77 protein-coding genes are annotated in these 88,242 nt (G+C 68.6%); 37 read left to right on the forward strand and 40 right to left on the reverse strand.

The window, feature by feature from the left end; all coding sequences use genetic code 11:
* On the forward strand, window positions 1-2,731 hold a 2,731-nt coding region (locus CHC08_RS30800; protein ID WP_089210890.1), incomplete at its 5' end, for an ATP-binding protein.
* Between the two features lie 3 nt (window positions 2,732-2,734).
* Complete coding sequence (locus tag CHC08_RS30805; RefSeq protein WP_089210891.1) at window positions 2,735-3,367, forward strand: response regulator; 633 nt, start codon at window positions 2,735-2,737, stop codon at window positions 3,365-3,367.
* Between the two features lie 198 nt (window positions 3,368-3,565).
* Here the strand turns inward: CHC08_RS30805 and CHC08_RS30810 are convergent, their stop codons facing one another.
* Window positions 3,566-4,804 carry an NYN domain-containing protein gene (locus CHC08_RS30810; RefSeq protein WP_089210892.1) on the reverse strand — a complete coding sequence of 413 codons (1,239 nt, stop codon included), beginning with the start codon at window positions 4,802-4,804 and terminating at the stop codon, window positions 3,566-3,568.
* Between the two features lie 391 nt (window positions 4,805-5,195).
* Window positions 5,196-8,288 carry a sigma factor gene (locus tag CHC08_RS51790; protein ID WP_245878662.1) on the reverse strand — a complete coding sequence of 1,031 codons (3,093 nt, stop codon included), beginning with the start codon at window positions 8,286-8,288 and terminating at the stop codon, window positions 5,196-5,198.
* Window positions 8,289-8,423: 135 nt separating this feature from the next.
* On the opposite strand from CHC08_RS51790, the gene pyrE reads away from it, so the two are divergent.
* Entirely contained in the window at window positions 8,424-8,960 is a 537-nt protein-coding gene (gene pyrE, locus CHC08_RS30820; protein ID WP_089210894.1) for an orotate phosphoribosyltransferase, read from the forward strand.
* A 1-nt stretch (window position 8,961) separates the two neighbouring features.
* On the opposite strand, the gene CHC08_RS30825 is transcribed toward pyrE, so the two are convergent.
* Together CHC08_RS30825 and CHC08_RS30830 are read right to left on the reverse strand one after the other, a co-directional pair.
* On the reverse strand, window positions 8,962-9,435 hold the full coding sequence (locus tag CHC08_RS30825; RefSeq protein ID WP_089210895.1) for a hypothetical protein: 474 nt from the start codon (window positions 9,433-9,435) through the stop codon (window positions 8,962-8,964).
* Between the two features lie 78 nt (window positions 9,436-9,513).
* The gene (locus CHC08_RS30830; protein ID WP_089210896.1) at window positions 9,514-10,239 is read right to left on the reverse strand and encodes a DedA family protein; all 726 of its coding nucleotides are present in this window, start codon (window positions 10,237-10,239) and stop codon (window positions 9,514-9,516) included.
* A 171-nt stretch (window positions 10,240-10,410) separates the two neighbouring features.
* Between CHC08_RS30830 and fbaA the strand changes: the two genes are divergently transcribed.
* The 4 genes from fbaA (at window position 10,411) to CHC08_RS30850 (ending at window position 14,473) form a co-directional block, all read left to right on the forward strand.
* Window positions 10,411-11,433 carry a class II fructose-bisphosphate aldolase gene (fbaA, locus tag CHC08_RS30835; RefSeq protein ID WP_089210897.1) on the forward strand — a complete coding sequence of 341 codons (1,023 nt, stop codon included), beginning with the start codon at window positions 10,411-10,413 and terminating at the stop codon, window positions 11,431-11,433.
* 100 nt (window positions 11,434-11,533) lie between these two features.
* Entirely contained in the window at window positions 11,534-11,953 is a 420-nt protein-coding gene (locus CHC08_RS30840) for a DUF3151 domain-containing protein (RefSeq protein ID WP_089210898.1), read from the forward strand.
* A 224-nt stretch (window positions 11,954-12,177) separates the two neighbouring features.
* Entirely contained in the window at window positions 12,178-13,461 is a 1,284-nt protein-coding gene (locus CHC08_RS30845) for an adenylosuccinate synthase (RefSeq protein ID WP_089210899.1), read from the forward strand.
* Window positions 13,462-13,546: 85 nt separating this feature from the next.
* Window positions 13,547-14,473 carry a glycerophosphodiester phosphodiesterase family protein gene (locus CHC08_RS30850; protein ID WP_089210900.1) on the forward strand — a complete coding sequence of 309 codons (927 nt, stop codon included), beginning with the start codon at window positions 13,547-13,549 and terminating at the stop codon, window positions 14,471-14,473.
* A 138-nt stretch (window positions 14,474-14,611) separates the two neighbouring features.
* Here CHC08_RS30850 and corA read toward each other — a convergent pair whose 3' ends face one another.
* Entirely contained in the window at window positions 14,612-15,781 is a 1,170-nt protein-coding gene (gene corA / locus CHC08_RS30855) for a magnesium/cobalt transporter CorA (RefSeq protein WP_089210901.1), read from the reverse strand.
* Between the two features lie 652 nt (window positions 15,782-16,433).
* On the opposite strand from corA, the gene purD reads away from it, so the two are divergent.
* The 5 genes from purD to CHC08_RS30880 all read left to right on the forward strand — a co-directional run bounded on the left by purD (window position 16,434) and on the right by CHC08_RS30880 (window position 23,106).
* Window positions 16,434-17,666 (forward strand): phosphoribosylamine--glycine ligase, encoded by a 1,233-nt coding sequence (purD, locus tag CHC08_RS30860; RefSeq protein ID WP_089210902.1) that lies wholly within the window; start codon window positions 16,434-16,436, stop codon window positions 17,664-17,666.
* A 70-nt stretch (window positions 17,667-17,736) separates the two neighbouring features.
* Complete coding sequence (locus CHC08_RS30865) at window positions 17,737-18,768, forward strand: hypothetical protein (protein WP_089210903.1); 1,032 nt, start codon at window positions 17,737-17,739, stop codon at window positions 18,766-18,768.
* Window positions 18,769-19,101: 333 nt separating this feature from the next.
* Complete coding sequence (murA, locus tag CHC08_RS30870; RefSeq protein WP_089210904.1) at window positions 19,102-20,370, forward strand: UDP-N-acetylglucosamine 1-carboxyvinyltransferase; 1,269 nt, start codon at window positions 19,102-19,104, stop codon at window positions 20,368-20,370.
* Window positions 20,371-20,595: 225 nt separating this feature from the next.
* Window positions 20,596-21,885 (forward strand): GTP cyclohydrolase IIa, encoded by a 1,290-nt coding sequence (locus tag CHC08_RS30875; protein ID WP_089210905.1) that lies wholly within the window; start codon window positions 20,596-20,598, stop codon window positions 21,883-21,885.
* Window positions 21,886-22,164: 279 nt separating this feature from the next.
* Window positions 22,165-23,106, forward strand: coding sequence for an EamA family transporter (locus CHC08_RS30880; RefSeq protein ID WP_089210906.1), 942 nt, complete (start codon window positions 22,165-22,167; stop codon window positions 23,104-23,106).
* A 141-nt stretch (window positions 23,107-23,247) separates the two neighbouring features.
* Here the strand turns inward: CHC08_RS30880 and hisC are convergent, their stop codons facing one another.
* Complete coding sequence (hisC, locus tag CHC08_RS30885; protein ID WP_179282305.1) at window positions 23,248-24,309, reverse strand: histidinol-phosphate transaminase; 1,062 nt, start codon at window positions 24,307-24,309, stop codon at window positions 23,248-23,250.
* A gap of 175 nt (window positions 24,310-24,484) precedes the next feature.
* Between hisC and CHC08_RS30890 the strand changes: the two genes are divergently transcribed.
* A complete protein-coding gene (locus tag CHC08_RS30890; protein WP_245878669.1) occupies window positions 24,485-25,300 on the forward strand; it encodes a Uma2 family endonuclease in 816 nt (271 codons plus the stop codon).
* A gap of 41 nt (window positions 25,301-25,341) precedes the next feature.
* Here the strand turns inward: CHC08_RS30890 and CHC08_RS30895 are convergent, their stop codons facing one another.
* The 5 genes from CHC08_RS30895 to CHC08_RS30915 all read right to left on the reverse strand — a co-directional run bounded on the left by CHC08_RS30895 (window position 25,342) and on the right by CHC08_RS30915 (window position 31,994).
* Window positions 25,342-26,007, reverse strand: coding sequence for an NUDIX hydrolase (locus tag CHC08_RS30895; RefSeq protein ID WP_089210907.1), 666 nt, complete (start codon window positions 26,005-26,007; stop codon window positions 25,342-25,344).
* A 19-nt stretch (window positions 26,008-26,026) separates the two neighbouring features.
* On the reverse strand, window positions 26,027-27,880 hold the full coding sequence (locus CHC08_RS30900; protein WP_089210908.1) for a DUF4434 domain-containing protein: 1,854 nt from the start codon (window positions 27,878-27,880) through the stop codon (window positions 26,027-26,029).
* A 60-nt stretch (window positions 27,881-27,940) separates the two neighbouring features.
* Window positions 27,941-29,029, reverse strand: a complete 1,089-nt coding sequence (locus tag CHC08_RS30905; RefSeq protein WP_179282307.1) for a glycosyltransferase — start codon at window positions 29,027-29,029, stop codon at window positions 27,941-27,943.
* A 19-nt stretch (window positions 29,030-29,048) separates the two neighbouring features.
* Window positions 29,049-30,311 (reverse strand): nucleotide sugar dehydrogenase, encoded by a 1,263-nt coding sequence (locus CHC08_RS30910; protein ID WP_089210909.1) that lies wholly within the window; start codon window positions 30,309-30,311, stop codon window positions 29,049-29,051.
* A gap of 129 nt (window positions 30,312-30,440) precedes the next feature.
* Window positions 30,441-31,994: a glycosyltransferase family 4 protein gene (locus CHC08_RS30915; RefSeq protein ID WP_245878664.1), complete on the reverse strand. Its 1,554-nt coding sequence runs from the start codon at window positions 31,992-31,994 to the stop codon at window positions 30,441-30,443.
* 560 nt (window positions 31,995-32,554) lie between these two features.
* Here CHC08_RS30915 and wecB point away from each other — a divergent pair.
* The 3 genes from wecB to CHC08_RS30930 all read left to right on the forward strand — a co-directional run bounded on the left by wecB (window position 32,555) and on the right by CHC08_RS30930 (window position 36,770).
* Window positions 32,555-33,724, forward strand: coding sequence for a non-hydrolyzing UDP-N-acetylglucosamine 2-epimerase (wecB, locus tag CHC08_RS30920; protein WP_179282308.1), 1,170 nt, complete (start codon window positions 32,555-32,557; stop codon window positions 33,722-33,724).
* A gap of 63 nt (window positions 33,725-33,787) precedes the next feature.
* Complete coding sequence (locus CHC08_RS30925) at window positions 33,788-35,845, forward strand: glycosyltransferase family protein (protein WP_089210911.1); 2,058 nt, start codon at window positions 33,788-33,790, stop codon at window positions 35,843-35,845.
* A gap of 580 nt (window positions 35,846-36,425) precedes the next feature.
* Window positions 36,426-36,770 carry a PRC-barrel domain-containing protein gene (locus tag CHC08_RS30930; protein WP_089210912.1) on the forward strand — a complete coding sequence of 115 codons (345 nt, stop codon included), beginning with the start codon at window positions 36,426-36,428 and terminating at the stop codon, window positions 36,768-36,770.
* A 187-nt stretch (window positions 36,771-36,957) separates the two neighbouring features.
* On the opposite strand, the gene CHC08_RS30935 is transcribed toward CHC08_RS30930, so the two are convergent.
* Window positions 36,958-37,152: a helix-turn-helix transcriptional regulator gene (locus CHC08_RS30935; protein WP_089210913.1), complete on the reverse strand. Its 195-nt coding sequence runs from the start codon at window positions 37,150-37,152 to the stop codon at window positions 36,958-36,960.
* 528 nt (window positions 37,153-37,680) lie between these two features.
* Here CHC08_RS30935 and CHC08_RS30940 point away from each other — a divergent pair.
* Window positions 37,681-37,965, forward strand: a complete 285-nt coding sequence (locus CHC08_RS30940; RefSeq protein ID WP_143653403.1) for a hypothetical protein — start codon at window positions 37,681-37,683, stop codon at window positions 37,963-37,965.
* Between the two features lie 397 nt (window positions 37,966-38,362).
* Here CHC08_RS30940 and CHC08_RS30945 read toward each other — a convergent pair whose 3' ends face one another.
* Together CHC08_RS30945 and CHC08_RS30950 are read right to left on the reverse strand one after the other, a co-directional pair.
* Window positions 38,363-39,859, reverse strand: a complete 1,497-nt coding sequence (locus tag CHC08_RS30945; RefSeq protein ID WP_089210915.1) for an SPFH domain-containing protein — start codon at window positions 39,857-39,859, stop codon at window positions 38,363-38,365.
* A 40-nt stretch (window positions 39,860-39,899) separates the two neighbouring features.
* The gene (locus tag CHC08_RS30950) at window positions 39,900-40,100 is read right to left on the reverse strand and encodes a hypothetical protein (protein WP_089210916.1); all 201 of its coding nucleotides are present in this window, start codon (window positions 40,098-40,100) and stop codon (window positions 39,900-39,902) included.
* Window positions 40,101-40,628: 528 nt separating this feature from the next.
* On the opposite strand from CHC08_RS30950, the gene CHC08_RS30955 reads away from it, so the two are divergent.
* Window positions 40,629-42,611 (forward strand): NAD(P)-binding protein, encoded by a 1,983-nt coding sequence (locus tag CHC08_RS30955; RefSeq protein ID WP_245878665.1) that lies wholly within the window; start codon window positions 40,629-40,631, stop codon window positions 42,609-42,611.
* A gap of 146 nt (window positions 42,612-42,757) precedes the next feature.
* Here CHC08_RS30955 and CHC08_RS30960 read toward each other — a convergent pair whose 3' ends face one another.
* Together CHC08_RS30960 and CHC08_RS30965 are read right to left on the reverse strand one after the other, a co-directional pair.
* Window positions 42,758-43,786 (reverse strand): acyltransferase family protein, encoded by a 1,029-nt coding sequence (locus tag CHC08_RS30960; protein WP_089210917.1) that lies wholly within the window; start codon window positions 43,784-43,786, stop codon window positions 42,758-42,760.
* 219 nt (window positions 43,787-44,005) lie between these two features.
* The gene (locus tag CHC08_RS30965) at window positions 44,006-44,812 is read right to left on the reverse strand and encodes an SDR family NAD(P)-dependent oxidoreductase (protein WP_089210959.1); all 807 of its coding nucleotides are present in this window, start codon (window positions 44,810-44,812) and stop codon (window positions 44,006-44,008) included.
* 162 nt (window positions 44,813-44,974) lie between these two features.
* On the opposite strand from CHC08_RS30965, the gene CHC08_RS30970 reads away from it, so the two are divergent.
* The 4 genes from CHC08_RS30970 to CHC08_RS30985 all read left to right on the forward strand — a co-directional run bounded on the left by CHC08_RS30970 (window position 44,975) and on the right by CHC08_RS30985 (window position 48,833).
* Window positions 44,975-47,458, forward strand: a complete 2,484-nt coding sequence (locus CHC08_RS30970; protein ID WP_179282309.1) for a nitrate- and nitrite sensing domain-containing protein — start codon at window positions 44,975-44,977, stop codon at window positions 47,456-47,458.
* Window positions 47,455-47,862 carry a roadblock/LC7 domain-containing protein gene (locus CHC08_RS30975; protein ID WP_089210919.1) on the forward strand — a complete coding sequence of 136 codons (408 nt, stop codon included), beginning with the start codon at window positions 47,455-47,457 and terminating at the stop codon, window positions 47,860-47,862. The genes CHC08_RS30970 and CHC08_RS30975 overlap by 4 nt, the downstream gene beginning before the upstream one ends.
* A 67-nt stretch (window positions 47,863-47,929) precedes the next feature.
* Window positions 47,930-48,277, forward strand: coding sequence for a DUF742 domain-containing protein (locus CHC08_RS30980; RefSeq protein WP_089210920.1), 348 nt, complete (start codon window positions 47,930-47,932; stop codon window positions 48,275-48,277).
* Window positions 48,258-48,833 (forward strand): GTP-binding protein, encoded by a 576-nt coding sequence (locus tag CHC08_RS30985; protein WP_089210921.1) that lies wholly within the window; start codon window positions 48,258-48,260, stop codon window positions 48,831-48,833. The genes CHC08_RS30980 and CHC08_RS30985 overlap by 20 nt, the downstream gene beginning before the upstream one ends.
* Window positions 48,834-49,044: 211 nt before the next feature.
* Here the strand turns inward: CHC08_RS30985 and CHC08_RS30990 are convergent, their stop codons facing one another.
* From CHC08_RS30990 to xylA, 6 genes are all read right to left on the reverse strand, one after another.
* Window positions 49,045-49,416 (reverse strand): DUF742 domain-containing protein, encoded by a 372-nt coding sequence (locus CHC08_RS30990; RefSeq protein ID WP_089210922.1) that lies wholly within the window; start codon window positions 49,414-49,416, stop codon window positions 49,045-49,047.
* Window positions 49,413-49,802 (reverse strand): roadblock/LC7 domain-containing protein, encoded by a 390-nt coding sequence (locus CHC08_RS30995; RefSeq protein ID WP_089210923.1) that lies wholly within the window; start codon window positions 49,800-49,802, stop codon window positions 49,413-49,415. The genes CHC08_RS30990 and CHC08_RS30995 overlap by 4 nt, the downstream gene beginning before the upstream one ends.
* 135 nt (window positions 49,803-49,937) lie before the next feature.
* On the reverse strand, window positions 49,938-52,118 hold the full coding sequence (locus tag CHC08_RS31000; RefSeq protein ID WP_089210924.1) for a sensor histidine kinase: 2,181 nt from the start codon (window positions 52,116-52,118) through the stop codon (window positions 49,938-49,940).
* Window positions 52,119-52,400: 282 nt separating this feature from the next.
* Window positions 52,401-53,045 carry a DUF998 domain-containing protein gene (locus CHC08_RS31005; protein ID WP_089210925.1) on the reverse strand — a complete coding sequence of 215 codons (645 nt, stop codon included), beginning with the start codon at window positions 53,043-53,045 and terminating at the stop codon, window positions 52,401-52,403.
* A gap of 222 nt (window positions 53,046-53,267) precedes the next feature.
* On the reverse strand, window positions 53,268-54,638 hold the full coding sequence (gene xylB / locus CHC08_RS31010; protein ID WP_089210926.1) for a xylulokinase: 1,371 nt from the start codon (window positions 54,636-54,638) through the stop codon (window positions 53,268-53,270).
* A complete protein-coding gene (xylA, locus tag CHC08_RS31015; protein ID WP_089210927.1) occupies window positions 54,635-55,786 on the reverse strand; it encodes a xylose isomerase in 1,152 nt (383 codons plus the stop codon). Before xylA ends, xylB begins: the two co-directional genes overlap by 4 nt.
* A 79-nt stretch (window positions 55,787-55,865) precedes the next feature.
* Between xylA and CHC08_RS31020 the strand changes: the two genes are divergently transcribed.
* Window positions 55,866-57,047 carry an ROK family transcriptional regulator gene (locus CHC08_RS31020; protein WP_089210928.1) on the forward strand — a complete coding sequence of 394 codons (1,182 nt, stop codon included), beginning with the start codon at window positions 55,866-55,868 and terminating at the stop codon, window positions 57,045-57,047.
* On the opposite strand, the gene CHC08_RS31025 is transcribed toward CHC08_RS31020, so the two are convergent.
* The gene (locus tag CHC08_RS31025; RefSeq protein WP_089210929.1) at window positions 57,016-57,237 is read right to left on the reverse strand and encodes a hypothetical protein; all 222 of its coding nucleotides are present in this window, start codon (window positions 57,235-57,237) and stop codon (window positions 57,016-57,018) included. The genes CHC08_RS31020 and CHC08_RS31025 overlap by 32 nt on opposite strands.
* A 362-nt stretch (window positions 57,238-57,599) precedes the next feature.
* Window positions 57,600-58,049, reverse strand: a complete 450-nt coding sequence (locus CHC08_RS31030; RefSeq protein WP_218825573.1) for a MarR family winged helix-turn-helix transcriptional regulator — start codon at window positions 58,047-58,049, stop codon at window positions 57,600-57,602.
* Between the two features lie 72 nt (window positions 58,050-58,121).
* On the opposite strand from CHC08_RS31030, the gene CHC08_RS31035 reads away from it, so the two are divergent.
* The 3 genes from CHC08_RS31035 (at window position 58,122) to CHC08_RS49870 (ending at window position 59,253) form a co-directional block, all read left to right on the forward strand.
* Window positions 58,122-58,631 carry a VOC family protein gene (locus tag CHC08_RS31035; protein WP_089210930.1) on the forward strand — a complete coding sequence of 170 codons (510 nt, stop codon included), beginning with the start codon at window positions 58,122-58,124 and terminating at the stop codon, window positions 58,629-58,631.
* A gap of 109 nt (window positions 58,632-58,740) precedes the next feature.
* Entirely contained in the window at window positions 58,741-58,899 is a 159-nt protein-coding gene (locus CHC08_RS49865; protein ID WP_179282310.1) for a hypothetical protein, read from the forward strand.
* Window positions 58,900-59,082: 183 nt separating this feature from the next.
* Window positions 59,083-59,253: a hypothetical protein gene (locus CHC08_RS49870; protein ID WP_179282311.1), complete on the forward strand. Its 171-nt coding sequence runs from the start codon at window positions 59,083-59,085 to the stop codon at window positions 59,251-59,253.
* 138 nt (window positions 59,254-59,391) lie between these two features.
* Here the strand turns inward: CHC08_RS49870 and CHC08_RS31040 are convergent, their stop codons facing one another.
* The 5 genes from CHC08_RS31040 to CHC08_RS31060 all read right to left on the reverse strand — a co-directional run bounded on the left by CHC08_RS31040 (window position 59,392) and on the right by CHC08_RS31060 (window position 67,255).
* The gene (locus tag CHC08_RS31040) at window positions 59,392-60,369 is read right to left on the reverse strand and encodes an asparaginase (RefSeq protein WP_245878666.1); all 978 of its coding nucleotides are present in this window, start codon (window positions 60,367-60,369) and stop codon (window positions 59,392-59,394) included.
* Window positions 60,370-60,792: 423 nt separating this feature from the next.
* Window positions 60,793-63,384, reverse strand: a complete 2,592-nt coding sequence (gene metE / locus CHC08_RS51795) for a 5-methyltetrahydropteroyltriglutamate--homocysteine S-methyltransferase (RefSeq protein WP_245878667.1) — start codon at window positions 63,382-63,384, stop codon at window positions 60,793-60,795.
* Between the two features lie 712 nt (window positions 63,385-64,096).
* Window positions 64,097-65,014 carry a WD40 repeat domain-containing protein gene (locus CHC08_RS31050; protein ID WP_143653404.1) on the reverse strand — a complete coding sequence of 306 codons (918 nt, stop codon included), beginning with the start codon at window positions 65,012-65,014 and terminating at the stop codon, window positions 64,097-64,099.
* A 723-nt stretch (window positions 65,015-65,737) separates the two neighbouring features.
* Entirely contained in the window at window positions 65,738-66,568 is an 831-nt protein-coding gene (locus tag CHC08_RS31055) for a pentapeptide repeat-containing protein (protein ID WP_089210962.1), read from the reverse strand.
* 240 nt (window positions 66,569-66,808) lie between these two features.
* A complete protein-coding gene (locus tag CHC08_RS31060; RefSeq protein WP_218825574.1) occupies window positions 66,809-67,255 on the reverse strand; it encodes an ester cyclase in 447 nt (148 codons plus the stop codon).
* A 146-nt stretch (window positions 67,256-67,401) separates the two neighbouring features.
* Here CHC08_RS31060 and CHC08_RS31065 point away from each other — a divergent pair, with 146 nt between their 5' ends.
* The 3 genes from CHC08_RS31065 (at window position 67,402) to CHC08_RS31075 (ending at window position 69,646) form a co-directional block, all read left to right on the forward strand.
* Complete coding sequence (locus tag CHC08_RS31065; protein WP_143653405.1) at window positions 67,402-68,301, forward strand: LysR family transcriptional regulator; 900 nt, start codon at window positions 67,402-67,404, stop codon at window positions 68,299-68,301.
* 365 nt (window positions 68,302-68,666) lie between these two features.
* Entirely contained in the window at window positions 68,667-69,323 is a 657-nt protein-coding gene (locus tag CHC08_RS31070) for an RNA polymerase sigma factor (RefSeq protein WP_218825575.1), read from the forward strand.
* Window positions 69,324-69,364: 41 nt separating this feature from the next.
* Complete coding sequence (locus tag CHC08_RS31075; protein WP_089210936.1) at window positions 69,365-69,646, forward strand: anti-sigma factor family protein; 282 nt, start codon at window positions 69,365-69,367, stop codon at window positions 69,644-69,646.
* On the opposite strand, the gene CHC08_RS51800 is transcribed toward CHC08_RS31075, so the two are convergent.
* Window positions 69,590-70,042 carry a zf-HC2 domain-containing protein gene (locus tag CHC08_RS51800; RefSeq protein WP_089210937.1) on the reverse strand — a complete coding sequence of 151 codons (453 nt, stop codon included), beginning with the start codon at window positions 70,040-70,042 and terminating at the stop codon, window positions 69,590-69,592. The genes CHC08_RS31075 and CHC08_RS51800 overlap by 57 nt on opposite strands.
* A gap of 125 nt (window positions 70,043-70,167) precedes the next feature.
* Here CHC08_RS51800 and CHC08_RS31085 point away from each other — a divergent pair, with 125 nt between their 5' ends.
* From CHC08_RS31085 to CHC08_RS31110, 6 genes are all read left to right on the forward strand, one after another.
* The gene (locus CHC08_RS31085; RefSeq protein WP_089210938.1) at window positions 70,168-71,460 is read left to right on the forward strand and encodes a glutamate-cysteine ligase family protein; all 1,293 of its coding nucleotides are present in this window, start codon (window positions 70,168-70,170) and stop codon (window positions 71,458-71,460) included.
* 50 nt (window positions 71,461-71,510) lie between these two features.
* Complete coding sequence (egtB, locus tag CHC08_RS31090; RefSeq protein ID WP_089210939.1) at window positions 71,511-72,830, forward strand: ergothioneine biosynthesis protein EgtB; 1,320 nt, start codon at window positions 71,511-71,513, stop codon at window positions 72,828-72,830.
* Entirely contained in the window at window positions 72,831-73,535 is a 705-nt protein-coding gene (gene egtC / locus CHC08_RS31095) for an ergothioneine biosynthesis protein EgtC (RefSeq protein WP_089210940.1), read from the forward strand.
* Window positions 73,536-73,765: 230 nt separating this feature from the next.
* Window positions 73,766-74,746 (forward strand): L-histidine N(alpha)-methyltransferase, encoded by a 981-nt coding sequence (gene egtD / locus CHC08_RS31100; protein WP_089210941.1) that lies wholly within the window; start codon window positions 73,766-73,768, stop codon window positions 74,744-74,746.
* A complete protein-coding gene (gene egtE / locus CHC08_RS31105) occupies window positions 74,743-75,891 on the forward strand; it encodes an ergothioneine biosynthesis PLP-dependent enzyme EgtE (RefSeq protein WP_089210942.1) in 1,149 nt (382 codons plus the stop codon). Before egtD ends, egtE begins: the two co-directional genes overlap by 4 nt.
* Before the next feature lie 700 nt (window positions 75,892-76,591).
* Window positions 76,592-77,668 (forward strand): lysylphosphatidylglycerol synthase transmembrane domain-containing protein, encoded by a 1,077-nt coding sequence (locus tag CHC08_RS31110; RefSeq protein WP_179282312.1) that lies wholly within the window; start codon window positions 76,592-76,594, stop codon window positions 77,666-77,668.
* Between the two features lie 200 nt (window positions 77,669-77,868).
* Here CHC08_RS31110 and CHC08_RS31115 read toward each other — a convergent pair whose 3' ends face one another.
* From CHC08_RS31115 to CHC08_RS31125, 3 genes are all read right to left on the reverse strand, one after another.
* The gene (locus CHC08_RS31115) at window positions 77,869-79,335 is read right to left on the reverse strand and encodes an MDR family MFS transporter (RefSeq protein WP_218825576.1); all 1,467 of its coding nucleotides are present in this window, start codon (window positions 79,333-79,335) and stop codon (window positions 77,869-77,871) included.
* Between the two features lie 317 nt (window positions 79,336-79,652).
* A complete protein-coding gene (locus tag CHC08_RS31120) occupies window positions 79,653-80,114 on the reverse strand; it encodes an SRPBCC family protein (protein ID WP_089210944.1) in 462 nt (153 codons plus the stop codon).
* Window positions 80,111-80,518: an ArsR/SmtB family transcription factor gene (locus CHC08_RS31125; protein WP_089210945.1), complete on the reverse strand. Its 408-nt coding sequence runs from the start codon at window positions 80,516-80,518 to the stop codon at window positions 80,111-80,113. Before CHC08_RS31125 ends, CHC08_RS31120 begins: the two co-directional genes overlap by 4 nt.
* Window positions 80,519-80,892: 374 nt before the next feature.
* Here CHC08_RS31125 and CHC08_RS31130 point away from each other — a divergent pair, with 374 nt between their 5' ends.
* Complete coding sequence (locus CHC08_RS31130; RefSeq protein ID WP_089210946.1) at window positions 80,893-81,285, forward strand: PPOX class F420-dependent oxidoreductase; 393 nt, start codon at window positions 80,893-80,895, stop codon at window positions 81,283-81,285.
* A 72-nt stretch (window positions 81,286-81,357) separates the two neighbouring features.
* Here the strand turns inward: CHC08_RS31130 and CHC08_RS31135 are convergent, their stop codons facing one another.
* Window positions 81,358-82,131, reverse strand: a complete 774-nt coding sequence (locus tag CHC08_RS31135) for a MerR family transcriptional regulator (protein WP_089210964.1) — start codon at window positions 82,129-82,131, stop codon at window positions 81,358-81,360.
* Window positions 82,132-82,325: 194 nt separating this feature from the next.
* Here CHC08_RS31135 and CHC08_RS31140 point away from each other — a divergent pair, with 194 nt between their 5' ends.
* Window positions 82,326-83,054 (forward strand): neutral zinc metallopeptidase, encoded by a 729-nt coding sequence (locus tag CHC08_RS31140; protein ID WP_245878668.1) that lies wholly within the window; start codon window positions 82,326-82,328, stop codon window positions 83,052-83,054.
* A 122-nt stretch (window positions 83,055-83,176) separates the two neighbouring features.
* Here CHC08_RS31140 and CHC08_RS31145 read toward each other — a convergent pair whose 3' ends face one another.
* The 6 genes from CHC08_RS31145 to CHC08_RS31170 form a co-directional block, all read right to left on the reverse strand.
* Complete coding sequence (locus CHC08_RS31145) at window positions 83,177-83,713, reverse strand: ester cyclase (RefSeq protein ID WP_089210948.1); 537 nt, start codon at window positions 83,711-83,713, stop codon at window positions 83,177-83,179.
* Window positions 83,701-85,065 carry a sensor histidine kinase gene (locus tag CHC08_RS31150; protein ID WP_089210949.1) on the reverse strand — a complete coding sequence of 455 codons (1,365 nt, stop codon included), beginning with the start codon at window positions 85,063-85,065 and terminating at the stop codon, window positions 83,701-83,703. Before CHC08_RS31150 ends, CHC08_RS31145 begins: the two co-directional genes overlap by 13 nt.
* Before the next feature lie 284 nt (window positions 85,066-85,349).
* On the reverse strand, window positions 85,350-85,550 hold the full coding sequence (locus CHC08_RS31155; protein WP_089210950.1) for a TetR/AcrR family transcriptional regulator: 201 nt from the start codon (window positions 85,548-85,550) through the stop codon (window positions 85,350-85,352).
* 33 nt (window positions 85,551-85,583) lie between these two features.
* On the reverse strand, window positions 85,584-86,366 hold the full coding sequence (locus CHC08_RS31160; protein ID WP_089210951.1) for an ABC transporter permease: 783 nt from the start codon (window positions 86,364-86,366) through the stop codon (window positions 85,584-85,586).
* A complete protein-coding gene (locus tag CHC08_RS31165) occupies window positions 86,363-87,301 on the reverse strand; it encodes an ATP-binding cassette domain-containing protein (protein WP_089210952.1) in 939 nt (312 codons plus the stop codon). Before CHC08_RS31165 ends, CHC08_RS31160 begins: the two co-directional genes overlap by 4 nt.
* A 43-nt stretch (window positions 87,302-87,344) precedes the next feature.
* Window positions 87,345-88,010, reverse strand: coding sequence for a DUF4097 family beta strand repeat-containing protein (locus CHC08_RS31170; RefSeq protein ID WP_089210953.1), 666 nt, complete (start codon window positions 88,008-88,010; stop codon window positions 87,345-87,347).
* Between the last annotated feature and the right edge of the window lie 232 nt (window positions 88,011-88,242).

An 88,242-nucleotide genomic window follows, 5' to 3' on the forward strand; every position in this document is an offset into this window, starting at 1 on the left:
CCGCCAGATCGCGGCCGTGTCCACCGCGGTGGCCCAGGGAAACCTGTCCAAGAAGATCACCGCCGACGCCCAGGGCGAGATCCTTCAGCTCAAGGACACCCTGAACACCATGGTCGACCAGCTGTCGATGTTCGCCGACGAGGTCACCCGCGTCGCCCGCGAGGTCGGCACCGAGGGCCAGCTCGGCGGCCAGGCCCGCGTCCGCGGCGTCTCCGGCGTCTGGAAAGACCTCACCGACAACGTCAACTCCATGGCCAACAACCTGACCTACCAGGTGCGCAACATCGCCGAGGTCACCACCGCCGTCGCGAACGGCAACCTGACCCGCAAGATCGACGTGAACGCGCAGGGAGAGATCCTCGCGCTGAAGACCACCATCAACACCATGGTCGACCAGCTCTCCTCCTTCGCCTCCGAGGTCACCCGGGTGGCCCGCGAGGTCGGCTCGGAGGGCCAGCTCGGCGGCCAGGCACGGGTCGAGGGCGCCGAGGGCATCTGGAAGCGGCTCACCGAGAGCGTGAACGAGCTGGCGGGCCGCCTCACCACCCAGGTCCGCGCGATCGCCGAGGTCACCACCGCGGTCGCCCGCGGCGACCTGACCCGCTCGATCGCCGTCGACGCCGAAGGAGAGATCGGCGAACTCAAGGACAACATCAACACGATGGTGTCCAACCTGCGCGACACCACCACGGCCAACCAGGAACAAGACTGGCTCAAGTCCAACCTGGCCCGCATCTCCCGCCTCATGCAGGGCCATCGCGACCTGATGGAGGTCGCCAAGCTCATCATGAGCGAGCTGACCCCCCTGGTCTCGGCCCACTACGGCGCCTTCTACCTGGCGAATCCCTTCGGCGAGCATGATCTGCACCTGATCGCCGGGTACGGCGCGCGTCCCGGCTCCCATCCCCGCCAGCGTTTCGCCACCGGCGAGGGAATCGTGGGACAGGCCGCGATGGAGGGTAAGGGGATCATGCTCAGAAACGTCCCCGCCCGGTATCTGACCGTGGACACCGGCCTCAGCACCTCGACCCCGGCCCAGATCGTCGTGCTGCCGATCCTGTTCGAGACCCAGGTGCTCGGCGTGCTGGAGCTGGCCTCGTTCAACCAGTTCAGCGAGGTCCACCACGACTTCCTGACCCAGCTCGTGGAGACCATCGGCGTCACCATGAACACGATCATCGCCAACTCCCGGACCGAGGACCTGCTGACCGAGTCGCAGCGCCTCACCACCGAGCTGCAGGAGCGTTCGGACGAGCTCCAGCGACAGCAGGAGGAGCTGCGCCGCTCCAACGCCGAGCTGGAGGACAAGGCCGCGCTGCTGGCCAAGCAGAACCGGGCCATCGAGATCCAGAACTTCCAGATCGAGCAGGCGCGCCGCACGCTGGAGGAGCGCGCCGAGCAACTCGCGGTCTCCTCCCGCTACAAGTCCGAGTTCCTGGCCAACATGTCCCACGAGCTGCGCACTCCCCTGAACAGCCTCCTCGTGCTGGCCAAGCTGCTCACCGAGAACGCCGAGGGCAACCTCACCGCCCAGCAGGTGGAGTTCGCCAAGACCATCCATGGCGCCGGCTCGGCCCTGCTCCAGCTGATCAACGACATCCTCGACCTGTCCAAGGTCGAGGCCGGGCGGATGGACGTCCACCCCCAGCAGATCTCCCTGCCCAAGCTCGTCGACTACTTCGAGGCCACCTTCGCCCCGCTGGCCCAGGACAAGGGGCTCTCGTTCGCGGTCGAGGTCGACCCGTCGATCCCGCAGGAGCTCCGCACCGACGAGCAACGCCTCCAGCAGGTGCTGCGCAACCTGCTCTCGAACGCGATCAAGTTCACCCCCAAGGGCGAGGTACGGCTACGCGTGATCCGCGCCCAGCCCGCGGTGGCCTTCGTGGACGACACCCTGCGCGGCGCCGACGGCATACTGGCCTTCGAGGTGGTGGACACCGGCATCGGCATCGCCGCCGACAAGCTGGAGGTCATCTTCGAGGCGTTCCGCCAGGCCGACGGGACCACCAGCCGCAAGTACGGAGGGACGGGCCTGGGCCTTTCCATCTGCCGCGAGATCGCCCGCCTGCTCGGCGGCGAGATCCACGTGGTCAGCAAGGTGGGCGAGGGCAGCACCTTCATCCTCTACCTGCCGCCGTCCTACGGCGGCCCGCTGGCCTCGCGCGACGGCGGGGCCACCGCGCCCAACTCCTCGCCCCGCAACCCGGCCCTCGTCGGAGTGCTGGAGGACCCCGACGACCTGCCCGACATCCCGCTCTCCGATGACCTGTCCCTTCCCCCGTTCTCACAGGGCGAGGGCAAGCCGTGGAAGGGCGAGGACCCGCTGACCGGGGCCAAGATCCTGATCGTGGACGACGACATCCGTAACGTGTTCGCGCTGACCAGCGTGCTCGAACGCTACGGATCCACGGTGGTCTACGCCGAGAACGGCCGCGAGGGCATCGAGCAGCTGGAGCGCAACGAGGACGTCGCCCTGGTCCTGATGGACATCATGATGCCCGAGATGGACGGCTGGGCCACCACCTCCGCGATCCGCCGGATGCCGCAGTTCGCCGATCTACCGATCATCGCGCTTACCGCTAAGGTCATGCGGGGCGACCGGGAGAAGAGCATCGCCTCCGGCGCCTCCGACTACGTACCCAAGCCCGTGGATGTCGACCGCCTGCTCGAACGCCTGCGCGGATGGCTCACCCGGGGCAAGCCGGCCACCGATTCGAACGAAGGCGTGTGATCGATGCCGGAGCGAGCCAAAATTCTCCTGGTCGACGACCGGGAGGAGAACCTGATCGCGCTCGAAGCCATCCTGAGCTCGCTCGATCTGATGCCCATCCGGGCCAAGTCGGGGGAGGAGGCGCTCAAAGCCCTGCTCGGCACCGAATTCGCCCTGATCCTTCTGGACGTCCGCATGCCGGGCATGGACGGATTCGAGACCGCGGCCCACATCAAACGCCGCGAACGCACCCGCAACATCCCGATCATCTTCCTGACCGTGGTCGACAGCGCCCCCGACTACGCCTTCCGCAGCTACGCGGCGGGTGCCGTCGACTACCTCACCAAACCGTTCGACCCCTGGGTGCTCCGGGCCAAGGTCGCGGTGTTCGTCGAGCTCTACAACATGAACCGCCGCCTGGCCGAGCAGGCCACCATGCTCCGCGAGCGCCTGAACACCGAGCTGCCGCCGGGTGACGCCGCCGAGCACGCAGCCGTGCTCCCCGAGCTCTCCAAACGCCTCACAGCGGTCGAGGACGAGCTCACCCGCGTCGTCGAACTGGCCCGCAAGGGCGGCGATTCCAGCCTCACCGGCTCGCTGTCCGACCTGTCCAACCGCCTCAAACACCTCCGCGCCGGCTTCGACGCCCTCACCTGACCGGAGCATCGGACCACGAGGTCCCGGAAGGCGGCCCGCGACCGACCGCTCGGCCTCGGGGGCCGCGCGGGTTCCGGCGCCAGGGGCGTCCCGGGAGACCGGCAAGCGGTCACTCCGAAATCTCAGGGCCGCGCGATAGCTGCGGGCCGCTCGGGGAGCGCCCAAAGGGGTGACCCGCGACCGGCCCTGAGGAAGTGGTTAGCGGCGGGCGCGTTCGAGGGCGTCCCAGAAGCCCCTGCGGAGGGCGTGACGGACCTCGTCGTGGAGAAGGAAGTCGATCGGCAGGGAGGAGCCCTGGAGGAGGCGTGCCTCCAGGTCTGAGGGCATGCGAGGCTTGCGGGCCAGCACCGCCTCCAGCCACAGGGCGGGCGCGTCCTTGGCCACGGACTCACCGAAGTCGTGACCCTCCTTGTGCGCGGCCTTCACCGCGTCGGAGAGGGTGGTCGTGCCGCTGGTGGCCGCGGTCTGAATCGGCACGGGAGCCGCCTGGGGCCCGGTGTAGGCACCGAGCTGGGATGCCTGGTAGCCCGGCATGCCGCCGGTGTTGCCCAAGGAGTATTGGGGGGCAGCCGTCAGCGGACCGGTCGGGCCGCCTGGAGCCGCGGGGGGCGGGGCCGGAGGAGTCGGAGGCGGCTGGACCGGAAGCGCCGGAGACTCGCGGGTGTAGCTCGGATAGGCCGGAAGCGCGGGCTGGGAGTGGGCCGCGCGAGAGGTCTGGGCCGCCGGAATCGGACTGGTGGGCGCGGCGCCGTTGCCGCTGTGGGAGCCACCCGTCTGACCGTTGCCGCTGTGAGACCCGCCGTGGGAGGCGCTGCCCTGGCCGTTGCCGCTGTGCGAACCGCTGCTCTGGCTGTTGGCGATCTGCTGGAGACCGTTGCCCAGGGCGGGCGACTCCATGGTGCCGCCGCTCAGGCTGACATAGGGCCGCAGGTGGCTGCCGCCGATCTCGATCAGGTCGTCGCATTCCTGACGGAGCGTGCGGGACACCGCCCAGCTGCCGTCGGCGGCGATGTGTATCACGGTGACCCGGATGCCGAGGTCCTGGGCGTCGCAGACGACCTGCGCCAGATCCTCGTCGCCGCTGACCACCACCGCGTCGCAGACCGCGCTGTTGCGGGCCAGCGTCATCAGGTCACGGTGAACCTGGGCGTCCACACCCTCGCGACGGCCGGGGCGGATGCGCGACAGCCTGAGCTTGAGGCCGGGAATGTCGGCCAGCGTGTCGTGCTCGGGTGTGCGGCGGCCCTCGACGGTCGCCTCGTACCAGTAACAGCGCAGCAACGGCAGGCCGGTGCGCTCCATGGAGAGCTTGTTGAGCATTTGGAGCATGCCTGGGTAATCCCAGGAGACTGCTTCGCGATGGCGGGTCCCATGCACGGCCATCGCGCCGTCGGCCAGCAGGTAGCCAGCGTCCACGAACAGCGCGCAGCGATCCACGCGACACCGCCCTTCTTACGTGGCCCGACCCTTGGACTCAGACAAGTCTGAAGGAACCCCGGAGAGACCAGATAGACGGCCCTTCCTCAGGGTAATCAAGCAGCTGATCGTCCGAGGGTGAATCCCGACGATTCCACCCGCGCCCGCCCATACGCCGGACCGTTTACGCAGACCGTACCAGTTTGTCCCGTTCTTGAGATGCCACCCGCGAGGTCTACTCACCTCATCCCGGCGCCACCTCCCCCTTCGTTTTCCGGGACCGGTCCATCCCTCCGCCCCCTCCCGACACCTACCGTTCACCCCCGTCACGATCTCCCGAAACCCGCTCGCCACCTGCGTGAACATGAACACCACCGCTCTCACGGACCGATCCGGACGCTCGCCGTTCCCGTCATGGACGCGTCTGGACACTCACCACCGCGGCCCCGAAGAGCAAGACGTCCTGACGGGTGCTCACCGTGAGCGCCGGATCCCGCCCGAGGGTCGCCTGGAAACCGTCCACGTCCGTGCCGAAGGTCATGCTCGTGTCCCTCGCCCCGGTGGCGGATCCGTCGAACGGATTGCCCTGATCCCTGTCCCCGCTGTCCGGACGGAGCGTGTGGCCGCCCAGCGTCACCCTGTCTCCCCGCACGGCCGCGTCGCCCTCCCAGGTCACCAGGGCCACCCGCGCGGGCATGCCGGTGGACGTCAGCCCGTCGAGAGGGACCCGCACCGATCGGTGCCTCCCGTCCAGCACGGTGGCGGTGTCGACGACAACGGCCTGGCTGTACGGCCGGCTCGGATCGGCCACGATGATCACCAGGCTCCATCCGGCGTGCTGCGAGACGCCGGGCCGCAGCGAGGCGTCGGCCGCCCAGTACGTTCCGCGGACCTCGTCCACCAGCCCCGTCACGTCGGCGAACGCCTGGTATCTCCGGCCGGCAGGCAGCTCCCTCTCCATCACCCGCGCCGCTTTCACCTGCCGGTATCTCTCGTCTCCCGGCGCCCTGAACTTGATCTGCCCGCTGGAAGGCGCGCTCCCCGACCAGTAGAGACCGGCCCAGACCAGTTTGCTCGTCCTCGGCAGGAGCAGCTGGGCGGCGCTCGAGTTTGTCGTCGAGGAGTCTCCGTCCTGGTCGAAAGGACGCATCGCCCAATCGTTGTTGTCCCGGCGGTCACTCGTGCGCGAGCGGGCGGCAGAGCACACGGAACCGGCATACGCGCAGCTCATCAGGGTGTTCCCGATCGCGGAGGTGACCACCTGGCCGTCCGTGGCGAACCGGGCGGGAGCGCCGGTGGCCCGCACCCCGCGGCTCGACCTGGCCGTCATCCGCGATCCCTCGGCGGAGACCGTGACCGAGGGCGCCGAACCCTCGACCGCCGCCGCCGAGACCAGGACCCGCAGGAACACCGCCGTGGCCCGGCCCGCCGCCAGCGGGCCCCGAATGCATCGCGCGCCTCGGGCCCGTACCCGGCAGGACCAGCCGTCGACCGTGCCGACCGGCGTGACCACGGCGGCCGCCCGCCCTCGCTTGGCCCCCGCCAGCAGCGTCACCCCGCCCGGCAGGCCGACGTCGGCGACGAGCTCGCCGCTCTCCCCGCCGCCGGAGTTGCGCAGCCGTACCGCCACGATGCCTGACTCGGACCTGACCAGCGCACCGAGCGCGTCGATCCTGGCGACCAGGCCTGACGGGGACGTGGAACTCGTCTGCCGCTCCAGATCCGCCGCGCCCCGGGAGTCCGTCCTACCCCGGGCACTCGCCCCACCTCCGGGACTCGCCTTGCTTCGGAGACTCGTCTCGCCTCGGAGGCTCATCCCGCTCCGGGGACTCGCCTCACCTCGCGGGCTCCCCGTACTCCCGGGGCTCGCCCCACCGCCGGGACTCCCCTTGCCCCCGGGACTCGCCTCACCTCGTGAGTTCCCCGTACTCCCAAGGTTCGCCCCACCGCCGGGGCTCGCCTTACCCCCGGGACTCCCCGTACTCCCGAGGTTCGCCCCGCCCCCGGGACTCGCCTTACCCCCGGGACTCGCTTCGCTCCGGAGGTTCGCCCCACCGCCGGGACTCCCCTTGCTCCGGGGACTCGCCTCTCCTTGGAGACCTGTGCCACCTGCGGGACGCGCCTCACCTTCGGGACTCGTCCCACCTCCAGGACGCGTCGCGCTTCCGGGACTCGTGTTTCCGGGAGTCGCGTTTCCAGGAGTCGTCTCGCCGTGGAGATCCGTCCCACCTCCGGGACTCGGCTCGCGTACGGGTGGCGCCACGGGCCCGGGGCTCTCTCGTCTCCCTGCCTCCCCACCTCTCCCTGCCTCCCCGCCGGGAGACGGCCACGGGGCCTGCGGCTCGGGATCCGGGGTCACGACCAACGGCGCCGCGACGGACGAGGGCGACGGCTCCTCGGCCGACACCAGCGCGAGCGCCGCCACCACAACCGCCGTGGCCGCCGCTCCGGCCATGGTCACCCGCCGCCGGGATCTGGGCGCCCGCCGCCACCAGCCGGGCACCCCGCCTCCGGCCGTGGCGCCCATCTTGCCGAGCGCCGTCCGGTATCCGGCGAACGCCGGACCCGCGATGAGCGGACCGACGACGGCACGCAGGCTCTGGCCCATACCGGCCAGTTCGACGAACACGGCGTGGCAGTCGGGGCAGCCGTTCAGGTGCTCGTCCACGGCCCGGCTCTCGTCCTTGACCAGGCCGCCCCGCACATGGTGCCCCATCTTGCGCAGCATCGAGCGGCACTCCGGGGAGGGCGTCTCGGCCAGGTGGATCCGCAGGCAGGCCTGACGCATCTTCTCCCGAGCCTGGTAGGCCAGCGCGGCCACCCCGTTCTCCGTAAGGTCCGTCAGAACGGCGATGTCGTCGAGCCTGCCCGACTCGACCTCAACGTGCCAGAGGACGAGCTGCCACCGCTCCGGCAGGGACAGGAAGGCCCTGGCCACCGGCGAGTGCTCCAGATGGGCCAGAGTCGGATCCACGAAGGGCACCTTCGGATCGGAGAACTCGATCTCTCCACCGGACGCCTGATCGTCCTCCCTCTCAGATCGGTCATGGATCGTACCGATCTCCCCACCGGACCCCTGACCGCCCTCGCTCCCAGATCGGTCATGGATCGTACCGATCTCCCCACCGGACGCCTGACCGTCCTCCCTCGCAGATCGATCACGGATCGTACGGCTCTCCCCGTCGGACGTCCGACCGTTGTCCCTCTCGGATCGATCATGGATCGTACGGCGGAGCGCGGTGAGCAGATAGGTCCGGAATGCCCGCTCCGGACCACCGCCCCGCCCGATCACGTGGTGAATCCTGGTGAACGTCTCCTCTACCGCGTCCTCGACCTCGGCCGCGCCCGAGACAAGCTGCTGGGCCAGCGCCCAGGCCGCGGACACGTGCCGCCGGTAGAGCAGGTAATAAGCCTCCACAGGCTCCACAACCCCCGCAGCCCCCGCGTCCGCCGCGCGGGTCGCCGCCAGCAGTTCAGCGTCGCCTTGAGATGGATTTGCGCTCATTGTGACCTCATAAATACCGAGAGTTACCCACCGCATGATTCCGCAGCCCATGGCACGACTAAACCCCGATCGGATTTTTACCGTGGGGACCAGGTTCGAACCGAGTGTCCTGTGGTCCGCTCTAACCTTGATGCCATGAGTGATCGTGAGAACCTGCTGGTCGAGATCAAGAGCAAGGGCATCGTGCACGGCAAGGTCGTGCTGTCCTCCGGTAAGGAGGCGGACTTCTATGTGGACCTGCGCCGGGTGACCCTCGACGGGCAGGCGGCGCCGCTGGTGGGCCGGGTCATGCTGGACCTCACCGAGGACCTCGACTACGACGCGGTCGGCGGGCTCACCCTGGGCGCCGACCCGGTGGCGACCGCCATGCTGCACGCGGCGGCGGCGCGAGGAAGGAAGCTCGACGCGTTTGTGGTCCGCAAGACGCAGAAGGCGCACGGCATGCAGCGCCGGATCGAGGGACCGGACGTGACGGGACGGCGGGTGCTGGCGGTGGAGGACACCTCCACGACCGGCGGATCTCCGCTGACCGCGGTAGAGGCGCTGCGCGAGGCGGGCGCCGACGTCGTGGCCGTGGCCACGATCGTGGACCGGGGAGCCGCCTCCGCGATCGCCGAGGCAGGCCTGCCCTACAGGACCGCCTACAGCCTGGATGACCTCGGCCTGGGCTGAGTCACCCGTCTCGGGAGACGGTGAATTCCTGACGCTCCCCGGACTTGCCCGGGGGGCGGACGGCGCCGTTCACCTGGACGCGGACGGCGGTGGAGTCTGCCAGCACCACGTCGATCTTGGCATCGAAGGACTGGGCCTGCTCGTCCTTGACCATCTCCCGGTTGAGCAGCACGTCGCCTCCGACGACCTTGAGGAAGACCATGGGGCAGCGGTCCCGTTCACACTGGACGAGGACCGTGGGGACCCGCCCCGAGGCGGCGGCGGACGCCGTGGGGGCGGCCGCGGAGGCTGTGGGGCCCGTGGAGGCGACGGCCATGGGGGTGACGTCCGCGGGCGAGGAGGCCGGGGGCGGGGGCAGCGCGACCGATTCCGGGTCGGGGTCCAGCGCGCCGACCAGCGAGAGAACGCCGACCACGATCAGGGCAACAAACGCCAGCACCGCCAGACCTGCGAGAACCAGTCGGGCGACACCCATCGGATCAGAGCTGTGGCGTCCCACACTGTGGAGGTTAGCGGCTGGTGAGGGTGTCTTACGACCGACCGGTCACATCGGTTACGGCTGGATGTCTCGCCTGGCCGGGGTGGTAGGAGCACCCAGACGGTGCTTTCCTCCGGATTCAGGAGCACCGGAACCGCCACCCTTACGGCCCTTCACGAATTCCATGACAATCGGGATGAGCGAGAGCACGATGATGACGAGGGCGCCCGGCAGAATGTATTTGTCGATGTCGGGCACCGCGGATCCGACCACGCGGCCGAAAATCAACATGCTGTCGGTCCAGAGGATGCCGCCCACGCAGTTCCACAGGAAGAATCGCTTGCGGTCCATGCCGAGCATGCCGGCGACCGGGTTGAGGAACGTGCGCACGATCGGGATGAACCGGGCGAGCACCACGGCCTTGGCCGGACCGAATTTCTGGAAGTAATACTCGGCCTTGTCGACGTGCTCCTGCTTGAAAAGCTTGGAGTTGGGCTTGTCGAACAGCCTGCGGCCGAATGTGGCGCCCAGATGATGTCCCAGCTGTGCCCCGGCAATGGCGCAGAGCGGGGCCAGGACCAGCAGCACGGGGAACGAGAGCGGCGTGAGCCCGGGAATGGCCGCGGCCGCCTCGACGGTGCTGAAGACCCCCGCGGCGACAAGCAGAGAGTCGCCGGGCAGGAAGAATCCGAGCAGCAGCCCGGTCTCGGCGAAGATGATGCCGAGCACCCCGATGGTGGCGAACGGGCCAAGAAGGCCGAGCCACCACTTGGGGTCAAGGAGATTGTGCAGGAGGTCCATCAGCGTGAAGCTTATCGGCGACGGAGCCCCGCCGCCGACAGATCGCACCGTTCGAAGTGGTTGCGAAGCTATCCGGCCGGGGCAGAACCCGGAATACTAGCGGACGGGCATTGTCCGAAGCCCCGCGCCAGCTGTTAACAGCTCACAGCCGTCTCCAGGGAGATGACACCGATGCCTATCGCGACTCCAGAGGTCTACGCCGAGATGCTCAACCGAGCAAAGGCGGGCGGGTTCGCCTATCCGGCGATCAACGTAACCTCGTCCCAGACCCTCAATGCCGCGCTCAGAGGCTTCGCCGAGGCTTCGAGCGACGGCATCATTCAGGTGTCCACCGGCGGCGCCGACTTCCTTTCGGGTACCACCATCAAGGACATGGTGACCGGTTCGGTGGCGCTGGCGGAATACGCCCGCGTCGTCGCGGCCAAATATCCCGTGACCGTCGCCCTGCACACCGACCACTGTCCCAAGGACAAGCTGGACGGCTTTGTACGACCGCTGCTCGACATCTCGCTCGAGCGGGTCGCCAAGGGACAGGACCCCCTGTTCCAGTCGCACATGTGGGACGGCTCCGCCGTACCGCTGGACGAGAACCTGGAGATCGCCGCGGATCTCCTGGAGAAGGCGGCCCGCGCGAGGATCGTTCTCGAGGTGGAGATCGGCGTCGTCGGCGGCGAGGAGGACGGCGTCGTCGGCGAGATCAACGAGAAGCTCTACACCACCGCCGATGACGCCCTGGCGACCGCCGAGGCCCTGGGCCTCGGCGAGCGAGGCCGTTACATGCTCGCCGCGACCTTCGGCAACGTGCACGGCGTCTACAAGCCGGGTCACGTCAAGCTCCGGCCGAGCGTGCTGAAGGACATCCAGGACGCGGTCGGTGCCAAGTACGGCAAGGAGAAGCCCTTCGACCTGGTCTTCCACGGCGGCTCCGGCTCGCTGCTGGAGGAGATCCAGGAGGCCATCTCCTACGGCGTGGTGAAGATGAACATCGACACCGACACGCAGTACGCCTTCACCCGCCCGATCGCCGATCACATGTTCAGAAACTACGACGGCGTACTCAAGGTCGACGGTGACGTTGGTAACAAGAAGGCCTACGACCCCCGGTCGTACGGCAAGGCCGCCGAGACGTCGATGGCGGCCCGCATCGTCGAGGCCTGCCAGCACCTGAAGTCCGCGGGTACCAAGATCTCCTAGCGAGAAACCAGCGGAAACCGGCTCCCGAATCGGCCCTCGGAGAGAAATCTCCGAGGGCCGATCTTGGCCTGACACGTCTTCACCGGGTAGGACTGTCGTCATGGAATCGCACGAGAATCTCATCGCCGGCCCGCCGCCCACCCTGCTCCCGGACCTGTCCGAGGCCCGGGAGGCACTGGAGTCCGGCGCCCAAGCATCCGACGTCGCCGCGCGCTTCCCCACCTACCCGGCCGCATGGGCAGACCTCGCGGACGAATACTTCCTGGCCGGACACGCCGTGACCTCGTACGCGTTCGCCCGCACCGGCTACCACCGCGGCCTGGACCAGCTCCGCCGGTCGGGGTGGAAGGGACACGGCCCGATCCCCTGGAGCCATGTCCCCAACCGCGGTTTCCTGCGATGCCTGCACGCGCTGGCCCGCGCCGCCCAGTCCATCGGGGAGAAGGACGAGGCCGAGCGCTGCTTCCAGTTCCTGAAGGATTCCAGCGCCGAGGCCTCCAAAGAACTGACCGGCCGCTGAATCCCCGGCGACCTCTGAGGCCCTGGGATCCCCGAGATCGTTGAGGCTTCAGAGGTCGCTTAACCCACCAAAATCACCCAGGTCACCGAAGTCTCCGAGGTCAAGGGATCGTCCTTCCTTGGCTGGGAGATGCCCATTTCGGACGTCGTCGGGTATTCTCTCCACGCAAGAGCCCCTGTCGCGATTGCGCCAGGGGTTTTCGTTTTTGTGGTGGGAGATTCACGATGCCGGCTGTCGTTCTCTTTGGTGCCCAGTGGGGCGATGAGGGCAAAGGTAAGGCGACCGACCTGCTCGGCGACCAGGTCGACTACGTCGTCAGATACCAGGGAGGAAACAACGCGGGTCACACGGTTGTGATCGGCGACCAGAAGTACGCGCTGCATCTACTGCCGACGGGGGTGCTCTCCCCGAACGTCATCCCGGTGATCGGCAACGGCGTTGTCATCGATCCGAGCGTGCTGCTGAGCGAGATCGACGGGCTGGCGGCCCGGGGGGTCTCCTCCGAGCGGCTGCTGATCTCCGCCAACGCGCATCTGATCATGCCCCACCACAGGGCCATCGACAAGGTCACCGAGCGCTACCTCGGCAAGGCCAAGATCGGTACCACCGGCCGGGGCATCGGCCCCGCCTACGGGGACAAGATCTACCGGATGGGCGTACGGGTCCAGGACCTGCTCGACCCGGGCATCCTGCAGCAGAAGATCGAAGTCGCGCTGAACGAGAAGAACCAGATCCTCACCAAGATCTACAACCGCCGGGCGATCGACGCGGGCAAGGTCCTGGAGGAGTATCTCGGCTACGCCGAGCGCCTCAAGCCGCACATCGCGGACACCTCGCTGATCCTGAACAAGGCTCTGGACTCTGGCAAGGTCGTCCTGCTGGAGGGCGGCCAGGGCAACCTGCTCGACATCGACCACGGCACCTACCCGTTCGTCACCTCCTCCTCCCCGACGAGCGGCGGCGCCTGCTCGGGCTCGGGCATCCCGCCGACCCGGCTCACCCGCGTGATCGGCATCATCAAGGCCTACACCACCCGCGTCGGCGCCGGACCGTTCCCGACCGAGCTCGACAACGAGATGGGCGAGTGGCTGCGCACCACCGGCGGTGAGTACGGCGTGACCACCGGCCGCAACCGCCGCTGCGGCTGGTTCGACGCGGTGATCGCCCGCTACGCCACCAGGATCAACGGCGTCACCGACTTCTTCCTCACCAAGCTGGACGTGCTGTCCGGCCTGGAGACGATTCCCGTCTGCGTCGCCTACGAGGTGGACGGCGTCCGCTACGACGAGATCCCGATGACCCAGACCGACTTCCACCACGCCAAGCCGGTGTACGAGGACTTCCCCGGCTGGAAGGAGGACATCACCGGTGCCAGGAGCTTCGAGGACCTGCCCGCCAACGCGCAGTCCTACGTGAAGGCCCTGGAGAAGATGAGCGGCGCCCGGATCTCCGCCATCGGCGTCGGCCCCGGCCGCACCGAGACTCTCCAGATCAACCCATTGATCTGATTTTTTCCCGCTACGGCGCGCGCCTGGGAACCCCAGAGGTGAGCCGTAGCGGGTGATCGGCGCAGGAGGTCGATAAGGTCCCTCTGTGCATGCCGAGATTCATGGCCATCGCGGAGCCCGCGGGCTCCGTCCCGAGAACACGCTGCCCGGTTTCGCCCACGCCCTGGAGCTGGGTGTCGACGCGCTGGAGCTCGACGTCGCGCTGACGGCCGACCGGCGGCTGGTGCTCACACACGACCTCACCGTGTCCCCGATCACCAGTGCCGACGTCCGTCCGGCCTTCCACGATGACCCCCTCTTCCCCTACGTGGGCAGACCGGTCCGCGAGCTCACGCTGGCGCAGCTGCACACCCTTGAGGTCGGCGTACGGCTGCCGCGCCATGAGAACGACCGTTTCGCCCCGACCCAGGTGCCCGTGCCGAACACCCGGATGCCGACCCTGGGGGCCGTGCTGGGACTGGTGGACGCCTACGGCGCCCACGGCGTGCGGATGCACGTGGAGCTCAAGTCCGATCCGACGAGACCGGAGCTCAGCGCCGACCCCCGCGAGCTGACCGAGCGGGTGGTCGCCGAGCTCGACCGGCACCGCAGGCTCGACCGGGCGGCGATCCTCAGCTTCGACTGGCGCATCCTTGAGATCGCCCGCTCTCTGGCCCCGGCGACCCGGCGATACGCGCTGATAGAGCGGGCCACCATGGACAGCGCCTGGCTCAACGGCCTGCGGCTCGACGACTTCGACGGCGACATCCCCGCCGCCGCCGCGGCCGCCGGGGGCACCACGATCTCCCCCGAGCACGTGCTGGTGGACGCGGAGTTCGCCCGCCGGGCCGAGAAGGCCGACCTGCCGATGGTCGTATGGACCGTCAACGAGCCCGGCCGGGCCGCCGAGCTGCTCGACCTCGGCGCGGCCGGACTTGTCACCGACTACCCCGACCGGATCCGCGCCCTGTGGGCCGAACGGGGCATGCCCATGCCCGAGCCGATCACTCCCATGCGCCATGCGGGCACCTAAAGGCCTGATCCGGCGCGTGAGCCGCACGGAGGTCGCGCCCGACGCGGGAACCCGGCCGACGCGGAGGTCGCGTCCGGCACATGAGCCGGACCCGGCGCGGAGTCGCGTCCACCGCGTGAGCCGGACCCGGCGCGGAGGTCACATCCAGCCGTTGCGGCGGAACCCCCGGTAGAGCAGCGAGCAGGCGAGCACCATCACGCCGATCACGACGGGATAGCCGAAAATGGATTTGATCTCGGGCATGTGCTCGAAGTTCATGCCGTAGATGCCGGCGATCATCGTGGGGACGGCCATTATGGCGACCCACGAGGAGATCTTCCGCATGTCCTCGTTGGCCAGCGCGTTCGAACGGGCGAGCGCCGCCTGCAGTATGGAGTTGCAGAGCTCGTTGGACGACTCGACCTGCTCGCAGACGCGGGCCAGGTGGTCGACGACGTCGCGGAAGTACTCGCGCATCTCGGAGGGGATCATCCGGCGCTGGGACAGCGTGGACAGCGGCGTCTGGAGCGGCATGACGGACCGCTTCATCTCGATCATCTCGCGCTTGAGGTTGTAGATCCGGCCGATGTCGCGGGCGCTGACGTCGGCGAAGACCATGGCCTCGACGTCCTCCAGCTCCGCCTGCATCAGGTCGGCCACGCCGAGGTACCGGTCCACGACGTGGTCGGCGATCGCGTGCAGCACGCCGGTCGGGCCGCGGTTGAGGAGCTTGGGCTTGTCCTCCAGGCGCTCGCGCACATCCGACAGCGGGCAGTGCCTGCCGTGCCGTACGGTCACCACGAAGTCGGGGCCGACGAACACCATGATCTCGCCGGTGCCGATGATCTCGCTGGTCGCGGTCAGCACGTCGTGGTCGAGGTAGGCCACGGTCTTCAGGACGACGAACAGCGAGTCGTCGTAGCGCTCGACCTTGGGCCGCTGATGAGCCTTGACGGCGTCCTCGACAGCGAGCGGGTGCAGGGCGAAGACCTCTGCCAGCCACTCGACCTCGGGGGCGTCGGGTTCATGAAGACCGACCCAGACGAAGGCGTTGCCCTTGTCCGCGCCCTTCTCGCTGCTCTTCTCGCCGGCGTTCGCCTCGTTGGCGCTCCGCACGGCCGCGTTGTGCTCGCGGACGAGATCGAGGGCGTCGGGGATGCCCAGAGCCTCGATCCTCTTGCCGCCGATGTAGGCGGCGTATTCGACGAGTGAGTCACTCGGGGGAACGCACGTGCCGGTCATCCGGTCACGGATGGCGACGGTGGGGGCATGCGGGGCACGAATCACGCCGGCGTGCTTGATGCGGGGAAAAAGGAGCGAGGAGCGCATGGCGAGCCTTTCCTGCCCAGTCCGGCAGAATCCGCACGCGACGCGATGTCACCTCGGTTCGAAGTGGGAATGCGTGCGGAGCCGGTCGGGCGCCGAAGTGGAGTGGTCGAGAGTGCGCACAGCAGATGTGCGCGAGCACGTACTGCTGGGATCGCCAGAGGACATCCCGAACCACCTCCAATCAGCAGGAGACACGCAAAGCCGCCCAAATCTAACACGAATCCAGGGTGTCTCTCAGACTACCCGCAGCCACATGCAGGGATCATGCATAACCTGACAAAATTCACCCACCTATCAAGTCTAGCGAGGCGGCTTTCCGGGCTTACCCGGTTGGAGAATGGCTTCTCCGCTTACGGAGCCGTCGAGACGCGGCCGCCGTCCCGGCTTTCCAGCCGGCGGAGACGACCTTCGCGGGGCGCGATCACCCCTTCGGGGAAACCCCTTGAAGACGGGGCGACCGCACGACGACATCCGTCGCGATCAAACGGGTGCCCGGCGGTCAGGCGGTGTTCGTCGCGGTTTATCGCAGTTTGTCGCGGTCCGTCGTGATCGGACCGGCGCGCGACGGCCCCGGCCGTCCGGCGAGTTCTCTGTCCACAGCTTGTGGACAGAGAGTGCGGGCGGTGGCGCCGGGGCCGATAGGCTCTGTAACGTGCGCGTTCTTGTGATTGGGTCCGGCGGGCGTGAACATGCTCTGTGCCGGTCTCTGACAGCAGACCCCCAGGTCACCGAAGTCCACTGTGCTCCCGGAAACGCAGGTATCGCGCAGGTGGCGACCCTGCACCCGGTGGTCCCCACCGACCCGGCGGCGGTCACCGAGCTGGCCGGAAAGCTTGAGGTGGACCTGGTCGTGATCGGCCCCGAGGCACCGCTGGTCGCCGGGGTCGCCGACGCGGTCAGGCAGGCGGGCATTTCCTGCTTCGGGCCGTCCGGGCAGGCCGCGGAGATCGAGGGTTCCAAAGCCTTCGCCAAGGACGTCATGACGGCGGCGGGCGTGCCCACCGCGCGGTCGCGCACCTGCGTCACGCCGCAGGAGGCCGCCGCCGCCCTCGACGAGTTCGGCGCGCCGTACGTGGTCAAGGAAGACGGCCTCGCGGCGGGCAAGGGCGTGGTGGTCACCGACGACCGGGACGAGGCGCTGCGGCACGCCGCCGCCTGCGGCCGGGTCGTCGTCGAGGAGTTCCTCGACGGCCCCGAGGTGTCGCTGTTCGCGCTCTGCGACGGCTCCACCGCCGTGCCGCTCCAGCTCGCCCAGGACCACAAACGCGCCTACGACGGCGACCTGGGGCCCAACACCGGCGGGATGGGCGCCTACACGCCGCTGCCGTGGGCTCCCGACGGCCTCACCGAGCAGGTGATGGCCGAGACCGTCCTCCCGACCATGACCGAGCTCGCCGGGCGCGGCATGCCGTACACCGGGGTGCTCTACGTGGGGCTGGCCCTCACGTCCAAGGGCCCGAAGGTGATCGAGTTCAACGCCCGGTTCGGCGACCCGGAGACGCAGGTCGTCCTCGACCGGCTGGAGACGCCGCTGGCGGGCCTGCTGCTCGCCTGCGCGAATGGGACGCTCGAAGGGTTCGGGCCGCTGTCCTACCGCGACGGCGCCGCGGTGACGGTGGTGATCGCGGCGGAGAACTACCCGGCCGACCCCGTCAAGGGCGACGTCGTCGAGGGGCTCGCCGACCCCGTCAAGGACGCCTACGTGCTGCACGCGGGCACCGCGTTCGACGGCGACCGGATCGTCTCCAACGGCGGGCGGGTGCTCAGCGTGATCGGCACAGGCCAGGACGTGGCCACGGCACGCGCGGTAGCGTACGAGGCGGTCGGCCGCATCCGGTTGCGCGGCTCGCACCACCGCACCGACATCGCAGGACGCAGCACCTGATCGGCATGTCCCGAAAGGCAGGGGGCAGTCTTCGCCCGTCCCTGGCCGCTCCGCCCCCCACGGAGGAACGATGTCGCTCGACCCAGCGGTTCCCGAACGGATCGGCGACACCGGCGTGCTGCGCTGGCCGGGCACCTGGCGGGTATACGTCGCCACGCGCAGCGAGGAGATCAAGGCCGACACCGAGCGCGCCCTGACCCTGCGCGAGGAGGCCGGCCAGTTGCTGTCCGTGGGGGAGGGCATCGGCACGCACCTGGCCCGCGCGGAGTCCTACGCCCGGGGCAGGCACGGCGTACGGCGCTGGCTGACCGGTCACGCCATCGAGGGCGCCTGGTCAAACGTCAACAGTGCGACCGTGATGCTGTACGGCGTGCTGCCGACCGCGGAGCTGTGCGGACGCGGTCCCGAGGTGTCGGCGATCGGCCGGGCCTACCTGCCGAATGACGACCCCCGGCTGGTCCACCTCCAGGCCAGGCTCTCCGCCGGGGATCTGGAGGAGCGCGACAGGCCACTGATGCAGTCGGTCCTGCGGGCCGCCTACACCGCGCAGGCGATGGAGACCGGCAGGGTCCGCAACTTCCGCAACCTGCTGCTCGGCTGGGTGGTCATGCTGACCCTGATCGTGCTGGGCGTGGTGGTCGTCGGCGCGATCTGGCCGAACGCCATCCCCATGTGCGGCAACCAGTCGGTGATCAGGGCCCAGGGGCTGATGCCCGCCCAGATCTGCCCGACGGGCGGCCTGGCGCCCAGCAGCGGCGACGTCCCGCTCGTCGCCCTGATCGGCATGCTGGGCGCGGCACTGGCCACCGCCGCCTCGATCTCGACCCGCTCCGAGCTGTCCACCCGTTACTCGCTGGCGGTGGTCCAGAACCTGCTCAAGGCGCCGGCGGGGGTGGCCACCGCCGTGCTCGGCCTGCTGATCCTGAACTCGGGTTTTGTTCCCGGTTTCTCCGGGCTCGGCTCCCAGCCGGCGATTCTGGTCTGGGCCATGGCGTTCGGGTACGGCCAGCAGATCGTCACTCGTTTTGTCGACCAGCGAGCCGACTCCCTTCTGGTCGCCGCCTCACCGCTCACTCCGGCCGCGAATACCCGGACCAGATAGGACCAGGTCGAGCCCTTCTCTTCCGGCTGTCCGCCGGCCGGGAGAATGGGGGCGGGTCACCACGCGCATTGATCGGTCGGCCCCTGTTCAGGCGGGTTTCCGGCCTTCGGAGGACCGGCGTCGACGGGGCTTCCGTGTGGGAAGATCGTCGAGCGGAAGGACAATCGTTACCCCGAAACTCACCACCGCTGGACTAGTCGCCTGTCCAAGGGGTAGTTCCCGCCCGAAGTGGCCGGTTCAGGCGCATCTAACGGCTACTGTAGGCCGATAAACCTCGGCTGCCGCCTCTTGCCACACGAATCACTTAAACATCACTTGCAAGGAGCATGACGCATGGTCCGTTACCGCGTGCGCGGTGGCAACCCACTTCGTGGAACCGCCTTCATCCAGGGTGCCAAAAACGCCGTTCTGCCTATGATCGGTGCGGCGCTGCTGGCGGCCAAGGGCCGTACGGTCCTGCGCAATGTTCCCATCATCGAGGACGTGCGCCGAGCGGTCGAGCTGGCCGAGACGATCGGCGCAAAGGTCGAGCTCCACGAGGCCGAGCGCACGCTGGTGATCGACGCCTCGACGCTGAAGAGCCCGGTTCTGCCCGCGGAGATCGCCCGCCGCTTCCGGGGATCCGTGCTGTTCGTGCCCGCGCTGCTGCACCGCCTCGGTGAGGCGATCATCGAGGGCGTCGGCGGCTGCAACCTGGGAAGCCGCAACCTGGACTTCCACTACCTGGGCTACAAGCGCCTGGGCGCGATCGTGGACGAGGGCGACTCCGTCATCCACGTCAAGTCCTCCGGTCTCACGGGCGCCACCCTGTATCTGGACACCCCCTCGCACACCGGCACCGAGAACCTCATCATGGCCGCCGCCCTCGGACGGGGCACCACCGTGATCGAGAACGCGGCGCTGGAGCCCGAGGTCCTCGACGTGATCGACATGCTGAGCCGGATGGGCGCGAAGATCAGCGGCGGCGGCACCGGTTTCATCACCGTGGAGGGCGTGGAGGAGCTCCAGGCCGTCGAGCACACCGTGATGCCCGACCGCCTCGACGCGGGCGTGTTCGCCATGGCCGCGGCCATCACCGGCGGCGAGGTCAACCTGGTCGGCGCCAACCTGGACCACCTCGGCGTGGTCCGCTACAAGCTGGAGCAGATGGGGGTGGAGTTCGCCGACCACGGCGCGGTCCTCCACGTCCGCCGGGACCGCCCGCTGCGCCCGATCAACGTCATTACCGACACCTATCCCGGCTTCGCCACCGACCTGCAGTCGCCGATCATGACGGTCGCCTGCCTCGCCGACGGCGCCAGCTACATTCACGAGCGCATTTTCGACGGCCGGTTCGCGCTGGCCTCCGAACTGAACAAAATGGGCGCCGACATCGAGGTGAAGGAGAACAGCGCGGTCGTCCGCGGAGCGACTCCGCTAACCGGTACCCAGGTGACCGCTCACGACCTCCGTTCAGGAATCGCCCTCGTACTCGCCGGCCTCGCCGCCGAAGGGGAGACCGTGATCGAATCGGGATATCTCATCGACCGTGGCCACTCATATCTCGCCGAGCGTATGCAGGCTCTCGGGGCAGATGTCAGGCGAGAGATTTCAGCATCATAATCAGCGGGTTTGAGACGCTCAAAAACCGCGCTGACCTGTGTAAATAGCACTAGTCAGGGGTTTACCCCGGAAGGCCCTTCCGGAATTGGACACAAAACGGGCGTGACATTACGGCCCCCGCAAGCGATCGTTCCAAAAGAGAGCCGAAAACAAACGGACGGCATGATGGGACGAACATTGGTCGAGCGGGCCGAAGAAGCGCCACGAGTGTCACGCCCGGGTGCCATGACACCGGACCTCACTATCGGTGTGGTGGGCCCCCATGACCTCGTCGAGCGGGTGATGTTGATGGGGCACGCGGCAGCCCCACTGCCCTGCCGCCTGGTGGCGGCGGCCTACCGGGACGAACAAGAAGCCGCCGACAAGGTCACCCGACTGGGGGCCGGGGTGGACGCATGCCTGTTCGCCAGCCCGGTCCCCTACGATCTGGCCCGGCGATCGGGGGTGCTGACGATGCCCGCGACGTATGTCCAGCTCGGCGGCGCCGCACTGATCGCCGCACTGGCCAGGGCAGCGCTGGACGAACGGATAGACCCGCGCAGGGTCAGCATCGATGTCCTGAGCCGGGCCGACGTCGAGGAGGCCTACGGCGACCTGAGCCTTCCCTTCGGGGATGTGCACAGCCGTGACGAGCCGGGCGCCACCGGCACGATCGCGGCCTTCCACGAACGCCTCGCCCGCCAGGGCGGCACCAGCGGGGCGCTCACCTGCCTGCCCGCGGTCGCCGACCGTCTTCAGACGGCCGGCATCCCGGTGATCAGGATCCGCCCGACCTCCGCCGCGGTCCGTACGGCACTGCACACGGCCGCGCTGCTCGGTGCGCACCATCGACTGGAGGAGTCCCAGCTCACGGTGGTCCTGGTCGAGGTGCCCACGCTCCGCGAGCCGATCCGCCGGGCCGCGCCGCGCTACTGGCGCGACGAGCTCCGGCTGTCCCTGCACCGGCTGCTGGTGCAGGAGGCCAACCGGATCAACGCGTCGGTGACCGCGGTCGACGACCACAGTTACATGGTCACCGCGACCCGCGGCTCGGTGGCCGCGGCCACCGAGGGCTTCCGGGTGCTGCCGTTCGCCGCGCGGGTGCGAGACGAGCTCGGCCTGGCGGTCGAGGTGGGCGTCGGCATGGGCCGTACGACCCACGACGCCGAGTCCCACGCCCGTGCCGCACTGGCGCGCACCCAGGCGGGCAAACAGGCTCAGGGCTTCGCGGTGGACCGCGAAGGCCGGGCGCTGATCCCCGCACCCAGGATGCCCCCGCAGAACACGGGCCCGCTGAAGCCGAAGGGCGTGGAGGTGCTGGCCAGGCTGGCGGCCAAGCTGGAGGGTGGAGACACGGTCGTGGACGCGGAGGGCGCGGGCAAGATGCTCGGCGTCACCCCTCGTACGGCACGGCGGCTGCTGCGCACGTTGGTCGACGAGGGACTCGCGTGGCCGCTTCCGCCGAACCGCACCCCCCAGCCGGGACGTCCTCGCCAGCTCTACCGTCTGATCGTGGAGAAGCTCGGCACCCGCTGAGACCCGAATGGTCGCCCGTCCTGAGCTGAGAGGTTCCGCCGTACCCACCCGGAGGAACCTCTCGGCTCACGGCCGATCCCGCGCGGAGTCTCAGAGTTCGAAACACCGACCCCGAGCAGGGGCCTCACAGTCCGAAGCGCTGACCCCGGGTGGAGTCTCACAGTCTTAGGCGCTGTCCCCGGGTGGAGTCTCACAGTCCGGAACACCGATCTCACGCGAGATCCCACGGTCCGAAACCCGCGAGCGAATTGTCGCACTTTGGGTCTATTGTCATGCGCTATGGGTCGTGACACTACTGACAGCCGCAAAACGCTTCTCGTGTGGGGAGCGCTCGCGATCGTATATGTGGTGTGGGGCTCCACATATCTGGCGATCAAGATCGTCGTCGAGACGCTCCCTCCGCTGCTCGGCGGGGCCATGCGCTTCGTGACGGCCTCGCTGATCCTCGGGGCGGTCGTGTTCCTGTTCCGCGGGCGGCAGGCCTTCCGGATGAACCGCAGAGAGCTCGGCGGAGCGGCGCTGGTCGGGTTGTTGCTGCTGACCGGCGGCAACGGCATGGTCGCGGTGGCCGAGCAGCACATCTCCAGCGGGCTGGCGGCGCTGCTGGTCGCCTCGGTGCCGCTCTGGCTGGTGATCTTCAGGATCGTCACCAGGGACAGGCCCCAGATCATGACCCTCGCCGGGGTGCTCATCGGGTTCGGCGGGGTGGCGGTGCTGTCGCTGACGGGCGGGGGCAGCGCGGCGGACGGCACGGGCATCGCGGTCATCCTGCTGGCGTCGCTGTCGTGGTCGCTCGGCTCGTTCCTGTCCGCCCGGATCCCGATGCCCGCCGACCCCTTCGCCGCGAGCGCGATCGAGATGGCCGCGGGCGGCGCCGGGCTGGTGCTGACCGCCCTGGCCGTGGGCGAGCACCTCGACCTCACCGCCGTCTCGGGACGGTCCTGGATCGCCCTGGTCTACCTGGTCCTGATGGGCTCCCTGGTCGGTTTCACCGCCTACGTCTGGCTGCTCGGCAACGCCCCGATCTCTCTGGTGTCCACCTACGCCTACGTCAACCCGGTCGTGGCGGTCGTCCTCGGCGCGCTCATCCTGAGCGAGCCGGTCACGACCTCGATGGTCGCGGCGGGCGTGGTGATCGTCCTCGGCGTGGCCCTGGTGGTGTCCACCGAGCGGCGCAGGAAGGCCGAGGTCGTACCGGAGCCGGAACCCACGCCCGCGTAGAGCCTTGATTCGCCGGCGCGAGGGAGGCGGCTCCCCCGCACCGGTCACCCCGATGGCCGTGGCCTGAGCGTTCGGACATCGTGGAGGCCACGCGACGCGTCTCCTTCGAAGGCCCGTGGCTCCCCCGGCGGATCGAGCGGCTCAGGCGTGTCTGAAGGCCTCCGTGGCGGCCAGGAGGGTGTCGTTGGCCTCGGGAGTGCCGATGGAGATCCGGACGCCCTCCCCCGCGAAGGCGCGCACCGCGACACCTTCGAGCGCGCAGCTCCCGGCGAAGTCCATCGTGCGGTCGCCCAGGCGGAGCCAGACGAAGTTGGCCTCCGTGATGGGCACCGTCCAGTCCTGGGAGATCAGGGCCTCGCGGACCCGCTCGCGCTCCTTGACCACGATGTCCACCCGCTCCAGCAGCTCGTCCTCGGCCGCCAGGGAGGCGATCGCGGCGGTCTGGGCCAGGTGGTTGACCGCGAAGGGCACCGTCGTCTTGCGAACGGCGGACGCCACCGGCTCGTTGCCGATCAGATAGCCCACCCGGAGCCCGGCCAGGCCGTACGCCTTGGAGAACGTCCGCAGCACGGCCACGTTCGGCCGGTCGCCGTAGACGGTGAGCCCGTCGGTGACGCCGGCGTCCCTGACGTACTCCCGGTAGGCCTCGTCGAGCACGACGAGCACGTCCTCGGGGACCCGGTCCAGGAAGGCCTCCAGCTCGGCCGCGTGGACGACCGTGCCGGTGGGGTTGTTCGGGTTGCAGACGAGGATCATGCGCGTCTGCGGGGTGATCGCGTCGGCCATGGCCTCCAGGTGGTGCGTCTCACCCAGCAGCGGGACCCGGACCGAGGTCGCCCCGGACAGGTCGGCCATGAGCGGGTACGCCTCGAACGACTGCCAGGCGTAGATCACCTCGGCACCCGGCTCGCCGACGGTCTCGAAGAGCTGCTGGAGCAGCGTCACCGAACCGGCTCCGGCCGCGACGTGCTCGGGCGGCACGCCGTGCCTCTCGGCGATCGCGTTGGTCAGCGCCGTCGACGCCGGGTCGGGATAGAGGTGCATCTCGGATGCGGCCCTCGAAACCGCCTCGACCACGGAGGGCAACGGTCCGTAGGGGGATTCGTTCGAAGACAGCTTGTAGGACCGACCGTCGGCGGACATCGCGGTCTTGCCCGCCTTGTAGGCGGGCACCGTGTCCAGAATCGCGCGGAAACGAGGCATGCTCTTACTTTAGGACCGGGCGGATGGAGTTCCGAACTGCTTGCTGTTTGTTCAGCCTTCCTCCTGTCCTCTCTGTCATCTTGTCGGGTCCTGCCATTTTCGTAGACGCTCTGTGACCGTTCGACTACCATCGCCCATGGGTTCGAGTCGAAGGAAAGGGGAGCGAGTGTCCGAGATGGCGTGGCAGTGGGCACGCTCCTTGCAGGGCTATCGGGTCAAACTCCGCCCCACCTCCGAGCAGCGCACCTGGCTAGCCCAGCATGCCGGGGTGACGCGGATGGCGGAGAAGCTCTACCTGGAAAAAATTCAGGCGGCGCTCGCCCAGGGCGCGGCCGATCACACCTATGGGGTGGCCGAGGGCACCGCCGACCGAGGCCAGGATGCCAGCACGGAGACGGGCGAGGCCGAGGCCGTTGATTTCGAGCCGTTGCCCGGCTGGGTGATTCCCCCCACGGAGGGTTACACGGCCGAAGACCTTGACCGGCTGCGGGGGATCCCCTCTCACACCCAACTGATTGATGGCGCTCTCGTCTTCGTGAGCCCCCAGACCCGCTTCCACTCACTCACCCTGTCTCTCATGCAGAGCGAACTACATCGCACCGTTCCGGCGGATCTGCGGGTTCGCAGACAGATGACGGTGACGCTTGGAAAACGTCAACGTCCCGAGCCCGACCTTGTGGTGATCCGGGCCGACGGTGATCTGGATCCGAACCAGACCACCTACCAGCCGGCCGATGTGCTCCTGGCCGTCGAGGTGGTCTCCGCCGAGTCCGAGATCCGCGACCGGAAGCGCAAGCCCGTGCTCTACGCGGAGGCGGGCATCGTCCACTTCTGGCGGATCGAGGAGAAGCACGGTCGACCGACCGTCTACGTCTACGAACTGGATCCGGCGACCAAGGCCTACGCGTTCATGGGAATCCACCACGACCGCCTCAAGATCAGCATCCCGTTCGACGTCGACATCGACCTGACGGAGATCGACGGCCTCTGATCGATCTCGGTCCGGTAGCCGACCGGGCGCCGGAGAGGCGGTCAGTCCTTGAGCGAGCGGAGCATCGGGGGGTGGAGGATCGCGGCCGGGCCTCGGCGGTAGAGCTTGGCGGGGCGGCCGCCGTCGCGGGCGGTGATGCCGCCGGTGGGCACCAGGAAGCCCTCTGCCTTGGTGACCTTGCGGTGGAAGTTGCGCGGGTCCAGGGAGCGGCCCCAGACGATCTCGTAAACCCGGCGCAGGTCGGCGACGGTGAACTCCGGGGGGCAGAAGGCCGCGCCCAGCGGGGTGTATTCGAGCTTGGCGCGGGCGCGCTCGATCCCGTCGAGCACGATGCGCCGGTGGTCGAAGGCCATCTCCCGGAGGGACGAGACCGGCTGCCAGCTCATGTGCGCCTCGGTGGAGGCCGGCAGGTCGGGGGCGAGGCCGAGGTAGGCGACGCTCAGGACGCGCTGGCGCGGGTCGCGGTCGGGGTAGCCGTAGGTCTGGAGCTGTTCCAGATGGACGGCGGCACCGGGCAGACCCGATCGTTCGGCGAGGACTCGCGCCGCGGCGGCGGGCAGGTCCTCGTCAAGGTGGATGAAGCCGCCTGACAGGGCCCAGCGTCCCTCGTAGGGCGATTTGTTCCGTTGCCAGACGAGGGCGCTCAGCGCCTGGCACCGCACCGTGAGGACGACCAGATCCACGCTGACGGGAACGCGCGGAACCATGCCAGGCACGTTACACCGATCAGGCGTTAATGCGGACGTGTAACGTCTCGGCGGCGGCCCGCCCATCGGCCGCGGCGACCGAGACCTTGATCCACGCACCGGCGGGCACCTGCGACCAGTCGAGGGGGATCCACGCCGTCTCCATCCTGATGGGCAGGTCGGGCGGCGACTCCGTCAGGTTCACCCCTGCCACCTCGACGACCCTCGGACTGGCCTGGCCGTCCCAGGTGAGCGTCACCTTGGAGCCCATGGGCATGTTGTATCCCCGGATCTCCATGCCGTCCTGGATGTCACGGCCCTTGCGGACCGCGTCGACCGCGATGGGCCGGTCGTAGTCGCGGGCGATCTCCTCGGAGAGGGAGGGGGAGCCGCAGGTGAAGAAGTCGCTCCACATGTAGGAGACGACCTTGGAGACATATCGTCCGACCTGGGCTATGGCCGTGTCGAGCCGCTCCTTGTCGGTCCGTCCCCTGCTGCCGGTCCTCTCCTCGCAGAAATCCTCGTCGGACGGCTCGAAGGCCTCCACGTTGGCCCAGAGCTGCACGTCGTAGCCCTGCGCGACCATCTTCGTCCGCGCCTCGGCCATCGCCCGGTAGTAGTCGCGGGTCGAACCGTAGTACGCGGTGCCGTTGGACGCCTCCCCCACGACCGAGCGCAACCGCTCGTCCACCTTCTCCTCGCGCTGGTCCGGCCAGAAGAGCCCCACCTTGCCGGTGCCCCGGCTGTCCTGCGGCGCGATGATCCCGACCCCGGTTCTGGCCAGGGCCTCGAAGCCCTTGGCGACCTGCTGGGGAGTGGCGCTGAACGGAAGCCGCTTGCGCGCGTCGAGGTAGGGGCTGACCAAAATCGGCCTGCCGGGCATCTCCTGCTCCACGATCTCGTGCTGCGAGGCGTAGACCTTGAGCGTCGGGTTGTCCTTCTTCGCCGCTTCCGAGTCGTCCCCGATGTACTGCATGTCGCGCATCTGCAGCTCGAACGGCTGGTAGAAGCCGGCCAGTGAGGCCCGGTTCTGGAAGCGGGCGCCGTAGTCCTGCATGATCCGCCGGGTGAGCGTGGTCAGCGTGGCCGTACCCTGCTCGGCCGCCCGGGTCTTCTGCGCCGGATCACGCGGGGCCAGCGGCAGCGCGGGGTAGACCTTGATGCCGAACTGGTCGCCGAGATCCAGCAGCTCGGTGAGGCTGTCCTGTTCCGCGCCCGCGATCAGGATCACGTGGTAGCCACGCCCCTCGCTCCTGATGTTCGTGCAGCTCGGGTCGTCGGTGCCGTCGTCGGGCGCGACGATCCGGTAGAAGACGGTCTTCCCGACCGTGATCTTCTTCTCGAACTCGGGACAGCGGAACAGATCCGGTCCGAAGGCCTCGTCGGTCCGGTAGACGAACGTCCAGGTCACTCGATTGCCTGGGTTGGCCGCCTTGAGGTCTCTCTCCGCCGCCGCCTCGCACGGCAGCCCGTCCTCCTCGCACGGCTCGTAGCGGGGGTCGGGATTCTCCCCGTCCATGTCCAGGATCCGGCCGTCGTCGTCGACCCGGCGGGCCTGCAGGCCCCACCCGATCCGGATGACGGTGTCGCCGCCCACCTTGTGGATCGCGTCGAACTGCCGCCGCCAGGTGCAGTGGTCGACGGTCGGGATGAGCCAGTAGCCGCTCAACGCGTACGGCGAGGGCGTATCCGTATCGAACGTTCCACACGCGTCGGTGAACTCGTCCGTGTTCGGAGTCGGGGTGGAGGAGAAGGAGGTGGGCGAGGGAGCGGGGGAGGACGCGATCGGCGAGCTCTCGCTCGTCGGAGCGATCTCGTCGATGGGGATGACCAGCACGACCGCTGCCACCACGGCGATGATCACGACGCCCAGGAAAGCGATGAGCCAGCGCACGATCAGGACACTACCGTTCTTGCGATCAGGCGGACATAAGCTGCTTCGCCATACCGGAGCTCAGCTCTTGACGCCTGCCCACGCCTCAAGCTGCGCGACGAAACGTCGGGCGGAGTTGGGCCAGTGATGGTTCGCACGGGCCGCCGCATACCCTCGCGCGCCCCGGGCATGCCGCTCCCGGACGTCGTCCCGCAGCCAGAGCACGGCCTGGGCCACGGCCTTGGGGTCCTGCCAGGGCACGACCATCCCGCTGTCGTAGCGCTCGACGAGCTCGACCGCGCGGGGTGAGGGGGTGGTGATCACGGGAATGCCGTGGGCCATGTACTCCACGATCTTCGTGGGCATGGAGTGCCGGTAGTTGGGCTCGTCGTGCAGCAGGGAGAGCCCGGCCAGCGCGCCGTCGAGTCGCTTGAGCGCCTCGTCGTTCGGCATGAAGTCGCGCCACTCCAGCACGCCCTCGGCCACCGCCTCGTTCAGTATCGGCCGCGACTGGGGGTCGGCGTAGCCGATCAGCTCGACCGCCACCCGGTACGGCTGGAGCAGCCTGCCCACCTCGACGGCCTCGCGCACTCCGCGGGCCTCCGACAACCAGCCGAGGTAGACGACGCGGTCGTCACCCGGCGCGACCACCTCGTCGGGCACCCAGGTCTCGTTCGGCACCACCAGGTGGGCCTGGCGGAACCGTCCGGCGTAGGCGGTCTCGGCCAGGAGCAGGTGCAGGTGCCGCTCGGCCGTCCCTTCGAGCATCCGGGCCAGGAATCGCACCGGGGGACGCAGGAAGGAGGGCAGCCAGGGCTTCAGCGACAGGGTCGCCGGGGTGTCCTCGTGCACGTCCCAGACCACCGGGGGCCGCCTGCGCATCCCCACGACCGCGAGCAACAGCTCGGGGTCGTGGATGACCACCAGGTCAACCTGCCTGCGCATGCGCTTGAACACCTTGCGGGCCGCGCGAACGGCCGTCAATCGCTTGCGTTCGGCCGCCCGGGGGAGGTCGACGCCGTTCACCCAGGATCGGGCCATGACGCCCCGCGCGCTGAAGGGCGCGGCATACGTGACCTCATGACCGGCATCCACGAGCGCGCGGATCTGCCGGTGCAGGATCCGGGCGTCCTCGGGGTGATGCACCACCGTCATGACGAGCACGTGCACTGCGCGCAGCCCTTCGTCGCTAGAGCCGCTCGACGCGTTCACCCTCGGCGAGCACGCCTCGGGTGTCGAGCACGAGTCTGCCGTGGTCCTCGACGATCGACAGATCGAAGGCTGCGTGCTGCTGAAGCAGCAGCGTCACATCCGCGTCTGCGACCGCCCTGGCAAGATCTTCTTCACGTGGCACCGAGGTGCCGTCCACGTGCCATTCCTTTACATATGGATCAACGAAGACGAGCTCCGCGCCGAGCTCCAGGAGCACGCGGGCGACCGGCACGGCCGGCGTCTCGCGCTCGTCGGCGATGTCCGGCTTGTAGGTGACGCCGAGCAGCGCCACCTTGGAGCCGTTCACGGCCTTCTTCTGCCGGTTGAGCAGCCGCTGCACGCGAGCGACCACGTAGGAGGGCATCCGCTCGTTGATCTCCTGGGCCAGCTCCACGAACCGGAACGGGTAGCCCAGCTTGCGCACCCTGTAGGACAGGTAGGACGGGTCGACGGGGATGCAGTGTCCCCCGACACCCGGCCCCGGCAGAAACTTCTGGAAGCCGAACGGCTTGGTGGCCGCGGCCTCGATGGACTCCCAGAGGTCGACACCGAGCTCGTCACAGAAGATCGCCATCTCGTTGACGAGGGCGATGTTGACGTGCCGGTAGGTGTTCTCCAGGAGCTTGGCCATCTCGGCCTCGCGGGTGCCGCTGACCGGCACGACCTGCTCGATGAACTGGGAGTAGAAGCCGACCGCGCGGTCCTTGCAGGCGGGCGTGTAGCCGCCGACGACCTTGGGGGTGTTGCGCAGGCCGTACTTCGGGTTACCCGGATCGATGCGCTCGGGCGAGAAGGCGAGGTGGAAGTCGACGCCCGCGACGAGGCCGTTGGCCTCCAGGATCGGGCGGGCGATCTCGTCGGTGGTGCCGGGCCACGTCGTGGACTCCAGAACCACCAGGGACCCCGCGCTCAGATTGCGGGCGACGGTGCCGGTCGCACCTTCCACCGCCGACAGGTCGGGACGATGGTCCTCGTCCAGCGGAGTCGGCACGCAGATGATGATGGTCCGGCTGTCTGCCAGCACGGACTCATCCAGCGTGGCCCTGAAACCGCTGACGAGCATGTGTTCGAGGTCGGCGTCGGTCAGGTCGTCGATGTACGAATGACCGGCGTTGAGGGCGTCCACCTTCTGGGGATCAACCTCAAAGCCGACGACCCGCAGCCCCGCCGCCGTGGCCTCCTTGGCCAGGGGCATGCCGACGTAGCCCAGACCTATGACAGCCAGGTCGTAGGCAGTCACTGGGAGACCCTGGAATGCCGGAAACAACACTTCATGGTCGCAAAGGCTATCTCAAGTCCGAACGAGCCACGCCTAATGCGATTGAACGCATCGCAAACGGCTGGTCTTCTCATCGTCAACACAAGACCATCAACCGGCAATGGATTGGTAGATGTCACGGTAAGTTTCGGCAATGCGGCTCCACGTACGCTTGGACGCCACCTCAGCCCGTCCAGCCTCACCCATCACGGCCCGCCGCTCCGGATCGTCACGCAGCCCCGCGATCGCCTTGGCGAGCGCCTCAGGGTCGCCTGCGGGCACCAGAAGCCCGGCTCCGTCGGTGCCCACGAGCTCCGACAGCGCCGGCAGATCGCTCAGCACGACCGGTTTGCCGAGAGCCATCGCCTCGACCGGTTTCAATGGTGTAACAAGTCGGCAAACACGCAGGTCCTCGCGAGGGCAGACGAAGATGTCGATGGCCGACTGCGCCTGCAGCGCCTCCTCGGGACCGACCCTGCCGGGCAGGATCGCGATGTCCCCCAGCCCCAGCTCCTCGACCTGCTCCAGCAGCGCCGCCCGCTCCACGCCGTCACCGACGAGCAGCACCTTGACCGGCGCGCCCTGGTCCCGCAGGAGCGCAGCGGCGCTGATCATGGTCGCGAAGCCCTCGTAGGCCACGATGCTCGACACGGAGCCCATGACGATCTCGCCGGGCTCGATGCCGTAGGAGGCGCGGAACGCCGCCCCGTCGTACTCGGCGACCAGCAGCGAGTCGTCCACCGCGTTGGGCGCCAGGAAGATCTTCTCCCTCGGCACACCCCGCTCGACGATCTCGGTGGCCATGGTCTCCGCGAGGGTGACCACGGCGTCGGCGGAGCGCATGATGAACGCCTCGCGGTCCCGCTGGAGCACGTGCCGCTGGCTGCCGATGCGCTTGGGGTCGCGGGACGCCCAGGTCTCCTCCAGGAAGCCCCGGACCTCGTAGACCATCGGCGTGCCCGTACGGTCCCGCACGGCGAGCGCCACCGAACCGTTGCGGTGGTCGGTCGCGGCGTGCAGCACCTGCGGCCGGAGCGTCCTGACCAGCTCGGTCACCTCACCGGCGCCCCGGATCATCCGGCCCTGGCTCTCGAACGGCACCTCGCCGCTCGGGATCAGCCGGTGGTAGGGGGTCCCGTCGATCTCCTCGTACGGCGTGGCGTCGGCGTGGCCCTGCATCATCGGCCAGCCCCAGCTGGTCACGACGTGCGGATCCAGCCCGGCGGCCCTCTGCGCGGTGACGATCCGGTGCGTGCGCACGGTGTATCCGGCCTGCGTGTACGGCAGGGCGTTGGTGACGCAGTGCAGGACCCGTCCCTGGATCCGCTCGCCCACGATCACCTTGGCCTTGGGCGGGATCGGGTTCGGCTGGATGGAGGCCAGCTCACCGGCGTAGTACTGGGCCCGGCGCTTGATGAAGGGGTAGCGGGTGTGCCCCTGGAGCACCGCGGCGGCCTCGGTCATCCGGCCGGCGTCGAAGTGCGCCTTCGCCTCGTCCCACGGTCCTCGCACGAGACGCATCCCGAGCTTGCGGACGACGACCTTGGCCCGGCGCGCGACGGGCCAGGCGAACCTGCCCACGACGGGACGCATCTTCGGCGGAAGCGTCTCCGCGGCCGCCTGCGCCACCCGCAGCGGATCCGACTTGACCTTCGTCACCACCACCCGGGAAACGATCACCGGATGCTTGGCGAACCCCCTGATGAGCCCGCGCAGACCGGCGCGGGCCGACCTCGCGGAGACGGGCTTCGCCGAAGCGGGCGCGGGCTCGGACGGAACGGGCTCCGCCGAAACCGGAGCGGGCTCTGCCGGAACGGCCTCGAACGGAGTGGTGTCCGTCGAGACCGGAGCGGGCTCCTGTGAATCTGGAACGGACGTCACTGAAACCGGAACGGGCTCGGAGGAAGCCGGAACGGGTTCTGCCGGAACGGGCTCGGGGGGAGCCGGAACGGGCTTCTCTGAGACCAGAGCGGGCTCCTGTGAATCTGGAACGAGCTTCACCGAATCCGGAACGGGTTCAGATGAATCCGGAACGGACGTCGCCGGAGCCGGAACGGACTCTGATAGAGCTGGAACCGACTTCGGTGAATCTGGAACGGACTCCGCTGAAGCTGGAACCGATTTCGCTGTAACCGCGGGGGAGTCTGGCCTGTTGGCATCGGATACCACGCCGTGACCGTACCATAGGCAACGTTTGCCCCACTGCCGTATGAAAGGCGAGGTCAATGAGGGACTTTGGTCCTCCGGGTACGACCGCGAGCCCTGAAAATCCCCTCGTCCTGCACGTGCTCGGCGCGCGGCCCAACTTCGTGAAGGCCGCTCCCGTTGTGCGCGCTCTCGCCGAACTGGGAGTGAGACAGGGGATCGTCCACACCGGTCAGCACTACGACGTGCTCATGTCGGACGTGTTCTTCGCCGACCTCGGGCTGCCCGAGCCGATCGCGAACCTGGGCGTCGGATCCGGCTCGCACGCGCGCCAGACGGCCGCCCTGCTGATCGGCCTCGAGGATGTCGTGCTGGAGCACGCGCCCACCCTGGTCGTCGTCTACGGCGACGTGAACTCGACGCTGGCCGCGATCCTGGTCTGCTCCAAGCTCCACATCCCGACCGCGCACGTCGAGGCGGGCCTGCGCTCCTTCGACCGGGAGATGCCCGAGGAGGTCAACCGGGTCGTCACCGACGCCCTCTCCGACATCCTCTTCGCCACCTCGCCGGACGCGCTCTCGCATCTGGCCGCGGAGGGCGTGGATCCGGCGCGTGTCCATCTCGTCGGCAACCCGATGATCGACAGCCTGTTCTCGGCGCTGGACCGTCTCGACCCCGCCCCGGTCCGCGCGCGGCTCGGGCTTCCGGAGCGGTACGGCGTGGCCACCCTGCACCGTCCCGCCAACGTCGACGACCCGGCCTCCGCGAAGGAGCTGGTCGACGCCGTACGGGAGGTGAGCGAGCGCCTGCCGATCGTGGTGCCGATCCACCCGCGGGGCCGCGAGCGCCTGGCCGAGGCGGGACTGGTGACCGGCGGGAACCTGTCGATCATCGACCCGCTGGGCTACGTGGACTTCCTGTCGCTCGTGCGGGGCGCGACCCTGGTCGTCACCGACTCCGGCGGCGTGCAGGAGGAGACGACCATGCTGGGCGTCCCCTGCCTGACCGTCCGGCCCAACACCGAGCGGCCGATCACCATCACCCACGGCACCAACCGGCTGGTCACCCCGGCGCTGCTGCCCGCCGCCGCCGACAGGGCCCTGACCGACGGCGCGGCGACGCCCTCCGGCGACCTGCCCCCGCTCTGGGACGGCAAGGCCGGGCCCCGGATCGCCCGGGTGATCGCGTCCTGGCTCCGCGGCGAGAACCTCTCCCCGGCGGGACAGGCCGTACCGCCCAAATCCCTTTAAAAAGGCTAATTAGGTACGGCCGAAGCCGTACCCTGGCACGACCCCGGATAAAGGCGAGCCCCCATGAGTGAAGAGACCCCTGAAGAGCCGAAGTATCAGCGTCTCGGGCCGATCAACTGGCTGCCCGAGGAGCGCAAGGTCGTCGAGCGCTTCGAGGAGCGCGTCCGGGACCTGGAGCGGCGGCTTGCCATCTCCGAAGCCCGGGCCGACTACGCCCAGTGGAAGCTGGAGTCCACCAAGATCCAGCGTCCCTACCGGGTGGCCGAGGTCCTGACCGGGGCCAAGGGAGCCGGGGTCGTGGCCCTGCCGGGCAAGCTGCGCTCGGCGATGCGGGCTCGCAAGGGGCCCAAGCCGCCCCGGCCGGTGTCCGAGGTGATCGAGGAGCTGAACCACCAGGGCCCGGCCGTGGACGTGCCGCAGGTGAAGTGGCCGGCGGGACCGATCACGCGTCCCGACATGAAGGTCGCCGTCATCCTGGACGACTTCTCCCGGATGGCGTTCAAGTACGAGTGGGACCAGATCGAGTTCGGGCTCCGCGACTGGCCGGAGATCTTCGCCGAGAACCGGCCCGAGCTGCTGTTCGTGGAGTCGGCCTGGCACGGCAACCAGGGCCGCTGGCGCTACCAGATGACCGGGAACAACGCCCCCAAGCCGGAGCTGCACGCCCTGATCGACTGGTGCCGCGCCGAGGGGATCCCCACGATCTTCTGGAACAAGGAGGACCCGCCGAACTTCGAGTTCTTCATCGACACGGCCAAGCTGTTCGACCACGTCTTCACGTGCGACGGCGACATGGTGCCCCGCTACCGCGAGGTGCTGGGACACGACCGGGTCGACGTCCTGCAGTTCGCGGCCCAGCCCCGGGTGCACAACCCCATCCAGGAGAAGCAGGGGCGCCTGCACGACGTGGTCTTCGCGGGCATGTACTTCAGGGACAAGCACCCCGAGCGCCGCGAGCAGATGGAGACCGTTCTCGCTCCGATCCGCGAGCTCGGCCTGCACATCTTCGCCCGCAACGGCACCGTGGACGAGAAGTACGCCTGGCCCGCCGAGTATGTCCCGCACATCGTGGGCGAGCTCCCCTACGACCAGATGCTGGCCGCGTACAAGATGTACAAGGTCTTCCTCAACGTGAACTCGGTCCTCGACTCCCCGACCATGTGCGCCCGCCGGGTCTTCGAGCTGTCGGCCTGCTCGACCTCGATCGTCTCGGGCTGGTCCCGGGCCATCGAGGAGACCTTCGGCTCGCTGATCCCGATCGCCCGCGACGAGCTGGAGTCCTACAACAAGGTCCTGCACCTGATCAACAGCCCCGAGCTCCGCGCCCGTCAGGGCCACCTGGCCATGCGCGAGGTCTTCGACAAGCACCTGTTCACCCACCGCGTGGACCAGATCCTCCAGGTCCTCGGCAAGCCCGTCGAGCCCCGGACCCGGTCGATCTCCGTGGTGCTGCCCACCAACCGCGCCTCCCAGCTGGAGCACGCGATCTCCTCGGTGGCCCGCCAGATCCACCGGCCCCTCCAGCTCGTGATGGTCCTGCACGGCCTCGACATCGATCCCGTCGTCGTCGCCGACAAGGCCCGCATGGCCGGCATCTCCGACGTCGTGGTGCTGCCCGCCGACTCCTCGCTCTCGCTGGGCGCCTGCCTCAACATGGGCATCGCCGCCGCCGAGGGCGAGCTGATCGCCAAGATGGACGACGACAACCTCTACGGCGAGCACTACCTGTCCGACCTCGCCCGCTCCTTCGACTACGCAGGCGCCGAGCTCGTCGGCAAGGGCGCGCACTACGCCTACTTCGAGGGCACCAACGCCACGATGCTTCGCATGCCGGGCCTGGAGCACCGCTACGCCTGGCTGGTCCAGGGCGGCACCTTCCTCGGCAAAGCCGACATGTTCCGCCACTACGGCTTCGAGGACATCACCCGTGGCGAGGACACCAATCTGGTCCGCCGGCTCAAGGAGGACCGCGTCAAGATCTACTCCGCAGACCGGTTCAACTTCGTCTACTGGCGCAGCGGCGACCCCGCGATGCACACCTGGCAGCCCGACGACCACAAGCTCACCCGCGGCGCGCAGTTCGCCTTCGGCGGCCACCCCGAAGACCACGTCATGATCTGAGTCCGTACGGCTGCCGCTCGAAGGCCCCGGTCCGGTTGACCCGGCCTTCGAGCGGCAGCCGTACGGTCATGCCGGTTTCGCCCTGTCCGCGGGAGTGGTGCGGAGGTTCCCACGGATCCGGACAGGACGCGAGGGCGACTCATTCCGTGTCCGGCACAGGGCGCGAGGACGACTCGTTTTCCGGTGCCCGCACAGGGTGCGAGGGCGACTCATTCCGGTGCCCGGCGGTTCGGGAACCTCGCCCGTGACGGCCCTTCCTCTGATTTTGCTGAGCGTCGGCGACATACTCGCCATGCGCCATGGACGCGTATCCCGGTGACACCGATCCTGCCGGTACATATACGCTGGAAATTATCCAAGCCGATATGTTTAGATTAATGCAAACCATTTTATCGGCATTTTTACCCATATCGATATGGCGAAGCATCGGTCAATACTCTGGGGACATTTTTGGGTCAGGGTTGAAATCCATACATCCGCGCCCGGGGCCGCGTATGCGCACCCTTCTTATTTGTTTAATGCGAGCACGCGGGGTAGAGCGATGAGTGCCCCACCATCGCTAAGGAAAGAGGGTCCGATCATGATCGAGAACATGTGGGACTACAGCCCCCAGGCTTACAGCGACGACCAGAAGCTGGACCTGGTCGGGTTCGACGTCGAGGCCACCGACGGCAAGATCGGTTCGGTGGACGAGGACAACAACGTGGTGGGCGACAGCTATATCGTCGTCGACACGGGCTTCTGGATTTTCGGCAAGAAGGTCGTGCTGCCCGCCGGCACCGTGCACCGGGTGGACCCCCAGGAGCGCAAGATCTATGTCGCCCGCACCAAGGAAGAGATCAAGGACGCGCCGGAGTTCGACGAGAAAACCTACAGGGAGCCCGGCTACCGCGACAGTCTTAGCGGTTACTACGGCACGCTGTAGTCGTTAACCCCCAGTGGGCTCTTCCTCCCCCGGAAGAGCCCATTTCGCATTTATCAACCTTTTCCCGACCCTCCAGTACTCCAGCCGCAGATCGTGAGGTCGGGCGAGATCGGCGACATCGCCCGTGCGGCGCTTGTCCCCACCCGTTTCGAGCACGACTTTCCAGCGGTGACTCGCCGAGATCACCTCATTGATCGTCGAGGAAGAGCTCTTCGATCCTCAGGTTGAACAGCTTGGCGAGACGAAAGGCGACCGGAAGGCTCGGGTCGAACTTCCCTGTTTCGATCGCGTTGATCGCCTGCCTTGACACGCCGGCACACAGAGCCAGGTCAGCCTGCGTCCAGGCGCGTTCGGCCCGAAGGTCCTTGATGCGGTTCTTCATCGGTACCTGATCTTGCCGACGAAGATGGCGATCGAGGGCGAGTGGAGTGACCCAGTCCCGCCGATCAGCGCGGGACCTCACGGAACCGAGGGTCAGGGCGTGCCTTCGAACGCGGACCCGGCCCTCCAGCTCAGGCTTTCCCTCGACAGGGTGATCCGGCCCACAACCATGGAGAAGGACAAAGGACCGGCAGATCGGCGGAATCCCCGGCGCAAAGAAGGTCATCAGCCCTGTGAACAACCTGCCTGGACGGTGCGATCCGGTCCGTCGGCGTCCGGTCGAGGCTGATCTCCACTGCTGGATATAACCGAGCGTGCCTCACATCCTCCCCTCGGTTACCGTCCGTTTCCGAAGGGTAATCGGAGCGGCTCAAGACTTTGGATTTCCACGGAAGACCACCGGACTCTCCCCGCCTACCGTGAGATCAGGGTTCCGCGCCGTGTCGGCGGCGTCTTCGATGCCGATCCGGCGTTCCGCCGGCCCGGGCGTCGCCCGGGGCGCAGCTGATCAGACATGGAGTGGTACGTCATGATCAACATCAGAAACGTCCTGGGGGCCGGGATAATGATGGCCTCCGCCCTGGTCGCACCCACGATGATGTCCGCCCCCTCCGTCGCGGCCGTCACCGAGACCGTCTCCGCGTCGCCTGCTCTCCCGTCCGTTCAGAAGCCCTGCCGGAAGGCCAAGAACCCCGCCAGGTGCCGTGCGCGGCGCGCCGGCAACAGCACCGTCGGCGGTGGCGGGCTCAGAGGCGGTATCGGCTCCGGCGGCAGCGGCCCCAGCGGTAGCGGTCACAGCCGCAGCAGGGACTGACCCACCGGGCGTTACCGCGCCCGGGACGGTTCCCCGGTGGCTGACGGGAGAACAGCCGATTCCAACGGCCCGGCAGCTTACGTGTTCGCCGCGTTCGGTCTCGCTCGCCGACGGTGTGTGGACGATGTGACGGGAGGCGCCCGGGTTCAACCAGCGTTTCACCGCCACGCTGAGCGCCGACGTCCGCACCGTGGACGCGCGATGGGAGATGTCGGCGGACGGCGTGACGTGGAACCTCGATTTTGAGCTGACCTACACCCGCGACCGATGAACGAGGGTCCCACCGATCACCGCGCTCATCCTGGACGCCTGCCGTACCCGGACTCGGGGACGGTACGGCAGGCAAGCGAGTGCGGGTGTCATGCGTCAGCGCTGAAGCCGGTACGGCGGCCGGGGGTCAGGGGGTGGTGTCCGCGGGCCGCTTGGCGGCTTCGGGCTCGACGCCGTTCGCGAGGGGGGCGGGGGTGGCGCCGTTCAGGAGGGAGCGGGCGAGGCCCAGGCCGGTGCCGCCGAGGGTGAGGGCCTTGGCCAGCATCTCCTCGATGCCCTGGGCGCCGTTGAGAACGACCATGTGATCGACGTTGCCGAAGGCCTTGGCGCCGGCCTCGACGATCTGGGGCCAGTTCTCGGCGAGCTGCTGGGCGATGACCGCCTCCTGGTTGTCCGCCAGGGCCTCCGCCCGGGCCCGGATCGCGGCGGCCTCCGCCAGACCCTTCGCCCTGGCGGAGGCCGCCTCCGCCAGACCCTGTGCCTCTGTGGCCTCCGCCAGCGCGAAGCCGCGGGCCCTGGCCGCCTCGGCCTCGCCCGTACCGGTGGCCTTGGTGGCCTCACCGGCCGCCACACCGCGCAGCCGTACGGACTCCGCCTCGGCCGCGGCGGCCTGCTTGACCTGGGAGGCCTGCGCGGCGGCGCGGAGCTCGGTCTCGCGGGCCTCGGCCTCGGCCTGGGCGATGCGGGCGTCGCGCTCGGCCCGGGAGGCCGTCACGGTCTCGTACGCCTTGGCGTCCGCGGGCTTGCGGACCTGGGCCTGGAGCCTCTGTTCGGCCAGCGCCGCCTCAAGCTCGGCCGCGCGGGTCTCCTGGACCACGACCTCCTGGCGGGCCGACGCCTCCGACAGCGGACCGGCCTGGCGGGACCTGGCCTGGGCCTCGTCGATCTCGGCCTGGTAGGAGGCCTGCTTGATCTTTGAATCACGCCAGGCGGAGGCCTTGTTGGCCGCGGCGACCTGCTCGGCCTCGGTGGCCTCCTGGTCGCGCTGGGCCTCGGCGATGCGGGCGGAGGCGGCGATCCTGGCGGCGTGCGGCTTGCCGAGGTTGGTGATGTAGCCGGTCTCGTCGTCGATCTCCTGGATCTGCAGCGAGTCGACGATCAGGCCGAGCTTGATCATCTCATCGGCGGCCGAGGCGCGGGTCTCGCCGGTCAGCCGTTCGCGGTTGAGGATGAGGTCCTCGACGGTCAGGTTTCCGATGATCGAGCGCAGGTGACCGGTGAACAGCTCGTGGATGGCCCCGTTCATCGAGTCCTGCTGGTCGAGGAAGCGGCGGGCGGCGTTGGCGATGGAGTGGAGGTCGTCGCCGACCTTGTAGATCACCACGCCTCGCACCACCACCGGGATGCCCTGCTGGGTGACGCAGGAGACCTGGAGGTTGGCCGCGCGGCTGTCCAGGCGCAGGCGGCGTGCCGTCTGGAACCCGGGGAGCACGGAGGTGCCCTTGCCAGTGATGATCTTGAATCCGAGACTGTCGGTGAGCTCAGTCTTGCCCCGGGCGCCGAGGCCGGAGATGATCAACGCCTCGTTGGGCTCGGCCACCCGCCAGACGGCCTTGAACAGCAGGATGAGGATGAGGAGGGCGGCAAGGACGACGCCCCCGATGACGAAGTATTCCGTGGGCATCGCGGCCTCCGCGGTGAGGGGGTGGGGAGGAGAGGGGAGGTCAGACGAGCGCGCGAGCGACGTAGACCGTACGGGGTGGGAAGTATTCGACGATGACGACGATCGAACCCGCGGAGATCTCCTCGTCGGGGACCGTGGGATGCGCGTAGAACGCCTCGACGCCCCCGCGAACCGCCACCATCACCTCCCCGACCAGGCCGGGACCGATCTTTCCGGTGACCCTGCCCTGCTTACCGACCACGCGAGACTCCCCGTCCATCGTGAAACACACCCGCAGACGCGGACGCTACTCCGATACGACCGACTTCACCACCCATTACGGCACGAAAATGACGCCGTCTAACCATCAATGCCAATCATCATGATTAACCTTCATATCGATAACGATCGGCCGAATGAGAACGTTCCAGTACGGATCACTCACATCAAGCGAGTTACCGTGCTTCTCTTCGGGCCCGCCACCGCACTCACCTCGGACCGTCGCACTCGCGCCGGACCTGATCACCGCGCTTGGCGACCCGGCCATCTCATCGAGACGGGCTCGATGAATGCCCTCCGTATTTCCCTGGAAGCCTCATCCAATATAATGCGCATAAATCGCTTATAAAACGAATCACCCCCTTCAGCCAATCGCCTGAATTTTCAACGATCAAGACATGACCATCATGTGGGGGATGTCGCCAATAACATTTCAACTGCGTGGGTAAAAAGTTCCCGCGCACGCAGCGCGGCGACCACCGACGATCATTCCAATCGTGAGGATCGCCCCATGACCGATCCTCACGAGATCAATCCCCGTAAGGCCGTGGAACTCGGCATGGACCGGCCCATCTCCCGCCGCGACTTCCTCGACGGCGTGGCCGCGGCCGCGATGCTCGCGACGATGGGCTCGGCGAGCGGACACGCCGGTGACGCGGCGACGGGATCCGGCGGCGTCACCGCGGAGGACCTGAAGATTCACCCCGGCACCTCGCGTCCATCGACCCTCACGGGGCTGCGGGGCGACACTCCGGCGGCGCTCGGCGTGCCCCACGCTCTGCGGGACCACCGGTTCTGGCCGTACGCGGGCACGCCGGAACCCACCGGCGAGCACTACGACCTGGTGGTGGTCGGCGCCGGGATCAGCGGCGTCAGCGCGGCGTACAAATGGCTGGAGCGCGACCCGCGGGCGCGGATCCTGATCCTGGACAACCACGACGACGTCGGCGGGCACGCCCAGAGCAACGAGTTCTCCCCGAAGGGCGGGAGAGGTCCGCTGATCGGGCACGGCGGATCGGCGTCGATCGAGGCTCCCTCGGTGTGGACGGCCGAGGGCAAGGAACTGCTCGGCAGGCTGGGCGTCCGGGTCCAGAGGTTCGAGAGGTATTTCGATCGGGCGCTGTACCCGAGCCTCGGGATGCACGGCGGCGTCTTCTGCGACCGGGAGAGCTTTCCCAAGGAGAAACTGGTCGTCCTCGCGCCGGGCAGGGCGGCCCCCGAGTGGATCGCCGAGCTGCCCGTCGCCGGGCGGGCCAGGAAGGACCTGCTCATGCTCTACGGGAATCCACCCGACTGGTTCCCCGGGCTGTCCGCCGAGGAGAAACAGGCGCGGCTGGCCAAGCTGACCTACGCGGGTTTCCTCAAGGACGTCTGCAAGGTCCACCCGGACGTCCTGCGCTACGTCGCGACCATGCCGAGCGACACCTGGGGCTACGGCTCCGACGCCTTCGGCGCGATCGACGCGTGGGGCAGCGCCGGCGACCACGACTATCCGGGCTTCCAGGGGCTCGGGCTCGACCGCTCCAGGCCGTCGAGGTACAACTCGCCAACCATGATCAAGAGGTGGGAGGCGGACGATCCGGACATCTACCACTTCCCCGGAGGCAACCAGGCACTCGTCCGGATGATGCTCGGCCGGATGATCCCCGGCTTCGCCACGGCCACCGGCATGGAGGAGATCACCACCGCGAGGTTCGACCACGGCAGGCTCGACCGGCCGGGCGGCAGGGTCCGTGTCCGTCTGTCCAGCCCGGTGGTCTCGGTCGCCAACGAGGGCGACCTCCGCACGGCCACCGGCGCCACGGTGGGCTACTTCGACGGGGACAGGGTCAGGACCGTCCGGGCCGGAAACGTGATCATGGCGTGCTGGAACAAGCTGATCCCCGATCTGGTCGACCGTCTCCCTCCCGAGCAGGAGTCGGCCCTGCGCGAGGCGGTCAAGGTGCCGATGCTCCACGCGACGGTCCAGATCCGCGACTGGCGGGCCTGGAAGGAGCTGGGCATCAACCGCGCGCGGTTCACCGGCGCCTACTGGTGCGTGGCCGAGCTCGACCGCCCGGTCAGCCTCGGGAGCTACGGATGCCCGAAAAACTCGAAAGAGCCGATCATCGTGCACATGACCGCCACGCCGGCCGTAGTAGGCATGTCGCCCGCCGAGGGCTCGATCCTCGGGCGGCGGAGACTGCTCGCGACGCCCTACAGCCACCTGGAGCACGGCATCCGCGACCAGCTCGACCGACTGCTCCACCCGGGGGGCTTCGACCCGAGGCGTGACATCGAGGCGATCACGGTCAACCGGTGGAGCTACGGCCGCGCACCCGAGTACGCCACCCCGTGGAACCTCGGCTTCTATCCCGACGGCCCCTTCCCCGCCGCCGTGGCGCGGCGGCGGATCGGGCGGATCGCCATCGCGAACTCCGACTCCGTACCGGCTCCCAGCGCCGACGCGGCGATCACCGCCGCCTACCGCGCGGTCCGGGAGCTCCAGGCCTGACCGCCAGGGATCATCCGGGAGGCCGGACCGGTCGACCTCATCAGGGGCCCCAGCCCCTGGAGTCTCGGACCTGACGCGCCAGGGATCATCCGGGAGCACCGGATCCGACCGCCAGGACCCATCGGGAGCCCCGGGTCCGGCCGGTCTCAGCCGGGGCGTCTCAGCCTGGTGAAGGCCCAGCTCATCTTGGGCTCGACCGCCCAGTGGGCCACTCGCCGTACCGGCTCCGTGCACAGCACCACGGCGAGCCCCACCCCGAAGAGCGTCACGATCAGCACTCCCGGCAGGGTGGCGGCCCAGTCGCCGTAGAACCGCTCGACGGTCTTCGCCACCAGGCCGTGGAGCAGGTAGGCGTACATCGTCGACATGCCGAGCCCGGAGTACCAGGTGCGCCGGGACGGCGTGACCGCCAGGAAGGCGGCGACCAGCAGCGCCCCCGCGGCCAGCATGCCCAGCCGGATCAGGCTGCCGGTGAGGTCGTCCACCCCGATCGCGTCGTTGGCGTTCCTCCAGCGGATCCACTCGGTCTTCACGTGGGTGTGCAGGGCGAACGCCGCGACCGCCCCGATGACGAGGACGACCGCTCCCGCGATCCGGACCCATCGCTGCTTGAGCCACTCGAAGTGCTCCGGCCGGAGCATGAGCCCGAGCACGTAGAAGGGGAGCAGCCCGAGTGTGCGGTTCATCGACAGCTCGTCGGGCAGCCTGCTCATCCCCGACAGCAGCGACAGCCCGACCGCGACCGCCAGCGGCCACCTGAGCTGCTGCCAGACCGGCGTGGACAGCCGCCACAGGAACAGCGACATCAGGAACCAGGTCAGGAAGTACGGGTCGAGCAGGCTGATGTCCAGCTTCCCGTACAGGATCAGACGGGGCAGCGAGTAGATCAGCTCGAAGATCACGTACGGCACGGCGAGCGTGCTGATCAGCTTGCGCGCCTTACCCGACCCGAAGGTGAAATTTCGCGACAAATAGCCGCTGAGCACGATGAACAGCGGCATGTGGAACAGATAGACGTAGAAGTACGCAGCGTGCGCGATCGGCACGTCCCGTAGGTTCTCGATCAGGTGCCCGCAGACGACAAGGATGATCGCCAGAAACTTGGCGTTGTCGAAAAACGGGTCCCTGTCGGCGGCAGGCGGGAAAACCGCCCGAAGCGGGGTTGCGACACTCACAGCCCCCGGACGGTAACGATCCCCGCCCAACATCCGGCGAACGCCCGATGACACCCCGGGGAACTTCCCCGTCGCCCACCTGACGGCTGCGGCACCGGCATCCCAGAGGACACCGGCGTCCCGGAGCGCGCCTCACGGTCTGCGCGACGGCCGCGGCGCCGAGGGGTCCCGGAGGACTTCCCCGCAACCCGGCATCGCGGCACCGGCGTCCCAGAGGGCCTACCCGACGATCGCGGCGCTGGCGTCCCAGAGGGCGCGCGCCAGGTCGGGGTCCCTCATCCCCTTGGGCACCGCGGCCGGGGCCTTCTTGGCGAAGTAGCGGCCCGGATGGGCGGCGCCGTCCGGGTGGGTGGCGAGGTGGACCATGGTGCTCGCACCCTCGTCCACGCTCTGCCCCATGCCGGGGATGTTCATCACCATCCACATCACGAACGTCCCCGGGGCGAACTCCGTCTTGATCACACCCGGATGGAAACAAGTGGCGGTCACGCCCGTCCCGGCGAGCCGCCGGGCCAGCTCCACCGTGAACAGCGCTCCGGCCTGCTTGGAGTCGCCGTACTGCAGCCAGCCGCTCCACCGCCGCCGGTCCCGGTTCAGGTCGGCCGGATCCAGGCGCCCGCTCTTGCCCGCCCGGGACGTAGTGGTGATCACCCTGCCCTTCACCCGCTCCAGCAGCAGATTTGTCAGCAGGAAGGGGGCGAGGTGGTTCACCTGGATCATCAGTTCGTGGCCGTCGCGCGTGAGCTTCCGCTCGGTGGTCATGACGCCCGCGTTGTTGACCAGATTGTCGATCCGCTCGTAGCGGGAGAGCAGCTCCGCGCCGAGCTTCCTTACGTCTTCCAGAGAGGTGTAGTCGCAGGTCAACGTATCCGGAATCGTACCGGTAACCGCTTTCACCCGATCTGTCACGCGAGCCAGCTTGCCGGGGTTCCGGCCGACCAGAACAATATGTTGCCCGCGCTTGGCGAGTTCCACCGCAGCGGCCTCGCCGATTCCGGCACTAGCCCCTGTAATCACACTAATCATCAGATCCTCCACTGCGCAGAAACCTTATTCGGTGCTAGTCTCCTGTGCGATCTTCCGGAGGCGTATTTATCCCTAAAACGGCGCAAGCCTCCACACGCTCAGAGGTTGGGACGAGTGGACATGGGCTCTGGAAACCGGTCGATTCGGTTTAAGATCTTCCTGTTGCTGCTCTTACCTCTGTTGTCGCTGAGCGCCCTGTGGGGCTTCGTCCTCAACCTGACGGTCGGCGACGGGGCGGCACTGCTGCGAGCGAACACCCTTTACCAAGGGGTCGGCCTCACCTCCACTGAGCTGGGACTTCAACTTCAGGCCGAGCGGATGCAATCCTCGGTCGTGATCAGCACCCGGGTGCGCACCAGCGAGGTCGACGGGCAGCGCGCCCGCACCGATCAGGCCGCCGACGCGTTCAAGAAGGCCGAGGCCGGGTTCACCTCCGGCACCCCCGAACTCCACGCGTCGCTGGACGGGCTGATCCGCCAGCTCGACCGGCTCAAGGGCATCCGCGACGGCATCGACGACGGCCAGCACTCACGGCTGAGCGTGCTGTCGAACTACAACCAGATCCTGGACTCGGTCTTCATCCTGTACGACCAGATGGCCGCGGTCCCCGACCATTCGATCTTCCAGCAGGCCACGGCCATGCAGTCGATGGGCAGCGGCCGCGAGATGATCGCCAGGGAGAACGCGCTGATCAGCGGAGCGCTGGTCGACTACCGGCTGTCGGACGAGGAGCGCAACGCCTTCGGCGAGTACGTCGCCAACCGGCGCTACCTGTACGCGCACGGCCTGTCCTCCCTGGACTCCACGCTGAGCAAGCCGTACCGCGACACCTTCAACTCCACGGCCTTCGAGAAGTTCACCACCCTGGAGAAGGCCATCGTCTCGGGCACCGGCAACCGGCTGTCTCCCGAGGCGGCGGACTGGAAGGCGACCTCGGACGGGGTCTCGTCCTGGCTGGACCAGATCGGCCTCGCCTCCTCCAAGGCGCTGGCCGACCGAGCCCAGTCGGTGGCCACCGGCATCATGATCCGGATCGTCATCGCCGGCGGCGTCGGCCTGATCGCGGTGGTCGCCTCGATCATCCTCTCGATCCGCTTCGGCCGCCGGCTGGCTAACGAGCTGGCGGGGCTCCGATCGGCCGCGCTGGACCTGGCGGACGTACGGCTCCCGCACGTCGTGGAGCGGCTCCGGCGCGGCGAGGAGGTCGACGTGCGGGCCGAGGCGCCGCCGATCGAGACCGGCGGCTCGAACAGCTCGCCCGAGGTCCACGACGTGGCCCAGGCGTTCGGCTCGGTGCAGCGCACCGCCGTCGAGGCCGCCGTCGGCCAGGCGAACCTGCGGCGCGGCGTCAGCCAGGTCTTCGTGAACCTGGCCCGGCGCAACCAGAGCCTGCTCCAGCGCCAGCTCACCCTGCTGGACAGCATGCAGCGCAGGGCGGCCGACCCCGACAGTCTTGAAGACCTGTTCCGGCTGGACCACCTGACCACCCGCATGCGGCGGCACGCGGAGGGCCTGATCATCCTGTCCGGCGCGGCGCCCGGCCGATCCTGGCGCAGGCCGGTGCCGGTGATCGACATCCTGCGGGCCGCGATCGCCGAGGTCGAGGACTACACCCGGGTCAACGTGCTGCCGCTGCCCGAGCTCTCGCTCGACGGGGCCGCCGTCGCCGACATCACCCACCTGGTGGCCGAGCTCATCGAGAACGCCACGATCTACTCGCCGCCGCAGACCACGGTGACCGTACGCGGCGACGTGGTGGCCAACGGGTTCGCCGTCGAGGTCGAGGACCGCGGCCTGGGCCTGACCGGCATGGAGTACGCGGCGATCAACGAGCGGCTGGCCAGCCCGCCGGAGTTCGACCTGGCCGACAGCGCCCGCCTCGGCCTGTTCGTGGTGGGCCAGCTCGCCTCCCGGCACGGTGTCCAGGTCATCCTGCGCGGCTCGCCGTTCGGCGGCACCACGGCCATCGTCCTCATCCCCCGCGCGGTGCTCACCGAGCGTCCCTCGCCGCTGGCCCTCACCGCCGAGCGGGTGCCCTTCTCCGCCGAACACGACGCCGACCGGCCGGGACAGCTCTTCGAATCCACGCCTCCGGGCGCCCTGGAGCCCGGCCCCTCCGGCAAGGGCCTGCCCCGCAGGACGAGGACGGTCTCCGCCGCTCAGCCCGCCGCGGGCCCTGCTCTCAGCGTGGTGTCCGACCTGCCCGCCGACCGCCCGTTCGCCGTCGGGGTGAACTCCGCGCCGGACGGCGAGGCACGCCAGGAGGCGGGCGGTGAGGCACACCGCGAACCGGCTCCCGAGACGGCCGGTGAGACCTACCGCGCACCGGATCCCGAGCCGGCTCACGGAACGCACCGCGAGCCGGATCCCGAGCCGGTCCGTGAGACGGCGCGCCAGGCGTCCTTCCACACCACCACCGGACCGGGCAGCCTGCCCCGCCGGGTACGGCAGGCGAACCTGGCTCCACAGCTCCGCCAGGAGTCCGAGCCGCCCGCCGTACCGGAGCCCGAGCCCGTCGAGGAGCGCTCGCCGGAGAAGGTTCGCGCGCTGTTCTCCGCCTTCCAGGCAGGATCACAGCGAGGGCGCGAGGAGCAGGAAAATGACTTCGCACACCACATGACGACAGGCGACAAGGGGGACGAATGACCGGAAAGCTGACTAACACCGGCGAGCTGAACTGGCTCCTCGACGACCTGACCAGCAGAGTGGGCGCGGTGCGCCAGGCAGTGATCCTGTCCACCGACGGGCTCGCTGTCGGCTTCTCCAAAGGTCTCAGCCGCGAGGACGCCGAACACCTGTCCGCGGTTGCCGCCGGGTTCCAGAGCCTGGCGCGCGGAGCCGGGCGCCACTTCGGCGGCGGCGAGGTGCGCCAGACCATCGTGGAGATGGAATCGGCGTTCCTCTTCGTCACCGCCGCGGGGCGAGGAACCTGTCTGGCGGTGCTGAGCAGTTCCGACGCCGACGTCGGCCACATCGCCTACGAGATGGCGATGCTGGTCAAACGCGTCGGCCAGCACATCTCCACCCATCCGCGCCAAGGTCTCTCGTGAATGAGAGCGCCGGCCACCGCGGCCTCCATCGGCCGTTCGATCCCCGAGCCACGGGCGGGAGGACCGGATGACCCAGTGGATGGACGAGGAAGCCGGACCGGTCGTTCGCCCCTATGCCCTCATCGGAGGCCGCACCCGGTCATCCGGTGACACGCTGGACCTGATCGCGATGGTCACCTCGACCGGCGCCATCTCGTCCGATGGGTTCGTGCCCGGACCGGAGCAGGAACGCATCCTCGCCATGGTCACCACCGCGACCTCGGTCGCCGACGTCGCCTCGGACCTCAACCTGCCGCTCGGCGTGGTCCGCGTCCTTCTGGGCGATCTGCAGGACCACAAGCTCATCTCGATCGGGCGCGCCTCTGCGAGCGAGCGCATTCTCAAGGAAGTGATCAATGGACTTCGGGCCCTCTGACGAACCCGTCGCGCTCAAGATTCTCATCGCGGGCGGCTTTGGGGTGGGCAAAACCACGCTCGTCGGCGCCATCAGTGAGATCCGGCCGCTCCGCACGGAGGAGGTGCTCTCCGACCGCGGCATCGGCATCGACGACGTCGACGGTGTGGAAGGCAAGACCACCACCACGGTCGCCATGGACTTCGGTCGCATCACGATCAGGGAAGGCCTGGTCGTCTACCTGTTCGGCACCCCGGGACAGGAACGATTCTGGTTCATGTGGGACGAGCTGTCCTACGGTGCGCTGGGCGCGGTCGTGCTGGCCGACACCCGTCGACTGACCGACTGTTTCCCCTCCATCGACTACTTCGAACAGCGCGGCACGCCGTTCATCGTCGCGGTCAACTGCTTCGACGGTGCCGATCGGCACGAAGCCGACGACGTGCGGATCGCCCTGGATCTGGACGCGGACGTGCCGGTGCTGCTGTGTGACGTACGGCGCCGCGTCTCGGCCAAGACCGTGCTGGTGGCGCTCGTGGAGCACTCCCTGAAGGTGCTGACGGCCAGCCAGAGCTGAGCGGATCGGTAGCCCGCGACCCTTCGTCGCGAGACTACCGGTCTGCCATGCTCTCTTCCCGGACGCACGGGCACGCCTCCCGGACGCATGACCATGCTCCCCAGACGCACGGCCAGGTCCTCGTCGCAGACACGCGGCCAGGCCGTCTGAGCGCTTCCTGTCCCGCGGAAGCGCTCAGACGCCCTTGAAGGGCAGCGGTCACGAGTCGTGGTCACAGTGCCCGGAGGCCGCGGATCACTTCTCTGAGAAGGCTCTCAGGGGGCACCCCGGCCGTCGGAAGCGGCGACCGCACCAGGATGAGACCCTGATCCAGCAGATCTCCCAGCAACACCTTGATCACTCCCAGCGGCAGGCCGGCCTCGGAGGCGATCTCCACCACCGGCCGTGCCCGTCTCACCAGTCTCAGCAGCCGCCGGTGCTCGGAGCCCAGCCGCGAGTTCGAGGGGATCGCCGACCCCGTCGCCACCGCCATCGACAGCAGATCGAACGCGGTGGACGACGCCTTCGTCCGTCCACCGGTCAGCGCGTAGGGGCGGACGACGGGTCCCGCCTCATCATCGATCCACTCGACGTCGTCTTTCATTGGCCTGCCATCCGAGGACCGGTGGCCAGGTGCTGACCGACGCGGGTGACCAGACGTGCCATCTCGTAGGCGATCAGGCCCACGTCCGCGGCGCCGGTGGTCATGACCGACAGACAGCTTCCCTGGCCCGCCGAGGTGACGAAGAGGAACGCGGAGTCCATCTCCACCATCGTCTGGCGTACGGCCCCTCCGCCGAACTGCAGGCTGGTCCCCTTGGCGAGGCTCTGGAATCCGGAGGCCACCGCCGAGAGGTGATCGGCGTCCTCCTTGCTCAGCCCTCGGGACGAGGCCATCATCAGCCCGTCGTTGGACAGGATCAGCGCATGCGAGACGTCCGCCACACTCGTGACGAAGTCATCCAGAAGCCAATACAGCTCACCGGGCACGTGGTTAAACCCCTTCCCCTCTGATGATCTCGTTCGTTTCCTGCCCTCGCCGGCTCCGTGAAGCCGGTCCCGCGAGGCGTTTCCGGCTGTGTTCCCGGCTGTGTCTCTGCCTGCGGTCCCGCCCACGGTCCCGGCTCACCGCTTCTCGCCTTCGGTCTCGTCGTCCTCGGCGCGTCCGCGCCGCCATCCCGACTGGAGCGAGCTCAGCACCGCCCTGGCCTCCTCAGGTGATCGTTCCTTGGCCTCGATCTCGGGCATCGCCGACCGGGGCTCCTGCCCCAGCCGCGCCGACATGTTCGCCTGGCGTACCCGGCGGGGCAGCCCGCCGTTTCCGCGCCGCATCGGCCTCCACAGGTCCGCGGAGATCGTCTCCGCGGATTCCCCGGGCGCCGTGCGCTCGGACAGCAGCGACAGCACCGGCTCGGGCTCCATCGGCTCCGGCTCTCCCAGGAGCTCCTCCGGGATCAGGACGACCACCCCGGTCCCGCCGTACGGCGAGGCCCGAAGCTTCACGTCGGCCCCGTACCGCGCGGCCAGCAGCCCGACCACCGCGAAGCCCAGGCGGTCGGTCTCGGCCGGGTCGAACTCCGGTGGACTGGCCAGGCGCTCGTTGATCGCGGCGAGTTTCTCCGGGGACAGACCCAGTCCCCTGTCCTCGATCTCGATCGCGAAGCCCCGGCCCACGAGCTCGCCCTGGACCGACACCTGGCTCCCGGGCGGGGAGAAGACCGTGGCGTTCTCGATGATCTCGGCGAACAGGTGCATCATGTCCGCCACCGCGTTGCCGACCAGGGTGATTCCGTCCATCGAGTAGATCCGCACCCGGGCGTAGTTCTCGACCTGGGCGGCGGCGCCGCGCAGCACGTCCTCCATCGGCACCGAGGAGCGCCACCTGCGTCCCGCGGCTCCACCGGACAGGATCACCAGGCCCTCGGCGTGGCGGCGCATGCGGGTGGTGAGGTGGTCGAGCCGGAACAGGTTCTCCAGCGCCTCGGGGTTCTCCGCCTGCTTCTGCATTCCGTCGAGCAGCTTGAGCTGGCGCTGCAGCAGGGACTGGCTCCGCCGGGCGAGGTTGCGAAAGGCCTGGCCGACGCCCTCGCGTAGCCTGGCCTGCTCCACGGCGGCGTCCACGGCGCGGTGCTGGACGCTGTCGAAGGCGGCGGCGACGTCGAGAACCTCGGCCGTGCTGCCCAGCGGCTCCAGCGGGGGCGCCTCGGCCTCCACGTCCACTTTCTCGCCCCTGCGCAGCTTCTCCATGACCCGCGGCAGCCGTACCTCCGCGAGATCGATGGCGGACCGCCGCAGACCGGCGAGCTCCCGGGTGAGCCCGCTGCCCACCCGGTAGGAGACCATCAGCGACGCGATGACCGCGACGAGCCCGAGGGCGCCGGCGACCCCGGCCCTGACGAAGACTCCGGTGACCGTGGGGGCCGCCCGGCCGGTGAGCGCCTGGTCCGTCGACGTCAGGGACCTCTCGTAGGAGGCCTCCAGCTCGTCGCCGGTGCTCCGCCAGTCGGTGGCCGATACGACGCCGCCGGACAGCAGGCGGTTCTCCAGGCCGGCGAACCGGGCGTACAGCGCCGAGGCCGTCAGCTCGGCGAAGGGAACGCGCAGGTCCGCCTCCAGCTCGGGCAGCGCCTGGTCCATGAGGAAGGACCGGTTCGTGGCGAGCTGGGTGAACAGGCGCATCTCCTCCGACGGCAGCGGCTTTTTGAGTGCCAGCGCCCCGGCGGCGAGCGCCCGCTCGCGGTTGAGGAGGTCCTTGGCCTGGCTGATCATCGTGACGGTGCGCGACTGGTGGTAGAGCGTCAGGTCGTTGTTCAGGCTCATGCTGTTGACGAGCAGGTTCATCGCGTCGGGCACCAGGGCGAACTCCGCGGAGAGTCCGGTGAGTCCGATCCGGCCGTTGTCCACCTTGGAGCGGATCTCGTCGAGCCCGTTCACCTGGTTCACCAGCTCGCCGAAGCGGCGCTTCATCTCCGCGGTCATGGCCGACTGCGCGGAGGCGCCGCCCGCCTCCTGCTGGAAACGGGCACGGGCCTGGTCGGTGACCGTGCGCTGCCCGGCGAGGGTGTCGCGGTCGGCGTCCGAGCGGCTGGCCAGATATTCGGCCGACAGGAGGTGCTCGCGCTGGACGGACCTGCTCAGGTCACCGCCGGGCTTGCCGACGGAGTCGTACAGCGTGCCGATGGTCAGCAGCTTCATGGAGTCGCCGACGGTCACCGTCGCCGCGAAGCCCCAGAGCGCGACCAGCGAGGTCAGGGGGATGGCCAGCAGCACCGAGACCTTGAACCGGATGGACTTTCTCGATGCCATGTCACCTCAACGGTTCGGTCTCGGAGCGCCGGGAGGGGGGTCCCCGGGCGATCTCCAGATCGCCGACGAGGATAGCACCGAACGCTCGACCCATTTGTAGCCTATTTGTGACATGAGGGGAAATGGCAATGAGAAGTGATTTATCAGCCCAGAGCGGCGCGTGAGGTGCAGGCGGCATCGCGTGTGAGGCTTAACCCAGAGCGCGTGTGAGGGGTGGGTAGCACCGCGCGTGAGGCTTAACCCAGAGCGCGTGTGAGGTGCGGGCGGCACCGCGCGTACGGCTCAGCCCAGAGCGGCGCGTGAGGCGCGGGCGGCGCTGCGCACCCAGGTCAGCCGCGCCAGCCGTACGGCCAGCACGCCGACCAACGCGATCTCGGTTCCGAGCAGAACCCGCTCGACCAGACCGATCAGCACCCCGTCCCCCGGAAGCGCCACGTAGGTGATCGCCAGCAGACCGAACCCGCCGGCCAGCGCCAGCCACTCCACCGGCCTGGCCACCGCCCGCCACCGCTCGTCCTCGCTGAACCGCGCCACCATCAGCGCGCCCGCCGCGGGCATGGCGACAAACGCGGCGATGGACACGTAGCGGTGCAGCTGAGCGCTCAGATCCGCGAACGGCCCGGAGGTCACGGCGGGCACGATCGCGAGGACGAGCAGCGCCGCGCTCCACACCAGCATCAGCCGCTCCGCCGCCACCCCCACCGGCGCCTTGACCGCCCGAAGTCCCGCGACCAGCGCGAAGGACGCGATCCCCAGGGACGCCATCGCGAACTGGGTGACTCCCCCGCCGCTCAGCGCGGCGTACTCGCTGATCGTCAGATTGAGCGGGTCCGGATACGGAACCGGGTCGATCAGACCGATGGCCGTCGTGGCCACCGCGGCCGTCGCGATTCCGGCGCAGGCGATCAGGGGGTAAATCTTCAGCATGGTCCAAGAGTGTCCGCCGGACACCCTTGCGGGCATCCGGCGGCACCCCTGATCCAACCCTGAGCCGTCCCTGAGACACGGCCACGCCCTTCGGGGGAGTGGCTCGCGTCCTCGGGCGGCCCCGTGTCCCTCAACCGGCGGCTGTATCCCCCGGTGTCCGCTTCACCATCTGCTTCGGCATCCGTCTCAACGTCCGCTTCACCATCTACTTCGGCATCCGTCTCAACGGCTGTCGCAGGCCTCGGCGTAACGGGACCTGACCTCCGGTGTGGCGTCGGCCTCGAAGTGCTCCGTGCCACCCGCCTCCCAGACCGGGGGCTCGTCGCCGCCGCGAAGGAGCCAGGCGGCCTGGCGGGCCGCCCCGTCCGCGACGTACTCCCCCGGTTCCGGGACGACCACGGGCCGCCCGAAAACCGCGGGTGCGATCCGCCGTACGGCCTCCGACCTGGCCCCGCCCCCGATGAGCAGCACCCTGGCCGGGTCGAGCCCGAGCGCGTCGAACGCGTCGGCCAGATGGCAGAGCAGGCCCTCCACCGCGGCCCTCGCCAGGTGCGCGGGGGTCGAGGTCTTCAGGGTCAGCCCGTGCAGCGACCCGGTCGCGTCGGGGAGGTTCGGAGTCCGCTCGCCCTCCAGGTAGGGCACGTAGACGAGCCCCCCGGATCCGGCGGGAGCCTCCAGTGCCAGCTCGTCGAACCGGTCGAGGCCGACCCCGAGCATCCCGGCGGTGGCTCCGAGCACCCTGGCCGCGTTGAGCGTGGCCACCAGCGGCAGGAAGCGCCCCGTGGCGTCGGCGAACCCGGCCACGGCACCGCTCGGATCGGCGCTCGGGCTCTCCGCGACCGCGAACGCCGTCCCCGAGGTCCCGATCGACACCACCACGTCCCCGGGTTCGGCGCCGACCCCGAGGGCCGCCGCCATGTTGTCCCCGGTTCCCGGCGCGAGCCGTACCGACCCCTGACCGGAGCGGAGTTCCCCCGCCGCGTCGTGGGGGCCCAGGACGCGGGGCAGTCCGGGGACCGCGCCGAAGGCCGCCTGGAGGAGGTCGGTCCGGTAGGCCCCGGTCGCGGGCGACCAGTATCCGGTCCCGGACGCGTCGCCCCTGTCGGTGACGAACTCCCCGCCCAGCCTCCAGGTGAGCCAGTCGTGCGGCAGGCACACCCTCGCCGTACGGCGGGCGGAGTCGGGCTCGTGCTCCGCCAGCCAGCGGAGCTTGGTCACGGTGAACGACGCGACCGGCACGCTGCCGACCGCCTCGGCCCACTTGACCGGACCGCCCAGCTCGTCGACCAGGTCGCGGGCTGCCCCGGCAGAGCGGGTGTCGTTCCAGAGCAGCGCGTCCCTGACGACGGCCCCGGACTCGTCCAGGCAGACCATGCCGTGCTGCTGGGCGCCGACGCTCATGGCCGCGACGTCGTCCAGGCCGCCCGCCTGCGCGATCGCCTCCTGGAGCGCCGTCCACCAGGCCTCGGGATCGACCTCGGTGCCGTCCGGGTGCGCCGCGCGCCCCTGCCTCACCAGGGCGCCCGTCTCGGCGTCCCTGATCACCACCTTGCAGCTCTGGGTCGACGAGTCGACCCCGGCCACGAGGGTCATCCGCGGACCCCGAGGAGGTGCTCGACGGCGAGCTGGTTCAGGCGGGTGAAGTGGAAGCCGCGCTCGGCGACCTTGTCGAGGTCGAACTCGTCGCGGTTCAGGTCCGCGAGCGTCTCCCCGGGGGCCAGCGTGGGCTCGGCCAGCTCTGCGACCTTGCTCGCGGCGAGTGCCTCGACGACCTCGGGGTCCGCGCGGAACGCCTTCACCTTCTCCTTCAGGATCAGGTAGGTGCGCATGTTGGCGGCGGCGGAGACCCAGACGTCCTCGGCGTCCTCGGTGCGCAGCGGCTTGTAGTCGAAGTGCCTGGGGCCGTCGTAGCCGCCGTTCTCCAGCAGGTCCACCACGAAGAACGCGTCCTTCACGTCGCCGTGGCCGAAGATCAGGTCCTGGTCGTACTTGGGACCGTGCTGACCGTTCAGGTCGATGTGGAAGAGCTTGCCGTGCCAGAGCGCCTGCGCGATGCCGTGCGCGAAGTTGAGACCCGCCATCTGCTCGTGGCCGGTCTCGGGGTTGAGGCCGACGCGGTCGGAGTGCTCGAGCTCGTTGATGAAGGCGAGCGCGTGACCGATGGTCGGGAGCAGGATGTCACCGCGCGGCTCGTTCGGCTTGGGCTCGATGGCGAACCGGATGTCGTAGCCCTGCTCGATCACGTAGGAGGTCAGCAGGTCCATGCTCTCCTTGTAACGGCTGAGCGCGGCCCGGATGTCCTTGGCGGCACCGGACTCGGAGCCCTCACGGCCGCCCCAGCAGACGTAGGTCTTCGCGCCGAGCTCGGCGGCCAGGTCGACGTTGCGGATGACCTTGCGCAGCGCGTAGCGGCGGACCTCGCGGTCGTTGCTGGTGAACGCGCCGTCCTTGAAGATCGGGTGGGTGAACAGGTTGGTGGTGACCATCGGGACCTTCATCCCGGTATCGGCCAGCGCCTTCTTGAAGTTCGCGATCGCCTTGTCCCGGTCCGGCTCGACGGCCAGCAGGTCGTCGTCGTGGAAGGTGACGCCGTACGCGCCGAGCTCGGAGAGCTTGTGGACACTCTCCACCGGGTCCAGGGGCGCCCGCGAGGCGTCTCCGAAGGGGTCACGGGCCTGCCATCCGACGGTCCACAGCCCAAAGGTGAAGCGATCTTCGGGCTTAGGGGTGTAGGCGCTCATCTGTTGTTCCTCCGATTTAATCCACTTTATGGACTTAATATGGATTGAGGTGATGGGATCGTCAAGGGGTGGGTGTTTCATGACGCAGGCCGTACGCCACGATTCGATGCGCGCCCGCAACCTCGGAGTGGTCCTCGGCGAGGTTCGCAGGAGCGGTCCGATCACGCGCGCGGCCCTGGCGGAGATCACCGGGCTGACCAAGACCACGGTGTCGAAGATGGTCGGCGACCTGATCGACGCGGGCATGGTCACCGAATCGGGCGCGCTCAGGGACGGCGAGCGGGGACGGCCGGGAACGGCGGTCACCCTCAGCGGGGAGCGGGTCGCGGCCCTCGGCCTGGAAATCAACGTCGACTACCTGTCGGCGTGCGTCGTCGACCTCACCCTCTCGGTGCGGCTCCGATATACACAGGCTGTGGACAACCGGACGGCCTCGCCTGTGGAAACTCTGGCCCACCTGCAGAAACTATTCCACAAGGCTGTGGATGAAGCACGCTCGGAGGGTCTCTCCATCGCCGGATCCACCCTCGCGGTGCCCGGCCCTGTGGACGGAGGACGCCTCCACAGCGCCCCGAACCTCGGCTGGCACGACGTGCGCGTCGGCGAGTTGCTGAACTTTCCCGCGGCTGTGGACAACGAGGCCAATCTCGCCGCCCTCGGCGAGCTCTGGTTCGGCTCCGGCCCTGGGGACTTCCTCCACGTATCGGGGGAGATAGGAATCGGCGCCGGTCTGGTGGTCGGTGGCGCGCTGTTCCGCGGCGCACGCGGGCTCGCCGGAGAGCTGGGACACGTGATCGTCTCCCCCGAGGGCCCGAGCTGCCGCTGCGGCGGCCGGGGCTGCCTGGAGCAGTACGCGGGCCAGGAGGCCCTCCTGCGAGCCGCGGGCCTGGGGGGAGGGCCGGCGGGCATTCCCGAACTGCTGGAGCGCCTTCACGCGGGCGAGACCCGCGCACTGGAGGCGTGCGCATGCGCCGGGCAGGCGCTCGGCATCGCCCTCACCTCGGCGATCCACCTGACGGATCCGGGGACGATCGTGCTGGGCGGCATCTTCGCCCCGCTGTTCCCCTGGATCCGCGACCCGGTCCACGAGACGATGACCGCCCGGCTGGCCATGATGCGCCACGCCGTCCCCGAGCTGACCGTCTCCCGGCTCGGCGGCGACGCCGCGACCCTGGGCGCCGCCGGCCAGGTCATCCACCGGGTCATCGCCGACCCGTGGACCCACGTCGTTACAGGCCGGACGGGTCCCGGCCCACGCTGATCTCCTCGGCGATCCGCCGGATCCCCTGCTCGTCCAGGCCCGGCACACTGACCAGCCTCCGGCGGAGCACCGCCGCCACCTCGAACACGCTCGCCCCGGCGTATCCCATCGCGACCTCGTGGACGATCCCGAAGAGCACGCGGTTCGCCTCGTGCTCGACGTTCGTCCGGATCAGAGAAGCCTCCGTCATGCCCGCATCCCCCTGTTTTCATCGAACGACCGGATCAACGCTACGACCCGCGACCGACAGTCTCGGGGAGGCCCGCTCGGGGAACCACCCGGAAACCGGCAGGGAGCTCCGGACCCCCTCCCGGAAGTGCTCGTGAAACTCGGCCCGGGCCTGTTCGGAGACGCCTGGGGACCGCTGATATTCGTTCGGAGATGCTTGGAGACGGCTGAGGCCCGTTCTCGTTCGGCGACCGCCGAGACTCATTCGAAGATGCCTGGAGACGGCTGAGGCCCGTTCGTTCGGCGACCGCCGAGACTTGCTCGGAACCGCTTGGGGGACCCGCTGAGACTCGTGCGGAGAGTCGCTCAGGGGCGCTCGGTCGCTCAGGAGTCCGCTTTCCCGAGCACCGCCTCGCAGATCTCGGCGAGTTGGCGGACCTGCTCGGGGGTGAGCCGGTCGAAAAAGCTCTGCCGTACGGCCTCGGTGTGACCCGGTGCCGCCGCGGCGAGCACCGCGAACCCCTCATCGGTCAGGAAAGCCCAGCTCACACGCCTGTCCGTCGCGCACGGACGGCGCTGCACCCAGCCACGCTCCTCCAGCCGCGCCACCGCGTGCGAGAGCCGGCTCTGCGAGGAGTTGAGCTCCATCGCCAGCTCGCTCATCCGCAGCATGCGGTCGGGCGCCTCCGACAGCTTCATCAGCACCACGTAGTAGGTGTGCGGCATGCCGGAGTCTCTCTGCAGCTGCCGGTCCAGCTCCTCGTTGACCAGCTGCGAGGTCGCCATGAACGCACGCCAGGTGCGCTGCTCGTCATCGTCCAGCCATCGCGTCACGCCCCCATCTTACTTGAACTCTCAATAAAATGAAGGTAATCTACTTGAGAGTTCAAGCTTCCAGGAGGAATCATGCCGGTTCAGCGGCTCAACCACGCGGTCCTGTACGTGCGCGACGTCGAGCGCAGCGTCGCCTTTTACCGGGAGGCCCTCGGTTTCAAGGTCGTCATGGGCTTTCAGGGCGCGGCGTTCCTGCAGGCCTCCGGCTCCAACAACGACCACGATCTCGGCCTGTTCGAGGTCGGCGCCCAGGCCGGTGCCTCCGGAGCGGGGCGCACCAACGTCGGGCTCTACCACCTAGCCTGGGAGGTCGACACCCTGGACGAGCTGGAGCGGATCTCCCTCAAGCTCGGCGAGATGAACGCCCTGGTCGGCGCCTCGGACCACTCCACCACCAAGGCCCTGTACGCCAAGGACCCCGACGGCCTGGAGTTCGAGGTGTCCTGGCTGGTCCCGGCCGACCTGCTCACCGACGACGTGCTCAACGCGCGCGCCGGCGTCAAGCCCCTCGACATCGCCAAGGAGAAGGGGCGGTACGGCGCGCAGACCCGCGGTGGCCTGGGCATCTCGATTCCCGCCTGAAGCACCGGAGGAACATTTTCCCCCGCGCGAACGCTGAGGACATCACGGAGAAAAGTCTCCGGACAGCGCGATGGAGTGCAATCCGGAGAAAAGGTCACTGGGAGGCGCCATGGAGCAGGTAGAGCCGAAGAAGTGGCAGAGCCTTCCCGAGCGGGTCACCTTCGACCAGATGACGACCTCCCAGCCCGCCCCGGACGACCCGGACGCCGGCTGGGCTACGACGCCGGGCCTGAATACCTTCACCCCCTGCTACGACCTCATGCTCTGACCGTCTCCCGGCTCATCGGGCGGGTGGGGGCGTGCGCCGATCGTCGGCCGGCGACTTTGGTGTGAGATGTCCAGCAACAGGACAAGCCCGAAGAACGTACGCTGAAGAAAGCGGGACATACCCCAAGGGAAAGGCCGTGGGACACACGCTGCGGAACCCTTGAGTCAGGAAAAGGTGGAATCTGTGGACCAGCCTATGGACCAGGAAAAGCCCAAGAAGTGGCAGCAGCTTCCCGAGCGGATCACCTTTGACCAGATGACGAGCGCCCAGCCCTCAGCGGACGTTCCCAACCCCGAGATGGGCCGTCCCACCGAACTCGACGCCGCGATCCGCATGACGGCCTACGGAGCATGACTTCTTCCACGGTCCGCCTGGTTCCGGCCCGGCGGATGCGGAGGTCCCCAGCGGCACCGTGACAACGATCGCCATGAGCGCCCGGCGATCGACACGGTCCTGCGGCCTCTCCCCGTGGCCGGGCGGGGACAGGCGTCGTCATAGCCTGCCGAACCAGTCGCGGACGGCTTCCACCCCACCCGTCCCGAGGGCGACCATCAGCGCGCTGCGCGCCTTCGAGGGCGCCAGGCCCCGGGCTCCGATCGCCCCCAGCTTGCCGGCGAGGCCCGCGATGAGGTGCAGGTCTTCGAGCGGCGTCCCGCGCGTACGGCTCCGGGACGCGATGACCACCGGGATGCCCCACTCCGACAGCTCACCGATCGTCGCGAAGAGGTCGACCGGTACGTTGCCCAGGCCGGTGCCCTCCAGGACGATGCCCCGGGCACCGGCGTCCACGACCGCGGTGAGCAGCGCGGAGTCCATCCCCGGATAGGTCTTGATCAACGCGACGTCCGACTCGGGCTCCCCCGCGACCAGGGGAGGCCGGGCCGGCGGCGCGGCCAGCGTCTCGACCCGTCCGCCGATCACGTGTCCCAGCACGGGGAAGGGCGCCGAGGAGAACCCCGTCACACTCGCGGCGTCGACCAGGGTGACCCAGCGGGCCGCGTGCACCTCGTCGTTGACGCAGACGACGGCGCCGGCACCGTGCAGCGCGCGATCGGCGGCGGCCACGATGGACGAGGCCAGGTTCCGCGGGCCGTCGCTGGACAGTTCGCCCAGGGATCGCATGGCACCGGTCAGCACGATCGTGCCCTGCTCCGCGGCCCGGCCCGCGAGAAGGTCCACGAGGAATGCACAGTCCTCCAGCGTGTCGGTGCCGTGGGTGATCACGACACCGTCGAATCCCCGCTCAAGGATGGCCGAGCGGGCCCTGCGGGCCAGCCCCAGCATGGTCGCGGGTGACATGTCCCAGCTGGGCTCCGCCATCACGTCCTCCACCTCCACCACCACGTCCGCGGGGAGCGTGCCGGAGGCGATGGTCGCCAGGAGCTCGGTCCCGGACGCGACGCCCGGATGGCCGGGGCGGTACGAGTGGGCGATGGTGTCACCGGTCGCCAGCAGCAGCACACGCTTCACCACATTGATCCCTTCGACGGACCGTCACGAGTTCGACCCACGGGCAGCCCGTCGTCCGGCGAACGCCACGGCCCCGAGCCGGGGCACCGGCCGCCGTGACGCCACGGTCGATCAGCTCCGGCGACGGGCGCTCGTCACCGACGTGGGCGTGCTCGAAGGCAGTCGTCTCCATTTATAACCCATACATACCCCCACTAGGGTTACCTTGCGGAGACCGCGCATATCCGGCCCTGACGGCGGAAGCGCCCGAACCACCGCGGGCGGGGCGATCGCCCGCGAAGCCGTGAGGCCTTCCACGATCGAGGGCCATCGGGAGCCGGGAACGCCGGGAACGCTGAGATGCCCGGGACTCGGGGGCACCGGGGCGGAGCTCGGTCAGCGCTCTCGACGTATCACCCTCTCCAAACAGGAGAAGCGACTATTTCAAGGGGTCGTGAGCACGGCGGTTTTGCGAAGACGGCGCGCGGCCGTGACCACGTTGGCGAGCGCCGCCTCGACCTCGCCATAGGTGCGGGTCTTCAGGCCACAGTCGGGGTTGACCCAGACCCGATCGGCGGGCAACGCCCGCAACGCCGTCCTCAGCAGCTCCTCGACCTCCTCGGCGGCGGGCACGCGCGGCGAGTGGATGTCGTACACCCCCGGGCCGAGCCCCCGGCCGAAGTCACCCACGGCCGGCTCGCCGAGGATCCGCGCGTGCGACCGGGCCGACTCGATACTCGTCACGTCGGCGTCGAGGGCGTCGATCGCGGCCAGGATCTGGTCCGCGTCCGAATAACACAGGTGCGTATGGATCTGGGTACGGTCGCCGGCGCCGGACGTGGCCCGCCGGTAGGCGTCCACGGCCCATTCGAGGTAGGCGTCCTGCGACTCGCGGCGCAGCGGCATCAGCTCGCGCAGGGCGGGCTCGTCGACCTGGATGATGGAGATACCCGCGGCTTCCAGGTCCTGCACCTCGGCACGAATGGCATCGGCGACCTGGAACGTGACGTCGCGCAGCGGCAGGTCATCGCGGACGAACGACCACGCGACGATGGTGACCGGCCCGGTCAGCATTCCCTTGACCGGCATGCCGGTCAGCGACTGCGCGTATCGGGCCCAGCGCACGGTGATCGGTGCCGGTCTCCGGACGTCGCCGTGGAGGATCGGCGGCCGCGTGCAGCGGGAACCGTATGACTGCACCCATCCGTGGCGGGTGACCGCGAAGCCGTCGAGATGCTCGGCGAAGTACTGCACCATGTCGTTGCGCTCCGGCTCGCCGTGGACGAGCACGTCCAGCCCGAGCCGCTCCTGCAGGGCGATGACCCGCTCGATCTCGGCCCGGACCCGGTGCTCGTACTGGGCCTCGTCCAGCTCTCCCGTGACCGTCGCCGCGCGGGCCGCCCGCAGCTCGGCGGTCTGCGGGAACGAGCCGATCGTGGTGACCGGGAGCAGCGGCAGCCGCAGGTGCTCGGCCTGCGCCGCCGCCCGCACCGCGTACGGACTCCGGCCCTCCCGCGCCGCCCCCGCCTCAACCGGCGCCGCGAGCACCGGCGTCCCTTCCCCCGGCGCCGGCTTCGGCGGCCCCGCGGCCGGCATCACCGACGCCGACGACCCCTCGACCGGTGCCGTCGCCGTCACCGTTGCCGTTGCCGTTGCCGTTGCCGGCGATCCTCCGACCGGCAGCGCGGGCGTCGGCCGCACCGAAGGTGCCGCTCCGCCGCGCGGGGTCGAGGCCAGCAGGCCGGCCAGCTCGACCACCTCGGCCACCTTCTGCTCCGCGAAGGCCAGCCGCCGCCTCAGCGCCGGATCGAGATCCGTTTCGAGATCCGCGTCGTACGGAACGTGCAGGAGCGAGCAGGAGGTGCTCACGACCACGTTGTCCACCCGGTCGCGTACGGCGAGCAGCGTGGCGAGCGCCCGCTCGGTATCGGTACGCCAGACGTCACGCCCGGAGATCACGCCCGCCACGACGATCTTCCCGGCGAGGACATCCAACGTGGAGAAGTCGCCGCTCCCGCCGTCCACAGACCCGCCATCCACAGATCCGCCGTTCGCAGGACCGCCGTTCGCAGGACCGCCGTCCACAGATCCGCCGTTCGCAGGACCGCCATCCACAGATCCGCCGTTCGCAGGACCGCCATCCACAGATCCGCCGTTCGCAGGACCGCCGTCCACAGATCCGCCGTTCGCAGGACCGCCGTATGCCAGGGCACCGTGCACCAGGTCCACCCCGATCGCCTCGACCGGTGTGCCCGCGAGGATCGGCAGTGCGTCGCCGAGGTCGCCGAAGTACGAGGCGACGAACAGCGACGGCCGCTCGGTCAGGGAGCCGAGCCGCTCGTAGGCGGTCCGGACGGCGGCGAGTTCCGCGTCCGTGCGGTCGGCCACGAGTGCGGGCTCGTCCAGCTGTACCCAGTCGACGCCTTCGGCGGCGAGCGCCCCGAGCAACTCCTCGTACACGCCGAGCACGTCGGCCAGCCGGTCCAGCGGCACGAATCCCGCCGGGCTTCCGGGCGCCGCCTGCGACAGCAGGAGGAACGTCACCGGGCCGACGAGGACGGGTCGCGTCTCGAAGCCCAGCTCACGCGCCTGCCGTACCTCCGCGAGGGGTTTGTCACCGGTGAGCGCGAAGACGGTGTCTGCGCCGATCTCCGGAACGATGTAGTGGTAGTTCGTGTCGAACCACTTGGTCATGCGCAGCGGCGCGATCCCCTCGGCACCGCGCGCCATCGCGAAGTAGGTGTCCTCCACCGACCTTCCGCGATATCGCTGGGGCACCGCGCCGAGCAGCATCGCCGTGTCGAGCACCTGGTCGTAGTACGAGAAGGTGTTGGACGGCGACGCGCCCAGGCCAAGCGCGTCGAGCCGCCGCCAGCTCTCCTCCCGCAGCCCGGATCCCACGCCGTGCAGATCCTCGCGAGTGGAGCGACCGTCCCAGTAGGACTCCAGCGCTCGCTTCAGCTCACGGCGGGGACCGATCCTCGGATACCCGAGGACCGTGGAGGTGGGAAATGACGATGTATGTACGGCGGTCACGCTGACTCCATGCACTGAGGCGGATCGGACGGCAGAATCCTGCCCGTCGCGCGCCGCTCAGGCTCTATCCATTGATGCTGCTTATGGATGGCTCCGGCATGCGTCATCAGCGGGGAAGACCTCGGTGGGGCGTGAATCCTGGTCGCTGCGAGAACCCGACCGCTTCACCGCGAGACCAACAGTTCGCCTCGCTTATCCATTGATCATCAGCTTCTTCGCAGCAAAAATCGCCCGCCACGGAGCTCCGGCCCGAATTCGGGCTCTTCGCAGGGCGGATGGACCGAGCTGCCCGTCGAGGAGAAGAGGCAGCCGACGGTCTCGCTGAAACCGGCCGGGATTCTCTCCCGTCGGTAGAACGATGACCACTACCAACTGAGCAGAGCGAAAACCCGAAACCCGATCATTGGCCGTACCCTGGCGAGCAGAGTGCGTCGGCCACCGATTAATTGGGGTGTTCATGCTTGGGTACAGTTTCGAGCGGATCGTACTCCTGCTGTTACTCGGTGTCCTTTTCCTGGGCGTCGTATATCTCGTGGCGAGCGTGCTGATCCATCGCTACTCGGGCGACCGGTGGCCAAGAGGATGATCGCGAAGGCCCGCCGCCTCCGCGTCCTGACCGCTCCGCCTGGTTTTTGCACGTTCACCATCGCCCGAAGTCGTCGCCCGCATTCACGTCGGCAAGGCCGCATGACCGGTCCGATCGGGTGCCGCTTCACCAAGCGGCCTGGGGAGAGCCGCCTTTTTTCTGGTGCTCGCCCACCAGGATCGGAAGACCGGTGACCCGGCCACTGACGAGATCGAGCTGGAACGACCGCCACCCCTCGACGTAGAGCAGGTGCCGTCCCGTTCCGTCGAGGCTGAAGACAACCGTGAGAGACGCGGTTGCGGGCCTGTCCAACTGAGCGAGGACCTGCGGCGGTTCTTCCCCGGTAATCGAAATCCGTTCGATGGCCGATCTGACCGCGTAGACCAGGGTTTTGCCGTCAGGCGCGTAGGCCACCGACCCAAGGGGCCAGAAACCCTCCACCGCCTTGACCAACCGGGTGGCGCCGAACAATTCCGGACCCGGCCGGCGGACGTCGAGGATCCGCAGGCCGCCTCTGCTTGACGCCAGCGCCAGGTCGTGCCCGTTCGGCGCCCAGGCCAGGCTCAACACCATGCCGGGCTGACTCGTGCTCCACTCTCGACGGTGACCGGTCGACAGGTCGACCACGGACACGTTCACTCCGCCACCGATGACGGTGGCGGAGAGTGCGAGTCTGGTGCCATCGGGGCTCAACGCCATGACATACCCGGGGCTGAGCCCGTCCGTGTCGAATCCCGGAATGAGCGCCGGCTCACCGGGGCGGCCCTTCTCGTCGAGGTGGATTCGAAAAAACCGGATGGGTGAGTCCGGCCCGGTCCATCCGGACAGTACAAAAGTACGGTTGTCGGGTGCCGCCGCGAGCACCTGCCACGACGACTTCACACCGGGTGGCAGCGGAATGTCGAACAGGAACTTCCCTGTTTTTGCATCTTGCACGCTGGGGCGGACCGGTGTAAAGGTCGCCGTTTTTGAGTTCGCCGGAATGAACCGCGCTATCGGCGTCCTGGCAATCACGATGAAGCGTGGTGGACCGGTGGCCGGCAACGGCGAACCGGTCGCCTCGGGCGTCTGAAGCAGCGGGCCGATTGCCCTGGGCGTCTGAGCAGGCGGAACGGTTACCCCAAGAAGTGGCACGGGTATCCCCGGCGTCCGAATCGGTGGGGCGGTGATTCCAGGCGCCTGAACGGGTGGGGTGACGGCCCCGGCCTGAGCGGGCGGGAGAGTGGTCCCCGGCGTCTGAGCGGCAGGTGGGACGGCCGGCAGACTGGGCGCCGTCCTCTTGAGCAATGTCCTCTCACTGCCATCGCCTTCGCTGCACGCCCCGGTGAGCATCATGCCGGTCATCCCGATCACGGCTAATCCCACACGCATACAGGGGTGCATTCTTCCCGCCGATTTCTCTTGCTTCGATTGCCCGTTTACCGACCGCCGTACCACCTGTATCAGACGTCAAAAAGTCGCGACTGGTTCGGCGGTTCACGTACGGCTACGAAATCCGCTCATGCTCGACGGAGCCTTGGCATGGCCGGTCACCCTGCCGCAGCCCGGCCATGCCGACATGGCCCATGCTCACCGCCGGTACGGCTATGCGTTCCATCGCTCGCTCACCTCGTTTCGGCTGCGACAAAAACCATCCATAAAAAATCACAGCGTCGACGTGCCGGGACCGTGGCGCCTCCACCGGGAGAATTATGTTTTCGGGTGCCACAGGGTTGCCCGGGATTATCCGTCGAGCGGGGTGGCTGAGCCGCCGGAGCGTCCGAAGACTTACCAGTGCCCCGGGTGGGTGAGCGACGGCGGCACCCTGGTGTGGGCGTCGCCCTTGGCCGCGTCCAGCTGGGACTGGATGAGAAAGATGCTGTCGGTGAGGTCGGCGCCTCTGAGGTCGGCATCTCTGAGATCGGCCCCGGTGAGGTCTGCCATTCTCAGGTCGGCGCCTCTCAGATCGGCACCGATGAGATAGGCCCCTCTCAGGTTGGCGCCTCTCAGGTCGGCGCCCTTGAGTTTGGCGCCGATGAGGTCGGCTCCCCTGCGGTCCTTCTTCTTACGGGGGACTTCGGCTCGCACGAGTTCGCTCGCGCGCAGCAGCAGGACGTTGACGTCTCGCCGGAGTGCCGCCACGTCCAGTTTCGCGAGAGCGTCGGGGCTGTTGTGCGTGAGGCGTTCGATCTCCTCCAGCGCGAGGCCGAGCTCACCGTGGAGGGAGCGGGCCGGTTGCAGCGTCAGCGCCTCGGTCAGGTACCAGAGCAGCTCGTGGAGGTCCCGGACGATCGGGAACACCTCGAACATCTGCCGTGCGGTTCGCGGAGCCTGCCGCCAGTCCTGCCCGCCGAAAGTGATCTGGGAGACCTTCTGCCCGGCGCCGAAGCAGTCGTAGACCGTGCAGCCCCGAAAGCCCTGCGGCCTGAGGCGCGTGTGAATGCCACAGCGGAAGTCCTGCCGCAGGTTGGGACAGGCCTGCCCTGCGTTTTTGTTGATCGCGAAGTCCGTCGAGGCGGAGAAGGCCGGTGCGACACAGCACAGGGCGAAACAGCTCTCGCAGTCGGCTCGCAGGCTGTGGCGCCCCTTTTCTGAGAGGGACGCTGCGGTGGACGCCAAGACGGGCGCCGAGACGGGCGCTGAGATGGGCGCCGCGGCGGGCTCTGCGTGTTCGCGTTTGTCGGACAACGTGCGCGGTCTCCTGTACGAGGCAGTCGTGCCGGTCGCGGCCGGCGAAGAACGGCTCTGAACAGCACTTCAACAACCGGCTCTGGGCGGCGTTTTCACCACGCACCCTAGCCGACCTCGTTCAGGCCGCCGCCTCGGGCGGGGCCGCTTCAAGGTCGCCGAGCATGGCCTTCACTCTCCGGTCAACCGCTGGAACAGCTCCCATGAAGCACGCTCGACCCAGTTGTGCAGCAGCTTGCCGTCTTCGCGGACCGCCCAGACGGCGGTGCCCGTGAAGGCTATCGGCCGCTGGTCGGCCGCCGTGCCGAGCACCCCGTTGTTTCTCCCGGTTATGCGCCAACGAGACGCGACACGACTTCCGTCCTCGTTCTGGAATGACTCGATGACTTCGAGGTTCAGGTCATTGATTTTCTCCAGGAAGTTCCTGACCCACTCCTTGAAGCTCTCCTTCGAGACGACATCCTCGCCACCGCTGGTGATGACAAAGTCGTCGACCACGAACCTGTCGATCGCATCGGGATCATGTGCGTTCCATACGGCGTCCCAGAACGCTTCCACAATCTCGACCGATGTCGGATTGCTCATCTCCGCCCTCCATGACGTGCCGAAATTCTCCACGCCGTTGATCTTTTACGGTCTTATCAAGAATAATTTGGACCGTGAGCCCGGCCGGCGGCGCCCCGCCTCATCGGGCTCGATCCATCGAGGCTGCTTATGGCCGGGCTCCCGGGCACGAGGTGCGGGCGAGCCGACCATACTGGAGTGTGGATCCCGGCCCGCCGCTGCGAGACATCGGCTGCTTCGCGCTTGTCGCCCAGCACCTCAGCTTCTCGCGCGCCGCGGCCGAGCTGCACATGTCCCAACCGGCGATGAGCCAGGCCATCGGCCGCCTGGAGCGATCCCTGGGCATCCGCCTCTTCGAGAGGACCAGCCGGGAGGTCCGGCTCTCGGCAGCCGGCAAGGCACTCCTGCCCTACGCCGACGCGATGCTGGAGGCCTCCGCCGCGCTCATGGCCGAGAGCACACGACTGGCCATGTCGGCGAGACCGACCATTCGCCTGGCTTATCCGTTGATCGTCGGGCCTCTCGCGGCGCGGATCACCCGCCGCCTGGCCCGGCGCAAGCCCGCGATCGACGTCGAGCTCAGGGCGGCCGGGTGGAGCGCCGCCACATCGGCCCTGGAACGGGGCGACATCTCGGCGGCGATTCTCAGCACGCCGTTCCCCCGGGAGTTGACGACCGCCGCCCGTTTCCACGTGACGGTCGGTCATCTCGCCGTACCGGCGGGCGATCCCATCGCCGCCCTGTCGCGGATCAGGCCCGAGCAGCTCACCCGATACAAGATCCTCATGCCGCGCAACCGCACGCCCGGCGGCATGTGGGCGCGGTTCGCCGCCCAACTGCGAGGACCGCACCAGCACCACGTGGTGGCCGACGACATCGACGACTTCGCGGCCGCACTGGACCTCGTGGCCGCCGGTGTCGGCCTGCTGCCGACACCCCATCTGCTCGTCAAGGCCATCCGCCGCCATGACGTCCACTTCGTCCCCCTCGACGCCGGGGACCTGCGCATGACGTACGGACTCGCCTGGTCCCCCAAGCATGTCTCGCCCGAGCTAATGGTCCTGGTCCAGGCCGTCCAGGAGGCGTTGTGGACGAGGTAGGGTCCCGGGCTCCATTCAGCCTGTCCGGCACGCCGTACGGATGCCGCGACCTTGGCCTCTTCGCTCCGGTCGCGTGAGCGCGTAACAAATCGCGTGACCGCGTAACAAAAGGGCAAGGTGCGGAACTGTAGATGGGAGAGGAAGAGGAGGCCATGCGACCCGGTCGGACAGAAATCAAGCGAAAAGGTGTCAGACCAGGTCAGAGCGGGAATCTTCCTCCCCGGACCCGAAGCTCTCCGCCGGAGCGCTTCGGCGGAGAGGGCGCGCCAAGTATCGGCGAGGCCGATACGCTCCCGAGCCGGGACGAGCCGCAGAACGTTCCAACATTACGAATGTCCTAAATGTCCCATATGGAGGAAGCGATCGTGGAGTCGTTCACGGGCGGCAGGTTGCCCCCGGACGATGTCGTCGTCGCGGCCCTGCGCGCCGGAGACGAAGCGATGTTCGCGACGCTGCTGGACACCTGGTCGCGAGGGATGTTGTGGCTGGCCCGTTCGCACGTGTCCACCAACGACTCGGCCGAAGAGGTCGTGCAGGACACCTGGCTTGCGGTGATCAAGGGAATCGACGGCTTCGAGGGCCGCTCGTCGGTCAAGACCTGGATCTACCGGATCCTGGTCAACACGGCCAGGAAGCGCGGCGTGCGCGAGAACCGCACGGTTCCGTGGAGCAGCGTCTTCGAGCAGGAGAGACCGACCGTCGACCGCTCGTCTTTCCAGGGCGTGGACGACCCTCTCCCGGGCCACTGGAAGTATCTCCCCGCGATCTGGCCGACTCCGGCTCCGGAGGGTGAGCTGCTCGCCGCGGAGGTACGCGTCCGGATCGGGGCGGCACTGGCCGAATTACCCCCCAGACAGCGAACCGTGATCACACTGCGCGACGTCGAGGGGTGCACTTCTGAGGAGGTCTGCGAGATCCTGGATATCTCCGCGGCCAACCAACGCGTTCTGCTGCACCGCGCCCGCGCGGCGGTGCGCGAGCAACTGGAAGATTATTTCGAGACGGCGAGGCGGTCGGCGTAGTGAAAACGGTTCAGTTTCAAGACGGTAAGGCGGTCGAAGTTGTGAAGCGGTTCAGCTGCGACGAGTTAGTGGAGCTCGTCACCGCCTTCCTGGAAAACGACCTCGACGAGTCCACCCGTTCCCGGTTCGAGGAGCATCTGGTCGGCTGCGAGGGCTGCGAGCACTACCTCAGCCAGTTCCGCACCACCGTCGACGCCCTCGGCACGCTGAGGGTCGAGACCCCCGGCGCGCCACGGCACGAGGGTCTGCCGGGCGACGAAGGCCTGTCACGCGCCACGCGCGACCGCCTGATGTCCGCCTTCCGCGACCGGCGGACGGCCTGAGTCCGGGCCTGAACATGAGTCCGCGCCCGATTCCGCACCCGCGCCCGAACCCGAGTCCGTACCCGGTTCCGCACCCGCGCCCGAACCCGGATCCGCGCCCGCGTCTACACCTGCGCCTGCACCCGCTGCACCTGCGCCCGCGCCCGCGCCGAGGAATGCTCCGCACAACTCTCTGAGCACGCGCTCCGGAACGCCGTCGGTTCCGAGATGGCCCAGTGCCTTGATCGTCGCCCGAACCTGTTCCAGGTAGCCAAGGCAGCCGGCGCATCCGGCCAGGTGAGACTCGAAGCGCCGCCTCCGCCTGGCGGGCAGCGCCTCTTCGAGGTAATCGGTGACAAGCCCCAGAACCTCACGGCAGCCTGCCGATCGGCCGAGGCGAGATCCGGCTCGCATCATTCCCACTCGTGCCCCATGTCACGTAGTTCCGCTTGCGGATCGATCCGTTACATCCCGCTTCTCTGTAACGTTCGCGCGCTTCGCGGATCTATAGATCCATACATATCGGGCGAAAGGGGAAGAGGATGACCGGTCTGACGACCGAGAACGCCCTCATCCGGAACACCTCGGACGTTGAGGACTTCGCACGGGGCTGCTTCCTCGGCTCCACCGGCGATCAGGTGGGAGTGGAGCTGGAGTTCCTGGTCTTCGACCGTACGGCTCCCGATCTCCAGGTCCCGATGGACAGGATCTCCGATGCCCTGCCTCCGCTGCCCGGAGGGAGCAAGGTGACCTTCGAGCCGGGCGGCCAGCTCGAACTCTCCGGCACCGAGGGCTCGCTACCGGATGCGATCGCCCGCCTCGCCGCCGACGTGGACGTCACCCGCAGGGCGCTGTGGGACGCCGGCATGGCGCTGGTCGGGGTGGGTCTCGACCCGCTGCGCCCGGCCCGGCGGCAGTTGCGCCTGCCCCGGTACGAAACGATGGCCGCGTTCCTCGGCGCACCGTACGGATCGCTGATGATGTGCTCGACGGCGTCGATCCAGGTCAACCTGGATCTGGGCAGGAATCCCGCGGCCCGGTGGGAGCGCGCGCACCTGCTGGGTCCCGTCCTGGTGGCGGCCTTCGCCAACTCGCCGCTCAGCGAGGGCCGGCCGCACGGATGGATGTCGGGCCGCCAGATGGTGTGGGAACGGCTCGACCCCACGCGGACGACCCCCGTCCCCGTGGTCGAGGATCCCGCCGCGGCCTGGACGGACTACCTGCTCGACGCCCGGCTCATGCTCGTCGGAGAGGAACAAAAACGATATAGAGGGCGCGAAATTCGCAAAACGGATGAGGCGCGCGAGAAAAAGGGGAAGGGCGGGGAACGAGGCCGTCCGATCCACGACGGCTCGACCCTCCGTGACCGGCTGGGCGCGTCCGCCCACCCGCTGACCATGACGGACCTGGCCTACCACGCCACGACCCTCTTCCCTCCGGTACGGCCGCGCGGCTGGCTGGAGATCCGCTACCTCGACGCCCAGCACCCGGCGAACTGGCCGGTGTGCGTAGCGGTGACCCACGCTCTCGTGATGGACGACCGTACGGCCGACGCGGCGGTGGCCGCGGCCGAGCCGTACGCGGCGATGTGGTCGCAGGCGGCGCGCTGCGGTCTGGCGGACCCGGGGCTGCGGAAGGCCGCCGACGCCTGTTTCCGGGCGGCCATCGAGGCGCTGCCCCGCCTGGGGGCGAGCGCGGACCTGGTCCGCGAGGTGGCCGCGTTCGCCGATCGCCATGTGACACCCGGCCGATCTCCGGCCGTCGACCTGCTGGATCTGGTGAGAGGACCGGAACGGCGCCTGCCGGCCTGGTTGACCGAGGAAGAACCGGCCTGACTCCTCCCCGCGGCTGAAAGCCCGGGGTCTCCACTCACAGGGAGATTTCAATGAGCGACTTCAAGGAGCGGATCGCCGCCGAGCTGGTCTCGGTGCGAAACCGCTCCCTGACCTATACCGACGCCGAGGACGACGTGCTGCTGCGGCAGCACTCACCGCTGATGTCACCGCTGGTGTGGGATCTGGCGCACGTGGGCAACTACGAGGAGCTGTGGGTGCTGCGGGAGGCCGGAGGGATCACCCCGCTCCGGCCCGAGATCGACGACATGTACGACGCGTTCATGCACCCGCGCAAGGACCGTCCGAGCCTGCCCATGCTGGCGCCGGTGGAGGCGCGCCACTACATCGAAGGCGTGCGCGGCCGGGTGCTGGACGTCCTGGACAAGGTCGACCTGCACAGCCCCGATCCTCTGCACCGGGGCGGTTTTGTCTTCGGCCTGGTGATCCAGCACGAGCACCAGCACGACGAGACGATGCTCGCCACCCTGCAGCTGTCGAAGGAGCCGGGCCTGGTCCGCGACGGCGACCTGCCCCCCGGCAGGCCGGGAGGCCCCGAGGAGGTGTTCATTCCCGCCGGGTCCTTCCTGATGGGGACCGACACCGAGCCGTGGGCCTACGACAACGAACGGCCCGCCCACCGGGTGGACCTGCCCGGCTACTGGATCGACAGGCTCCCCGTCGGCAACCGCGCCTACGCCGCCTTCATCGAGGAGGGCGGCTACGACGACCCGCGGTGGTGGACCCCGGAGGGCTGGCGCTGGCGGCAGGAGAGCCGCGCCTTCGCCCCGCTGTTCTGGACCAGGGACGGCGGCACCTGGTGGCGCAACCGCTTCGGCCGGACCGAGCCCGTGCCCATGGACGAGCCCGTCCAGCACGTGTGCTGGTACGAGGCCGACGCCTACGCCCGCTGGGCCGGTAAGCGGCTGCCCACCGAGGCCGAATGGGAGAAGGCCTGCGGCTGGGACCCCGAGGCCGAGCGGGCGCGGAAATATCCGTGGGGCGACGACGTTCCCGGGGCCGACAGGACCAACCTCGGGCACAGGGCGGCACGGCCCGCGCCGCTCGGCGCCTTCCCCGCCGGGGCCAGCGCCTACGGCGTCGAACAGATGATCGGCGACGTGTGGGAGTGGACCGGCTCCCGCTTCCTGGCCTATCCCGGCTTCAGCAGCTTCCCCTACCCCGAGTACAGCGAGGTCTTCTTCGGCGGCGACTACCGGGTGCTGCGCGGTGGATCCTGGGCGGCCGACCCGGCCGCGGTCCGCACGACGTTCAGGAACTGGGACCACCCGATCCGCAGGCAGATCTTCTCCGGCTTCCGCTGCGCCCGATCGGCCTCCCCCGAGCGCGTCTCCTCCCCGGGGCAGAAGTAGATGTGCCGCCACGCGGCCTGGCTGGGCCCCCCTCGCACCCTCGACTCACTGATCCACGAGCCCGAGCACGGTCTGCTCCGGCAGTCCCACGCCCCGCGCCGGCAGCGATACGGCACGGTCAACGCCGACGGCTTCGGCATGGGCTGGTACGACCCCGCCCGCGCTGAGCCGGTCCGCTACCGCCGTGCGATCCCCATGTGGACGGACGCCAACCTGCCGGCCCTCGCGCAGGTCGCCCGCTCACACTGCCTGCTGGCCGCCGTACGGTCCGCCACCGTCGGCATGCCGATCGAGGAGACCGCGACCGCGCCCTTCGCCGACGGACCGTGGCTGCTCAGCCACAACGGCCGCGTCGCGCGAGAGGCGGTCAGGGAGCTGGCCGACGGCGCGGAGAGCTCCTGTGACGCCGCGTGGCTCGCCGCCGCGGTGTTCGAACGGCGGCGCGCGGGCCATCCGCTCGGCGACGCCCTGGCGGAGGTCGTCATCCACGCCGGGACCAAGGATCCCGACGCCCGCCTGAACCTGCTCGCCTGCGACGGGGGGGCGATCGCCGCGACCGTCTGGGGCGACACGCTCTTTCTCCACCTCGACGACGGCGTGCTCGTGGCGAGCGAGCCGCTGGACGACCGGCCCGGCTGGCAGGCCGTACCGGAGCGGACCCTGGTGCTCGCCTCTCCCGAGGGCGTGCACTTCCAGCCACTCTGACCCGGCACCGTCCCGGCCGCGATCCGACGAACCGTCGGGCGAGAAGGACCACGACCGAGCGGAGCGAGGTCATCCAGAAAACACAGCATCCGGCCACGAACCGACGAACCGTCAGGCGAGAAGGACCATGACCGAGCAGAGCGAGGTCATGCAGAAGACACAGCACCCGGTCACGGGCCGGTGAGCCGTCAGGCGAGAAGGACCGTGATCCATCGACTTCGGGGGGACCCATGTCCGTCAGCCAGTCAGCCGTACACCTGATCAACCATCTCGGCCGCGACTACCTGCGCCAGGCGCTTGAGCACGACGTCCACACGGGGCTGACGTCGACGCCCAAGTGGCTGCCGCCCAAATGGTTCTACGACGCGACGGGCAGCGAGCTGTTCTCCCAGATAACCCGGCTGCCGGAGTACTATCCCACGCGTCGCGAACTGGCCATCCTGCGCGAGCACGCAGGCGACATCGCGGTGCGGAGCCGCGCCGACACCCTGGTCGAGCTCGGCTCGGGGACCAGCGAGAAGACCGTCCTGCTGCTCGACGCCCTCACCGCGGCCGGGACGCTGCACACCTACACGCCGGTGGACGTCGACGCGATCACCCTCGCCGACGCCGCGCGACGGCTCGCCTCCCGCTACGCCGGTCTGACCGTGCACGCGGTCTGCGCCGACTTCGAGCAGCACCTGACGCTGCTGCCGCGAACGGGGCGCCGGATGGTGGCCTTCCTCGGCGGCACCATCGGCAACCTCGATCCGGCGGCACGCGAGATGTTCCTGAAGGAGCTGCGCACCACGCTCCGACGCGGCGACACCTTCCTGCTCGGCGCCGACCTGATCAAGGACACCGACCGGTTGATCGCGGCGTACGACGACGCGGCCGGGGTGACCGCCGCCTTCAACCGGAACGTCCTGCACGTGATCAACCGGGAGCTGGACGCCGACTTCGAGCCGGACGCCTTCGAGCACGTCGCGCTGTACGACGCGGAGCACAACTGGATAGAGATGCGGCTCCGCGCCACACGGGACATGCACGTGCGGGTCGGCGATCTCGGGCTGCACGTCTCCTTCGAGGCGGGGGAGGAGGTCCGTACGGAGATCAGCGCCAAGTTCCGCCCCGACGACCTGCGACGCGAGCTCGTCGCGGCCGGATTCGAGGTGAACCACCGCTACATCGACTCGACCGGTGACTTCAGCCTCTTCCTGGCCAGTGCGTGATCGCTGACGACTGGCGGGCGGCGCGGTCCTCCGCGCCGCCCGGCCACCTCGACGCCGCCGGATGCAACGTCCCCAGCGACCGGGTGCTCGACGCCGTCGTCGAGCACCTCCGGCTTGAGCGCGAGGTGGGCGGTTACCAGGCGATGCCGGACTTCCACGCCCCCAAATCGGCACTGGCCACCCTGGTCGGCGCCGACGCCGGCGACGTCGCCTTCCTGGAGAGCGGGACGGCGGCGATGGTGGCGCTGCTGGGTGGATGGCGGCTTCCGCCGGGCAGCCGGGTCGGCGTTCCCCGCGCCGAGTACGGGAGCACCCTCATGCTGCTGCACCGTCTGGCGCGGCTCCGCGGCTGGAAACTCCTCGAACTGCCCGCCGACGACGACTCCCGCCTTGATCTGGACGGGCTCACGTCCCTGCTGTCAGACGGGCTGGACCTGGTCACCCTCCCGCACATCTCCTCCCACCACGGCATCGTGCAGCCCGCCGCCGCGGCCGGACGGCTGTGCCGCGCCGCCGGGGTGCCGCTGGTCCTCGACGTCTGCCAGTCCCTCGGCCACGTGGACGTCGGCGGCACCGGTGCGACCGCCTATGTCGGGACCTCTCGCAAGTGGCTCGCCGGGCCCCGAGGGGTCGGCTTCCTGATCGTGCCCGGCCTCGCCGAGTACGGCGAGGACATGGACGCGGCGGCTCCCGCGCTCGGCGGGCACGTCTGGGTGCACGGGGACCCCTCACCGCTGGCCGGCGCGGCTCGCTACGAGACCTCCGAGGGGCCGATCGCCGGGCGGGTCGGGTTCGGCGTCGCCGTACTGGAACACCACGCCCTCGGCCCCGCCGCGATCCACGCGTGCCTGGCGGAACTCGGTGTCGCGGCGCGTCGCCTCCTCGACGGGGCCGGCGGCTGGCGGGCGGTCGAACCCCTCGACGAACCGTCCGCCATCGTCACCCTCAGGCCGCCGCCGGGCGTGGAACCCGCGACGGCCGTCGAGAACGCCAGGTCACGGGCGGCGAAAGCGTCCCTGCTGATCGGCGCCGTACCAGTCGGCAGAGCCCCCGCGGACCTGCCCACACCCGTGTTGCGAATCTCCCCCTCTCCGGGAGCGTGCCAGGAGGACCTGCACGCCCTGGCCCGCGTTCTCGATCACTGAACCGACTGTTCAGAGAATCTCGGTGACTCTCCTCCCCGAGCAGATCTGCTCCCCCGAGCGGATCTGCCTGGGACCGGAGGGCCTTCCGGTGCGGAAGGGGCCCTCAGCGGGGCGGCTCCGGCGACCGGGGCGCGCATCGTCTCATGGTGTTTCTCCTGTGAAACGAGATATTGCTGCTTCCCTACGCCCCTGACACTAGAAAGATTCACCGGCCCCTTCTGCGCAGGAATGCACACACACCGTCCAGTGCGCACTATTACGGGTTACGGACCACGCCAACCCCCTGCCCACGCCGCCAGAGGCCTCGCCGTGAGCGTCGAAACCACCCTCCCGCGGCAGCCCACATCCCACTTGACCAGGACGTCCACCGTTCTCGGCCCGAACAGTCAAGGAATCGGCGGTATCGTTCTGGGCTCGCCGGTTGTTGTCCCTTTCGGCAACCAGCCGTCCGACCTGCCGGTGGCCACCTCGCTGCCACCCACCCGGGTGCCCCTCAGCCTGGTGCCATCGCCCGTCACGCCGGTGACGTTGCTGCGCTCGACGGCTCTTTCGACGGCACCTCCGCCGTCCAGGCGCTCATCGGGCGCTCGCTTGGACCGTCGTGGGAGTAGTGACTGTGCCTGATTGTCGAACATCGCGCCTCCAAGGCTCATCTCACGTCCGCACCCGCAGCCCTCGGCTCCCCCTGACACCCCCCTCCGTGCAGGACGACGATGACCCCCAGGAGCAACCCCTGCCCGACCGGTCGCCCGCGGACGGTCCGCCGTCCCGGACGCTGTCGCCCACCGTCCGCTGGTGGATCCGGCTCCTCCTGCCCGTCGCGGTCATCTCCGTAGGGATATGGACGCTCCGCGACAGCCTGCCGGCGCCCGCGCAGATCGGCGAGGCCATGGGCGAAGCCCATCCCGGGGGCCTCATCGTCGCCCTGGCCACCTCGGTGCTGTCGGTCACCATGTTCGCCCGGCAGCAGCGAGCGCTGCTGCACGCCTACGGCGTCGCCATGGGACCGTCGTATGCCCTGGCCCTGGCCTACGCGCGCACCGCCATAGCCGCCGCCCTTCCCGCCGGATCCGCGGTCTCGGCCGCCTATGCCTTCCAGCGTTTCCGCGCCCACGGCGCGAGCCGTACCACCGCCGCCTCGGTCACCATTCTGTCCGGCACCGTCTCGGCCCTCGGCCTACTGCTGCTCTACCTGGCCGGCATGGCCCTGGCCCTCGTCATCGATCCCGGTCTGCTCGTCGACGCCCAGGGAACGTTGATCACAGGCGGAGTCCTCGTCCTGGTGGCGGCGGTCGTACTGGCCGCCGGACGCCTGCGCCGGCGGAGGCCCACCTCACCTCGGTGGTCCCGCGTGTCCGCCGCCCTCGCGCCGGTCGGCGCCACCTTCCGCACGGTCGCCGCCCTTCCACGCCGTGACGCGGCGGCCGCGCTCGGGTTCGCCGTGATCGCCTGGATGGCCGACCTGGCCTGCCTGTACACCGCTACCGTCGCGTTCGACCTGGACGTCCACCCGGTACGGCTGGCCGCCCTCTACCTCGCCACCCAGTTGCTGCGGCAGATCCCGCTCACCCCCGGCGGCATCGGCATCATCGAGACCAGTCTCATCACCGGCCTGGTCGCCACCGGAGCGGCTCCCGCGCCGGTCGCGGCGGCCGTACTGGTCTACCGGCTGCTCACCTGCTGGCTCACCCTGCCCATCGGCGCCGCCGCCTGGGCCCTGCTCCGCCGCACGGAGCCTGATCCTCGGCAGACCCCGGAACCCCAGCAGGTGCCGTAACCCGGCCGCGCCACCCGCTCACGGCGAGCACCGGTGGCCGCGTCCGCCGACGTCAGCCGCAACACCGGCGGACGCCGTAGCCCAGTCCCGGCAACACCCCCGGTAAGCACCGGTGGCCGCGTCGACCGCAACACCGGCGGGTGTCGTAGCCCGGCCCCGCCAACGCCCACGGCGAGCACCGGTGGCCGCGTCCGCCGACGTCAGTCGAACGTGAGCTGCTCGGTGCGCCTGGGCATGAGCAGCATGGCGCCCACACCCAGCACGGCCACCAGGAGAAGTGCGAGGAAGATGTTGTGGGTGGCGTCGTAGAGCGCCGTGCGGATGAAGGACGCCGCGGCCGGATTCCCGCCCGCGTCCTGGCCGCCGAGCACCAGGCTCGTCGCGTCGACGCTGTCGGGCAGTGAGGCGGCCACCGCGGCCGGCGGGTGGGCGAAGTGGCCGGCCAGCGTGGCGTTGGAGATGGCTCCGAAGACCGCCGCTCCGACCGCGCTGCCGATGGAGCGGCAGAACATGTTGGTCGCCGTGACGACGCCGCGGCGCTCCCATCCGACGACGGACTGGATGGCGACCATCGTCGGGCTCGACGCGAGCCCCAGCCCGGCGCCCACGACGAAACACGCTCCCGCCACCGCCCATATCGGGGCGCGCTGGGTGAGCAGGACGCACAGGATGGCGCCGACCACGATCAGGCCGCTGCCGATGAGCGCCGTGTCACGGAAGCCGATGCGCATGTAGATGCGTCCCGACAGGGTCGCTGCGATGGGCCAGCCGATGGTGAGCGCGGCCAGGGCGAAACCGGCCACCAGCGCGCCGGTGCCGAGAACGCCCTCCGCGTAGGTCGGCACGTACGAGCTGAGCCCGATCATGAGCGCGCCGACGCTCAGCCCGACGAGGTTGCCGCCCGTGAGCGTCCGTTGACGGAACACCCACAGCGGCAGGATGGGCTCGGCCGCTCTGCGCTCCACGAGGACAAACGCGACGGCCAGGACAACACCCGCCGCGAGGATGAGCAGGCTCGGAACGGATCCCCAGCTCCACGCCACCCCGCCTTCGAGCAGGCCGAGAATGATCAGGGAGGAGCTGCCCGTGAGCAACGTCGCCCCAACATAGTCGATCTTGTGGGAGCTCCGTGTCACCTGCTCCTTGAACCGCCGGGCGAGCACCAGCGCGGCGATGCCGCCGAGCGGCAGGTTGATGAAGAAGATCCACCGCCACGAGGCGTACTCCGAGAAAAGGCCGCCGAGAGTGGGCCCGATCACGGAGGCGGCGCCCCAGACGCTCGCGACGTACCCCTGCACGCGCGCGCGTTCTTCGACGGAGTAGAGATCGCCGACCATCGTGATGCTCATGGGCTGCACGGCCCCGGCACCGATGCCCTGCAACGCGCGGAAGATGATGAGCGCCGGCATGCTCCAGGCGAGCCCGCACAGCACGGAGCCCAGCAGGAACACGGCGATGCCGAAGAACATCACCGGCTTACGCCCGAAGATGTCGGCGAACTTGCCGTAGAGGGGGACCGTCACCGCCTGGGTGAGCAGGTAGATCGAGAAGAGCCAGGGGAACTGGGAGAAACCCCCCAGGTCGCTGACGACCGATGGCACCGCCGTCGCGATGATCGTGCTGTCGATTGCCACCAGGCCGGTACAGAGCATGATGGCGGCAAGCACCGGCCCACGCTTCGACCTGAAACCAACGCCCTCCGAAGTCACTGTCGTCACGTGGGGAAGTTCTCCTTGCGGGCTGAGCATGGACATCAACGCCGGACTCAACCCCGCCGGCAACGTGGCCGTCCAGCGTGTAAGCAACCACCCGCTCGCCCTGGGCATTCCTCCCGAAAGAAATTCACAGGAACCTCGGAGACTCGCAGGTCATGGAGAGCGGAGGCCGGGATCGAGTCGATCTCCAAGCGCCCTACCTGCGGAGACCGTCAGATGACGACGGCCGGCCCGTCCATGGCGAGGGGCCGGCCGTCGTCGTGAGCGGGTCAGTCCACGAGCAGCGTGTCGAGCTTGGTGAACGAGCTCTCCCAGCCCTCACGAGCCATGTCCGCCACTTCCTCGGTGTAGAGGCCCTGCCGCAGCACCAGCCGGGTCTTGCCACCCTCGTCGTGGAACTCGATCCTCATGTACATGCTGCCGCCCTCCTGCTGGCCCGGGATGCCCTCCCACTCCTCGGTGCCCACGAGCAGCTCGTTCTCGATGACCTCCGTGAACGTCGCGTCGACGGGCGACGTCATGTTCGGGTCGTCGTCGCTGACCATCGTGAGCCGCTGGTGGCCGCCGACTCGGGCGTCGATTTCGACGGTGTCGCGAGGCACCGAGAATCCGACCGGGCCGAACCACTGCACGATCTGGTCGGGGTCGGTGAAAGCCCGGTAGACCAGCTCCCGCGGAGCGTCGAAGGTCCGGGTGATGATCAGTTCCTTGCTGGCCGTCGCGTCCGTCATGGCGCTTTCCTTCTCTCGAGTGTGCCGTTGTCCTGCTGCTCTGACCGTTCTTGCGTGCTCTCGCTTCGCCGTGCCGATTGGTCCTGCTGGATTCGTCGCAGATGGGCGTCAAGCCGGTCGAGGTTGACGTCCCAGAACCGCCGGTAGGGCTCCATCCAGGCCGTGACCTCTCTGAGAGGCCCGGCCTCCAGACTGCTCGATCGCCATTGGGCCGAACGACTCCGGGAGATCAGCCCGGCATTCTCAAGCACCTTCAAGTGCCGCGAGATCGCCGGAAGGCTGATGGAGAACGGCTCAGCCAGCTCCGAGACGGTGGCGTCACCCTCTGCCAGCCGGGCCAGGATCGCCCGGCGGGTCGGATCCGCCAGTGCCGCGAAGATCATGCTGAGCCGATCGACTGCCATCGCATTTAACCTTGCTGTTAATTAACCGATGTGTTAAATGTAGGGCTCTGCCAACACACTGTCAAGCAATCCCGAAGGCGTGGGCAGGCCGCAGCCGAACAGCGAACAGCTGGGCGTCCAGACGCGGGCACGTCTCGGCGAAACCATCCTGAATACACCAGATGCCACACATCGAATGGTCGGGAAATCGGCACTCTCCGCAGTCGGCGGAGACGGGCTGTTTCCCGAACGCATGAAGGCACTACCGCAACCTCAGAGTGGGAACGGGCCGGTAGTACACCGCGATCTCCGGCCATGACGGAGCAAGTATGCTGCTCCGCAACCGTGCCGAGCAGCTCAAGAGAGCGCCGCATCCGACTGGCTGAGAGATCGCCGTGAAACTCACCGAAGAACTGCTCGCGCTGCTGCGTCAGCCGAGCATCTGCTATATCGCCACCTCGATGGCCGACGGTTCGCCGCAGGTGACCCAGGTCTGGGTCGACACCGACGGCGAGAACGTGATCATCAACAGCGTGCAGAGCCACGTGAAGACCAGGAACATCGAGCGGGACCCGCGCGTGGCCGTCGCCATCTCCCACCCGGACGACCCCTCGCGGTACTTCCAGGTGCGCGGCCGGGTGATCGAGGTCACCACCATCGGCGCGGCCGACCACATCGAGGCGCTCGCCCAGAAATACCTCGGCAAGCCGTACCCCTGGTACGGAGGTCGCGACCAGGTGCGCGTGATGTTCGTCATCAAGCCCGAGAGCGTCGGCGGCATGGGGTAACACTCCAGCGATCAGGGCTGTCTGTCGCGGCAGGAGAGGCCTCGCCGGCGCCTCTCCTCCCGTCGGCCGCGGCTATCCGGCCTGCCGGGCCCGCTCCAGATAGTGGACCAGGTCACGCATCCGGTCCACGGGCCACGGCAGGCCCCGGCCGATCTCCTCGCTGTTCTCCTCCCACGTCCTCTGCGCCGCCGCCTTGGTCCGTTCGCCGTCTTCGCCGTCGCTGTGGAACCCGCTCGCCAGCGTGTCCCAGCGGCCGACCAGGGCCCGCACCTGCGGGTCGTCGACGGGAGTGCCGTCCTGTACGTGCCGCAGGAGCTCCTCGACGAGCCCGGCCCATTCGGTCTTGGCCGCCTCGACGGCCTCCGAGCCGAGCTCGGTCCTGCGCCGGGCCAGTTGCTCCCGCTGCTCCGTCGTGAATGAGGTCTCGAACACAGAGATCATCTCCAAGGTCGTCATGAACTGGTCCGGATCGGGCATCAACGCGCCGTCGATCTGTTCCAGCAGCCCGTGAAGCCGGTGCGTGAGCTGCTGGATCCGTACGGCGTGCGCCTCCAGCCCGCGTAGCTGGGCCGTCAGCAGATCGCGCATCGCCGCCAGGTCGCCCTCGGAGTCCGCGAGCACGCTCGCGATCTCCTCCAGCGACAGCCCGAGCGCCCGCAGAGCCCGCACCCGATACAGCCGCCGCACATCGCGCTCGGTGTAGCGGCGATGCCCCGAGGCGGTGCGTTCGTCCGCGCTCAGCAGGCCGATCTCGTCGTAGTGGCGCAGCGCGCGCACGGTCATCCCGCTCGCCCGCGCGATCTCGCCGATGCTCCACCGACGCCCGGCGTCGTCTTTCCCGATCACGTCCACAACGCTAGGACCTTCCGTCGCGGCAGGTTCAAGCCCATCGCCACGATCCGGTGGACGTGAGCGGTTACGGCGTGCCGACTCGACGCCCAGGAGTTCTAGGCTGTCGGGTCATGCGCTCCCTCCCGCCCGGCGCCGGTTCCCCGCGATCTCTCCGACGCCTGGCCGCCTTCACGCGACGGGCTCTCCCGGTGGCCTTGTGCCTCGCCGTCCTGCCATCCGGGGTCGCGCAGGCCGCTTCGCCCAAGAGCTCGCTGCTGAAGACCGGCCGGCTGGCGGCCACCTCGTGCCCGGAACCGCCGATCATCGATCTGGGCATCCCCAGGACGCGTGAATACCTGGCGGCGGCCATGAAATGCCTGAACACATCATGGTCCGCCCATTTCGCTCGCGCCGGGCTGAAGTTCCGCAAGCCCACGGTCGCCTTCTACGAAGAACCCGTGGAGCGCGTCTGCGGAATACCCTGGCCGGTCTACGTGGCGGCCTTCTACTGCACCGAACGGGCCACGCTGGTGTTCCCGCTCACCGGCGACTGGATCGAGAACCGGACCGATCTGTATCCCCTCAAGACCGCCGCCCACGAGTACGGCCACCACCTGCAGAGCCTCACCGGCATCAGAGATCGCTACGAGGCCCGTGTCCGCTCCGACCACGCCCACCAGGCCGAACTCGGCCGCCGCTACGAACTTCAGGCGGACTGCCTGTCAGGCGTGTTCCTGGGCAGCGTACGACGCTCGTCGTCACGCACCGAGCAGGACTGGAAGTCGCTGTCCGACACGCTCCGCGCCAGCGGCGACGACCGCGACCACCGCGCCCACGGCACCGGCGCCAACCGGGTCCGCTGGTTCAATCGTGGCTACCGCGCGGTCTCTCCCGCCGCCTGCGACACCTGGACCGCCACCCCGTCCCAAGTGTCCTGATCCCACAGGTCGCGGCCGGTGAAGCACTCGACAAAAGATCCGAACAGGGCGCGGAGAAGCCGGACGCCGCCACGGCCCCCGCCCTCGGGAGCCGGCGACCGCCGATCTCCTGAGTCTGTGAGTCATTCGGAGATGCAGGGGACACCGAGCTGGGTGAGCATCTCCAACTGGTCGTAGTAGACACGTTGGCTGGCGATCAGCCCGTCCTCCATGGTGCGGATGTCGCAGCCGCGGATGGCGACGCGCCGGCCGGTCGCCTGGACGGCTCCTCCGGTGGGCAACAGGAACGGCCCGGTATGAGTGCCGGTGGCCGTCCACTCGCTCACCACGAGATCTCCGCATACGGCTCCGCTGTGTGGCGTTATTTTGATGTCCGGCATTCCCTCGGCGTAGAGCGCGAAGTAGGACGCGATCTCCTCACGTCCCTCGGCGATGCCACCCGGACAGACGTAGATCGCACGCGGGCCGAAGAAACTCGCCGCCGTTTCGAAATCATGCGCGTTGAACGTGGCTACGAACTCGTCCGTGACTTCCTGGTCGTTGGACACCATGGACTCCCTGAATCGATCCTGCGCCGGCGTGCCTCCCTTGGCATCACCAGCCCCAGCGGCGGTCACCATTCCGCCCTGAACGAGCTCGGCGCCGGTCAGATCCGCCATGCGGGCGTCTGCCCCTCGTCGACGACGTGAAATGCGCCGGGAGAGGCTTCACCGATGGGCGGCCGCCCGGTCGCGTCCATCAACGGCAGCCGAAGCACGAATCGGGCGCCTCGTGGCGAGTCCTCGACCCGCAGGGTTCCGTTGTGGGCGTGGGCGATGTCGCGGGAGATGGCCAGGCCGAGCCCGCTGCCCCCGGGTTCGCGGCGCCGTCCGGCGTCCAGGCGGACGAAGCGCTCGAAGACGCGTTCGCGGTCCTGGGGCGCGATGCCGTCACCGTCGTCGGTCACCGTGACCACGGCCTGACCGGCCGCGCGCTCGGCGGTGGCCTCGATTCTGGTGTCGGCGTGCCGCCGGGCGTTGGCCAGGAGGTTGTCGAAGACCCGGATCAGCTGGATCCGGTTGCCCTGGACGGTCACATCCCGGTCGACGTGGACGTGAACCGGCACGCCGCCCATCTGGGCCCCCGCTTCCTCCGTGACCAGCGCGCCGAGGTCGATCGGCTCGTGCGCCACCGCGTCGCCCGCGCGGAGGCGGGCCAGCACCAGCAGGTCATCGACGATCGTCTCCAGCCGGCGAGTGATCGACAACGCCTCTCGAATGGTTTCGTGAGGGTCGACGTCGTCGGGATAGAGCACCGCCTCCTCCAGCCGGGTGTGCAGGCCGGTGAGCGGGGTCCTGAGTTCGTGAGAGGTGGTGGAGGCGAATCTGCGTTGCTGCTTCACCGCCTCTTCCAGCCGGGCCAGGGTCTGGTTGGCGGTGCGAGCGAGCAGCGCGTACTCGGTGCGGCCGGAGGGCTCGGGCACCCGCAGGCTCAGGTCGCTCACCGTGATCTCCTCCATGGTCGCGCGGATCGCCGCCACGGGACGCAGGGAACGGCCTCCCACCCACCAGTTCCCCCCCGCCACGAGGCCGGTGGTCAGCAGGATTCCGGCGCCGGTGAGAATCTCCAGTCGGTACGTGGCCAGGATGGGCGGCTCAGTCATTCCCGCGTAGACGAAGTGGGGAACACCTCGCCAAAGCTCGCGCGTCTCTATCGGAGAGAGCCGGACTGCGGAGAGCATGACGCACCCGCCCTGCGGGAAGCACTGGGTGTCATCCTGGATCCGATCGTCGACCGGAGGCATCACCGTGCTCAGGGCCGACCTGCCCGCCGCCGCGGCGCTGGCCACCACCACCCGGCCGTGGGAGTCGATGAGCTGGAGGAGGTTGATGCGAGTCTTCGGGATCGGCCGCGGCGGCGTGCTGCCGGGCTGGAAGGACCCGAGCCAGTTGGTGGCGACTCGCTGGGCTTGCTGGAAAACCTGCTCTTGGGCCCTGTCCAGAACCAGGAAGTCGAGGCCGGCACCGATCATGGTAAGGAAGATCAAAGCCAGGCCCGCGACCGCCAGTGTGGTGCGCGCCTGAAGCGAATCCGGAAGAAATGATCCCCGTCTGCCTCCCAAGATGGCCCTCCCTTCTTACACAAGTCCAGGTCAGGTCACCTTTGACGGTAATCGCCAGATAAGCGGCCATGCAATGAAAGGCCCACATCTGAACCAAAAGAGTGCCCGTGCATTGCCAGCGCCAGACCAACGTCCCCCCGCGGACATCACGTCCCGGGCGGCCACGCACAGGGAGCGGCGGGCTCCGGCGTCGGCTACGTGGCGTTGCGTTCGAGGACGGCGTCGAAGAGACCGTCCTTGTAGCCGAAGTAGGCGTAGATCATGTACTGGTTGGCCTTGGCGCTCTCCGCGATGCGAGCGGTGCGGGCACCGGAGAGGCCGTGGGCGGAGAATTCGGCGGTCGCGGCGTTCAGGACGCGGCGACGGGCGAAAAGGTTCAGGGCCGTCAGACCCATTGGTCTGACGGCCCTGAATGGCCCATTTCACGGTCAGGCCTTGTTGAAGGTGTTCTTGGCCCAGAGGTAGGAGACGGCGGTGAGGCCGACGCACCAGGCGAGGGCGATGGCGGCGCTGTTGCCGATCGGGGTGCCCAGGAGGAGGCCGCGGATGGTCTCCATGATCGGGGTGAAGGGCTGGTATTCGGCGAACCAGCGCAGGACGGTGGGCATGGAGTCGGTGGGCACGAAGCCGCTGCCCAGGAAGGGCAGCAAGACCAGGGGCATCGGGGCGTTGCTGGCCGCCTCGGGGGTCGGGGACTTCAGGCCGAGGGCGACCGACAGCCAGGTGATCGCTATGGCGAACAGGGTGAGCAGGCCGGCGGTGGCCAGCCACTCGATCGCGGTGGCGTTCGGGCGAAAGCCGATCACCAGGGCGATGACGATGAGGACGATCATGCCGAGCAGCTGCTGGATGACGCTGGCGACGACGTGGCCGGTCAGGACCGAGGCCCTATAGATCCGCATGGTGCGGAAGCGGGCGATGATGCCTTCGGTCATGTCGGTGGCGACCATGACGGCGGTTCCGGTCGCGGCGGTGGCCGCCGCCATGAGCAGGATGCCGGGGACGATGTAGTTGACGTAGGCGTCACGGCCGCCGCCTCCACCGCCGAGCCCGTTGCCCAGGGTGCCGCCCAGGACGTAGACGAACACCAGCAGCAAGATTGCGGGCGTGACGACCAGTTGCACGGTCATGGACGGGTAGCGGATCAGGCGCTTGAGCTGGCGCCGGACCATGGTGGAGGAGTCGCGCACGGCAAGGGTCAGGGTGCTCATCGGGTGGTCTCCTTGTGCTGGCCGGTGAGGGTGAGGAAGACGTCGTCGAGGTCGGGGGTGTGGACGCTCAGGTCGGCGATGTCGATCGAGTGTTCGTCCAGGACGACGAGCAGTTCGCGGATCGCGCGGACGCCGCCGTCGCTGGGCACCTGCAGGGTGAGCGCCTGGGGGTCGGCGATCCCCGTACCCAACAGGTGGCGAGCGGCGTCGAGCAGGTGCGTGTCGGCGAAGGTGAGCTCGATGTGGCCGCCGGGGATGAGCCGCTTGAGCTCTTCGGGGGTGCCTTCGGCGATCAGCCGTCCGTGGTCGAGGAGGGCGATGCGGTCGGCGAGCTCGTCGGCCTCCTCCAGATACTGGGTGGTCAGGAAGATGGTGACGCCGCTCGCGACGAGTTCACGCACGATCTGCCACATGGAGCGGCGGCTGCGCGGGTCCAGGCCGGTGGTGGGCTCGTCCAGGAAGATCAGGCGGGGGTCGCCGACCAGGGTCATCGCCAGGTCGAGGCGGCGTTGCATGCCGCCGGAGTAGGTGGCGGCCGGTTTGCGCGCCGCGTCGAGGAGGTCGAAGCGCTCCAGCAGTTCGGCGGCCTTGCGCTTGCCGTCCCTGCGGGACAGGTGCTTGAGGTCGGCCATGAGGAGCAGGTTCTCCTCGCCGGTGAGCAGCTTGTCGACGGCCGAGTACTGGCCGGTGACGCCGATCGCGCCGCGCACGTCGTCGGGTTTGCGGGCCAGGTCATGGCCGCCGACGGCAGCGGTGCCGCCGTCGGCGGCGATCAGGGTGGACAGGATCTGGACGGTGGTGGTCTTGCCGGCGCCGTTCGGGCCGAGCAGGGAGAAGATCGTTGCTTCGGGGACGGCCAGGTCGATGCCGTCGAGCACGACCTTGTCGCCGTAGGACTTGCGCAGTCCGTTCGCCGCGATGGCCAGGTTTGTCATGAGGGATGCTCCGTCAGAGGGTGCGAGGTCGGAGGGGGTGGGTTCAGAGGCTGCGGGCGGTGATGTCGCCGTGGGAGGTGGTGGCACGGATGTCGAGATCGGCGCTGCCGTTGTTTTTGAGGGCGTTGCTGATGCGGCCGTAGCCGGTACCGGCATCCAAAGCGGCCGAGACCCCGGCCGCGGCGCCGATCGAGATGTCACCGGACTGGGTGCTGAGCACCACCGTGCCGCGTGCGGCCTCGGTGATGCGGATGTCACCGCGGGTGGTGCTGATCTCGGCGGGACCGCCCAGGCGGCCGATCTCGACGTCGCCGTCGATCGCGGTGAGCCGGACGCTCGCGGCTTCGTCGATTTTGATCTGGTGGTGGGCGCCGTCGAAGGCAATGTCGCCCAGGCGGCCGACGCCGCGCAGTTCGGCGGCGGCGGCCGTGGCCTGCAGGTGGGAGCCGGTGGGCAGTTGAACGGTGATCTGCAGGGAGCCGGAGGGGCCGAACAGCTGGTGGGTGGGCTGGGGGGTGTGGATGCGCAGGATGCCGTCGGTGTGGGTGACGGTGGTCTGCTCAGCGGCCTGGACGTCGCGGGTTTTGGCGGGGTTGGTGGGCCGGATCTCGACGGTGGCATCGGTGCGGTCGGCGGCGATGAGCTGGAGGCGGCCGGCGGGGATGTCGATGATGGTGGTGATCGGGGTGGGGGTGGCGAACTTCTGCATGGTGTGCTCCCGTGCCTTGTTGTTTCTGACAGTGGAAACGCTACGTTGCATTCCAATTCAGGGCAACATGCTCGTTGCGGATAATCGGCGTTTATGCAGGCAGATACGGTAAAATCGTTGCGATGGCCTTGAGAGTAATGCAACGGTCATTCCCGTGCACGTTGCAATGGATTGAAAGCGAACGCTACAGCGCGGGCGTCGTCGACCATGAGGGAGATCGCGGTGCCGGGCG

The sequence above is a fragment of the Streptosporangium subroseum genome, from assembly GCF_900188345.1.
Taxonomy (GTDB): Bacteria; Actinomycetota; Actinomycetes; order Streptosporangiales; family Streptosporangiaceae; genus Streptosporangium; species Streptosporangium subroseum.

Bases quoted from the DNA above. Each gene is read 5' to 3' on its own strand.
- CHC08_RS31035 (WP_089210930.1), top strand. From the start codon at position 58,122: ATGCCGGTTCAGCGGCTCAACCACGCGGTCCTGTACGTGCGCGACGTC.
- CHC08_RS30985 (WP_089210921.1), top strand. From the start codon at position 48,258: ATGGACTTCGGGCCCTCTGACGAACCCGTCGCGCTCAAGATTCTCATC.
- CHC08_RS30825 (WP_089210895.1), bottom strand. From the start codon at position 9,435: ATGGGTGTCGCCCGACTGGTTCTCGCAGGTCTGGCGGTGCTGGCGTTT.
- CHC08_RS30895 (WP_089210907.1), bottom strand. From the start codon at position 26,007: ATGGTTCCGCGCGTTCCCGTCAGCGTGGATCTGGTCGTCCTCACGGTG.
- CHC08_RS30965 (WP_089210959.1), bottom strand. From the start codon at position 44,812: ATGATTAGTGTGATTACAGGGGCTAGTGCCGGAATCGGCGAGGCCGCT.
- wecB (WP_179282308.1), top strand. From the start codon at position 32,555: ATGAGGGACTTTGGTCCTCCGGGTACGACCGCGAGCCCTGAAAATCCC.
- xylA (WP_089210927.1), bottom strand. From the start codon at position 55,786: ATGAGCGCCTACACCCCTAAGCCCGAAGATCGCTTCACCTTTGGGCTG.
- CHC08_RS31155 (WP_089210950.1), bottom strand. From the start codon at position 85,550: ATGGGTCTGACGGCCCTGAACCTTTTCGCCCGTCGCCGCGTCCTGAAC.
- CHC08_RS31000 (WP_089210924.1), bottom strand. From the start codon at position 52,118: ATGGCATCGAGAAAGTCCATCCGGTTCAAGGTCTCGGTGCTGCTGGCC.
- egtB (WP_089210939.1), top strand. From the start codon at position 71,511: ATGAGCGACTTCAAGGAGCGGATCGCCGCCGAGCTGGTCTCGGTGCGA.
- CHC08_RS30925 (WP_089210911.1), top strand. From the start codon at position 33,788: ATGAGTGAAGAGACCCCTGAAGAGCCGAAGTATCAGCGTCTCGGGCCG.
- CHC08_RS30940 (WP_143653403.1), top strand. From the start codon at position 37,681: ATGATCAACATCAGAAACGTCCTGGGGGCCGGGATAATGATGGCCTCC.
- CHC08_RS51800 (WP_089210937.1), bottom strand. From the start codon at position 70,042: ATGATGCGAGCCGGATCTCGCCTCGGCCGATCGGCAGGCTGCCGTGAG.
- CHC08_RS31005 (WP_089210925.1), bottom strand. From the start codon at position 53,045: ATGCTGAAGATTTACCCCCTGATCGCCTGCGCCGGAATCGCGACGGCC.
- xylB (WP_089210926.1), bottom strand. From the start codon at position 54,638: ATGACCCTCGTGGCCGGGGTCGACTCGTCGACCCAGAGCTGCAAGGTG.
- CHC08_RS30930 (WP_089210912.1), top strand. From the start codon at position 36,426: ATGATCGAGAACATGTGGGACTACAGCCCCCAGGCTTACAGCGACGAC.
- CHC08_RS31025 (WP_089210929.1), bottom strand. From the start codon at position 57,237: ATGACGGAGGCTTCTCTGATCCGGACGAACGTCGAGCACGAGGCGAAC.
- CHC08_RS30805 (WP_089210891.1), top strand. From the start codon at position 2,735: ATGCCGGAGCGAGCCAAAATTCTCCTGGTCGACGACCGGGAGGAGAAC.
- CHC08_RS30830 (WP_089210896.1), bottom strand. From the start codon at position 10,239: ATGGACCTCCTGCACAATCTCCTTGACCCCAAGTGGTGGCTCGGCCTT.
- CHC08_RS51790 (WP_245878662.1), bottom strand. From the start codon at position 8,288: ATGAGCGCAAATCCATCTCAAGGCGACGCTGAACTGCTGGCGGCGACC.
- CHC08_RS31150 (WP_089210949.1), bottom strand. From the start codon at position 85,065: ATGATCGGTGCCGGCCTCGACTTCCTGGTTCTGGACAGGGCCCAAGAG.
- CHC08_RS30990 (WP_089210922.1), bottom strand. From the start codon at position 49,416: ATGAAAGACGACGTCGAGTGGATCGATGATGAGGCGGGACCCGTCGTC.
- murA (WP_089210904.1), top strand. From the start codon at position 19,102: ATGGTCCGTTACCGCGTGCGCGGTGGCAACCCACTTCGTGGAACCGCC.
- CHC08_RS49865 (WP_179282310.1), top strand. From the start codon at position 58,741: ATGGAGCAGGTAGAGCCGAAGAAGTGGCAGAGCCTTCCCGAGCGGGTC.
- CHC08_RS31125 (WP_089210945.1), bottom strand. From the start codon at position 80,518: ATGGCAGTCGATCGGCTCAGCATGATCTTCGCGGCACTGGCGGATCCG.
- CHC08_RS30865 (WP_089210903.1), top strand. From the start codon at position 17,737: ATGTCGCTCGACCCAGCGGTTCCCGAACGGATCGGCGACACCGGCGTG.
- CHC08_RS30945 (WP_089210915.1), bottom strand. From the start codon at position 39,859: ATGCCCACGGAATACTTCGTCATCGGGGGCGTCGTCCTTGCCGCCCTC.
- CHC08_RS31120 (WP_089210944.1), bottom strand. From the start codon at position 80,114: ATGACGGACGCGACGGCCAGCAAGGAACTGATCATCACCCGGACCTTC.
- hisC (WP_179282305.1), bottom strand. From the start codon at position 24,309: ATGCCTCGTTTCCGCGCGATTCTGGACACGGTGCCCGCCTACAAGGCG.
- CHC08_RS31160 (WP_089210951.1), bottom strand. From the start codon at position 86,366: ATGAGCACCCTGACCCTTGCCGTGCGCGACTCCTCCACCATGGTCCGG.
- CHC08_RS30935 (WP_089210913.1), bottom strand. From the start codon at position 37,152: ATGAAGAACCGCATCAAGGACCTTCGGGCCGAACGCGCCTGGACGCAG.
- CHC08_RS31085 (WP_089210938.1), top strand. From the start codon at position 70,168: ATGACCGGTCTGACGACCGAGAACGCCCTCATCCGGAACACCTCGGAC.
- CHC08_RS30890 (WP_245878669.1), top strand. From the start codon at position 24,485: ATGGCGTGGCAGTGGGCACGCTCCTTGCAGGGCTATCGGGTCAAACTC.
- CHC08_RS31020 (WP_089210928.1), top strand. From the start codon at position 55,866: ATGACGCAGGCCGTACGCCACGATTCGATGCGCGCCCGCAACCTCGGA.
- CHC08_RS30875 (WP_089210905.1), top strand. From the start codon at position 20,596: ATGACACCGGACCTCACTATCGGTGTGGTGGGCCCCCATGACCTCGTC.
- CHC08_RS31145 (WP_089210948.1), bottom strand. From the start codon at position 83,713: ATGGCGGATCTGACCGGCGCCGAGCTCGTTCAGGGCGGAATGGTGACC.
- CHC08_RS30980 (WP_089210920.1), top strand. From the start codon at position 47,930: ATGACCCAGTGGATGGACGAGGAAGCCGGACCGGTCGTTCGCCCCTAT.
- CHC08_RS30880 (WP_089210906.1), top strand. From the start codon at position 22,165: ATGGGTCGTGACACTACTGACAGCCGCAAAACGCTTCTCGTGTGGGGA.
- CHC08_RS30955 (WP_245878665.1), top strand. From the start codon at position 40,629: ATGACCGATCCTCACGAGATCAATCCCCGTAAGGCCGTGGAACTCGGC.
- egtD (WP_089210941.1), top strand. From the start codon at position 73,766: ATGTCCGTCAGCCAGTCAGCCGTACACCTGATCAACCATCTCGGCCGC.
- egtC (WP_089210940.1), top strand. From the start codon at position 72,831: ATGTGCCGCCACGCGGCCTGGCTGGGCCCCCCTCGCACCCTCGACTCA.
- CHC08_RS31165 (WP_089210952.1), bottom strand. From the start codon at position 87,301: ATGACAAACCTGGCCATCGCGGCGAACGGACTGCGCAAGTCCTACGGC.
- CHC08_RS30975 (WP_089210919.1), top strand. From the start codon at position 47,455: ATGACCGGAAAGCTGACTAACACCGGCGAGCTGAACTGGCTCCTCGAC.
- corA (WP_089210901.1), bottom strand. From the start codon at position 15,781: ATGCGCTCCTCGCTCCTTTTTCCCCGCATCAAGCACGCCGGCGTGATT.
- CHC08_RS30840 (WP_089210898.1), top strand. From the start codon at position 11,534: ATGGAATCGCACGAGAATCTCATCGCCGGCCCGCCGCCCACCCTGCTC.
- CHC08_RS31170 (WP_089210953.1), bottom strand. From the start codon at position 88,010: ATGCAGAAGTTCGCCACCCCCACCCCGATCACCACCATCATCGACATC.
- fbaA (WP_089210897.1), top strand. From the start codon at position 10,411: ATGCCTATCGCGACTCCAGAGGTCTACGCCGAGATGCTCAACCGAGCA.
- pyrE (WP_089210894.1), top strand. From the start codon at position 8,424: ATGAGTGATCGTGAGAACCTGCTGGTCGAGATCAAGAGCAAGGGCATC.
- CHC08_RS30845 (WP_089210899.1), top strand. From the start codon at position 12,178: ATGCCGGCTGTCGTTCTCTTTGGTGCCCAGTGGGGCGATGAGGGCAAA.